104 protein-coding genes and 9 tRNA genes (2 of these 113 cut by a window edge) are annotated in these 111333 nt (G+C 64.0%); 58 read left to right on the top strand and 55 right to left on the bottom strand.

Annotated elements, in window-relative coordinates:
• The 4 genes from maiA to DK842_RS12395 form a co-directional block, all read left to right on the top strand.
• Window positions 1–179, top strand: the 3' portion of a protein-coding gene (gene maiA / locus DK842_RS12380) for a maleylacetoacetate isomerase (RefSeq protein WP_114061725.1). The gene continues 466 nt to the left of window position 1, outside the view; only the last 179 of its 645 coding nucleotides appear in the window; its start codon lies beyond the left edge, outside the window; the stop codon is at window positions 177–179.
• 157 nt (window positions 180–336) lie between these two features.
• A tRNA-Phe gene (locus tag DK842_RS12385) sits at window positions 337–412 on the top strand.
• Between the two features lie 6 nt (window positions 413–418).
• Window positions 419–494: transfer RNA gene (locus DK842_RS12390), tRNA-Phe, on the top strand.
• 63 nt (window positions 495–557) lie between these two features.
• Window positions 558–1106 (top strand): NADAR family protein, encoded by a 549-nt coding sequence (locus DK842_RS12395; protein WP_114061726.1) that lies wholly within the window; start codon window positions 558–560, stop codon window positions 1104–1106.
• A gap of 67 nt (window positions 1107–1173) precedes the next feature.
• On the opposite strand, the gene DK842_RS12400 is transcribed toward DK842_RS12395, so the two are convergent.
• Both DK842_RS12400 and DK842_RS12405 read right to left on the bottom strand, forming a co-directional pair.
• Window positions 1174–2577, bottom strand: coding sequence for a protein-tyrosine phosphatase family protein (locus DK842_RS12400; RefSeq protein ID WP_114061727.1), 1404 nt, complete (start codon window positions 2575–2577; stop codon window positions 1174–1176).
• Window positions 2578–2652: 75 nt separating this feature from the next.
• Window positions 2653–3051 (bottom strand): CesT family type III secretion system chaperone, encoded by a 399-nt coding sequence (locus DK842_RS12405; RefSeq protein WP_114061728.1) that lies wholly within the window; start codon window positions 3049–3051, stop codon window positions 2653–2655.
• Between the two features lie 215 nt (window positions 3052–3266).
• On the opposite strand from DK842_RS12405, the gene DK842_RS12410 reads away from it, so the two are divergent.
• Together DK842_RS12410 and cfa are read left to right on the top strand one after the other, a co-directional pair.
• The gene (locus DK842_RS12410) at window positions 3267–4064 is read left to right on the top strand and encodes a Cof-type HAD-IIB family hydrolase (RefSeq protein WP_114063720.1); all 798 of its coding nucleotides are present in this window, start codon (window positions 3267–3269) and stop codon (window positions 4062–4064) included.
• Between the two features lie 135 nt (window positions 4065–4199).
• A complete protein-coding gene (gene cfa / locus DK842_RS12415) occupies window positions 4200–5354 on the top strand; it encodes a cyclopropane fatty acyl phospholipid synthase (RefSeq protein ID WP_114061729.1) in 1155 nt (384 codons plus the stop codon).
• Between the two features lie 66 nt (window positions 5355–5420).
• Here cfa and ptsG read toward each other — a convergent pair whose 3' ends face one another.
• The 3 genes from ptsG to DK842_RS12430 form a co-directional block, all read right to left on the bottom strand.
• Complete coding sequence (ptsG, locus tag DK842_RS12420) at window positions 5421–7187, bottom strand: PTS glucose transporter subunit IIBC (protein WP_114061730.1); 1767 nt, start codon at window positions 7185–7187, stop codon at window positions 5421–5423.
• A 173-nt stretch (window positions 7188–7360) separates the two neighbouring features.
• Entirely contained in the window at window positions 7361–9874 is a 2514-nt protein-coding gene (ptsP, locus tag DK842_RS12425; RefSeq protein ID WP_114061731.1) for a phosphoenolpyruvate--protein phosphotransferase, read from the bottom strand.
• Window positions 9875–10341: 467 nt separating this feature from the next.
• Entirely contained in the window at window positions 10342–10734 is a 393-nt protein-coding gene (locus DK842_RS12430; protein ID WP_114061732.1) for a DoxX family protein, read from the bottom strand.
• A gap of 102 nt (window positions 10735–10836) precedes the next feature.
• On the opposite strand from DK842_RS12430, the gene DK842_RS12435 reads away from it, so the two are divergent.
• Together DK842_RS12435 and DK842_RS12440 are read left to right on the top strand one after the other, a co-directional pair.
• Window positions 10837–11751 (top strand): LysR family transcriptional regulator, encoded by a 915-nt coding sequence (locus DK842_RS12435; RefSeq protein WP_114061733.1) that lies wholly within the window; start codon window positions 10837–10839, stop codon window positions 11749–11751.
• A gap of 139 nt (window positions 11752–11890) precedes the next feature.
• Complete coding sequence (locus DK842_RS12440; protein ID WP_114061734.1) at window positions 11891–12214, top strand: energy transducer TonB; 324 nt, start codon at window positions 11891–11893, stop codon at window positions 12212–12214.
• A gap of 57 nt (window positions 12215–12271) precedes the next feature.
• Here the strand turns inward: DK842_RS12440 and DK842_RS12445 are convergent, their stop codons facing one another.
• The 5 genes from DK842_RS12445 to aroQ form a co-directional block, all read right to left on the bottom strand.
• Window positions 12272–13339, bottom strand: coding sequence for a DUF3426 domain-containing protein (locus DK842_RS12445; RefSeq protein ID WP_114061735.1), 1068 nt, complete (start codon window positions 13337–13339; stop codon window positions 12272–12274).
• Window positions 13336–14232 (bottom strand): 50S ribosomal protein L11 methyltransferase, encoded by an 897-nt coding sequence (gene prmA / locus DK842_RS12450; RefSeq protein ID WP_114061736.1) that lies wholly within the window; start codon window positions 14230–14232, stop codon window positions 13336–13338. Before prmA ends, DK842_RS12445 begins: the two co-directional genes overlap by 4 nt.
• Window positions 14232–15590: an acetyl-CoA carboxylase biotin carboxylase subunit gene (gene accC, locus DK842_RS12455; RefSeq protein ID WP_114061737.1), complete on the bottom strand. Its 1359-nt coding sequence runs from the start codon at window positions 15588–15590 to the stop codon at window positions 14232–14234. Before accC ends, prmA begins: the two co-directional genes overlap by 1 nt.
• A gap of 123 nt (window positions 15591–15713) precedes the next feature.
• Window positions 15714–16169 carry an acetyl-CoA carboxylase biotin carboxyl carrier protein gene (gene accB, locus DK842_RS12460; RefSeq protein WP_114061738.1) on the bottom strand — a complete coding sequence of 152 codons (456 nt, stop codon included), beginning with the start codon at window positions 16167–16169 and terminating at the stop codon, window positions 15714–15716.
• Between the two features lie 35 nt (window positions 16170–16204).
• The gene (gene aroQ, locus DK842_RS12465; RefSeq protein WP_198414531.1) at window positions 16205–16678 is read right to left on the bottom strand and encodes a type II 3-dehydroquinate dehydratase; all 474 of its coding nucleotides are present in this window, start codon (window positions 16676–16678) and stop codon (window positions 16205–16207) included.
• A 260-nt stretch (window positions 16679–16938) separates the two neighbouring features.
• On the opposite strand from aroQ, the gene queA reads away from it, so the two are divergent.
• From queA to DK842_RS12500, 7 genes are all read left to right on the top strand, one after another.
• Window positions 16939–17961 (top strand): tRNA preQ1(34) S-adenosylmethionine ribosyltransferase-isomerase QueA, encoded by a 1023-nt coding sequence (gene queA, locus DK842_RS12470; protein WP_114061739.1) that lies wholly within the window; start codon window positions 16939–16941, stop codon window positions 17959–17961.
• A 25-nt stretch (window positions 17962–17986) separates the two neighbouring features.
• Window positions 17987–18358, top strand: coding sequence for a gamma-butyrobetaine hydroxylase-like domain-containing protein (locus tag DK842_RS12475; RefSeq protein WP_114063722.1), 372 nt, complete (start codon window positions 17987–17989; stop codon window positions 18356–18358).
• Between the two features lie 2 nt (window positions 18359–18360).
• Window positions 18361–19095, top strand: a complete 735-nt coding sequence (gene ubiE / locus DK842_RS12480; RefSeq protein WP_114061740.1) for a bifunctional demethylmenaquinone methyltransferase/2-methoxy-6-polyprenyl-1,4-benzoquinol methylase UbiE — start codon at window positions 18361–18363, stop codon at window positions 19093–19095.
• A 19-nt stretch (window positions 19096–19114) separates the two neighbouring features.
• Complete coding sequence (locus tag DK842_RS12485) at window positions 19115–19702, top strand: ubiquinone biosynthesis accessory factor UbiJ (protein WP_114061741.1); 588 nt, start codon at window positions 19115–19117, stop codon at window positions 19700–19702.
• 7 nt (window positions 19703–19709) lie between these two features.
• Complete coding sequence (gene ubiB, locus DK842_RS12490) at window positions 19710–21236, top strand: ubiquinone biosynthesis regulatory protein kinase UbiB (RefSeq protein WP_114061742.1); 1527 nt, start codon at window positions 19710–19712, stop codon at window positions 21234–21236.
• Window positions 21237–21450: 214 nt separating this feature from the next.
• The gene (locus tag DK842_RS12495) at window positions 21451–22767 is read left to right on the top strand and encodes an NAD(P)/FAD-dependent oxidoreductase (protein ID WP_114061743.1); all 1317 of its coding nucleotides are present in this window, start codon (window positions 21451–21453) and stop codon (window positions 22765–22767) included.
• 525 nt (window positions 22768–23292) lie between these two features.
• A complete protein-coding gene (locus tag DK842_RS12500; protein ID WP_114061744.1) occupies window positions 23293–24606 on the top strand; it encodes an MFS transporter in 1314 nt (437 codons plus the stop codon).
• Here the strand turns inward: DK842_RS12500 and DK842_RS12505 are convergent.
• Window positions 24603–24971: an Mth938-like domain-containing protein gene (locus tag DK842_RS12505; protein WP_114061745.1), complete on the bottom strand. Its 369-nt coding sequence runs from the start codon at window positions 24969–24971 to the stop codon at window positions 24603–24605. The two genes, DK842_RS12500 and DK842_RS12505, sit on opposite strands and share 4 nt — an antisense overlap.
• A 235-nt stretch (window positions 24972–25206) precedes the next feature.
• On the opposite strand from DK842_RS12505, the gene DK842_RS12510 reads away from it, so the two are divergent.
• From DK842_RS12510 to thrC, 4 genes are all read left to right on the top strand, one after another.
• The gene (locus tag DK842_RS12510; RefSeq protein ID WP_114063723.1) at window positions 25207–26439 is read left to right on the top strand and encodes a pyridoxal phosphate-dependent aminotransferase; all 1233 of its coding nucleotides are present in this window, start codon (window positions 25207–25209) and stop codon (window positions 26437–26439) included.
• Window positions 26440–26554: 115 nt separating this feature from the next.
• Window positions 26555–27865 (top strand): homoserine dehydrogenase, encoded by a 1311-nt coding sequence (locus DK842_RS12515; protein WP_114061746.1) that lies wholly within the window; start codon window positions 26555–26557, stop codon window positions 27863–27865.
• On the top strand, window positions 27858–28190 hold the full coding sequence (locus tag DK842_RS12520) for a hypothetical protein (protein ID WP_114061747.1): 333 nt from the start codon (window positions 27858–27860) through the stop codon (window positions 28188–28190). Before DK842_RS12515 ends, DK842_RS12520 begins: the two co-directional genes overlap by 8 nt.
• Window positions 28190–29599 carry a threonine synthase gene (gene thrC, locus DK842_RS12525; RefSeq protein ID WP_114061748.1) on the top strand — a complete coding sequence of 470 codons (1410 nt, stop codon included), beginning with the start codon at window positions 28190–28192 and terminating at the stop codon, window positions 29597–29599. The genes DK842_RS12520 and thrC overlap by 1 nt, the downstream gene beginning before the upstream one ends.
• A gap of 68 nt (window positions 29600–29667) precedes the next feature.
• On the opposite strand, the gene DK842_RS12530 is transcribed toward thrC, so the two are convergent.
• A complete protein-coding gene (locus DK842_RS12530; protein ID WP_168194880.1) occupies window positions 29668–31776 on the bottom strand; it encodes an autotransporter outer membrane beta-barrel domain-containing protein in 2109 nt (702 codons plus the stop codon).
• A 136-nt stretch (window positions 31777–31912) separates the two neighbouring features.
• Here DK842_RS12530 and flgA point away from each other — a divergent pair, with 136 nt between their 5' ends.
• The 5 genes from flgA (at window position 31913) to DK842_RS12555 (ending at window position 35998) form a co-directional block, all read left to right on the top strand.
• Window positions 31913–32587 carry a flagellar basal body P-ring formation chaperone FlgA gene (gene flgA / locus DK842_RS12535; protein ID WP_232538468.1) on the top strand — a complete coding sequence of 225 codons (675 nt, stop codon included), beginning with the start codon at window positions 31913–31915 and terminating at the stop codon, window positions 32585–32587.
• Between the two features lie 89 nt (window positions 32588–32676).
• The gene (gene flgM / locus DK842_RS12540; protein ID WP_114061751.1) at window positions 32677–32979 is read left to right on the top strand and encodes a flagellar biosynthesis anti-sigma factor FlgM; all 303 of its coding nucleotides are present in this window, start codon (window positions 32677–32679) and stop codon (window positions 32977–32979) included.
• 34 nt (window positions 32980–33013) lie between these two features.
• Window positions 33014–33478 (top strand): flagella synthesis protein FlgN, encoded by a 465-nt coding sequence (locus tag DK842_RS12545; RefSeq protein ID WP_168191897.1) that lies wholly within the window; start codon window positions 33014–33016, stop codon window positions 33476–33478.
• Window positions 33479–33616: 138 nt separating this feature from the next.
• Window positions 33617–34537, top strand: a complete 921-nt coding sequence (locus DK842_RS12550; protein ID WP_114061753.1) for a CobD/CbiB family protein — start codon at window positions 33617–33619, stop codon at window positions 34535–34537.
• A 141-nt stretch (window positions 34538–34678) separates the two neighbouring features.
• Entirely contained in the window at window positions 34679–35998 is a 1320-nt protein-coding gene (locus DK842_RS12555) for a DEAD/DEAH box helicase (protein WP_114061754.1), read from the top strand.
• 162 nt (window positions 35999–36160) lie between these two features.
• On the opposite strand, the gene DK842_RS12560 is transcribed toward DK842_RS12555, so the two are convergent.
• From DK842_RS12560 to DK842_RS23450, 3 genes are all read right to left on the bottom strand, one after another.
• The gene (locus tag DK842_RS12560) at window positions 36161–36442 is read right to left on the bottom strand and encodes a hypothetical protein (RefSeq protein ID WP_114061755.1); all 282 of its coding nucleotides are present in this window, start codon (window positions 36440–36442) and stop codon (window positions 36161–36163) included.
• Between the two features lie 99 nt (window positions 36443–36541).
• A complete protein-coding gene (locus tag DK842_RS12565) occupies window positions 36542–37480 on the bottom strand; it encodes a cation diffusion facilitator family transporter (RefSeq protein ID WP_114061756.1) in 939 nt (312 codons plus the stop codon).
• A 262-nt stretch (window positions 37481–37742) separates the two neighbouring features.
• The gene (locus tag DK842_RS23450) at window positions 37743–37889 is read right to left on the bottom strand and encodes a hypothetical protein (protein WP_168194881.1); all 147 of its coding nucleotides are present in this window, start codon (window positions 37887–37889) and stop codon (window positions 37743–37745) included.
• Window positions 37890–37996: 107 nt separating this feature from the next.
• Between DK842_RS23450 and DK842_RS12570 the strand changes: the two genes are divergently transcribed.
• Window positions 37997–38986: a serine/threonine protein kinase gene (locus tag DK842_RS12570; protein WP_114061757.1), complete on the top strand. Its 990-nt coding sequence runs from the start codon at window positions 37997–37999 to the stop codon at window positions 38984–38986.
• Window positions 38987–38993: 7 nt separating this feature from the next.
• On the opposite strand, the gene DK842_RS12575 is transcribed toward DK842_RS12570, so the two are convergent.
• The 10 genes from DK842_RS12575 to DK842_RS12620 all read right to left on the bottom strand — a co-directional run bounded on the left by DK842_RS12575 (window position 38994) and on the right by DK842_RS12620 (window position 49579).
• Window positions 38994–40187 (bottom strand): EAL domain-containing response regulator, encoded by a 1194-nt coding sequence (locus tag DK842_RS12575; protein WP_114061758.1) that lies wholly within the window; start codon window positions 40185–40187, stop codon window positions 38994–38996.
• A gap of 19 nt (window positions 40188–40206) precedes the next feature.
• Window positions 40207–41283 (bottom strand): protein-glutamate methylesterase/protein-glutamine glutaminase, encoded by a 1077-nt coding sequence (locus DK842_RS12580; protein WP_114061759.1) that lies wholly within the window; start codon window positions 41281–41283, stop codon window positions 40207–40209.
• Window positions 41280–41861, bottom strand: a complete 582-nt coding sequence (locus DK842_RS12585) for a chemotaxis protein CheD (protein WP_114063724.1) — start codon at window positions 41859–41861, stop codon at window positions 41280–41282. Before DK842_RS12585 ends, DK842_RS12580 begins: the two co-directional genes overlap by 4 nt.
• A gap of 73 nt (window positions 41862–41934) precedes the next feature.
• Window positions 41935–43551 (bottom strand): methyl-accepting chemotaxis protein, encoded by a 1617-nt coding sequence (locus DK842_RS23265; RefSeq protein ID WP_198414532.1) that lies wholly within the window; start codon window positions 43549–43551, stop codon window positions 41935–41937.
• Window positions 43552–43588: 37 nt separating this feature from the next.
• Window positions 43589–44134 carry a chemotaxis protein CheW gene (locus tag DK842_RS12595; RefSeq protein WP_114061760.1) on the bottom strand — a complete coding sequence of 182 codons (546 nt, stop codon included), beginning with the start codon at window positions 44132–44134 and terminating at the stop codon, window positions 43589–43591.
• Between the two features lie 18 nt (window positions 44135–44152).
• The gene (locus DK842_RS23270; protein ID WP_232538469.1) at window positions 44153–45754 is read right to left on the bottom strand and encodes a methyl-accepting chemotaxis protein; all 1602 of its coding nucleotides are present in this window, start codon (window positions 45752–45754) and stop codon (window positions 44153–44155) included.
• Window positions 45751–47949: a chemotaxis protein CheA gene (locus DK842_RS12605; RefSeq protein ID WP_114061761.1), complete on the bottom strand. Its 2199-nt coding sequence runs from the start codon at window positions 47947–47949 to the stop codon at window positions 45751–45753. Before DK842_RS12605 ends, DK842_RS23270 begins: the two co-directional genes overlap by 4 nt.
• Window positions 47939–48235, bottom strand: a complete 297-nt coding sequence (locus DK842_RS12610) for an STAS domain-containing protein (RefSeq protein ID WP_114061762.1) — start codon at window positions 48233–48235, stop codon at window positions 47939–47941. Before DK842_RS12610 ends, DK842_RS12605 begins: the two co-directional genes overlap by 11 nt.
• A 27-nt stretch (window positions 48236–48262) precedes the next feature.
• On the bottom strand, window positions 48263–48631 hold the full coding sequence (locus tag DK842_RS12615; RefSeq protein WP_114061763.1) for a response regulator: 369 nt from the start codon (window positions 48629–48631) through the stop codon (window positions 48263–48265).
• Window positions 48632–48649: 18 nt separating this feature from the next.
• Complete coding sequence (locus DK842_RS12620) at window positions 48650–49579, bottom strand: transcriptional regulator (RefSeq protein WP_114061764.1); 930 nt, start codon at window positions 49577–49579, stop codon at window positions 48650–48652.
• A 196-nt stretch (window positions 49580–49775) separates the two neighbouring features.
• Here DK842_RS12620 and DK842_RS12625 point away from each other — a divergent pair, with 196 nt between their 5' ends.
• The 4 genes from DK842_RS12625 (at window position 49776) to DK842_RS12640 (ending at window position 51320) form a co-directional block, all read left to right on the top strand.
• Complete coding sequence (locus DK842_RS12625) at window positions 49776–51002, top strand: aspartate kinase (protein ID WP_114061765.1); 1227 nt, start codon at window positions 49776–49778, stop codon at window positions 51000–51002.
• Window positions 51003–51064: 62 nt separating this feature from the next.
• Window positions 51065–51158, top strand: a tRNA-Ser gene (locus DK842_RS12630).
• Between the two features lie 6 nt (window positions 51159–51164).
• Window positions 51165–51241: transfer RNA gene (locus DK842_RS12635), tRNA-Arg, on the top strand.
• A 4-nt stretch (window positions 51242–51245) separates the two neighbouring features.
• Window positions 51246–51320 (top strand) — tRNA-Glu (locus DK842_RS12640).
• A 515-nt stretch (window positions 51321–51835) separates the two neighbouring features.
• On the opposite strand, the gene DK842_RS12645 is transcribed toward DK842_RS12640, so the two are convergent.
• The 4 genes from DK842_RS12645 to DK842_RS12660 form a co-directional block, all read right to left on the bottom strand.
• A tRNA-Glu gene (locus DK842_RS12645) sits at window positions 51836–51910 on the bottom strand.
• Window positions 51911–51913: 3 nt separating this feature from the next.
• Window positions 51914–51990 (bottom strand) — tRNA-Arg (locus DK842_RS12650).
• A 5-nt stretch (window positions 51991–51995) separates the two neighbouring features.
• Window positions 51996–52070, bottom strand: a tRNA-Glu gene (locus DK842_RS12655).
• A gap of 9 nt (window positions 52071–52079) precedes the next feature.
• Window positions 52080–52156, bottom strand: a tRNA-Arg gene (locus tag DK842_RS12660).
• Between the two features lie 190 nt (window positions 52157–52346).
• Here DK842_RS12660 and DK842_RS23905 point away from each other — a divergent pair.
• Together DK842_RS23905 and DK842_RS23910 are read left to right on the top strand one after the other, a co-directional pair.
• Window positions 52347–52937, top strand: coding sequence for a 3'-5' exonuclease (locus DK842_RS23905; protein ID WP_232538470.1), 591 nt, complete (start codon window positions 52347–52349; stop codon window positions 52935–52937).
• 15 nt (window positions 52938–52952) lie between these two features.
• Window positions 52953–53753: a hypothetical protein gene (locus tag DK842_RS23910; protein WP_232538471.1), complete on the top strand. Its 801-nt coding sequence runs from the start codon at window positions 52953–52955 to the stop codon at window positions 53751–53753.
• A 53-nt stretch (window positions 53754–53806) separates the two neighbouring features.
• Here DK842_RS23910 and DK842_RS12670 read toward each other — a convergent pair whose 3' ends face one another.
• The 7 genes from DK842_RS12670 to flhB all read right to left on the bottom strand — a co-directional run bounded on the left by DK842_RS12670 (window position 53807) and on the right by flhB (window position 61433).
• Entirely contained in the window at window positions 53807–54238 is a 432-nt protein-coding gene (locus tag DK842_RS12670; RefSeq protein ID WP_198414533.1) for a DUF2846 domain-containing protein, read from the bottom strand.
• A gap of 79 nt (window positions 54239–54317) precedes the next feature.
• On the bottom strand, window positions 54318–55067 hold the full coding sequence (locus DK842_RS12675) for a flagellar motor protein (RefSeq protein WP_114061767.1): 750 nt from the start codon (window positions 55065–55067) through the stop codon (window positions 54318–54320).
• 56 nt (window positions 55068–55123) lie between these two features.
• On the bottom strand, window positions 55124–55870 hold the full coding sequence (locus DK842_RS12680) for an RNA polymerase sigma factor FliA (RefSeq protein ID WP_114061768.1): 747 nt from the start codon (window positions 55868–55870) through the stop codon (window positions 55124–55126).
• Window positions 55867–56745: a MinD/ParA family ATP-binding protein gene (locus DK842_RS12685; protein ID WP_232538472.1), complete on the bottom strand. Its 879-nt coding sequence runs from the start codon at window positions 56743–56745 to the stop codon at window positions 55867–55869. Before DK842_RS12685 ends, DK842_RS12680 begins: the two co-directional genes overlap by 4 nt.
• The gene (gene flhF / locus DK842_RS12690) at window positions 56742–58169 is read right to left on the bottom strand and encodes a flagellar biosynthesis protein FlhF (protein ID WP_114061769.1); all 1428 of its coding nucleotides are present in this window, start codon (window positions 58167–58169) and stop codon (window positions 56742–56744) included. Before flhF ends, DK842_RS12685 begins: the two co-directional genes overlap by 4 nt.
• 6 nt (window positions 58170–58175) lie before the next feature.
• The gene (gene flhA, locus DK842_RS12695) at window positions 58176–60260 is read right to left on the bottom strand and encodes a flagellar biosynthesis protein FlhA (RefSeq protein WP_114061770.1); all 2085 of its coding nucleotides are present in this window, start codon (window positions 60258–60260) and stop codon (window positions 58176–58178) included.
• Between the two features lie 6 nt (window positions 60261–60266).
• Complete coding sequence (gene flhB / locus DK842_RS12700) at window positions 60267–61433, bottom strand: flagellar biosynthesis protein FlhB (protein ID WP_114061771.1); 1167 nt, start codon at window positions 61431–61433, stop codon at window positions 60267–60269.
• Window positions 61434–61572: 139 nt separating this feature from the next.
• Here flhB and DK842_RS12705 point away from each other — a divergent pair, with 139 nt between their 5' ends.
• Entirely contained in the window at window positions 61573–62367 is a 795-nt protein-coding gene (locus DK842_RS12705) for a thymidylate synthase (protein WP_114061772.1), read from the top strand.
• Complete coding sequence (locus DK842_RS12710) at window positions 62364–62855, top strand: dihydrofolate reductase (RefSeq protein WP_114061773.1); 492 nt, start codon at window positions 62364–62366, stop codon at window positions 62853–62855. Before DK842_RS12705 ends, DK842_RS12710 begins: the two co-directional genes overlap by 4 nt.
• 66 nt (window positions 62856–62921) lie before the next feature.
• Here the strand turns inward: DK842_RS12710 and DK842_RS12715 are convergent, their stop codons facing one another.
• The 3 genes from DK842_RS12715 to DK842_RS12725 all read right to left on the bottom strand — a co-directional run bounded on the left by DK842_RS12715 (window position 62922) and on the right by DK842_RS12725 (window position 66005).
• The gene (locus DK842_RS12715; RefSeq protein ID WP_168191898.1) at window positions 62922–63590 is read right to left on the bottom strand and encodes a GntR family transcriptional regulator; all 669 of its coding nucleotides are present in this window, start codon (window positions 63588–63590) and stop codon (window positions 62922–62924) included.
• 392 nt (window positions 63591–63982) lie between these two features.
• On the bottom strand, window positions 63983–64681 hold the full coding sequence (gene ubiG / locus DK842_RS12720; RefSeq protein WP_114061774.1) for a bifunctional 2-polyprenyl-6-hydroxyphenol methylase/3-demethylubiquinol 3-O-methyltransferase UbiG: 699 nt from the start codon (window positions 64679–64681) through the stop codon (window positions 63983–63985).
• A 4-nt stretch (window positions 64682–64685) separates the two neighbouring features.
• Window positions 64686–66005 (bottom strand): TRZ/ATZ family hydrolase, encoded by a 1320-nt coding sequence (locus tag DK842_RS12725; protein ID WP_114061775.1) that lies wholly within the window; start codon window positions 66003–66005, stop codon window positions 64686–64688.
• A 261-nt stretch (window positions 66006–66266) separates the two neighbouring features.
• Here DK842_RS12725 and DK842_RS12730 point away from each other — a divergent pair, with 261 nt between their 5' ends.
• Together DK842_RS12730 and DK842_RS12735 are read left to right on the top strand one after the other, a co-directional pair.
• Entirely contained in the window at window positions 66267–69077 is a 2811-nt protein-coding gene (locus DK842_RS12730) for an EAL domain-containing protein (protein WP_114061776.1), read from the top strand.
• A 149-nt stretch (window positions 69078–69226) separates the two neighbouring features.
• Complete coding sequence (locus DK842_RS12735) at window positions 69227–73171, top strand: bifunctional diguanylate cyclase/phosphodiesterase (protein ID WP_114061777.1); 3945 nt, start codon at window positions 69227–69229, stop codon at window positions 73169–73171.
• A gap of 21 nt (window positions 73172–73192) precedes the next feature.
• Here the strand turns inward: DK842_RS12735 and DK842_RS12740 are convergent, their stop codons facing one another.
• Together DK842_RS12740 and rtcR are read right to left on the bottom strand one after the other, a co-directional pair.
• Window positions 73193–73597, bottom strand: a complete 405-nt coding sequence (locus DK842_RS12740) for a hypothetical protein (RefSeq protein ID WP_114061778.1) — start codon at window positions 73595–73597, stop codon at window positions 73193–73195.
• A gap of 134 nt (window positions 73598–73731) precedes the next feature.
• Window positions 73732–75327 (bottom strand): RNA repair transcriptional activator RtcR, encoded by a 1596-nt coding sequence (gene rtcR, locus DK842_RS12745; protein ID WP_114061779.1) that lies wholly within the window; start codon window positions 75325–75327, stop codon window positions 73732–73734.
• Window positions 75328–75908: 581 nt separating this feature from the next.
• Between rtcR and DK842_RS12750 the strand changes: the two genes are divergently transcribed.
• From DK842_RS12750 to DK842_RS12780, 7 genes are all read left to right on the top strand, one after another.
• Window positions 75909–77051, top strand: a complete 1143-nt coding sequence (locus DK842_RS12750) for a slipin family protein (RefSeq protein WP_114061780.1) — start codon at window positions 75909–75911, stop codon at window positions 77049–77051.
• Entirely contained in the window at window positions 77048–78295 is a 1248-nt protein-coding gene (locus DK842_RS12755; RefSeq protein ID WP_332835377.1) for an RtcB family protein, read from the top strand. The genes DK842_RS12750 and DK842_RS12755 overlap by 4 nt, the downstream gene beginning before the upstream one ends.
• Window positions 78296–78336: 41 nt before the next feature.
• Entirely contained in the window at window positions 78337–79143 is an 807-nt protein-coding gene (locus DK842_RS12760; protein ID WP_114061781.1) for a nucleotidyltransferase domain-containing protein, read from the top strand.
• A gap of 104 nt (window positions 79144–79247) precedes the next feature.
• A complete protein-coding gene (locus tag DK842_RS12765; protein WP_114061782.1) occupies window positions 79248–79631 on the top strand; it encodes a c-type cytochrome in 384 nt (127 codons plus the stop codon).
• The gene (locus tag DK842_RS12770; protein ID WP_114061783.1) at window positions 79628–81019 is read left to right on the top strand and encodes a D-arabinono-1,4-lactone oxidase; all 1392 of its coding nucleotides are present in this window, start codon (window positions 79628–79630) and stop codon (window positions 81017–81019) included. The genes DK842_RS12765 and DK842_RS12770 overlap by 4 nt, the downstream gene beginning before the upstream one ends.
• Window positions 81016–82296 (top strand): alanine racemase, encoded by a 1281-nt coding sequence (locus DK842_RS12775; RefSeq protein WP_232538473.1) that lies wholly within the window; start codon window positions 81016–81018, stop codon window positions 82294–82296. Before DK842_RS12770 ends, DK842_RS12775 begins: the two co-directional genes overlap by 4 nt.
• A gap of 94 nt (window positions 82297–82390) precedes the next feature.
• The gene (locus tag DK842_RS12780) at window positions 82391–83818 is read left to right on the top strand and encodes a carbohydrate-binding protein (protein ID WP_114061784.1); all 1428 of its coding nucleotides are present in this window, start codon (window positions 82391–82393) and stop codon (window positions 83816–83818) included.
• A 70-nt stretch (window positions 83819–83888) separates the two neighbouring features.
• On the opposite strand, the gene prfH is transcribed toward DK842_RS12780, so the two are convergent.
• The 3 genes from prfH to DK842_RS12795 form a co-directional block, all read right to left on the bottom strand.
• Window positions 83889–84506, bottom strand: a complete 618-nt coding sequence (gene prfH / locus DK842_RS12785) for a peptide chain release factor H (protein ID WP_114061785.1) — start codon at window positions 84504–84506, stop codon at window positions 83889–83891.
• On the bottom strand, window positions 84506–85648 hold the full coding sequence (locus DK842_RS12790; protein ID WP_114063731.1) for an RNA ligase RtcB family protein: 1143 nt from the start codon (window positions 85646–85648) through the stop codon (window positions 84506–84508). Before DK842_RS12790 ends, prfH begins: the two co-directional genes overlap by 1 nt.
• Before the next feature lie 221 nt (window positions 85649–85869).
• Complete coding sequence (locus DK842_RS12795) at window positions 85870–86574, bottom strand: BPL-N domain-containing protein (RefSeq protein ID WP_168191899.1); 705 nt, start codon at window positions 86572–86574, stop codon at window positions 85870–85872.
• A gap of 169 nt (window positions 86575–86743) precedes the next feature.
• On the opposite strand from DK842_RS12795, the gene DK842_RS12800 reads away from it, so the two are divergent.
• Complete coding sequence (locus DK842_RS12800) at window positions 86744–86980, top strand: hypothetical protein (RefSeq protein ID WP_114061787.1); 237 nt, start codon at window positions 86744–86746, stop codon at window positions 86978–86980.
• 87 nt (window positions 86981–87067) lie between these two features.
• Window positions 87068–87832: an SDR family oxidoreductase gene (locus tag DK842_RS12805; protein ID WP_114061788.1), complete on the top strand. Its 765-nt coding sequence runs from the start codon at window positions 87068–87070 to the stop codon at window positions 87830–87832.
• 20 nt (window positions 87833–87852) lie between these two features.
• On the opposite strand, the gene DK842_RS12810 is transcribed toward DK842_RS12805, so the two are convergent.
• On the bottom strand, window positions 87853–88320 hold the full coding sequence (locus tag DK842_RS12810; protein WP_114061789.1) for a GNAT family N-acetyltransferase: 468 nt from the start codon (window positions 88318–88320) through the stop codon (window positions 87853–87855).
• Between the two features lie 164 nt (window positions 88321–88484).
• On the opposite strand from DK842_RS12810, the gene DK842_RS24245 reads away from it, so the two are divergent.
• From DK842_RS24245 to DK842_RS12825, 3 genes are all read left to right on the top strand, one after another.
• Complete coding sequence (locus DK842_RS24245; protein WP_114061790.1) at window positions 88485–88745, top strand: zinc ribbon domain-containing protein; 261 nt, start codon at window positions 88485–88487, stop codon at window positions 88743–88745.
• Between the two features lie 208 nt (window positions 88746–88953).
• On the top strand, window positions 88954–89352 hold the full coding sequence (locus DK842_RS12820) for a hypothetical protein (protein WP_114061791.1): 399 nt from the start codon (window positions 88954–88956) through the stop codon (window positions 89350–89352).
• A gap of 484 nt (window positions 89353–89836) precedes the next feature.
• Window positions 89837–90928, top strand: coding sequence for a CV39L family lectin (locus DK842_RS12825; protein ID WP_114061792.1), 1092 nt, complete (start codon window positions 89837–89839; stop codon window positions 90926–90928).
• A gap of 103 nt (window positions 90929–91031) precedes the next feature.
• On the opposite strand, the gene DK842_RS12830 is transcribed toward DK842_RS12825, so the two are convergent.
• The 10 genes from DK842_RS12830 to DK842_RS12865 form a co-directional block, all read right to left on the bottom strand.
• On the bottom strand, window positions 91032–91445 hold the full coding sequence (locus DK842_RS12830) for a GFA family protein (RefSeq protein ID WP_114061793.1): 414 nt from the start codon (window positions 91443–91445) through the stop codon (window positions 91032–91034).
• Window positions 91446–91722: 277 nt separating this feature from the next.
• Window positions 91723–92247, bottom strand: a complete 525-nt coding sequence (locus DK842_RS12835; protein WP_198414535.1) for an RICIN domain-containing protein — start codon at window positions 92245–92247, stop codon at window positions 91723–91725.
• 273 nt (window positions 92248–92520) lie between these two features.
• Window positions 92521–92697, bottom strand: coding sequence for a DUF1484 family protein (locus DK842_RS24250; protein ID WP_408608674.1), 177 nt, complete (start codon window positions 92695–92697; stop codon window positions 92521–92523).
• Between the two features lie 69 nt (window positions 92698–92766).
• Window positions 92767–92910 (bottom strand): DUF1484 family protein, encoded by a 144-nt coding sequence (locus DK842_RS12845; RefSeq protein WP_232538474.1) that lies wholly within the window; start codon window positions 92908–92910, stop codon window positions 92767–92769.
• 96 nt (window positions 92911–93006) lie between these two features.
• The gene (locus tag DK842_RS12850; RefSeq protein WP_114061794.1) at window positions 93007–93423 is read right to left on the bottom strand and encodes a DUF1484 domain-containing protein; all 417 of its coding nucleotides are present in this window, start codon (window positions 93421–93423) and stop codon (window positions 93007–93009) included.
• Between the two features lie 916 nt (window positions 93424–94339).
• Window positions 94340–94657 carry a hypothetical protein gene (locus DK842_RS23025; RefSeq protein ID WP_145964031.1) on the bottom strand — a complete coding sequence of 106 codons (318 nt, stop codon included), beginning with the start codon at window positions 94655–94657 and terminating at the stop codon, window positions 94340–94342.
• A gap of 27 nt (window positions 94658–94684) precedes the next feature.
• Complete coding sequence (locus DK842_RS23030; protein ID WP_145964032.1) at window positions 94685–96397, bottom strand: hypothetical protein; 1713 nt, start codon at window positions 96395–96397, stop codon at window positions 94685–94687.
• A 162-nt stretch (window positions 96398–96559) separates the two neighbouring features.
• Complete coding sequence (gene lysS / locus DK842_RS12855) at window positions 96560–98068, bottom strand: lysine--tRNA ligase (RefSeq protein ID WP_114061795.1); 1509 nt, start codon at window positions 98066–98068, stop codon at window positions 96560–96562.
• Window positions 98069–98158: 90 nt separating this feature from the next.
• A protein-coding gene (gene prfB / locus DK842_RS12860; RefSeq protein WP_104946273.1) for a peptide chain release factor 2 occupies window positions 98159–99266 on the bottom strand; the annotation gives its coding sequence in 2 pieces (ribosomal slippage) (window positions 98159–99181 and window positions 99183–99266; 1107 coding nt in all).
• 112 nt (window positions 99267–99378) lie between these two features.
• A complete protein-coding gene (locus DK842_RS12865) occupies window positions 99379–100359 on the bottom strand; it encodes a malate dehydrogenase (RefSeq protein ID WP_114061796.1) in 981 nt (326 codons plus the stop codon).
• Window positions 100360–100558: 199 nt separating this feature from the next.
• On the opposite strand from DK842_RS12865, the gene DK842_RS12870 reads away from it, so the two are divergent.
• The 11 genes from DK842_RS12870 to lpdA form a co-directional block, all read left to right on the top strand.
• Complete coding sequence (locus DK842_RS12870; protein WP_114061797.1) at window positions 100559–101293, top strand: GntR family transcriptional regulator; 735 nt, start codon at window positions 100559–100561, stop codon at window positions 101291–101293.
• 217 nt (window positions 101294–101510) lie between these two features.
• Window positions 101511–101888 carry a succinate dehydrogenase, cytochrome b556 subunit gene (sdhC, locus tag DK842_RS12875; RefSeq protein ID WP_070980809.1) on the top strand — a complete coding sequence of 126 codons (378 nt, stop codon included), beginning with the start codon at window positions 101511–101513 and terminating at the stop codon, window positions 101886–101888.
• Window positions 101882–102226: a succinate dehydrogenase, hydrophobic membrane anchor protein gene (sdhD, locus tag DK842_RS12880; protein WP_114061798.1), complete on the top strand. Its 345-nt coding sequence runs from the start codon at window positions 101882–101884 to the stop codon at window positions 102224–102226. Before sdhC ends, sdhD begins: the two co-directional genes overlap by 7 nt.
• A complete protein-coding gene (sdhA, locus tag DK842_RS12885; RefSeq protein ID WP_114061799.1) occupies window positions 102226–104001 on the top strand; it encodes a succinate dehydrogenase flavoprotein subunit in 1776 nt (591 codons plus the stop codon). The genes sdhD and sdhA overlap by 1 nt, the downstream gene beginning before the upstream one ends.
• Before the next feature lie 14 nt (window positions 104002–104015).
• Window positions 104016–104726 (top strand): succinate dehydrogenase iron-sulfur subunit, encoded by a 711-nt coding sequence (locus DK842_RS12890; RefSeq protein ID WP_114061800.1) that lies wholly within the window; start codon window positions 104016–104018, stop codon window positions 104724–104726.
• Window positions 104723–104971: an FAD assembly factor SdhE gene (locus tag DK842_RS12895; protein ID WP_114061801.1), complete on the top strand. Its 249-nt coding sequence runs from the start codon at window positions 104723–104725 to the stop codon at window positions 104969–104971. Before DK842_RS12890 ends, DK842_RS12895 begins: the two co-directional genes overlap by 4 nt.
• A 33-nt stretch (window positions 104972–105004) precedes the next feature.
• Entirely contained in the window at window positions 105005–106312 is a 1308-nt protein-coding gene (gene gltA, locus DK842_RS12900) for a citrate synthase (protein WP_198414536.1), read from the top strand.
• Window positions 106313–106442: 130 nt separating this feature from the next.
• Window positions 106443–109271, top strand: a complete 2829-nt coding sequence (locus DK842_RS12905; protein WP_114061803.1) for a 2-oxoglutarate dehydrogenase E1 component — start codon at window positions 106443–106445, stop codon at window positions 109269–109271.
• 52 nt (window positions 109272–109323) lie between these two features.
• Window positions 109324–110535 carry a 2-oxoglutarate dehydrogenase complex dihydrolipoyllysine-residue succinyltransferase gene (gene odhB, locus DK842_RS12910; protein WP_114061804.1) on the top strand — a complete coding sequence of 404 codons (1212 nt, stop codon included), beginning with the start codon at window positions 109324–109326 and terminating at the stop codon, window positions 110533–110535.
• A gap of 56 nt (window positions 110536–110591) precedes the next feature.
• Window positions 110592–110777 (top strand): hypothetical protein, encoded by a 186-nt coding sequence (locus tag DK842_RS12915; RefSeq protein ID WP_114061805.1) that lies wholly within the window; start codon window positions 110592–110594, stop codon window positions 110775–110777.
• Between the two features lie 16 nt (window positions 110778–110793).
• On the top strand, window positions 110794–111333 hold the 5' portion of the coding sequence (gene lpdA / locus DK842_RS12920; RefSeq protein ID WP_114061806.1) for a dihydrolipoyl dehydrogenase. The gene runs 894 nt beyond the window's last position; 540 of the gene's 1434 nt are visible here — the first part of the coding sequence; it begins with the start codon at window positions 110794–110796; its stop codon lies beyond the right edge, outside the window.

Below are 111333 nucleotides of genomic sequence, written 5' to 3' on the forward strand. Positions count from 1 at the left end.
ACGCAGCCGGCGACGAGCCGACGCTGGCCGACATCTGCCTGTTGCCGCAGGTGTTCAGCGCCCGCCGTTTCGGCCTGGATTTGACGCCGTACCCGAACATCGTCCGTGTCGCCGACGAGTTGGAGCATTTGCAGGCATTCGCCGAAGCGCATCCATCCCGCCAGCCGGATACGATGTAAGTCTTTGATCCGCAGGCCCGGCTGCTAAGCGTGGCCGGGCCGCTTGTTTTTTCGGCGCAGCGACAGGCCGTTTTTTTGCAATTATGCCTTGACGCGAATGGCGTCCTCTGATTAAATGCATGGCTCTGACGGCGCGGCAAGCGTGGTTAGGAGAAGTGGCCAGTTAGCTCAGTTGGTAGAGCAGCGGATTGAAAATCCGCGTGTCCGTGGTTCGATTCCGCGACTGGCCACCACAGCATGGCCAGTTAGCTCAGTTGGTAGAGCAGCGGATTGAAAATCCGCGTGTCCGTGGTTCGATTCCGCGACTGGCCACCAAGATTCCGACGCCCAGCAAGAAATTGCTGGGCGTTTTGCGTTTCTATCCATTCGGAGCGCGCGATGAGCGACTCGCAGCATCTGCAGGATCTTCAGGCCCGGTTTCGTTCCGGTGAGAGAATCAAGCTCCTTCACTTCTGGGGGCATCAGCCCGGCAAGCATGGCGTGACGGCAGCTTGCTTCAGCCAATGGTACGCCGCGCCTTTTGTCGCAGAGGGCGTGCATTATCCGACGGCGGAGCATTTCATGATGGCGGAGAAGGCCGCGCTGTTTGGAGACGAAGCCGCGCGGCTAGAGATTCTGGCTGCGCCGAGCCCGAGCGCAGCCAAGAGTCTGGGGAGGCGGGTAAAGGGATTTGACGATGTCGGCTGGCTGGCGGCGCGTTTTGACATTGTGTTGCGCGCCAATTTGGCAAAATTCGAACAAAACGCCGAGTTGAGGCAATTCCTGCTTGGCACCAAAGGCCGCGTGCTGGTGGAGGCCAGCCCGGTAGATCGGATCTGGGGCATTGGATTGGCTCAGGACGATGATCGGGCGGGCAACCCTACGCTATGGCGCGGACTGAATCTGCTTGGCTTCGCGTTGATGCGGGTCCGGGAGCGGTTGGGTTGAGCCGCGGCTGACCAGCGATGCAAGAAAAAAAAGAGCACGCCTTGGCGTGCTCTTTTGCATATGGCTCTTAGCGGCGGCGCGGCGGCAGCGGCGGCGCGTCGTTGGCGTAGATGGGCTCCTGCGGCGCCAGATTGGCGTAAATGGCTTCGCCGCCCGCATCGGCTGCGGACTCGGATTGAAGGATCGGCCGGCCTTGACGTTCGGCCAGATCCGCCAGCGTGGAGAGCTGGTCGCGCGTCTGCACCATCAGGTGGTTGCGGCTGCCGCGCATGTCGGCGACGATGGATTCCAGGCTGGCGGCGCCAGGCTTCAGCAACTCGCGGGCGGCGATCAGCTGGCCGGTGCGGCCGACGCCGGCGCGGCAGTGGATGACCGGCAGCAGCTTGTCCGGATCGTTCAGCGCGCTGCTGTTCTTGCTGCGATAGAGGTCGACCTTGTCCGCCATCACGCCATCCACGTGTTGGGCCAGCGCTTGCAGCGCGTCGGCGCCCTGGGCGCCGAAATCGGCCCAGTTGGGCACGTGCAGCACCGGGATGGAGATCGGCTTGTCGCCGGGGCATCTTACGTTTATCTGGTAGGCGCGCACTTCCAGGCCGCCATCCAGCGCGGTGCGGCTGGTTTCCTTCGACGTCACCTCGACCTGGCCGTAGCTGCCGTTCTGCGAGAAGTAATGGGGCAGGTCGGGATTGCCGTTGCGGTCCAGCTTGGCCATGTCCTTGTCGGATGCCAGCACCACCAGCACCGGGGTGCGGTTGGCCGCCAGCATCGAGAAGTAGCTTTCCAGCTGGGCTTCTTTCGGGTATTGGCTGGCGATGGCGGCGTTGACGCCGCCGACTTGCACGCGGTTGGCGGGCAGCGATGTTCCGTCCGGGGCGCAGACCTGGGTGGCGGCGGCGGTGGGGATGTTGCGGAAGCGGGCGTTGGCCACGTCGGAGAGGAAGGCGGCGCCTTTCGCGCGGGTGCCGATCTGGTCTTGCAGCTCGAGGAACAGGCCGCATTGATGATCGCTGGCGCCCAGCGAGTCGATCAGCGCCGCTTTGCGGGCTTCCAGGCCTTCAGGGCGGGCTTCGACGCGGGCCGGCGCCAGTTTCAGATGCTCGGCGCCGCGTCGCTGCGCCAGCGCGGTTTGCGGCTTGGCCGTTTCGGCGCGCGGCGCGCGAACTTCGACGCTCTTGTCCTGGCTGGCCTTGGCCGGCTGCTCGGCGCGAGGGGCCAGCTTGGCGGCGAGATCCGCCAGGCGGAAATCGCGCGGTTTCTGTTGCGGCTGCAGCAGGCCCTGCTGGCGCAGGAACTGGCTGGCGCGGCGGGTCTGGTCCGGATGCAGCAGGTAAGAACGGCCGGTGTAGACCACCAGGGTGCCATCCTTGCGGATGCCGATGCGTGCCTTGTCGGCGTCGACATGATTCAGGTTCAGGCTGGCCAGGTCGACGTGGCGTCTGCCCAGCTGGATGCCGGTTTGAATGGTGCTCATCTTGCTTCTTTCTTAGTGGATTGCCCGGAAGGGCTTATGCGGCGGCCGGCCTGAGGCTGGCCGCTTGGAATGTGGTCAGCGCGCGGCGTGGTCGAGCAGCGCTTCGGCGAGGGCGATCAGCGCGTCCAAGGCGGCGGCCAGTTGCGGCAGATCCAGGCCATGGCCGGGGAGGCGCAGCCAGCAGGCGAGGCGGCCTTGTTCGTCCAGCGCCGCCACCGGCTGCCAGGGCAGGGCTGACAGCTGATTGCCGCGCAGCGCGCATTCCAGCAGCGCGGCGGAGGGCGAAGGCAGCGCGTCGCCCAGGTCGGCCTGCATGAACCAGCGGTCCTGATCGATTGCGCCCAGGTGCAGCGTGAAGCGCTGCTCCACCGTCAGACTGACCGTGTCTTGACCGGCGGCCAGTGCGGGCGCGTCGAAGCCCAGGTGCCGCAGCAGTTCGGCTGCGTTGCGGTGGAAGGCGGCGAGGTCGTGCATGGAGAGGCTCTTGAATGCGTAGTTCGGATAAGCCGATTCTTATGGAGATGGCGGCTGCGGGCTACCAGAATTCGCTCACCGCCGGACGGCTCATGTGGAGGCGGCGGCGCGCTGTGGGTATGGCAGGCGTTTGCCGGGGAGTTGGTGCTGGACGAAACAGTCCGCGTAGGTTTGAGAGGCGTATAATCGGACGCTTGATCCGTATCGGAGCCTTCATGCCTTATCGTTTCATCGCTTCCGACCTGGACGGCACGCTGCTGGACCCGCACCATGCCGTCGATCCCCTGACCGCCGAGACGCTGCGGCGGCTGGAGGCGCGCGGCGTCCAATTCGCGCTCGCCACCGGCCGCCATTATCTGGACGTCAAGGACATTCGCCAGGCGCTGGGCGTGCGCGCCCACCTGATCACCTCCAACGGCGCGCGCGTCCATGATCCGGACGACGTCTTGATCCACCGCCGGGACATCGACGCGGAACTGGTGCGCGCCATCGCTCAGCCGGCGTTCGCCGCCGGATGCATCGCCAACTTCTACCTCGACGACGAATGGCTGATCAGCGAGCCCAATCAGGCGCTGCTCGACATGCACAAGGATTCGGGCATGCGTTACCGGGTGCGCGATCTGGCCCGGCACGGCGGCGAGGGCGTGGGCAAGGTGCTGTACATCGCGCCGCACGAGCATTTGCTGGGCGTGGAGCGCAAGCTGAGGGCGCGTTTCGGCGACCGGCTGTATATCACCTTTTCGCTTGAGCACTGCCTGGAGGTGATGGCCGCCGGCGTGTCCAAGGGCCACGCGCTGGAGATGGTGCTGACGCGGCTGGGCATCTCTGCCGACGCCTGCCTCGCCTTCGGCGACGGCCAGAACGATGTGGAGCTGTTGCGCGCGGCCGGCCATCCGCGGGTGATGGGCAACGCCCACCCGCGGCTGAGCGACATGTTGCCGCAGGCGCCGCGCATCGGCAGCCACGCCGACGCCGGCGTCGCCCGGCATTTGCGGCAGCTGTTCGCGCTGTAGCGCCGCGTTTGTAAATCGGGCGCGCCAGCTGGCCAAGGCGGGCGCGGGCGGGCTAAGCTGGGAAAAACATCTGTACTGGTTTCTGATCGTCGACTGAATGCGTTGTGTTTGCATGGCTTTGCCAGGGGGACCGCCATGAATTCGTCGTGTTTGGAAAGTGAGCGCGGAAACGCCCGCCAGCCGGCGCGCGCCATCATCGAGGAGATGCTTGGCGCCGCCGGCATCGCCGTCAACGGCGGCCGTCCGTTCGACATCCAGGTCAAGCATCCCCACTTTTTCCGCCGCGTGCTGCGGCAGGGTTCCATGGGCCTGGGCGAGAGCTATATGGACGGCTGGTGGGAGTGCGAGCGGCTGGATGTCTTTTTCCAGCGCGCGCTGCGGGCCGGGTTGGAACACCGCTTGCCCCGGCGCTGGCGCGACGCGCTCTACGCGCTGTCGGCCAGATGGGTCAATCTACAGTCGCTGCGCCGCGCGCGGCACGTGGGCGAGCGGCATTACGACCTGGGAAACGACTTGTTCCTGGCGATGCTGGACCCGCACATGCAGTACTCCTGCGGTTACTGGAAAGACGCCGAAACGCTGGCGCGGGCGCAGGAGGCCAAGCTTGGGCTGATTTGCGACAAGCTGCAGCTGGCGCCCGGCATGCGCCTGCTGGACGTGGGTTGCGGCTGGGGCGGCCTGGCCGCCTACGCCGCGCGGCGCTATGGCGTCAGCGTCACCGGCATCACCATCTCCGAGCAGCAGCGGCAGCTGGCGCTGCGGCGCTGCGAGGGCTTGGACGTGGAAATCTTGCTGCAGGACTACCGCCACCTGGATCTGCGAGCCGACCGCATCGTGTCGGTCGGCATGTTCGAGCATGTCGGCCCGCGCAATTACGCCGCTTACTTCGAAACCCTGGCTCGTTGCCTGAAGCCGGACGGCCTGTTTCTGCTGCACACGATAGGCTCGAACGCCACCGACCTGCGCATCGACCCGTGGATAGAAAAATACATTTTTCCTAACGGCTGCTTGCCGTCGGCCTCTCATGTCGCCGCCGCCAGCGAGCGTTGCTGGGTAATGGAAGACTGGCATAATTTCGGCGCCGATTACGACCGGACGCTGATGGCCTGGCTGCAGCGTTTCCAACAGGCCTGGCCGCAGCTGGCGCCGGCCTATTCCGCCCGTTTCTACCGGATGTTCACTTATTACCTGAACGCCTGCGCCGGCGCGTTCCGCGCGCGCGATCTGCAGTTGTGGCAAGTGCTGCTGAGCCGGCAAGGCGTGGAGGGAGGCTTGAGGGTGGCGCGCTGACGGCGCGCGGCAAGAAAAAACGCCAGCGGATTCCGCTGGCGTTTCGTTTCGGCGGGAGACGGCCGGTCAGGCTTGCAGCGCGGCGGCGAGGGCCGCGGCCTGGTCGCCCACGATCAGGTGCAGCACGCCCGGCGCCACTTGGGTGACGGCGGCCACGCCGGCGGCGCGGGCGGCGGTCTCGTCGAAGCGGGCGGCGTCCTTCAGCTCCACCCGCAGTCGGGTATGGGCGATGGCTTCCACCTTGGCCACGTTGGCGTTGCCGCCCAGCGCCTGTTTCAGCGCGGCGACATCGGCCTTGGCCGCGGCGACCGATGCGGGCGCGGCCGCCTGGACCGCGGGAGCGGCGGCTGCCGGGACGGAGGACAGTTCGGCGTCGCTGCCGGCGCCGCGCAGGTAAATCTCCATGTCGGTCTTCAGGTTTTCGGACAGCGGTCCGAAAATGGCCTGGATGCCGCTGCCGACCACCACCACGCCGGACGCGCCCATCGCCTTCAGCTTGGGTTGGTCCACCTTGGCGGTATCCTGCACCGCGATGCGCAGACGGGTGATGCAAGCGTCCAGGCTGCGGATGTTGGAGCGGCCGCCGAAGGCCAGCACCAGTTCGCGGGCGCGCTGGTCTTCGCTGACGACTGCGGCGGCGCCAACCGCTTCATCTTCGCGGCCGGGGGTCTTCAGGTTGAACTTGGCGATCACGAAGCGGAACACCGAGTAGTAGATCGCGGCGTAGATCGGGCCCAGGATGAACACATAGGCGGCGTGCTTGGCCTTGTCGCCGATCAGGTTGAACATCAGGAAGTCGATGCCGCCCTGCGAGAAGGTGAAGCCCATGTGCATGTCCAGGGTGTTGGCCACGAACTGGGTGGAGGCGGCCAGCACGGCGTGGATCAGGTACAGCACCGGGGCCACGAACAGGAAGGAGAACTCGATCGGCTCGGTGATGCCGGTCAGGAACGAGGTCAGCGCGGCCGAAATCATGATGCCGCCCACCTTGGCGCGGTTTTCCGGCTTGGCCGAATGCCAGATGGCGATGGCGGCGGCCGGCAGGCCGAACATCTTGAACAGGAAGGCGCCGGACAGGATGCCGGCGGTCGGGTCGCCCGCGAAGAAGCGGTTGATGTCGCCGTGGATGATCTTGCCGGTGACCGGGTCCGGGAAGTTGCCGATTTCAAAGAAGAACGGCACGTTCCAGATGTGGTGCAGGCCGAACGGAATCAGCAGACGCTCGAAGAAGCCGTACACGGTGGCCGCGGTGCGCGGATCGCTGACGGCGGCCCATTGCGAGAAGGCCTTGATGCCGTTGCCGATGGGAGGCCACACGAACGACAGCACCACGCCCAGCACGATGGCGCTGATGGCGGTGATGATGGGCACGAAGCGCTTGCCGGCGAAGAAGCCCAGGTATTCGGGCAGCTTGATCCGGTAGAAGCGGTTGAACATGTAGGCCGCCAGGCCGCCGGCGAGAATGCCGCCGAACACGCCGGTCTGGATGGACGGCAGGCCCATGATGGTGTCGGGCTTGACGCCCATCAGGCCAGCCATCACGCCGAGGGTGACGGTGGTGACCAGGTGGCCGATCACCGCCGCGATGGCGGCGACGCCGTCGTTCTCGGTGAAGCCGAGCGCCACGCCCACGGCGAAGATCAGCGGCAGGTTGCCGAAGATCACGTCGCCGGAGTTCTTCATCAGCGACAGGATCGCCAGGAAGACCGTGTTCTGGGTGTGGAAGTCGGTCGCGCCGATACCAAGCAACAGGCCGGCCACCGGCAGCACCGCCACCGGTAGCATCAGCGCTTTGCCTATCTTCTGCAGAAAAGCGAACGATTGACTAAACATGATTATTATCCTGCATTGACATGCTTATGGAATGTCGAGCGGCTGCGAGGCCGTCCCCTCTATCAAGCGCCTTCGCGAGGCCGGTCCGCTGAGATGGCGGCGGACGGCGCCGGGTCGCCCCGGCGGTCTCCCCGTCCGCCGCCGCGAGCCTGCCCGCGCCGGCGCTTATTCTGTTAACGAGCGTGTTGATTCAGGTGGTGGCGGACGTCGGTCACCGTGGACAGCGCCAGCACGTCTTTTGCCAATTGCTGGCAATCGGCCAGGCTCCAGCGCGCCAGCGTGGCCTTGACCGAGGCGACGGCAGGGGTGCTGACCGACAGCTCGGTCACGCCCATGCCCACCAAGAGAGGCGCGGCGCGTTCGTCGGAAGCCAGGCCGCCGCAGACGCCCACCCACTTGCCGTGCGCGCGCGCGCCCTCGCAGGTCAGCGCGATCATCGCCAGCACGCCGGGGTGCAGCGCGTCGGCCTGCTTGGCCAGTTGCGGGTGGCCGCGGTCCATCGCCAGCACGTACTGGGTCAGGTCGTTGGTGCCGATGGAGAAGAAGTCCACTTCCGGCGCGAAGCGCGCGGCCAGCACGGCGGCGGACGGCACTTCGATCATGATGCCCACCTTGACCCCGGACACGCCCAGCGCGGCCTGCTCTTCGGCCAGCACCGCCTTGGCGGCGCGCAGTTCTTCCAGCGAGGCCACCATCGGGAACATGATGTGCAGCTGGGTCAGCGGCGCGGCCTGCAGAATGGCGCGCAGCTGGGTGCGCAGCAGGTCGGGGCGGTCCAGGCTGACGCGGATGCCGCGCAGGCCGAGGAAAGGATTGTCTTCTTTCGGCAGCGGCAGGTAGGACAGCGGCTTGTCGCCGCCCACGTCCAGCGTGCGCACCACCAGCGGGCGGTCCTTGCCCAGCGCGTCGGCCACCGCGCAGTACTCGGCGGCCTGCTCTTCTTCGGTCGGCGCGGTGTCGCGGTTGTCGAACAGGAATTCCGAACGCAGCAGGCCCACGCCTTCGGCGCCCTTGGCCACCGCTTCGCGCGCGTCGGCGGCGTTGCGGATATTGGCCACCACGTCGATGCGCGAGCCATCGCTGGTTTGCGCCGGCAGCATCGAGCTCTTGGCCTCGGCGGCGCGGCGCTTGGCCAGGCGGGCGATGTCCTGCTCGGCGGCGGCGAGGTCCGCCGGGGTCGGGGCGATGGCCAGCGTGCCTTCGTTGCCGTTCAGGATGACCTGGAGGCCTTCCGGCAGCTTCAGCGCGGATTGAGAAATGCCGCAGATGGCCGGGATGCCCAGCGAGCGGGCCAGGATGGCCACGTGGCTGGTCGCGCCGCCGGTGCGGGTACAGAAGCCGCGCACCTTGGCCGGGTCCAGCGAGGCGGTGTCGGACGGGGCCAGGTCCTCGGCGATCAGGATGGAGCCGTCAGGCAGTTCCAGCGCGGCCTGCTTGACGCCGGCCAGCAGCGCCAGCACGCGGCGGCCCACGTCGCGGATGTCGTTGGCGCGTTCGCGCAGCAGCGGGTTGTCTTGCGCTTCCAGGCGCGCGGAATAGGCGCTGAAGGCGGCGCGCCAGGACCAGGCGGCGGACTTGCCTTCCGCCAGGCCGGCGTAGGTTTGCGCCAGCAGGTCCGGATCCTGCAGCAGTTCCTGATGCATGGACAAGATGGCCTGCTTGGCCGGGTCGGTCAACTGGGCCTTGACCAGGTCCAGTTGGGCGGAGGCCTCCTCGGTGGCGCGGGCGAAAGCCTGCTGCTCCACATTGGCGCCCTTGCCTTGTTCCGCCACGTCGAATTCTTGCAGCCGGTGATGGACGATGCGGCCGATGGCGATGCCGGGGGACGCGCCCACGCCGGCCAGTTGGGTGTCGCTGTCTTCCTGCTGGGCGGAGAGGGGGGCGGCGGACGGGGCGATAGGAGCCTCGTCGGCTTTTTCGCCGCAGCGGTCGCGCAGCAGCTGGGTCAGTTCGGCGACGGCGGCTGCGGCATCGGTTCCGGCGGCGCGCACGCGCACCACGTCGCCCAGCTTGGTGGCCAGGCCCATGATGGCGACCACCGACTTGGCGTTGGCTTCCTTGTCGCCCAGGATCAGCTGGATGTCGGAAGCGAAGGTTTTGGCTTTGCTGGCGAATACGGCGGCCGGACGGGCGTGCAGGCCGGCCGGATTGCCGATGGCGATATCGGAGGATAGCTGGGGTTCGCCGGCCTGGGCTTGCGGCACGTCCTTGCCGTTGGCCAGCTGCAGCGACAGCACCACGTCGCGGCCGGCATTGACCATGCCTTGGGCCGGCTGCATGTGGGCGACGGCGTCGCCGTTGGTGACGATGATCTGGGTCAGCAGGCTGGCGGCGCTGCGGGCGACCTGGTCGAGGTCGAAGTCGATCACCGGCTGGCCGGCGCTGACTTGCTGGCCTTGCTCCACCAGCGGGAAGAAGCCCTGGCCCTTGAGCATCACGGTGTCGATGCCGATGTGCACCATCACTTCCACGCCTTCCGGGGTGGTGATGGTCAGCGCGTGGTGGGCGGAATGCAGATTGCTGACCACGCCGCTGACCGGAGCCAGCAGGCTGCCGGAGGTCGGGTCGAGCGAAACGCCGTCGCCCACCATCTTGCCGGCAAACACCGGGTCCGGAACGCTGTCCAAGGGGACCAGCCACCCGGAGAGGGGGGCCAGTACGTCAAGTCTTGGTGCGGTGGTGCCCATGAAAAACTCCTCAATTCGTGGATAATTCCAGTCGTTTTATTACGAGCGTCAATCAAGCTGCTTGCCGGTGTCCGCGCGGCGGGTCGGTCCCGGCGTGCTTTTGTTGTGTTGGCTTGCCCTGACGGGGTTTTGACAATTATATACAGGCCGCCGTCTCGTCGGGTCGGCGACTGGTCTTATGCGTATCTTGCCAATTTTGTAGTTAAACTACACGCAAATTACGCAGCAGCTTGATGGCAATCAAGAAAATGTGCAAGTCGGAATTGTCTTGATTGCATGCTGCGGCGCAGCATCCTGGCGGACCGAGAAGCAATAGCGCTTGATAATTGTGTACTTGTCTGGAAAAGGCGTGGGAACAGGGTTGTTGCATTTTTGTAATGCGACTCTAATTTTGCTTGGCGCCGAGGGAGAGGCGCGCCGGACAAAACAAAAAGCCCCGCGGGGCGGGGCTTTGGCGGTGAGAAAGGTCAGGCTCGCGCTTTGCGCTCGGGCTGGCCTTGCAGGAACAATGCGAGCGAGGCGGCGATCAGGAAGGCGGGATATTCCCAGCCGCCGCCGGCGTTGGCGAACATCCAGCCATTGGCGGCATGCACTAGCGCGATGGCGCCCAGAAGCTGCGGGATCAGCAGCAACGCCACCCAGCGCGCCTGGATGCCGGCCAGCAGCAAGAGGCCGCCGCCAATCTCGATCGCGATGGCGATGTAGCCGAAGAAGCCGGGCAGGCCCAGGCTGGCGAAGTAACCAGCGGTGCCGGCCGGGCCGAAGACGAACAGCTTCAGCGCGCCGTGGGACAGGTACATCAGGCCCAGCGCCACGCGCAGGACCAGGGAAGCCAGGTAAGGGTTTTGCAGTCGGTTCATGGTGGGACTCCGGGTCAAATGAATATGGCGCTATTTGACCATCGGCTTTATATTCAATAAATATGATTTTTTGAAAATTATTGTTCAATATTAAGAAATAATATGGATAGATTTTCTGAGATACGCGCCTTCGTCTGCGTAGCGGAGCTGGGCAGCTTCGTCGCCGCCGCCGAGCGGCTGGAGCTGTCGCGGGCGATGGTGACCAAGCTGGTCGCGGCGCTGGAAAACCGGCTGGGCGTCAGGTTGATGCATCGCACCACGCGCAAGCTGTCGTTGACCGAGGCTGGGGAAACCTATCTCGCCCAGGCCGGCAGCCTGTTGGGCGAACTGGACGAACTGGACGCGCTGCTGTCCCATGGCGCCAGCGAGCCGGTGGGCAGGCTGCGGGTATCGGCTCCGGTGTCGTTCGGCATGCGTTATCTGGGGCGCATCATCGGAGGCTTCCACCAGCGCTACCCGCAGATCGAGGTGGAGCTGAATCTGAACGACAGGCGGGTGGATTTGGTGGAAGAAGGGTTCGACCTGGCGCTCAGGGTGTCCAACCTAAGCGATTCGACGCTGGTGGCGCGCAAGCTGGAGCAGGTGGAAGACTTGCTGGCAGCTTCGCCCGATTATCTGGCTCGGCACGGCATTCCGGCGGGGCCGGCCGATCTGGCCGACCATCAGTGCCTGTTGTACGCGCTGACCGCCCAGCCTAATGTTTGGGATTATCAGTCGCCGTCCGGCGAGCAGGGCCGGATCAAAGTGAAAGGCGGCCTCAAGGCCAATAACGGCGATGTGCTGACCGATGCCGCGGTCCAGGGCATGGGCATTGTGCTGCAGCCGCGTTTCTTGCTGGAGGAGGCGTTGGCCGACGGCAGGCTGGTGCCGGTGCTGCCCGGCTATCATTGGCACTGCCTGGATTTGTCGGTGGTGTATCCGGTGCGCCGCCACGTGCCGGGCAAGGTGAGGGTGTTCGTCGATTATCTGGCGGAGTTTTTCGGCGCCGGCGCGAAGCAGGCCGCCGGCCGGGTCTGATCGCGGTTTTCGGCTGGCGCATGGAGGGGACTTCGTTAATTGATTAGATAGACAAAATATACTTGAACGAATTTTCTTCTTCAGTCCTATAACAGAAGCCGGCGCGGGTTCAGCGCCGGGTATCGGGAAGGAGAAGGACATGCGGACAAGCATGATGGCGGCCGGCTTGCTGGCCATGGCCGCGGCGATGGCTGCGGGGGCGGCGGGGTGCGAGCGGCAACAGGCGCCGGACTATCCGCTGGCGGCGCTGCGGGATGGCGTGGCCGGAGTGGTGACTGTGACGTTCAAGGTTTCGGCGGACGGCAAGGTGGCCGGGATCGGCGGCGCGGCATTCAGCGCGTCGATTCCGCCGCAGTACCGCAGCGGATTCAGGGCGGAGATCGCGAAGGCGCTGCGCGAATATCGTTGTGTTCCGGGAGCGGCGTTGAGCCAGGCGTTTGAATTCCGGCCGGAGGAGGAGTAGGCGGCGAGGGTGGACGCTGGCGCGAAAAAGGGCGGCCATGCCGCCCTTGCGCTTGGATCAGGGATAGAACCAGTACAGGCTGTATCCCATCGCGTGCACCTTGCCGGCATCCAGCCGCATGGTGACCTTGACCTCGCTATTGGCGTTGAAGCGTCCCAGCTTCAGGTCATCCGGCTTCAGGTATTCCTTGGGCGCGAACACCTTGCGGATCAGCACTTGGTCGTCGCCGTCCTTCAGCGTGACCTCCAGCATGGGATAGGCCTGAGGATACTGAGCGTGGTTCTTCAGCGTCGCCGACAGCTGGATCAGGTTGGGGTAGTCGGGCACGAAGGCCAGCTCCGACCACTCGGTGCGGATGCGCGCGATGTCGGTGGGCCAGGGCACTTCGCAGCCGAGCGCCGCGCACAAATTCTCCAGCGCCGGCCTGGATTCCGGCACTTCCGCCGCGATGCGGGTTCGATTGATATACACCAGCTGCGCGGCCAGGAACAGCAGGCCGAGCACGGCCAGCGTTGCCAACAGGCCATTGAGCCAGGGGCCGGCTGGCTTGTGGCTGCGGGCCTCTTCTTCTTCCTCGGCGTCGGCGTCGGTGAACAGCGGCTCGGGCTCCGGGCGGGCTGGCGGCTCCTGGGCCGGGGCGTCGGCCCGCCTGCGGCTGCCGAAGACTTCCGGTTCGGGCGCAGGCGCGGCGGCCGGAGGCGGTTCGTCGAACGGGTTGCCTATCGGCGTGGAAACGTGGCGGTTCTGCATCGCCTCGGACAGCGCGCGCTGGAAAGCCTCCACGTCCTGCTGCAGCGGTTCGGGCGCGATGTCGCGGGGGGCGGTCGAAAGGGGCGGCTCGATGGCCGGCTCCGGCAGGATCTGAACGTCGTCCGGCTGGGCCTGCGGATCGAAATCCGGCACTTCCAATTCGAAATCGTCGACCGGATCGCGCGAGGAGGGCGGCGCTTCGAAGACGGGCGCCGGCGCGGGAGCGGGTTCCGAACGGACGACGACGAAATGATCGGGCGCCTTGAATACGTGAGAACAGCGCCCGCAGCGCACCAGTCCATCGGCGGCTGCTAACTGGCTGTCATTGACCTTGAAGCGGGTCTGGCAGTTGGGGCACTGTGTCGTGTATGTCATACGGCGGCGCGTCGGGTTCCTGTCAGTCTAGTCCATCCTTCGTCGAACACCGGCGGGTCCATTTCGAACCACTGGCTGTAAATGGCGGACAATTCGTCGGCCTGTTCGGCGAGGATGCCGGAGAGGACGATTCTACCACCGCTTTTCACATGGCTTGCCAGCAGGTCGCCCAGCATGCGCAGCGGATTGGCCAGGATATTGGCCAGCACCACGTCGTATTGGGCGGTCGGATTGGCGTCCGGCAGGAAGAAATCGGCCTGCACGCCGTTTTGCTCGGCATTGTCCTTGCTCGCGCGCACGGCTTGCGGGTCGATGTCGATGCCCACGGCGGAGGCCGCGCCCAGCTTCAGCGCGGCGATGGCCAGAATGCCGGAGCCGCAGCCGTAGTCGAGCACGCTTTCATCTCCGCGCAGCTGCTTGTCCAGCCACTGCAGGCACAGCCGCGTGGTGGGGTGGCTGCCGGTGCCGAAGGCGAGGCCGGGGTCCAGCTGCAGGTTGACTGCGTCCGGCGCCGGCGCTTCGTGCCAGGTGGGGGTGATCCACAGCCGGTCGGAGATGCGGATGGGTTCGAACTGCGATTGCGTCAGCCGCACCCAGTCTTGCTCTTCGACGCGCTCGACGCTGTAGGTGGGCATCGCCAGCTGGCAGGCGTTGGCGGCGGCGGCGATCAACAGCGCCGGATCGGCGCTCTCGTCGAACAGGGTGATGATGCGGCTCTGGCTCCACAGCTGGTCTACCGGTTCGCCGGGCTCGCCGAAGATCGGTTGTTCCTTGTCGGTGCCGGCCCAGGCGTCCTCAATCGCGGTGGACAGCGCGCCGGCGTCCATCAGGGCGTCGGCCAGCCGTTCGGCGACGGCGGAGTCGGAATCAATGGTGGCTTGCAACCAGGCCATCAGTGCTCCCCCTTTTTCTTCTCGGACAGGCGGTGCTCCAGATAGTGGATGCTGGTGCCGCCGCGCTGGAAGGCCGCGTCCAGGAACAGCTCCTGGTGCAGCGGAATATTGGTCTTGATGCCGGAGATCGCCATTTCCGACAGCGCCACGCGCATGCGCGCCATCGCCTGCTCGCGGGTGTCGCCGTAGGCGATCAGCTTGCCTACCATCGAGTCGTAGTGCGAGGGCACGGTATAGCCTTGGTAAATGTGCGAGTCGATGCGGATGCCGGGACCGCCAGCCGGGTGGTAGCTCTCGATCTTGCCCGGGGACGGCACGAAGGTGAACGGGTCCTCGGCATTGATGCGGCATTCCATCGCGTGGCCGGCGAGCACGATGTCTTTTTGCTTATAGCGCAGTTTCTCGCCGGCGGCGATGCGGATCTGCTCCTGCACGATGTCGATGCCGGTGATCATTTCCGTCACCGGGTGCTCCACCTGCACGCGGGTGTTCATCTCGATGAAGTAGAACTCGCCGTTTTCGTAGAGGAATTCGAAGGTGCCGGCGCCGCGGTAGCCGATGCGGCGGCAGGCTTCGGCGCAGGCCTCGCCTATCTTCTGGCGTTGCTTGTCGGTGATGCCCGGCGCCGGCGCCTCCTCGATGATTTTCTGGTGGCGGCGCTGCATCGAGCAGTCGCGCTCGCCCAGATAGATGGCGTTGCCGTACTCGTCGGCCAGAATCTGGATTTCGATGTGGCGCGGCAGCTCCAGGAATTTTTCCATGTAGACGGTGGGATTGCCGAACGCCGCGCCGGCCTCGGTGCGGGTCATCTGCACCGAATTGATGAGCGCGCCTTCGGTATGCACCACTCGCATGCCGCGCCCGCCGCCGCCGCCGGCCGCCTTGATGATGACCGGGAAGCCGATCTTCTTGGCGATCTTGACGATTTCCGCCGGATCGTCCGGCAACGCGCCGTCGGAGCCGGGCACGCAGGGCACGCCGGCTTCGATCATGGCGTGCTTGGCCGACACCTTGTCTCCCATCGTGCGGATGGTGTCCGGGCGGGGGCCGATGAAGACGAAGCCGGACTGCTCGACGCGCTCGGCGAAGTCGGCGTTTTCCGACAGGAAGCCGTAGCCGGGGTGGATGGCCTGGGCGTCGGTGACCTCGGCGGCGGCGATCAGCGCCGGCACGTTGAGGTAGCTCTTGGCCGACGGCGCGGGACCGATGCAGACCGATTCGTCGGCCAGCTTCACGTATTTGGCTTCGCGGTCGGCCTCGGAGTGCACGACCACGGTTTTGATGCCCATTTCACGGCAGGCGCGCTGGATGCGCAGCGCGATTTCACCACGGTTGGCGATCAGAATTTTTTCGAACATGGAATCTCTCCGCGGGCGGGTCCGGTCCTGGCGTGTGGCCGTGCCGAAACCCTTGCTGTCACGTCAAACGACAAGGGCACAGACCTTGGCCGTGCCCTGAATCTCGCGATGTCGTCCGAGCGCTTACTCGATGACGAACAGCGGTTCGCCGTATTCCACCGGCTGGCCGTCTTCCACCAGGATGGCCTTGACCACGCCGGAGCGGTCGGCTTCGATCTCGTTCATCAGCTTCATCGCTTCGATGATGCACAGCGTGTCGCCGGCGTTGACGCTCTGGCCCACTTCGATGAAGGACTTGGCGCCCGGGCTCGGCGAGCGGTAGAAGGTGCCGACCATCGGCGACTTCATCGCGTTCTGGGTATCGGCGGCCGGGGCTGCCGCAGGGGCGGCGGCTGCCGCGGGAGCGGCGGCGACCGCGGCCGGGGCGGCGTACATTTGCGCCGGCTGGGCGAAGGCTTGCTGAGGTACAGAGGAGACGCGGGTGATGCGGACTTTTTCCTCGCCTTCGGTCACTTCCAGTTCGGCGATGCCGGACTCTTCGACCAGGTCGATCAGTTTTTTCAGTTTACGCAGGTCCATTGTCGATCCTTCGATTGGATGTTCTGTAACGGCGGTCAGGCGCGCGCGGACGACAAGTGCCGTACCGCGTGCGCCAGCGCCAGTTCGTAGCCATGGGCGCCCAGGCCGCAGATCACGCCGAGCGCCAGATCGGAGAAATACGAATGCTGGCGGAACGGTTCGCGGGCGTGGACGTTGGATAGATGTACTTCAATGAACGGAACCTTCACCGCGGCCAGCGCGTCGCGGAGGGCGACGCTGGTGTGGGTGAACGCCGCCGGATTGATCAGAATGAAGGCGGTGCCGTCATCCAGGCATTGGTGTATGCGTTCTATCAGTATGTGTTCGACGTTGCTTTGCAGGGCGGACAGGGAAAATCCGGCCGTCTTGGCCTGCTGGGCCAGTCGCCGATTGATGTCGTCTAGGGTGTCCAGGCCGTAGTGTTGAGGTTCCCGCACCCCAAGAAGATTGAGGTTGGGGCCGTGCAGCACGAGGATGGATTGGCTCAAGGCCAGGCTCCTGTTTTTCATCTTGGCCGCGAGTTTGCCGCAATTCGCCGCAAAATGTCCAGTAATTGCAGAATTTAAAACGCTTGTTTGGTCGGTGGAGTGGGCATTTGGCGACGAGATTTAGAGTGAAGGGCCTAGATTTTCCTATGCTTTTCTATCATGGGCATGTTATTTGCATGTTGTCGTGAAAATCCGTCTTCGGCAAGATCGCCGACGCGCGGCACTGTGCCCGGCGAGTGGGCGCGGGTATAATTCGCCGATTCCGAACGATGATTTCCGCAATGCAGCTTTCTGATTTCGACTATCACTTGCCCGAGGCGCTGATCGCCCAGCACCCGCCGGCCGAGCGCGGCGCCAGCCGCCTGTTGCACGTGGACGGCATGACCCTGTCCGACCTGAGTTTCGCCGATCTGCCCTCGCGGCTGCAAGCCGGCGACTTGCTGGTGTTCAACGACACCCGCGTGATCCGCGCCCGGCTGTTTGGCGAAAAAGCCAGCGGCGGCAAGGTGGAGGCCTTGATCGAGCGCGTGCTGGACGACCACACCGCGTTGGCCCACGTCCGCGCTTCCAAATCGCCCAAGCCGGGCAGCCGGCTGATTTTCGCCGGCCGCTGGGAGGCGGAAATGGTGGAGCGGCAGGACTCGCTGTTCAAGCTGCGCTTCCTGGCCGAGGAAAACGTCTACGACATCCTGGAGGCGTCCGGCCGGCTGCCGCTGCCGCCGTACATCGAGCGCAGCGCCGAGCACGACGACGACGAGCGCTACCAGACCGTCTACGCCCGCGAGCAGGGCGCGGTGGCGGCGCCGACCGCCGGCCTGCACTTCACAGATGCAATGCTGGCCGGTCTCAAGGCCCAGGGCGTGGAAACCGCCTTCGTCACGCTGCACGTCGGCGCCGGCACCTTCCAGCCGGTGAAGGTGGACAATGTGGCCGAGCACAAGATGCACAGCGAGATCTACGACATGCCGCAGGCCACGGTGGACGCCATCGCCGCCGCCCGCGCCCGCGGCGGCCGCGTGGTGGCTGTCGGCACCACCAGCGTGCGTGCGCTGGAATCCGCCGCCCGCAGCGGCGAATTGACCGTCGGCCGCGGCGAGACCGACATCTTCATCACGCCAGGCTACCGCTTCCGCGTGGTGGACCGCCTGCTGACCAATTTCCACCTGCCGAAATCGACGCTGCTGATGCTGGTGTCGGCCTTCGCCGGCTACGAGGAAATCCGCAACGCCTACCGGCACGCGGTGGCAAAGGAATACCGTTTCTTCAGCTATGGCGACGCCATGTTGCTGGAGAAGAAGGCCTGAAACTGAATCGACAGGGATGCTGACCATGTCCGGACTTGCCCCCAACGCCGCCCAGCCGGTGGAAATCCAGCTGCACCAGCTATCCAAGGTGCTGGAAATCGCCTTCGACGACGGCGCCCGCTTCGAGCTGCCGTGCGAATACCTGCGCGTGCATTCGCCGTCGGCCGAGGTGCGCGGCCACGGCGTCGGCCAGGAGAAGCTGCAGACCGGCAAGAAGCACGTCGGCATCGTCGCGCTGGAGCCCATGGGCCATTACGCCTTGAAGATCACCTTCGACGACGGCCATGACAGCGGGCTTTACAGCTGGACCTATCTATACGAGCTGGGCGCCAAGCGCGACCAGTACTGGCAGCAATATCTGGACAAACTCGCCGCCGCCGGCGCGAGCAGGGAGTGAGCATGGAAAAGAGCACGCATTTCGGTTACAAGACCGTGGCGGAGAGCGAGAAGGCCGGCAAGGTGGCCGAGGTCTTCCACTCGGTCGCCGGCAAGTACGATGTGATGAATGACCTGATGTCCGGCGGCCTGCACCGGGTGTGGAAGCATTTCACGCTGACCACCTCCGGCGTGCGCGCCGGCGACAAGGTGCTGGACATCGCCGGCGGCACCGGCGACCTGTCGCGCGGCTGGGCCAAGCGCGTGGGCAAGAGCGGCGAAGTCTGGCTGACCGACATCAACAGCTCCATGTTGACCGTGGGCCGCGACCGCCTGCTGGACGAGGGCGTGATCCTGCCGGTGTCGCTGGCCGACGCCGAGAAACTGCCGTTCCCGGACAATTATTTCGACGCGGTGTCGGTGGCCTTCGGCCTGCGCAACATGACGCACAAGGACGCGGCGCTGAAAGAGATGTGCCGGGTGCTGAAGCCGGGCGGCAAGCTGTTCGTGCTGGAGTTCTCCAAGGTGTGGAAGCCGCTGTCGCCGCTCTACGATTTCTATTCCTTCAAGGCGCTGCCGGTCATGGGCAAGCTGGTGGCGAACGACGCCGACAGCTACCAGTATCTGGCCGAATCCATCCGCATGCATCCGGATCAGGAGACGCTGAAGCAGATGATGCTGGACGCGGGCTTCGGCAAGGTGGACTACCATAATCTGACCGGCGGCGTTGTTGCGCTGCACAAGGGCGTCAAATTCTGATTCACCGCGGGAGCGCGCCATGGCTATCCAGATCGCAGCCTTCAACCATCTGCTGAACCAGCATCCGGCGCGGCGCGCCGAGCTGGCGATCCATGTCGGCCGCCGGGTGGCCATCGCCTTGCCGCCCTTGCACGTGGCTGGCGTGATCACGGAAGAGGGCTGGCTGGCCGATTGCGACGGCGAGCCCGAGGCCAGGCTGAAGCTGCGCCATGGCGCGGTGCTGTCGCATCTGACCGGCCAGGCGCCGCAGTTGTCCGACATCGCGCTGGAGGGCGACGCCGAGCTGGCGACGGCGGTGGGGCGCATCATCGGCCAGCTGCATTGGCACGCCAGCGAGGATTTGTCGCGGGTGTTCGGCGACGTGGCGGCGCAGCGGATGGAGAGCCTGGCGCGCGGCTTGTTCGGCTTCAAAGGCCAATTGGCTTTCCGCCTGGCCGACGGCTGGATCGAACACCTGCGCGAGGAAGCGCCGCTGCTGGCCAGCCGGCACCTGGTGCAGCGCTTCGTGACCGAGGTGGACCACCTGCGCGACGACGCCGGCCGGCTGGACAAGCGGCTGGAGCGGCTGGAAGCCGCGCTCAACAATAAACAGAATTTGCAGACCTGACGGACTTATGTCGATATCGCGTTCGCTGAAGATTGTAGCCACCCTGTACCGTTACGGCCTGGACGATTTCCTCGAGGGCCATTCCAAGCTTGCCTTCCTGCACCGGCTGTTCGGCTTGTGTCCGGTCCGCCGCGACACCTCGGCGCCGCTGCCGCAGCGGGTGAGGCTGGCGCTGGAAAGCCTGGGCCCCATCTTCGTCAAGTTCGGCCAAGTGCTGTCCACCCGCCGCGACCTGTTGCCGCCGGAATACGCCGACGAGCTGGCGCGGTTGCAGGACCGGGTGCCGCCGTTCGACGGCGAGCTCGCCCGCGAGACGGTGGAGCGCAGCCTGGGCCGCAAGGTGGAGGCGCTGTTCGTCGATTTCGATCCCAAGCCAGTGGCCAGCGCCTCGGTCGCCCAGGTGCACAAGGCCTGGCTGCGCCAGGCGGACGGCAGCCGCGGCCGCGAGGTGGCGGTCAAGGTGCTGCGGCCCGGCATCCTGCCGGTGATCGAGCAGGACCTGTCCCTGATGCGGACGTTGGCCGGCTGGGTGGAAAAGCTGTTCGCCGACGGCAAGCGGCTGAAGCCGCGCGAGGTGGTGGCCGAGTTCGACAAATACCTGCACGACGAGCTGGACATGATGCACGAAGCGGCCAACGCCTCGCAGCTGCGCCGCAACTTCAAGGGCTCGGACATGTTGATCGTGCCCGAGGTGTTCTACGACTATTCCAGCCGCGAGGTGCTGACGCTGGAGTGGATGCATGGCATTCCGGTGGGGCAGGTGGACAGGTTGCGCGAAGCGGGCGTGGATTTGAAGAAGCTCAGCCGCTTCGGCGTGGAGATATTCTTCACCCAGGTGTTCCGCCATGGCTTCTTCCATGCCGACATGCATCCGGGCAACATCTTCGTCGCCGCCGACGGCCGCTACATCGCGCTGGACTTCGGCATCGTCGGCAGCCTGACCGAGACCGACAAGCACTACCTGGCCGTCAATTTCCTGGCCTTCTTCAATCGCGACTATCACCGCGTGGCCACCGCCCACATCGAGTCCGGCTGGGTGCCGAGGGATACGCGCGCCGAGGAGCTGGAAGCCGCGGTGCGCACCGTGTGCGAACCCATCTTCGAGAGGCCGCTGAGCGAGATCTCGTTCGGCATGGTGCTGCTGCGCCTGTTCGAAACCAGCCGCCGCTTCAATGTGGAAATCCAGCCGCAGCTGGTGCTGTTGCAGAAGACCCTGCTGAATATCGAAGGCCTGGGCCGGCAGCTGGACCCGGAGCTGGACCTGTGGGACACCGCCAAGCCCTTCCTGACCAAGTGGATGAACGAGCAGATCGGCTGGCGCGGCCTGCTGCGCACGCTGAAGCGCGAAGCGCCGCAATGGGCGACCACGCTGCCGACCCTGCCGCGCAAGCTGAACGAGGCGCTGGGCTCGGCCAAGACCGATCTCCTGGTCGAGGGGTATATCCAGCTGATGCGGGAGCAGAAGCGGCAAAATTTCCTGCTGATGCTGATCGCCATTCTGCTGGCGGCGCTGCTGGCGAAAGTGCTGTGGTAGCTGCCGGCGCGCCGCCGGGGACATGCCGTTCGTCTGCGAAGACGGACGGCATTTTTTCTACGGCCGCCGTATGGGCGGATAAGCGGAAATGCGCGTGGAATCAGGCGATTGGCATGGATTTTCCATGGCATGGTGCTAATTTTCCAGCAGAGGCGCAGCGGCGGCGGAAAATGCGATACCCTTGGCGAAAAATACCACTAATAAGGAGCAGCTTATGTTAAGCCGCAACGCGGCGGTGCCGCGGATCGTGATTGTCGGGGGCGGAGCCGGGGGGCTGGAGTTGGCGACCCGCCTGGGCCGGACGCTGGGCGCGCGCCATCGCGCGCAGGTCGTGCTGGTGGACGGCTCGCCTACCCATATCTGGAAACCGCTGCTGCATGAGGTGGCCACCGGCGCGCTGAACACCGGCGAGGACGAGGTCAACTATTTCGCCCATGGCTACCGCAACGGCTACGATTTCGAGTTCGGCTACATGCAGGGCCTGGATCAGAAGCGCCGTACCATCCGCCTGTCCGCCATCAAGGGGCGCGATGGCCTGCCGCTGAGCCCGGAGCGCGAGATCAGCTACGACTGGCTGGTGCTGGCCGTCGGCGCGGAGGCCAATGACTTCGGCACCCCGGGGGTGGCCGAGCACGCGATGTTCCTGAATACGCCCAACGACGCCGAAAAGCTGCGCCACCGCGTGCTGGAGCAGGCCTTCCGCGCCAGCAGCGGCGAGGAACCGGCGCGGGCGCTGTCCATCGCCATCGTCGGCGGCGGCGCCACCGGCGTGGAATTGGCGGCGGAGCTGAACCACACCATGTGCGAGCTGCATCACTACGGCGCGCGTCTGCAGCCGGAGCGGGTGCGGATCAGCGTGATCGAGGGGGCTGAGCGCATCCTGGCCGCCGCGCCGCCGTCCTTGTCGGCTTATGCCGAGGAACAGCTGGAGGCCAAGCGCATCCAGGTGCTGACCAAGAGCCTGGTGGCGGAAGTGGCGGCGGACGGCGTGACGCTGAAGGATGGCCGCAAGGTGGAGGCCGACATCACCGTATGGGCGGCCGGGGTGAAGGCGCCGGGCTGGCTGGGTGGCTTGGACGGGCTGGAAACCAATCGCGTCAACCAGCTGGTGGTGGATACCCGGCTGCATTGCGCTGGTGGCGACTGCGTCTACGCGATGGGCGACTGCGCCGCCGCGCCGGACGGAGACAGCGGCCGCATGCTGGCCGCGACCGCCCAGGTGGCGCATCAACAGGCGCGCTACTTGGCGGACGAGCTGGCGCGCAGGCTGGACGACAAGCCGGCGCGGCCATTCGTCTTCAAGCCGCAGGGCATGATGGTGTCGCTAGGCAAGCACACCGCGGTGGGCAGCCTGGCGGCGCTGGTGGGCCCCAAGCGCGACTACCACGTGGAAGGCCGCGGCGCGAAGCTGATCTACGCCTCGCTGTACCGGATGCACCAGGCGGCGGTGCACGGCTGGGTGCTGGCGGTATTGCTGTTCATCGGCGACAAGCTGCGGCGCGCGGCGCGGCCGGCGTTGAAGCTGCACTGAGGGCGGCACGGGCTGTTTAGGCCCGATGTAGGAATGTTTTAGGGAATGCCGTTCACTTGCTGAAAGTGAGCGGCATTTTGTTTGGCCATGTGGCAGGTTGTTGGCTTTACCGTTTGGGCGAATGGTTGGCAGGGCGACCATATTTACCCTTCAGCATGCGCCGGTAAAAAAGCGGCTGGCCAGGAGCCGCCGAAACTAGCAGCGCGCTAACGTCGCGCGGCGTCGAACAAATCGGCGGCTTAAAACCTGGCCAGCCGCTTTTTTACCGGGATTTCGCGGGCTGCGGGGGCGGCCTGGGATTGCCAAGGGGCTGGCCGCACAGCCCCTGGCCGGTTTGGCGGGCGGAACCGCCACCTAAAATATTATCCGCGCAGCGGATGCATCTGATGATTTGCCATGGCGAGGCTGTTGTTTTGTCATTCGCTGCATGGATATCACTCGCTTGAATGTGTGCTGCGCCGCAGCTTGACCCGTTCCCGCCTTTCTTCGATGCTGTTTTGACATTTGCATATCGAAGGAGCGGGGATGGAGTTGGGCAAGTGGTTGGATGAGCGTCCGTTGGGCGGGTTTCAGTACCGGCTGTTGGCGTTGTGCGGGCTGTGCATGATTCTGGACGGCTTCGATGTGCAGGCGATGGGCTATGTCGCGCCGGCCTTGCTGGAGGATTGGGGCATCGCCAAATCAGCGCTGGGGCCGGTGTTCGCCGCTGGGCTGTTCGGCCTGCTGCTGGGCGCGCTGCTGTTCGGCGCCTTGTCCGACCGGGTCGGCCGTCGGCCGGTGCTGCTGGCCTGCACCTTGATGTTCGCCTCGGGCATGCTGGCGACGGCGGCGATTCAGACGCTGCCGCAGTTGATCGCTCTGCGCTTTCTCACCGGTCTGGGCTTGGGCGGCATCATGCCCAACGCGATGGCGCTGGCCGGCGAGTACAGTCCGGCGCGGCGGCGCGCCAGTCTGATGATGATCATTTCCTGCGGCTTCACCGCCGGCGCGCTGCTGGGCGGCCTGTTGGCGGCGTGGCTGATTCCGGCGCATGGCTGGCGCGCGGTGTTCGTGTTCGGCGGCGTCGCCCCACTGCTGCTGTGGCTGCCGATGCTGCGCGGCCTGCCGGAATCGGCGCGCTTTCTGCTGCTGCGCGGCCGCGCGCTTCAGGCATTGTTCTGGCTGCGGCGGATGGAGCCGGGCCTGCCGGCCGATTGCCGGCCGTGGCTGGCGGAGGCGCCGTCCCGCGCGGGATCGGTGGCGGCATTGTTCGCCGACGGGCTGGCGCGGCGCACGCTGCTGTTGTGGCTGCTGAGCTTCTTCAATCTGATCGTGTTGTATTTCCTGTCCAACTGGATGCCGTCGCTGTTGCGCGCGCAGGGGCTGGAAATGCGCGACGCGCTGCTGGCGGGCAGCATGCTGCAGCTGGGCGGGGTGGCTGGCACGCTGCTGCTGGGGTGGTGGATAGACCGCGGCGGGTTCCGCCGCGCGTTGCCGCCTTGCTTTCTGTTGGCGGCTCTGGGACTGTGGCTGCTGGGGCAGGTGGAGGGACAGGCCTTGTGGCTGTACGCGCTGTTGTTCTGCGTCGGTTTCTTCATCATCGGGGGCCAGCCGGCGGTCAACGCGCTGGCGGCCGGCGCCTATCCCACCAGCCTGCGTGCCACCGGGGTGGGCTGGAGCCTGGGCATGGGGAGGATAGGTTCAGTGTTGGGGCCGTGGCTGGGCGGCGCGCTGATCGGATTGAACTGGGGCCAGTCGGCGCTGTTCGCCTTGCTGGCGCTGGTGTCGCTGGGTTCGGCCGCGGTGGTGTGGATTTACCATCGAGAGCCCGAGCGGCGGGCCGCTGAGAAAGGCGTTTAAATCGCCAGCAGCGCGGCGAGCACGCGGCGGTCTTCGGCCAGCAGGATGTTGAAGGTGCGGCAGACAGCCTGGGTGTCCATGCATTCGACGCCGATGCCGGCCTGGGTCAGCGCCGCGTACAGCCGGGGATGGACGAAGCGCTGGCTGGCGCCTGAGCCGAACAGCACCACTTCCGGCCGGTAGGCCAGCAGCGCCTCGAAGTGCTCGGCGGCGAGGCTGGCGAAGTCAGGCGCGGACCAGACCGCCACCTCGTCTGCGCTGACGATCAGGTTGCCGTCGCGGCGCTCGGCGTTGATCAGCACGTGGCCTTCGCCGTAGCCGGTGAACAGGTTTTTGCCTTGTCCCAGCGACTGATGCATTTTCATCGGAATGGCTCCATTGGCGTGTGTGGGGCGCGCGGCGAGCGGGCCGCGCGGCGGCGCTGTGCAGCGCACCAAAGATTGGGATAGGATTATACCCAGACCCGGGGCCGGCGCGACTACGCGCGAAGCGTGGTTTCCAGCCGGCAGGACCAAGACAAGAGATCACATGAAACAACCACACCGCCAGCGCAAGACCGTTCCGTCCGGCGGGCGGCCTGAAACGGAAGCCGCCGCCGCCATGCAGCCAGTCCATAAATCGCAGAAACTCTCCAACGTCTGTTACGACATCCGCGGCCCGGTGCTGGAGCACGCCAAGAAGATGGAAGACGAAGGCCATCGCATCATCAAGCTCAATATCGGCAATCCGGCGCCGTTCGGCTTCTTCGCCCCTGATGAGTTGATCGAGGACGTGATCGCCAATTTGCCGGCGGCATCCGGCTATTCCGATTCCAAAGGCCTGTTCGCCGCGCGCAAGGCCATCATGCATTACGCGCAGCAGAAGCATCTGCCGAATGTGGCGATGGACGACATCATCGTCGGCAACGGCGTGTCCGAGCTGATCGTGATGGCGATGCAGGCGCTGCTGGACAATGGCGACGAAGTGCTGGTGCCGGCGCCGGACTATCCGCTGTGGACCGCCGCGGTGAGCCTGGCCGGCGGCCGCGCGGTGCACTATGTCTGCGACGAGGAGCAGGGCTGGTTCCCCAGCATCGACGACATCCGCGCCAAGATCACGCCGTCCACCCGCGCCATCGTCATCATCAACCCCAACAATCCGACCGGCGCGGTGTATCCGCCGGCGCTGCTGCAGCAGATCGTCGAAGTGGCGCGCCAGCATCAGCTGATCATCTACGCCGACGAGATTTACGACAAGGTGCTGTACGACGAGGTCAAGCACACCTCGATCGCGTCCCTGGCGCCGGACCTGTTCGTGGTGACCTTCAACGGCCTGTCGAAGAACTACCGCGCCTGCGGCTACCGCGCCGGCTGGTTGATCCTGTCCGGCGAGAAGAAGCACGCCAAGGATTACATCGAGGGCCTGAACATGCTGGCCTCGATGCGGCTGTGCGCCAACGTGCCGTCGCAGCACGCGATCCAGACCGCGCTGGGCGGCTACCAGAGCATCGACGACCTGGTGGCGCCGGGCGGCCGCCTGGCTCGCCAACGCGATCTGGCCCACAAGCTGCTGACCGACATCCCGGGCGTATCCTGCGCCAAGCCGCAGGGCGCGCTGTACCTGTTCCCGAAGCTCGATCCCAAGGTGTACCCGATCGCCGACGACCAGCAGTTCATTCTGGAGCTGCTGCAGCAGGAGAAGGTATTGCTGGTGCAGGGAACCGGCTTCAACTGGATTGCGCCCGATCACTTCCGCGTGGTATTCCTTCCCAACTCGGACGATCTGATCGAGGCTATCGGCCGCATCGCGCGCTTCCTGGAAAGCTACCGCAAGCGTCACGGCGCCGCCGAGTAAGCGTTTGACCTGGGGCGGCGGATTCTCCTTCGCCGCCCGAGGACCGCCCGGACAGGACGTGCCTGTCCAGACGGCCTTCGGCCGGAATAAAACCAGGGACTGAATGGAGATGTGCATGAAACCGATCAATATCGGCCTGCTGGGCGTGGGCACCGTAGGCGGCGGCACCGCCACCGTGCTGAAACGGAACGCCGGCGAAATCACCCGCCGCGCCGGCCGCGAGATCCGCCTGTTGGTGGCCGCCAGCCGCGACGCGGCTAAGGCGCGCGCCGCGCTGGGGCCTGAGGTGTCCGTGGTGGACGACGTGCATCAGGTCGTCGACAACCCAGAAGTGGACATCGTGGTCGAGCTGATCGGCGGCGACGCCATCGCCAAGGAGCTGGTGCTGAAGGCGATCGCAAACGGCAAGCACCTGGTCACCGCCAACAAGAAGCTGCTGGCGCTGCACGGCACCGAGATCTTCGCCCGCGCGCAGGAAAAAGGCGTGATGGTGGCGTTCGAAGCGGCGGTGGCCGGCGGCATCCCCATCATCAAGACCCTGCGCGAAGGCCTGGCGGCCAACCGCATCGAATGGATCGCCGGCATCATCAACGGCACCTCCAACTTCATCCTGACCGAAATGCGCGACAAGGGCGCCAGCTTCGCCGAGGTGCTGGCCCAGGCGCAGCAGCTGGGCTACGCCGAGGCGGACCCCACCTTCGACATCGAAGGCCACGACGCCGGCCACAAGCTGACCATCATGGCGGCGCTGGCCTTCGGCATCCCGATGCAGTTCGACCAGTGCTATCTGGAAGGCATCAGCAAGCTGGACGGCCGCGACATCCGCTACGCCGAGGAGCTGGGCTACCGCGTCAAGCTGCTGGGCCTCACCCGCCGCACCGACAAGGGCGTGGAGCTGCGCGTGCACCCGACGCTGATCCCGGAAGGCCGGCTGATCGCCAATGTCAACGGCGTGATGAACGCGGTGCTGGTCAAGGGCGACGCGCTGGGCCCGACGCTGTACTACGGCGCCGGCGCCGGCGCGCTGCCGACCGCGTCCGCGGTGGTGGCCGACATCGTCGACGTCACCCGCCTGCTGACTTCAGACCCGGAACACCGCGTGCCGCATCTCGCTTTCCAGCCGGACCAGCTGCAGGATCTGCCCATCCTGCCGATCGCCGAGGTGACCAGTTCCTACTACTTGCGGATCGGGGCGATCGATCGCGCCGGCGTGCTGGCCAACATCACCCGCCTGCTGGCGGAAAACGGCATCTCGATCGAAGCGCTGATCCAGAAGGGATCGATATCCGACGGCACCGCCGAAGTGGTGATTTTGACCCACCGCGTGCAGGAGAAGGCGATCGAACGCGCCATCGCCGGCATCGAGGCGCTGGACAGCGTGGACGGCAAAGTGGTGCGTCTGCGCATGGAAGAGTTGAATGACTAGGATCTGGAAAGCCGGCCTCTGCGCCGCCCTGCTGAGCGGCGGCGCCGCGGCGACGCCGCTCAGCCCCGGCCAGCATCAGTTGCTGCAGGGCTTCTTGATGCGCGGATGCGTCAAGCGCACGCCGGCTTCCGACGGCGTCGGCCTGCCCGGCAACGAACAGGTCCAGCGCTACTGCCAGTGCGCCAGCGAGAAGCTGGCCAGCACCTTCACCTCGGAAGAGGTGATGGGCGTGGTCACCGGCCAGATCAAGAAGGACGATCCGCGCGGCAAGCAAAGGTTGAAGGAAGCCTCCGCCGCCTGCGGCCAATACCTGGAACAACGTTGATGCGATATATCAGTACCCGCGGCGGCATGGCGCCGCTGCCCTTCTGTGAAACCGTGCTGATGGGCCTGGCGCCGGACGGCGGCCTGCTGCTGCCGGAGCGCTATCCCCGGATCGACCGCGCCACGCTGGATGCCTGGCGCGGCCTGGGCTACGCCGAACTGGCGTTCGAGATCATCCGCCTGTTCGCCGACGACATTCCGGCGGACGACCTGAAGGGCGTCGTCTCGCGCGCCTATCGCGTCGAAGTGTTCGGCAGCGAGGCCATCGCGCCGCTCAAGCGCCTGCATGACGGCCTGGCCATCCTGGGGCTGTCCAACGGCCCGACCCTGGCCTTCAAGGACATGGCGATGCAGTTCCTCGGCCAACTGTTCGAGTATGTGCTGGATAAGCGCGGCGAGACGCTTAACATCCTGGGCGCCACCTCCGGCGATACCGGCTCGGCCGCCGAATACGCGATGCGCGGCAAGCGCGGCATCAATGTGTTCATGCTGAGCCCGGACGGCAAGATGAGCGCCTTCCAGCGCGCGCAGATGTACAGCCTGCAGGACGAAAACATCCACAACATCGCCATCCAGGGCATGTTCGACGACTGCCAGGACATCGTGAAGGCGGTGCAGAACGACCACGCCTTCAAGGCGCGCCGCAAGATCGGCACCGTCAACTCGATCAACTGGGCTCGGGTCGTCGCTCAGGTGGTTTACTACTTCCACGGCTACTTCCGCGCGACCGCGAGCAACGACGAGCAAGTCAGCTTCTGCGTGCCGTCCGGCAACTTCGGCAATGTCTGCGCCGGCCATGTGGCGCGGCAGATGGGCTTGCCGGTGGAGCGGCTGATCGTCGCCACCAACGAAAACGACGTGCTGGACGAGTTCTTCCGCACCGGCCGCTACGCGCCGCGCGGCAGCGAGCGCACCTACGTCACCTCCAGTCCGTCGATGGACATCTCCAAGGCATCCAATTTCGAGCGCTTCGTGTTCGACTTGATGGGCCGCGACGGCGAGGCAGTGAAGCGGCTGTGGTCCGAGGTGGACGCCGGCGGCGGCTTCCAGCTGGATGCGGAAACGATGGGGCGGGTGCGCGACGCGTTCGGTTTCGTTTCCGGCAAGAGCGCGCACGCCGACCGCATCGCCACCATCCGACAAGTGGACGCCGAGGATGGCGTAGTGGTGGACACCCACACCGCCGACGGCATCAAGGTGGCCCGCGAACTGCGCCGTGAAGGCGAAACGGTCGTCTGCCTGGAAACCGCGCTGCCGGCCAAGTTCGCCGAAACCATACGCGAGGCGCTGGACCGCGAGCCGCCGCGCCCGGACGGTTTCGAGGCGTTGGAATCGTTGCCGCAGCGGGTAGTGATGCTGCCGGCGGACGCCGGCCAGGTGAAGGCGCTGATCGAAAAGACGCTGGGCTGAGTCCGGCGCGGCGTTCAGGCAAAAAAAACAGGCTCCCTCGGGAGCCTGTTTCGTTTTGGGCTAGGCGATCAGAACGACATGGCCACGCCGAGGTTGCCGCCGGTCTGGTTGCCGCCGCTCTTGCCGCTGGTGACGGTCAGCAGGCCGAAGGCGGTGACGCTCTTGCTGAAGTTGGCGCTGACGCCGGCGGTCCATTCCATCCAGTTGGCGTCCGGCTTGCCCAGATTGGTGGTCCAGTCGCCGACGGTGGTGGCGAGGCCGGCGGTCACGCCGCGGTCGTTCTGCTTGAACTCGTGGGCGAAGCTGACCTTGGCGTAGGGGCTGAATCTGCCGATGTCGGCATCCAGCTGCCAGCCGACCCGGCCTACCAGCGAGCTGACGTTCTGGCTGGAGAAGGACATGCTGCTGCTGTTGCCGCCTTGTTCGGCGAAGCCCGCCACTTTAGCGTAGGCGTAGTCCAGGCCGGCCACCGGGCCGGTGGCGACGCCGCGGTACTGGATGCGATAGCCGCCGGCGGCGCGCAGGCCGAACTGGGTGGAGCGGGTTTTGCCGCTGATGCCGACGCTGGCGGGCCCCAAGGCCACGTTGCGCTGGGTGTCGAGGTCGCCGGAGCCGACATGCAGGTCGCCGTCTACCCAGAACTTGTCCTGGTTGTAGCTGGCGAAGCCGCTCATCAGGGTAGCGCGGTCATCGATGCTGCCCGGCGTGCCCACGCTGTCGACATCGGTCTTGCCTTGCTGGCGCGACATCGCCAAGCCCACGCTCAGCGCCGGCGTGGCCTGGAAGTCCACGCCCAGCGTGTATAGCTGGCCCTTGGGCTTGGCCGACAGGCCGCCGTAGCCTACCTTGTCGTCGCCGAAGGCTCCGTTGACGAAAGCGCTGACCTCGCCCACCGCGCGTTTTTGCGAGCGTATCGCCTGGTAGCGGGCATCCAGCGCGCTGCCCAGTTGGCGCGCGTTGTTCAGCGACGACTGCGGGATGGCGGCGGCGAAATAGGGCGCCTGCAGCAGGCCGTACACGTAATCGCCGATGATCTTGTTCGCTGCGGGTGTGGGGTGCAGCCCATCCGTGAAAATGTAACTCTGGGAATAGGCGGCGCTTGAGCAGGTGATGGCGCTGGTGGCGCAGATGGAGCCAATGGTGTTGGTGAAGCCGAAGCGGTTGGGGTTCGCGCTGATTTCGCTCATCAACCCCGCGACATTGGCGCGCACGACGCCATGCTGCAGGCCGCTGCCGAGCAAAGCATAATCCACAAGGCTGTTATAGCCGGAACTCAATTGCTGCAAGGCGGCGAGAATGGTGTTGTAGGTGCTGGTCAAGGTGGTGACCGAGTCCGGCGCCCCCATGGACGTATTGGCGGCGGCAAGCGCTTGCTGGATGACCGCGTCTTGATTGGCCTGAGTGACGGCGCTGCTGCTGATGGTTTGCCATGCCGCGCCAACGGCGTTGTTGACATAGGTATCCAATGCCGCGCCGCTGAGTCCCGCGTTTTGGCCAACAGCGCTGGCCACGCTTTGAACGGTTTGATACAAGGCGGCAGGGGTGGTCGCCAGGCTGGGAACATTCGGTACGATGATCGTTTTCGCGCCGGCGTTTTGTAGGCTCCCGACGAGCGTGCCGACCGTGCCGGCCGATGTGGCCAGAAGCTTGGTCGCGGTGGCGGCGGTTTTGTCCGTGGTCAGCGTGCCGGCTGCAGCGGAAATATCGTTTCCTCCGATCCAGACCGAATACACGGCATTGCCATCGGCTTTGCCTCCTGTGCTGGTCAGATAGTTTTGAATCTGGGTCGGCAATTCCAGGATGGCGGTGCTGCCGTCTGGCCCATACTGCTCGACCGAGCCGCTTGCTCCGGTAGTGCCGGGATACTGGGTGATGGATGCATAACTTTGCGCCACTGCGCCGCCTTGGGCGTAGTTATTGCCTGTCGAACTGGTATTGGCGGCATTGCTTGGGTTGTTTGCGGTGGAACTCAGGCCATAGTGGCTGGAGAGCACGGAGGTCCAGTTGGGCTGATTCTGGTAAGTCCAGTGGGCCCCCGATGGCAATCCGCCCAGGCCTCCGAAAGCGCCGATGTCGGACAGGCTGTCCCCAAAGAAATAGATGTTGCTGTATGCGTTTGCCGCGGAAGGCAGAGCCATCGCGGTGGCCAGGGCGAGAGTAGTCAGGCGATTGCGCATTTTGTTCCTCATCAAAAGGTGTTGTCTCTATTTTTTAGTGTCAAGAGTCTAAGCTCTAATCAAACGATTATTCGAATATAAGCCCCGCTTGTCAATCGACATCGCGCGTCGTTGGGCCATCGGTTAAAATGCGATGATGCGAAGACTCATCATCATCCTGTGCGGCCTGGTGGCCGCGGGGGCCGCCTGGGGTGGCGCGCAGGACTTGGCGCAGCTGGAGCGTCTGGCCAACTTGTTTCTCAAGCGGGAGCTGGAAATGCGCGCCGCGACCTGGACGTTGGGCCAATTGGACAGAAGGCTGGTGGTGCCTGCATGCCATACGCCCAGGGTGGATTGGGCGACTCCGGGCGTGACCACCGGCTCGACTTTCGTCGCGGTTTCCTGCCAGGAATTGGGTTGGTCCCTGCGAATTCCCGTACGGATCAACGAGAAGCGTTTGGGCCTGGTGTTGAATCGGGCGATGAGCGCGGGCGAGACGGTTACCGGCGAAGATGTCAGGCTGGTGGACATCAGCAATCCGGCCTTGGCCGGCAATGTGCTGACCGATGCGAGCCAGGCTGTGGGCCAGGTATTGCGCACAGGCGCGCCGGCCGGCGCCTGGGTGCGCAACTTCATGGTGCGCGCGCCGTATCTGGTGCGCAGCAACCAACAGGTGAAAGTGCTGGCGCAGGGGGAGGGATTCAGCGCCGAAGCCGAGGGCACGGCCTTGGGCAACGCGGCGCAGGGCGACCAGATCAGCGTGCGGCTAAGCACGGGCAGAGTCGTCCGCGGCATGGTGCAGGCAGACGGCAGCGTGGCGGTGGTGTTCTAGGCAGCGAAATATCGCAGAAAATAGTTCAAGAGATTGTTTTTTCGGTCGATAATAGGATCAGTTGAGTTTAGCTACGGGAAGGTCAGGCCATGAAGATCGACAATTCGGGCAAGCTGTCGGGCGCCTACAGCAGCCAGAGCAAGCCCGCGCCCCGTGCCTCGTCCAGTTCCAGCGCCTCCAGCGCCAGTTCCAGCAGCGATAGCGTCAAGATCGATTCGCTGGCCAGCAAGTTGAGCGCCATAGGTAACGATCCCAGCGCCCAGCAGCCGTCGTTCGACGCCGCCAAGGTGGAGCAGATCAAGTCCGCGATCGCCAACGGCAGCTTCAGCATCAACGCCGACAAGATCGCCGATGGGCTGATCTCGTCGGCTCGGGAATTGCTGAACGGCTGAGCGCATGGCAGAGGCGGGTAACGGAAGAAACGATATGTCAGCCGTCGAGCAGTTTGTCGGTCATTGCCGGGACGAGTGCGAGCTCGTGGCCCGGCTTGTTGTTTTGCTGGAGCAGGAACAGGGCTTGCTGATCCAGGGAGAAAGCCAGCAATTGGAGCCCCTGGCCGACAGCAAGAGCGAGGTGCTTGACCAGTTGGCCGCTCAATCCGCGCTGCGCGGGGCGTTGATGAAATCGTTGGGCGTGCAGGACAAGGATACGCTGTACATCTGGCTGGCGGACAAGCCGTCCGCCTGCGAGGCGTGGACCCGGTTGGAAGACGCGATCAACCGCGCGCAGAGCGTCAATCAGCTGAATGCCGCTTTCGTCAGCGAGCGCCTGGCGTTGGTGGAGGGCTCGCTGGACGTGCTGCGCAGCGCTGCGGCGTCCACGCTTGGCTACGGGCGGGATGGACAGACGCCGGAGCCGGTCACCGGTCGAAGGCTGCTTGGCTCGGCCTGAGCCGCGAGGCAAGAACAAGACGGGGCGCCAGCGATGGCGCCCTAGTCGTTTCCGCTGCCGCCGCGACATCGCGGTGGGCGCGACCCGGCCTTTATGGTATCTTCCCCAGCGGTCCCGTGAAAATCACTACCAGAATCCATGACCCTGATTTCGCTGATTCTTGCCCTGGCCCTGGAGCAACTGCGACCGCTCGGCAATCGCAACCGGGTGTGGCTGCTGTTCACGCGCTACGCCAACCACCTCGAGCGCAACCTGAATGCCGGCGCCGAGCGGCACGGCGTGCTCGCCTGGCTGGCCGCCATTGTGCCCGCGCTGCTGCTGAGCCTGCTGCTGTTCTATTCGCTGAAAGCGATGAGCCCTATCCTGGCGCTGGCCTTCAATGTGCTGGTGTTGTACCTGACCATGGGCTTCCGCCATTTCTCCAGCGCGTTTTCCGAGATATCCCAGGCCTTGGCCGAAGGGCGGGATTACGATGCCAGGGTGGCGCTGGCCCAATGGACCGGCTTGCCTACGGCGGAACTCACCGTCGAGGAGATATCCCGGCTGGCGATAGAGCAAGGCGTGGTGGACAGTTATCGCCACGTGTTCGGGACCATGTTCTGGTTCGTCGTATTGCCGGGTCCGTCCGGCGCCTTGCTGTACCGGCTGTGCTCGATGCTCAATCAGAAGTGGGGCAGTCGCAATGCCGACGAGGATCCGTTCGGTTTGTTTGCCGCGCGCTTCGCCGCCTGGCTGGATTGGATTCCGGTGCGTCTGACCGCAATCTCCTTTGCGATCATGGGGGATTTCGAGGATGCGATTTATTGCTGGCGATCCCAGGCCAGAACCTGGGGCAACTACGCCAACGGCATCCTGCTGGCTTCTGCCGCCGGCGCGCTGGGCGTGAGGCTGGGCGATCCGTTGCGGCAAGACTATTCTGTTAAGTACCGGCCCGAGCTGGGACTGGGCGACGAGGCCGATCCCAGCTTCCTGAAAAGCGCGGTAGGCTTGGTGTGGCGCTCGGCGCTGCTATGGCTGGCGGTGACGCTGCTGATCAGCGTGGCCAGCCATATGGGTTGACCGACGGCCGCCGCCCTTGGGCGGCGCGCTTGTGTCCGGCGCCGATTTTGGGAGCGGTTTGAGCCGCTTCGATTGATGAACATCGGGGCGCGTTGGCGCGAAAGGCGCAACGTGCCCTTACGTATTGCAGGAGTGTGTTGAATGTTGTTTTCCGAACTCGGCTTGTCGCCGGAGATCCTGCGCGCCATCGAAGAGCAGGGCTATAGCCAGCCGACGCCGATCCAGGAGAAGGCGATTCCCCTGGTGCTGTCCGGCCGCGACCTGCTTGCCGCCGCGCAGACCGGCACCGGCAAGACCGCGGCTTTCATGCTGCCGATACTGGAGCGCTTGAAGAAGTTCGCCAATACCAGCGTGTCGCCGGCCATGCATCCGATTCGCGCGCTGGTGCTGTCCCCGACGCGGGAGTTGGCAGACCAGATCGGCGTCAATGTGCAGACTTACACCAAGTATCTGCCGTTGCGCGCCACCACCGTCTTCGGCGGCGTCAACATGGATCCGCAAACCCAGGAGCTGCGCCGCGGCGTGGAAATCCTGATCGCGACGCCGGGCCGCTTGCTGGACCACATCCAGCAAAAGACCGTGCAGTTGAACAAGGTGGAAGTGCTGGTGCTGGATGAAGGCGACCGCATGCTGGACATGGGCTTCATCCAGGATATCCGCAAGATCATGGGCATGCTGCCCAAGGAACGGCAGACGCTGCTGTTCTCGGCGACGTTCGCGCCCGAGATCAAACGGCTGGCCGCCGATTTCATGCGCTCTCCGCAGACGGTGGAAGTCGCGCGCCAGAACGCCACCAACGACCAGGTGGAACAGCTGGTGTACCAAGTGGACAATTTCAAGAAGCGCCAGTTGCTCGCTCACCTGATTCGCTCGCGCGAGATGAGCCAGGTCATTGTCTTTTGCAAGACCAAGATCAGCGCCGACCAGCTGTCGCGGGACTTGAAACGCGACGGGCTGAATGCCGAGGCAATCCACGGCGACAAAACGCAGGGCACGCGGCTGGAGACGCTGGCGGCCTTCAAGGAAGGCTCGCTGCGCGTGCTGGTGGCCACCGACGTGGCGGCGCGCGGCCTGGATATCTCGGAGCTGCCCTATGTGGTGAATTTCGAGCTGCCCAATTCGCCGGAAGATTACGTGCACCGCATCGGCCGCACCGGCCGCGCCGGCGCCAAAGGCGTGGCGATTTCTCTGATGTGCCCGGAGGAGTCCAAACAGCATGAGGCGATCGAGAGGCTGACCAAGCAGACGCTACCTCCTCAGAACGCCGACGGTTTCTGGCCGTCCTGGCTGCCGCGTCCCAACAAGCCTGCGCGCGAACCCGCGCCGTCGGCTCCGGCCTTGTCCAGCGGCAAGAGCGAGGGGTTGAAGCAGGCGCGCGCCGGCCGGCGCAGCCGCAAAGGCAAGCGCGAGATTCCGGCCCTGCTGCTGCCGCCGCGCTACAAAGTGGAAATCATCCGCTGATCGCGATGCATAAACCCCGCCATGGCGGGGTTTTGTTTTGCGGCGGGCCGAGCGTTCCTGTGTTGCCGGACGGCATGCGCGGTATCCGCCAGCTCGCATTGTTCCGCGATTGACGCATCGAATCGCCAGCGGGTGCGGACGTTGCGGTCATGGCGGCCCGCCTCAAACGTTGTCGTCAGGGCGCAAGGGCAGCGCGGCCAAGTCGCGAACCGGGGTGCCGGCATCGCGCTTGGCGTCGGCGTGGCGGAATTGGTCGCGCACTTCCTGCACCAGCAGGAAAGGCGTGTCGGCGGGCCAGGATTCGCTCCAGGTTGTGGTCAGCGGCGGCTGCTCTGTCGTCGGCGGCGCATGGTTGACCGCGTAGGTTTCAAATTGCCAGAGCAGGCTCAGCATCAGCAGCGCGGGCAGGCCGCGGCGCCAGGAATATGCGGCAGATGTCGTCATGATGGGGGATAGACTGCCCGTAACGGCAGAAAGTTGCCAAGCGGACGATATTAACACGATATGACGATTGGAAGTTCGTGATTGGCCGGCGCGGTCAATTCAGGCTGCGCCCGGCAGCCGGCGCGGCTCTTCCAGGCCTGCGGGATCTATGTGGGTCATGACGTCCAGCACCGGGAGCGCAACCAGCACCCGGCCGCGCGCTTGCTCGGCGATCTCGTGCGCCTGGAACACATTGATGCTTCCGTCCACTTCCAGATGCACGTCGACCAGAATCATGTCGCCCATTTTGCGGGTGCGCAAATCGTGAATGCCGGCGATGCCGGGCGTGGTCAGCAGAGCCTCGCGGATGACGGCGATGTCTTCGTCGCTGGCGGCGCGGTCCATCAGATCATGCAGCGCGTCCCAGGCGAAGCTCCAGCCCATCTTGCCTACCAGCAGTCCCACCACCAACGCGGCCATTGGGTCGAGTATCGGGTAGCCCATCAGATTGCCGGCGACGCCAATCGCCACCACCAGCGAAGACGCGGCATCGGAGCGCGCGTGCCAAGCGTTGGCCACCAGCATGCCGGAACGCACCCGTTTCGCCACCGCCAGCATGTAGCGGAACAGGGTTTCCTTGGCCAGCAGCGCCAGAGCGGCCACCCAGAGCGCCAGCGAGTGCACTGACGGGATGTCCTCGGGATGCAGGAATTTCCCGGCGGCGGAATACAGCATGCCGCCGCCCACGATCAGCAGCAGCAGGCCGAGCACCAGCGAAGCCGCGTTTTCGTAGCGCTGGTGGCCGTAGTGGTGATCGTTGTCCGGCGCTTTGCCGCTGTGGCGCCCGGCCAACAGCACCACGAAGTCGGCGAACAAGTCGGACAGCGAATGCACGCCGTCTGCGATCAGCGCCGACGAATGCGACCAGACGCCAGCGCCCACCTGCAACATCGAAAGCAGCAGGTTGACGGCGACGCTGACCAGCGTGCTGCTGCGGGCGGCTCGCTGGCGTTCGATGCTGTCGACTTCTTCGCTGAGGTGGGTATGGACGTGGCTCATGACGTTTCGCAAAGCTGTGGATAAATATATTTTCGCATTGTTTTTGCTATTGGTCATTAATTTTTGATTTAAAAACTAAATGATAATGAAAACGAGAATGAGCTGCAGAAACCATGTGTATCAAATGGTTTAGTAGACAGCTGGGTGGCGCGGTTGAGTTTGAGACGCCACTTCGCATTGGGCTGGAAGCGATGCGATGCCAGGTATGGCGGATAGGCCGGCCGTGTCGGCACGGCGCTTCCACTCCGCGGCGGTCTGTCTGTTAACTGATGGCAACGCCAACGCCACCAGAATTGTCGCCGGGCGTCGGCATGCAAGCAGTCGCAGGCAAGCCCTCAAAGGCGTGGGCGATACGGCGTTTGCTGCCCTGCCGCAGCATGGCGTGGTCCGGATCGACCTCGTGAATCATGGGCTGGCGGCTCTCCTTGCCGCGACGCTTCGCTTGAGGGGGCGCAGATTCGGGAGCTAACCGCCGAATCCCCGCGGACCAGGCGCGACTGCCGGTATAATCCTTGGATGGACAACACACACTCTCTCCCGTTTGCCGGCCTGACTCCGGATGCCATTCTCGACGCCGTGGAAAGCCTGGGCTTGCGAGCCAGCGGCAGCTTGCTGGCGCTCAACAGCTATGAAAACCGCGTCTATCAGGTGGGGATGGACGAGGCGCCGCCGCTGGTGGCCAAGTTTTACCGTCCGCAGCGCTGGAGCGACGAGGCCATTCTGGAAGAGCACATATTTTCGCTGCAACTGGCCGAGCGCGAGATTCCGGCAGTGCCGCCGCTGGTTTTCGCCGGCCAAACGCTGCATGCGCATGGCGGTTTCCGCTTCGCGCTGTTCGAGCGCAGGGGCGGCCGTGCTCCTGAACTGGACCGCGACGACACGTTGCAATGGGTGGGGCGCTTTCTAGGGCGCATCCATGCGCTGGGCGGGACGGCGGATTATATCCATCGCCCGGCGCTGGACCCGCAGACTTTCGGTCGCGAGCCGCTGGACTTCTTGTTGGCGGGCGACTGGCTGCCGTCGGAGTTGAAGGAAGTTTACCGAGGGGTGGCCGAGCAGGCTCTGCTGGGCGTGGCGCGATGTTTCGAGCGCGCAGGCGGCGCGACGTCGATCCGGCTGCATGGAGATTGTCATGTCGGCAACCTGTTGTGGACCGACGCCGGACCGCATTTCGTCGATTTTGACGACAGCCGCATGGGTCCGGCGGTGCAGGACCTGTGGATGCTGCTGTCCGGCGATCGCGCCGAGCAATCGCGCCAGTTGGGCGAGGTGCTGGCCGGCTACGAGGACTTCCGCGAATTCGATATGCGGGAGTTGAATTTGCTGGAAGCGCTGCGCACGCTGAGGCTGCTGCATTACAGCGCGTGGCTGGCGCGGCGCTGGCATGATCCGGCGTTCCCGGCGGCCTTTCCTTGGTTCGGCGCGCCGCGCTACTGGGAAGAGCAAATCCTGGCATTGCGGGAGCAGATCGCCCTGATGGACGAACCGCCGCTGTGGTCGTGCTGAACGGGATTCAGTTCGCCGCGCCGGCGGTGGGCAGCACCGGCGGCTGTCGCGTCCATTCCAGAAAGGCGGAGGCGGGCAGCGGCCGGGCGAAGTAGTAGCCCTGTCCCAGCTGGCAGCCTCGTTCCGCCATCAGCCGGTAGTCTTCGGCGGTTTCTATGCCTTCGGCTACGGTGGACAGTTGCAGGCGGCGGGCCATTTCGATGATGCTGTTGAAGACGGCCTGCAGGTGGGGCTTGTCGGAAATGCCGGTGACCAGCGATTGGTCGATTTTCAGTTCGGTGAAGGGGAAGCGGGTTAGCTGCTGCAGGGTGGCGAAGCCGGTGCCGAAGTCGTCGATGGACAGGCCCAGCCCCGCCAGCCGCAATCGGGCGGCGCAGCCTATCGCCTGGGCCAGATTGTCGACGATGGCGGTTTCCGTCACTTCGAAGATGATGAAGCGGGCCGGCACATGGCTGCCGCGCATATAGCATTCGATTTCATCCACCAGCTCGTCGCCGCGCAGCGACAGCGCGGACAGGTTGACCGATAGCGGCAGCCGCAGCCCGTGGCGCGCCCATTCCTGCCATTGGGTCAGGCCCTGGCGCAGCATCAGCATGGTCAGCTCGGTGGCCCAGCCGTTGTCTTCTATCACCGGGATGAAGCGGCTGGGCGGAATCAGCCCCTGATCGGGATGCTGCCAGCGGGCAAGCATCTCGGCGCCCTTGACCCGGCCATCGGCCAAGTTCACCTTGGGCTGATAGTAGGGGATGATCTGGCCATTCTCCAGCGCGCCGCGCACCTCCTGCGGCTGCAGCAAGGAGTCGTTCTGGCGCTCGGCCTTGGGCGTCCATACGCGGTGCATCAGGTCCAGCAAGGGCTGCAGCTGCAGCGGCTTTTGCAGGCAGCCCAGCACCGGCAGGCCTAGCTCGCGCCCCATCAGCTCCACGGTGGAGATCAGCAGGTAGTCCTTGCTGGATGTGATGATCACCGGGGCGGACAGGCCGGAGCGCGCCATCTCCTGCATCACCTGCACGCCGTCCTGGCGCGGCATCTCCAGGTCCAGCAACAGCAAGTCCGGCAGCTGTACCCGCATCAATGTGAGGCCGCGCTCGCCATCCGGCGCCTCGCGGACGCTGGCGATGCCCAACTGGCGGCACAGATCCATCGCGTGCTGGCGCTGCACCCGGCTGTCGTCGATGATCAGAATGTCGTGGATGTCCATGAGGCGGGTCCGTTTCCGTTCAGCGGCAGATGGCCTTGGCTATCATGTCCAGCGGCATCACCTCGTCGGCCGCGCCCAGCTTGATCGCTTCCTTGGGCATGCCGAACACCACGCAGCTCTCCTCGTCTTGGGCGATGGTCTTGGCGCCGCAGTCGTGCATTTCCTTCAAGCCCTTGGCGCCGTCGTCACCCATGCCGGTCATGATGATGCCCAGCGCGTTCTTGCCGGCGAACTTGGCCGCCGAACGGAACAACACGTCCACCGAGGGCTTGTGGCGGCTGACCAGCGGCCCGTCGACCACCTCCACCTGGTAGTAGGCGCCGCTGCGCTTCACCATCATGTGTTTGCCGCCCGGCGCGATCAGCGCGCGTCCGGGCAGAATGCGGTCGCCGTTTTCCGCCTCCTTCACTTCGATCTGCGACAAGCTGTTCAGGCGGTCAGCGAAGGAGCGGGTGAATTTCTCCGGCATGTGCTGGACGATGGCGAGGCCGGGACAGGTGCGCGGCAATTGGGTCAGCACCACCTCCAGCGCCTGGGTGCCGCCGGTGGAGGTGCCGAGCGCGATGATGCGTTCGGTGGTGGCGAACACATTGCTGCCGGTCGGCGCGGACAGGATGGCGTCGGCGGACAGTTTGGGGCGGGTTTCCAGCGGATTGCCTGCGCCGCTGGCCGACGGCATCACCCTTACCCGGTTCATCCGCGCGGCGGCGGCGCTGCGCACCGCCATCACCAGTTGGTGCGAGCTTTCCTCCAGAAAGCCCTTGACGCCGGAAACCGGCTTGGCGATCACCTCCACCGCGCCTGCTGCCAGCGCCTGCATGCTGATGTCGGTGCCTTTCTGCGTCAGAGACGAGCAGATCACCACCGGCGTGGGCCGGCTGGCCATCAACTGCTTGAGGAAGGTGATCCCGTCCATGCGCGGCATCTCCACGTCCAGCACGATGACGTCCGGCCACTGGATCTTCATCTTGTCCATCGCCATGTAGGGGTCGTTGGCGACGTCCATCACTTCGATGCCGGTGGCGGTGGTGAAAACCTGGCTCAGCACTTGCCTTACCACGGCGGAGTCGTCGACGATCAGAACCTTGATGCTCATTTGCGCGTCCTTGTGTTGTGTGCCTGTTCCAGCTCCGACTCCTGCGACTGCTTGACCCAGACATGGCCGCTGGCGATGTCGAACAGCACCAGACGCGGGCTGTTGCCGCCCAGGTCTTCGGCCTGCAGCTTCAGGCCCAGTTGCTTGACCAGCGCGCGCGCCTGCTGGATGTTGCGGGCGGGCACGTCGTGGCTCAGCTTGCGCTCCCGGCTGAGCAGCATCGACGCGCCGCCTATCAGCCGGGCCTGAAACTCCTGCAGCGGCAGGCCGGTGGCCAGGATCTCCCGCAGCAGCAGCAGCATCGCTTCGTCGCCGTAGCGGCCGGACAGCGCCTCTCCGCGATGGGGCGGGCGCTGCGCCAGCAAGTAGTGGCACATGCCGCCCACTCTGGCCTGCGGATGCCATAGCGTGATGGAGACGCAGGAGCCCAGCAGGGTGCGGATGCGAGTCTGACTATCGCCGAAATGCCATTCTCCCGGATGCAGGAACACGGCCTCGCCGCCGGGTTCTGCCGGCAGAGCGGGCTGTACGCGGTGGTCGGCGATGGCCGCCGGGCGTACCGGCGGGGTATGCGGCATGGCGCGGGTCTTTCCGTATGCGGCCGGAGTGGCCATTGTTGTCGTCATGGTTTCAATCTAGTACAGCGCGTTGTCAGAAGCGGAACATGTCTTCCAGTTCGTCGTATTCGTCATCGGGAGCGGCGGCTTCTTTTCCCTCCATCGGCGGCGCGGATTCGCGCGGTGGGCGCGGCGGCGCGGCGGCGCTCAACTGGAAGAAACGCATCGCCTGCTGCAGCCTCATGGCCTGGTGCGTCATCTCTTCGGCGGTGGACGCCAGTTGCTCGCTGGCTGCCGCGTTCTGCTGGGTGGAGTGATTCAGATGCTGGATGGCCTTGTTGATCTGGCCGATGCCGCCCGCTTGCTCGCGGGTGGCTGCGGCGATTTCCTGAACCAGGTCCGAGGTGCGGCCGCTGGAGCGCACGATTTCTTTCAACAGCCGGCCTGCCTGTTCGGCGACGGTGACGCTATGTTCCGCCAGCTCGCCGATTTCCTGGGCTGCCACCTGGCTGCGCTCGGCCAGTTTGCGCACCTCGGCGGCCACCACGGCGAATCCGGCGCCGTGCTTGCCCGCGCGCGCGGCTTCAATGGCGGCGTTCAGCGCCAGCAGGTTGGTTTGGTAGGCGATGTCGTCGATGATGCCTATCTTCTCGGCGATCTGCCGCATCGCCAGCACGGTCTGTTGCACGGACTGGCCGCCTTCAGTGGCTTCGTCGGAGGCTTTTTCTGCGATGGTTTCTGTGGTGCGCGAGTTGTCGCTGGTCTGGTTGATCGACGCCGAAACCTGCTCGATCGACGCGGAACTCTGCTGCAGGCCGGCCGCCGAACTGCTTGCCGCCTGGGACAGGTCCATCGAGGTGGAACTGATCTGCTGGGCGGCTATGGTGATGCCGTCGGAGCAGCCTTTCACTTCGGCGATGATGGCGCGCAGCTGCTTGCACATCTGCAGCACGGAGTCAGACAGGCTGCCGGCCGGCGCGGGGGGCATATCGACGTCCAGCCTGCCTTCCGATACTTCGCGGGTGATGCGGGCCACATCCTGGGGTTCGCCGCCCAGGCCGCGGATCAACTTGCGGTAGATCAGGATCAGCGAGCCGACCAGCAGCACCAGCACCAATGCGCTGACCGAGGCGACCCGCGCGAAGGTCTGACCGGTGATGCGATCGGCTTCTCCCTCCATCTGCTTCTGCATCTCGGCGGTTTTGGCGATCAGGGGCTGCATCGCCAGGTCGTTGAGGTCGTACTGTGTGGACAGGCGGTCGAACGATTGATTGATGGCGAGCTGGTCGTGCGCCTCCAGCGCCGGCAGGTAATGGCTGTCCACCTCCTGGAAAAAAGCATCGGCCGCTTGCTTCACTTTCTGGGTCAGCATCGCGCGCATGTCTGGCGGCAGTTCGCTGGCGCTCCATTTTTTCTGGCCGTCATAGAAAATGGCCCGCTGCTTCTGCAATTGATCCACCAGGCGCTGGCGGACGGAGGCGTCGTTGGTGTTGCGCAGCTGGTTGACGATCAGGTAGCTGGAGATCAGTTGTTGGGTAGGTGGATCGAGATCGTTGATGAAGTCTTTGCCGATCACCACCTGGTGGTACATGGCGCCGTTGATCATCACGGTGCGCAAGCCTTGCCAGGCGGTGAGCGTCAGGCCTCCCAAGCCCAGCAGCACGCAGGCGGTCAACAACATGAACTGCCGACGGACGGTGAAGTTCTTCATCTGGTTTCCAAGCGTTTCGGGTTGGCGGGGCGGCGTCTCATTCCTGCTGAGCCTCTTCTTGCAGACTCAGTTCAGACAGCAGCGACATCTCTCCCACCGACAGCACCTTGTCCACGTCCAGCAGCACCACGAAGCGGTTATCCACCTTGGCCATGCCTGAAATGAAGTCCACGCGTATCTTGCTGCCGAACTGAGGAGGCGGTTCGATTTCGCTGTCGGGAATGGCAAGCACTTCATGCACGGTGTCCACCAGCACGCCTATCAATTGCCACAGCTCCTCGTGCTCGATTTCGATGATGACGATGCAAGTGCGGCGGTTGATGCCGGTTTCCTCGCGGCCGAAGCGCAGCGAGAGATCTATCACCGGCACTACCGCGCCGCGCAGGTTCATCACGCCGCGGATAAAGGGAGGCATCAGCGGCACCGAGGTGGGTTTGACGTATTCCAGGATTTCCCGGATGCGCAGAATGCCGATGGCGAAGGTTTCCCCAGCCAGCTGAAAGGTGAGGAATTGCCGGATCTCGGCCTGCTCCCCGGGCTCCGGGGCGGCTTCGTTGCGGCGGAGTATGTTGAGTGCGGCCATGGTCTTGTCTTCCTTGCTTCAGAATTGGGCGTAGCCGTGGTCGTCGGTCGACGCCGGCGCGGGTTGATGGCTGTGCGCGGCGGAATGGGCGGCGTGCAGCGAGCCCAGATGGAAAAATCCGATCAGGTCATGCAGATTTTCCGCCTGGCGGTTCATCTCCTCCGCGGTGGCGGCCAATTCTTCGCTGGCGCTGGCGTTCTGCTGGGTGGTCTGGTTCAGCTGCTGCACCGCCATGCTGATCTGGCCGACGCCGCCGGATTGCTCCTTGGAGGCCGCGGCGATCTCCTGCACCAGGTCCGAGGTGCGGCGGCTGGAGCGGACGATTTCCTCCAGCAGGCCGCCGGCGCTGTCGACGATGTTGACGCTGTCCGCGGCCAGCGTGCCGATCTCCTGCGCCGCCACCTGGCTGCGCTCGGCCAGCTTGCGCACCTCGGCGGCCACCACCGCGAAGCCCTTGCCGTGCTCTCCGGCGCGGGCGGCTTCGATGGCGGCGTTCAACGCCAGCAGATTGGTCTGGTAGGCGATGTCGTCGACGATGCCGATCTTGTCGGCGATTTCCCGCATCGCCCGCACGGTTTGCTGAACCGCAGCGCCGCCCTCGGCGGCCTCGCTGGACGCTTTTTCCGCCATGCTCTCGGTCAGGCGCGCGTTGTCGGTGGTCTGGTTGATCGAGTTGGACATCTGCAGGACCGAGGCGGAGGTTTCCTCCAGGCCGGATGCCTGCTGGCTGGCCGACTGCGCCAGCATCTGCGAGGTGGAGTGGATGTGCTGCGCGGCGACGGACAGGTTCTCCGAACCACTCTTGACTTCGCCTATGATCGCGCCCAGCGTCTGCACCGTTTGCATGATGGAGGCTGCCAGACTGTGTTGGTCGCCGGCGCGCAGGGGGATCTGGCAGTGCAGATTGCCGCCGGCTACCTGGCGCATCAGTTCCGCCACCTGTTGCGGTTCGCCGCCCAGCGTGCGCAGCAGGTCGCGGCGGATCAGCACTGCGATCAGCAGGCTGGCGGCGACGGCGACGATGGCCAGCAGCACCATCCGGTTGCGGCTGGATTGGGTGTTGTCTTCCGCCTGTCGCGCCAGCTCTTCGTTGAATTGTTCCTCGAAGGCGGCCAGTTCGGCCACGCTGTCGTTCAGCCGGGCGCCCTTGCCCGCGTTGAGCAGGGCGGCCGCGTCCTTGCCGCGCTGCTGCACCGCCAGGTCCAGCGCCTGTCGATAGCTTTGGTGCGCGTCGCGGCTGGCGTTTTGGATGGCGCTCATCATTTCCCGCTCTCTGGGCAGGGTGCTGGGTTCGCGCTGGAACATTTGCGCCAATTGCTGCTCGGTGTCCTGATAGCGGCGCAGCGACTCCTGCAGCGCCTGTCCTGCGCGTGCGGTTTCTCCAGGAGAGTCGGCCAGCAGGCTGTTGCGGATGTCGATGCGGATTTGCTGATTTTGCTCCAACAGCAGGTGCGCCAGCCGGGTTTCCACGTTGTTGACGCGCGTGATGTCGTGAATGACGACGCTGATGTCGGCGAAGCCGCGCAGGGCGCTTCCCGCGCACAGCAGCAACAAGGCGATGACGGCGCCGTAGCTGAGCGCCTGCTTGGTGGAAATGCGCATGCCTTGCAATGTCGTCATGGCGTGCTTCCTTGCAGTGGCGAGCCGGGGCGGGCGGCATCGGCGCGCGGCGGCAGCGCGAACCGTTCCGATTCCTTGCGGCATGCGTGTTGGATCAGGGCGGGAACATCCAGGATCAGCGCGACCTCGCCTGTGCCGAGGATGGTGGAGCCGCTGATCGCCTTCAGTGTGCTGAACAGCGTGCCCAATGGCTTGATCACGGTCTGGAACTCGCCCTGCAGCGCGTCCACCACCAGACCGGCCTTGCGATCGCCATATTGGGACACTACCACGTTGCGGCGCGCCGCAGCCGTGGGCGTCAGCTCGAAAAAATGGTCCAGATGCAGCAGCGGCAGCAGTTCGCCGCGCAGATTGATGCAATCGTGGACGCCGTTTTCAGGCAGTCCGGACGGCAGCTCGATGCATTCGATCACGGTTTCCAGCGGCAGCACGAAGGTGGAGCCGGCCACTTCGACCAGGAAGCCGTCTATGATGGCCAGCGTCAGCGGCAGGCGGATGCGGAAGGTGGTGCCGCGCCCGGCCTCGCTGTCGATTTCGATATTGCCGTGCAGCTGTTCGATGCCTCGTTTGACCACGTCCATGCCCACGCCGCGGCCGGATAGATTGGTCACCTGCTCGGCGGTGGAGAAGCCGGCTTCGAAAATCTGCTGGAACACCGCGCTGTCTGGCGGCTCCTCGTCCTCGCCCAGCAGGCCGCGTTGACGCGCCTTGGCCAGGATGCGCTCCCTGCTGAGGCCGCCGCCGTCGTCGGCCACCTCGATCACCACGCTGCCGGATTCATGGTAGGCGTTGAGCCACAGATTGCCTTGGGCGGGCTTGCCGCCGGCCACTCGGACCGAGGTCGGCTCGATGCCGTGATCGATCGCGTTGCGCACGATGTGCAGCAGCGGGTCGCCCAGCTTCTCCACCATCGACTTGTCCAGCTCGGTTTCCGCGCCGACGATGCGCAGCTGGATTTCCTTGCCCAGCTCGCGCGACACGTCTCGGACCACGCGAGGGAAACGATGGAAAATTTCGCCTATCTGCACCATGCGCATCGACAGGGTGCCGGCGCGAATCTGCTCGATCAGGTTGGCGATGCTGAGCGTGGCCTCCACCAACTGCGTCTGCTGCGAGCGGCGGGCGATCAGATTGGCCGCCGCGCCGGCGATCACCAGCTCGCCGATCAGATTGATCAGGCTGTCCAGCTTGCCGGCCTCCACCTTGATGAAGCGGCTTTCGCCGCCGCGCCCGCCTCGGGCGTCAGCGGCCGGAGCCGGCTCCGCCTGGATGTCGGCGCGGCCGGCCGGGGAGGGCTTGGCCAGGGACGGCTCATCGTCTGGCGTCGCTAGCGGGTGTTCCAGCAAGGGATCTGGGGCGGCAGCGGGGTTTTCCAGCGGAAAGGCCTGCCCCAGCGCCCCCATCTGATGCCAGGCGCGCTCCACTTCGGCCGCCTCGTCCGGCGTCGCGCTGGCGCAGGCTTCGTGCAGGTGGGCGGCGGCGATTTTCAATGGCCAGATGAACAGCTCGCTATCCTCGCGCACGAACTCGAACACTTCGCTCAGCGATTGCTCGTCGATGTCGGACTGGTACAGCAATTCGAAACGCAGGTAGTTGCCTTCCGCGTCGAAGTCCGCGCCTGCGGGCAGGCGGCAACTGATCGCATGGATTTGCTCCACCTCGCCCAGCGTGGCGAGGTAGCGGATGAAGGACGAGGGATCCAGGCCGCTGCGCAGCACATCGGGTCCGAAGCGCAGCGACAGCAGCCATCGCTCCCGCTGCGACGCGGCGGGTTTGGGATCTTCGTGATGCCGTTCCGGCTGCATCGCTTGCGGCACCGCCAGGTAGCCCAAGAGCGCGGCCTCCAGCGCCTCGTCCCGCAGCGGCTCCAGCGCCTCGTTGGCGGTCAAGGCCTGGATCAGGAGTTTGACATGGTCGTGGCAGCGCAGCAGCAAGCCCACGAGTTCGTCGTCCAGGGCCAGTTTGCCGTCGCGCAGCTGGTCGAGCAGGTTTTCTGCCTGATGGGCGAAGCTGACGATGGTCTCCAGGCCGAACAGGCCGGCCGAGCCCTTAATCGTATGCATCGTCCTGAACAGCGCGTTTAATTGCTCGGCGCTGGTTTGCTCCGCCTCCACGTCCAAGAGAATGCTTTCCATCTCGTCCAGCAGCTCGCGGGACTCCTCCAGAAAGGTTTGCAGCGCCTGTTCAAGATCCATCGCCGTCTCCGCCGCGCTTGAACGCCAGCTCCCGCTCCAGTCCCATCAGGAGGAGGAAGTCTTCCAGCGCCTTGCTGGGCTCAAGCAGATCCACCTTTCGCTCCAGTCTGGCGGCCTCGCGTTGCAACCACAGCAGCACTTGGGCGCCGGCGCAGTCGATCTCTTCTATGGCCGATAGGTCAAGCAAAATGTCTTCGCCGCCCTGCAGCGCGATGTCCAGCTCGGCCCGCCATTGCGCGGACTGGTAGATGGTTTGTTCATGGCCGGCGACCATTGATAGCGCCATGTCGGCTCCTTGGCTCGTTGCGCCGTTTCAGGGCAGGATCAATTTGGACACCGCGGTCAGCAGCACCGGGGGCTGAAAAGGCTTGACCACCCATGCCTTGGCGCCGGCCTCCTTGCCTTCCCTTTTTTTCTCTTCCGCCGACTCGGTGGTGAGCATGATGACTGGGGTGAATTTGTAATGCGGCAGCTGCTTGATGTTTTTCAGCAGGCTGATGCCGTCCATCTGCGGCATGTTGACGTCCGAGATGATCAGGTGGATCTTGCGGCCGTCCAGGATGTCCAGCGCCTCCTTGCCGTTTCCCGCCTCCAGCACGTCGTAGCCGGCACCGGCCAGCGTCATGCGCACCACCTGTCGCAAGGTGGTGGAGTCGTCGACGATCAATATCGTTTTGCCCATCTGCGACTACTCCGTCATTCAGAAAAAAGTGATATCGCTGGGGCCGGGCGCCTTGTCTCCGCCGTCCCGGTTATGCAGCGCGCGTTGCTCGTGGGTGGTGTAGCTGTTTTTCAGCGCGGTGAGCCAAGCATCGGTGTCCGGCGGCGAAGGCAGTTCGCCCTCGCTGTGGAGCGCCTCGTGCAGCGCGGCTTCCAACTGCCAGATGTCGTTCTGGACGTGGGACAGTATCTGGCTGACCCGGTCTTGAAACTGCAAATTGGTCAGCACGTCTTCCACGGTGGCGGCCAGGTCGAAACCGGTTTGGCCCGCCGGGGCTCCCAGATGACAAGCATGGCAGCTGGCGCCGATTTCCTGGTCCAGGCTTTGGAGCTGCTGCGCCAGCAGGCGGGACTGCTCCATCACCTGCTCGGCCAGCGGCGCGTCTCCGCTGGCCTGGGACAAGGCTTCCAGCCGCAGGCTGGAGTGGCGCAGCTGCTGCAGCGTGTCCGATAGCTTGCGCTGCAGCGCGGCCGGCTGTTGCAGCGCGTTCAGCGTGTCATTCAGCCTGTTCTCCGCCGAGCTCAGCGGATAGGGGCTGTCGTCCTGCGCCGGCTGGTGGCCCAACTGGCGCAGCATGCTGTCGAAGCGTTGAGTCAGGTGGGCGGCGGCTTCATCTATCTGCTCCCGGCTGAGCGCGATATGGCCGGCCCACAACGGCAGCAGCGCGTATACGTGGCTGGCGTAGCCGCGCCAGTAGTCGGCGCCGGCAGGGCCGTTGGGAGTGTCGGAAGGAAGAGAGGTCGAGACAGGGACAGGCCACAGCAGAAGGATCGCGATCAACAGCGAGGTCAGGCCCAGCGCGGGCCAGAACGAGGGGTGGTTGACCAGCAGCGCGTACTGGATACCCCCGTTGACGGCCAGGCCGATTTGCAGCCGGATCCAGCGCCAGGGTTGAACAGGGGCGATCATGCAAGGGTCTCGTCGGTCGGATGCGTATTCTTCCTACTGTTTGTAGCCGCTGCGATGTAGGGATGCAAACAGGCAGTCAATTGTCTTAAACCGCGCTTGCCCGGTTGGGCGGCGGATTTCCGTCTTGCATTTATCGACATTCTGTGTTCAGAATCGAAGCTCGATATTTCAACCTTTCTCAATACAAGAAGCACGTATGGCACTCATCGTACAGAAGTACGGCGGCACCTCGGTAGGGACGACCGAGCGTATCAAGAATGTGGCCCGCCGCGTCGCCAAGTGGAAGGCTCAGGGACATGATGTGGTGGTGGTGGTCTCCGCGATGAGCGGAGAAACCAATCGCCTGATAGCCCTGGCCAAGGATATCCAGGATTACCCCGATCCGCGCGAGCTGGACGTGGTGGTCTCCACCGGCGAGCAAGTCACCATCGGCCTGCTGGCGATGGCGTTGAAAGAAATCGGCGTGCCGGCCAAGAGCTATTGCGGCTGGCAGGTGAGGGTGGTGACCGATCAGGCCCACACCAAGGCCCGCATCCAATCTATAGACGACGAAGCGATGCGCGGTGATCTGAAGGAGGGCCGAGTGGTCATCGTCGCCGGCTTCCAGGGCATGGATGAGGAAGGCAACATCACCACGCTGGGCCGCGGCGGTTCGGACACTTCGGCGGTGGCGCTGGCCGCCGCGCTGAAGGCGGACGAGTGCCAGATCTACACCGATGTGGACGGCGTCTATACCACCGATCCGCGGGTGGTGCCCGAAGCGCGCCGGCTGAAGACGGTGACCTTCGAAGAGATGATCGAAATGGCGTCTCTGGGCTCCAAGGTATTGCAGATCCGCTCGGTGGAGTTCGCCGGCAAGTACAAGGTGCGCTTGCGCGTGCTCTCCAGCTTCGAGGATGAAGGCGAGGGCACCCTGATTACGTTTGAGGAAGATGAAAGCATGGAAAAGGCGGTAGTGGCAGGCATCGCGTTCGATCGCAACGAAGCCCGCATCAATGTCAAGGGCGTGCCGGACAAGCCGGGCATCGCCTACCAGATCCTGGGTCCGATCGCCGATGCCAACATCGAAGTGGACATGATCATCCAGAACGTCGGCGAGAACGGCACCACCGATTTCTCGTTCACCGTGCCGCGCGGCGAATTCAACCGCGCCTTGACCATCCTGCGAGAAGTGCAGACCCATATCGGCGCCGCCAAGATCGATGCCGATGACAAGGTGGCCAAAATCTCCATCGTCGGCGTGGGCATGCGCTCGCACTGCGGCATCGCCTCCACCATGTTCCGCACGTTGGCGGAGGAAGGCATCAATATCCAGATGATTTCCACCTCGGAAATCAAGGTGTCGGTGCTGCTGGACGAGAAATACCTGGAGCTGGCGGTTCGCGTTTTGCATAAGGCTTTCGGTTTGGATCAGGCGGCGTAAATATTTTTGCGCTGAATGCTTGACAGAAGAAGAGCCCATAATTAATATGGCGCTCTCTGAACGGAGAAATGGCCGAGTGGTCGAAGGCACTTCCCTGCTAAGGAAGCATACGGGCTTAAACCTGTATCGAGGGTTCGAATCCCTCTTTCTCCGCCAGATGCCGCACCCGTAGCTCAGTTGGATAGAGTATCTGGCTACGAACCAGAGGGTCGGGCGTTCGAATCGCTCCGGGTGCACCAAGACGTCCCTATAGTTTAGCGGTTAGAACACCGCCCTTTCACGGCGGTGGCCGGGGTTCGATTCCCCGTGGGGACGCCAGGATTCAGAAAAAGCCTCGTATGAAAATACGAGGTTTTTTTTATCCAGATCAATGACATTGGCATTGCGGTTTCGGCATTTTATCTTGTGCTGGTGGTGTCGGACTTTTGATTCGGTTCCAGCCTGGTTTGGCGGCTATGCGGCGGGTGATTGTTGCGCGCCGCTGATTTCTTTTGGGGTGAGAGCGCGGGTCTGTTGTTTGTGCTTGCTTGTGTTTTGGTCGTCGGGTGTCGGTTGCTGTCGTCCGGTGGGATTTGGCGTGGCTGCTTGGTGTCATTCTTTGCGTAGTGGCGGATTTGGGTCGGCTTACGATGCTCTTCGGGGTGGTTGTTTCGGTTTTGTGGGGCGGGTGTTGTCATTGCCGGTGGTGGCGTTGGATTTGAGATGGGTGTGGGTTGGCGTGGGGATTTGTTTGAGCGTGGAGTGCGCGGCGAGTCTGTCATTCTGAGGTGGGGTGCGGCGGCGAGGGGAAAGAAAAAAGCCTCGTATTTTCATACGAGGCTTTTTCTGAATCCTGGCGTCCCCACGGGGAATCGAACCCCGGCTACCGCCGTGAAAGGGCGGTGTTCTAACCGCTAAACTATAGGGACAGCTGGTGCACCCGGAGCGATTCGAACGCCCGACCCTCTGGTTCGTAGCCAGATACTCTATCCAACTGAGCTACGGGTGCAGCTTTGGCGTCCCCACGGGGAATCGAACCCCGGCTACCGCCGTGAAAGGGCGGTGTTCTAACCGCTAAACTATAGGGACGCTGAGTTGTGGTGCACCCGGAGCGATTCGAACGCCCGACCCTCTGGTTCGTAGCCAGATACTCTATCCAACTGAGCTACGGGTGCACTGTTTCGCGAGACGCTGTGTCTTGCGAGAGGTCGAATACTACAGATAGGCGTTTTGGCTGTCAACACCTCATAGGCTTTTTTTTGCAAAGCCGGTAAACTCGACGGCTGTCCTTGTCGCGGCACGCCAACATTTTCAGACATTTGGCATGCTGGCCGCGAAGTTGCGAGACATGAAAGCGAAGCGAGATTGAATAACCTGTTTGCACAACCCTGCGCCATCGTCGACCTGGAAACCACCGGCGGCAACATCGCGCGAGACCGCATCACGGAAGTCGGCATGGTGCTGATAGATGGCGAGCGCGTCGAGCGTCTGTCCTGGTTGGTCAATCCGGGACAACCGATTCCCCCCTTCATTGAGAATATGACCGGCATCAGCAATGAAATGGCAGCCGCCGCGCCGCCGTTTTCGGCGCTGGCCGATGACTTGCTGTCCCGGTTGCAAGGGCGGCTCTTGCTGGCGCACAACGCCCGCTTCGATTACGGTTTCCTGAAAAACGAATTCCGCCGGCAGGGGCTGCGTTTCCAGGCGCGCGCGCTATGCACCGTCAAGCTGTCGCGCCGCCTGTACCCGCAGCATTTCAAGCACAGCCTGGATAGCCTTATCGCCCGCCATGGCATTGCGATGCCGGAACGCCACCGCGCGCTGGCCGATGCCGAGGCGGTGTATCGCTTCATCCAGATCGCGAGCGCGGAGCTGGGCGAAGACAAGGTGGCGCATGAGGCGTCGCAGTTGCTGTCGCAGCCTGCCGAATTGTCCAGTCTCCCGGCTGATCTGTAGCAGCAGGTGGAGGACATGCCGGACTCGGCCGGCGTCTACGCGCTGTTCGGCGAGGACGGCAGAGCCTTGTATGTGGGGCGGGCGCCCAATCTCTATCGCAAGACGCTGGGCCATTTCGCCGAGCGCAAGCCTGGGCAGAAAAGCCATGAGGCGCGGATAGACGAGCCGGTGGCGCGTGTGGAATGGCGGGAAAGCCTGGGCGATTTCGGCGGCCATTTGCTGGAGCTGCAATGGTTGAGCCGGCTGCAGCCGCTGCACAATCCGCGCGCGCGCATGATGGGCGAGGTATGTACCTTGCAGTTGCAAACTGGCGAGGATGGTTTCATGCGGGCGACACCGGTATCGGCGCGGGACATCGACTTCACCCGCACCGGCGACCTTTACGGCCTGTTCCGCCATGCGCGCGAGGCGCGCAAGGCGCTGGCGCAGATCGCGCTGGCGCAGGGCCTGTGCCAGTCGGTGCTGGGCGTCGAGCAGGTGACCAGCCGCAAGGGCCAGCCTTGCGCCGCGCATCAGATACGCCGCTGCCGGGGCGCCTGCGTGGGCGAGGAGGAAGCGGACAGCCATAATCGGCGTCTGAAGACCGCGTTGCAGCGGCTCAAAGTCAAGCCGTGGCCGTTCGAGGGCGCGGTGGCGGTGGCGGAGCATGACGAAGTGTGCGGCGACGTGGTCGAGCATCTGTTCGACCGCTGGTGCTATCTGGGCAGCCGCCGCAATGGCGGGGCGCTGGAAGGCGAGCCGGCGTTCGATCTCGACTATTACAAGTTGCTGGAAAGCGAACTGCGCAAGCCGGATCGGGAGGTGAGGGCGCTTTGAGCCGGAGAAGCGAAAAGGGCAAGCTCACGCTTGCCCGGAATGCGGAGAAACGCTTAGAGCGGCGCGATCAGCGACGATTCCTTGACGCCGTCCTGGCCGGTTTTCTCATCGACCTCCTGTACCTTGTTGCGAGCGTAGAGCACGCCCATCTTGACCTCTTGCCAGACGTAGTAGATCTTGCCCGCTACGGTGTCTAGGGTCAGGCTGGAGTCATTTTCCGCTTGGCCCACGATGGTGTGCTTGCCGGCGGGAAGGTCTGTCATGATATAGCTCTTGGCGACGGTGCTGCCGGCGGGTTTGTTGTCGATCAACACGGGCATCTTGACGGCGGCACCCATATTTTCGTTGCGATAGATATAAACGCGGGATGCGTTAGCCGAGACTTTGAACTCTTTGGCGGAGGCATCCGCCTCTTGGGTGGCCATCGGAGTGGAGGCGCAGGCGCTCAAGCCGGCGACCAGTGCTGCTGCGATCAAAATACGCATGATCATTTTCTGCTGGTTGATGAAGCGGAGTATGATAATGGTGAGTTGTAAATTTGTGTAAAGTTTGTCGTGGCGTTAATTATTCGTGCATCGCCAGGAAGCCGCGAAGCCGGCTTTCGATGATGCGCGGGTTCTCGCCGTTGGCGATGGCCACCACGCCTTCCACCACCAGCTCCTTCATCGCGATTTCCGAGGCCACCAGGTGCTTGAGCTTGTTGCCCATCGGCAGAAAGAACAAGTTGGCCGAGCCCACGCCGTAGACGGTGGCGACGAAGGCCACCGCGATGCCGCCGCCCAGCTTGGACGGGTCGGACAGGTTCTCCATCACGTGGATCAGGCCCAGCACCGCGCCCAGAATGCCCATGGTCGGCGCGTAGCCGCCGGCCGACTCCCAGATGCGGGCTGACTGTTTGCGGGCATGCTCGAACATGCTGATTTCCACCTCCATCACCGCGCGCAGCGTATCCGGCTCGGTGCCGTCCACCAGCATCTGCAGCGCCTTCTTGGTGAAGGGGTCGCGCTGGGCGGCGATCATGCCCTCCAGCGCCAAGAGGCCGCCCTTGCGCGAGGTCTGGCTCCAGTTGACCACCTCGCGGATCATCTTTTCATGATCGAAGTTGGGCGGGCGGAAAATCCAGCGCAGCATGCGCAGGCCGGCCATGAATTGCTTGGGCGTGCTTTGCAGCATCACCGCGCTGGTGGTGCCGCCGATGACGATCATGAAGGCGGTCAGCTGCATCAGCGAACCGATATTGCCCCCTTCGATGGCCTGGCCGGCGATGATGGCGGTCAAACCCATGACGATGGCGATGAGACTGATCTTGTCCACAAGAAGGTTCCGTTATCGAGCTGGTCTGAGGTCCGGCGTTCATGCCGGACCTTCCCTTACAGCCAGTCTTTCAATTTGGCGCGCAGCCGGGCGATGGCCTGGCTGTGCAGCTGGCAGACGCGGGACTCGGTGACGCCGAGCACCGCGCCGATTTCCTTCAGATTCAGTTCCTGTTCGTAGTACAGTGCCATCACCAGTTGGTCGCGCTCGGGCAGAAACTTGATCGCGCTGACCAGGTGCCGGCGGAAATTGTCGTCGGACAGCGCGGCCAGTGGATCGGGCGAGTCTTCATCGGCGACGTTGGCCACCGGATTGTGGCTGCCCTCGTCGTCGCCGGTGCTGAAATCTTCGAAATGCAGCAGCGTGGTGCCCTTGCAGTCGCCGAGCATATCCTGGTACTGCTCCAGCTCCAGCCCCATTTCCGCGGCGATTTCCGACTCCAGCGGCGCGTGCCCTAGCTGCTGCTCCAGCTTGGAGATGGCTTCCTCGATCTGGCGCGAATTGCGGCGCGCTTGGCGCGGCAGCCAGTCTTCGCGCCGAAGCTCGTCCAGCATCGCGCCGCGTATGCGCTGGCTGGCGAAGGTTTCAAATTGCACGCCCTGGGCCGGGTCGAACTGGCGCGCGGCCTCGATCAGGCCGATCATGCCGACCTGGACCAGGTCTCCCAGCTCCACCGACGCCGGCAGCCGCGCGATCATGATGCCGGCGAGCTTGCGCACCAGCGGCGTATAGGCTTCCACGTCTATCTCGACGCTGGGGGCCGCTGTTGCATAGCCCGATCGGCGGAAGGACGGAAAGGTCATAAGGGTTTGGCTCCATCCGCCTCGGCCCAATCGCGCGAGGCGGCAATCAGCAGGTCCATGTATCCGGTGCTGTCGCGCGCGCTTTCCGGCGCGTCCCATTGCAACAGTACCGCAGACAGTTGCGAGAAGGCCATCGCCGCCTCGCTGTCGGGAAATGCTTCCATCAGCGGCCGGCGTAGCGTCTGGCTGCGGCGCACCGCATTGTCGTGCGGCACGAAGCCGACCCAGCGCAGGGACACGGTCAGGAACTCGCTGGTGACCGCCGACAGCCGGGTGAACAGTTCGTGCGCTTCCTCCAGGTGGCGCGCGCGGTTGACCAGCACGTTGAAGCGCTGGCGGCCGTAACGGCTGGCCAAGCGCTTGATATTAGCGTAGGCGGTGGTCAGCGAGTCGGCATCCGGTGTTAATACCAAAATCAGATTATCCGCCACGCTGGCGGGGATGGGATCGCGCGTCGGAGCCGGCGCGTCGACCAGCAAGGCCGACGCGTCGCGCTCCAGCGCGCCGAATTCGCTGCCCAAGCGCAACCATAGCTGGGTGGAGAATAGCGCGCGCTGCTCCGGTTGCGCATAGAGATTGATCAACTGAACGCCTTGCCGCGACACTACCATCATTTCGTCCAACCCGCCGACGCTGACGACCTGGCTTTCCAGCGTGGCGGTGGCGGGCACGCCAAGGCGCCGGGTTTGCACCTGGCCCAGGCAGCAGTCCACCACGGTGGGGCGCAAGCCGGCGTAGGCAAGACCGAGCGAGAGCTCGGTCACCACGGTGCTGGCGCCTGAGTGCGGCGAGCCGATGAAGGCGAAGCTTGGCGCGCGCTGCTGCTGGGCGGCGATGCGGCGGAGACTGGCGGCCTGATCCTGCATTTCGTTCATAGCCATCCGGCCTGCGCCGCCTGCATGATGGGCATCTCGTCGGTCTGCAGCGAGAATGGCGAGGCGATCTGCTGCGCGCGCATCGCGCGGTCGATCAGGAAGGCGGCGTTGGCCGCGTGCAGGTCTTCCGGCACGCGCTGGCCGTTGGTGATGTAATAAAGCTTGAGCCGGTTGCGGATGATCACGTCCAGGCTGGGGCCCTGGGCCACCGCTTCGTCTATCTTGGACAGGATGCAGCCGGCGAGGCCGTCGCCGCGGTAGCGCTTCACCACGTCTTCCAGCGTGTGGCCGTCGGTGTTGGCGGCCAGCAGCAGCAGCCGCTCGATCGGGCGGCCGGCGGTGCGCAGCATGTCTATCTGCGCCAGCACGCGGGCGTCGCGCTGGCCCATGCCCACGGTGTCGATGAATACGATGTGGCGGTTGGACAAGTCGGCCAGCGTCAGTTGCAAGTCGCCCTCGTTCTGGATCGAGAACACCGGCACACCCAGAATCTTGCCATAGATGCGCAGCTGGTCCTGAGCGCCGATCCGATAGCTGTCGGTGGTGATCAGCGCCACGTGCTGGGCGCCGAAGCGCATCGTCGCGCGGGCGGCCAGCTTGGCCACGGTGGTGGTCTTGCCGACGCCGGTGGGGCCCACCAGCGCGAAAATGCCGCCGCGGTCCATCACCTCGCGGTCCGCGTCCGCGCATTTGAGGTTGTGCGCCAGCGCCGACCGCGCCCATTTCACCGCGACTTCGGCCTGGTACTGCGCCGGCATCTTTTCTATCAACTGACGGATCAGCTGGGCGGAGAAGCCCATCGCCAGCAGGTGTTTGAACAGCTCCAGCCGGTTGGGCGCCTTGCCCTCCATGTCAGACCAGGCGAAGCTGGCCAGCTGGCTCTGCAGCAGGCTTCTGAGCAGCTTGATCTCATCGCCGATCTGCTTGAGCTCCTGGGCCATTTGCTCCGGCTCCTCGCCGTTGGCGTGGGCCGCCGGGGACTCCGGCGCCGATGGGCGCGGGGCGGAGCGGGGCGGGGCCGCCGGCGCGGGTTGCGGGGCGGCGGCTGGAGGCGTGAAGACCGGCTCGATGCGCGGCGGCGCGGTTTCCAGCCGAGGCGGGGCGGGGCTTTCCAGTGGCTCCACCGGCATGGCGTAAGTGCGCGCGATGGCGCGGTTGACCGCGCTGCCGTTGGACTGGGGAATGGGCGCGGGTTGCTGCGGCGGGCGGCTGGCCGGCGGCGCGTTGCGCGGCGGATGCTTGCTCGAGGAGGGGGACAGCGTGCTGGCCAGGTTGGCGACGTCCGCGTCGGCCACCGCCATGATTTCCACGCCGCCGCCCATGGTGGGGCGATTGGACAAGATGAGGGCGTCGGCCCCCAGTTCTTCGCGAACTTGCCGCAGCGCGTCTCGAGTGGTTTTCCCGAAGAACTTTTTTACTACCATTGTCGATTAGCCTTTGCTACCGCCGATTACCGCAATTATACGAATGGATTTATTATCCGGAATCTCATTATGCGAAATCACACGCAGCTGCGGCAATGCCCGGCGCAGAAAACGCGCCAGCAGCGGCCGCAGTCCGGGCGGCGTCAGCAGCACCGGATTGTATCCCTGGATTTCCACTTGCTCTGTCTGCTGCGCCGCGCTGGACAGCAGGTTTTCCGCGAGGCCGGGCTCGAGCCCGCCTCCTGCCTTGGACTGCACCGCCTGCATCAGCACGCTTTCCAGCTGCGGCTCCAGCGTCATCAAGGGCAGCTCCGCCTCGCCGGGGAACAGCTGCTGGACGATCACCCGCGACAGCGCGGTGCGCACCGCGCTGGTGAGCTCGTCGATGTCCTGGTTCTGCGGGACGTGGTCGGCCAGCGTTTCCACGATGGTGCGGAAGTCGCGGATGTGAATCCCTTCCGACAATAGCTGCTGCAGCACCTTCTGCAAAATGCCCAGCGGCACCACCTTGGGCACCAGGTCTTCGATCAGCTTGGGCGACTCCTTGGCCTGATGGTCTATCAAGGCCTGGACCTCTTCGCGGCCCAGCAGTTCCGCCGCATGCGTTTGCAGCAGGTTGGAAATGTGAGTGGCCACCACGGTGCTGGCGTCCACCACGGTGTAGCCCAGGCTTTGCGCCTCTTCGCGCTTGCCGGCGTCTATCCACACCGCCGGCAGGCCGAAGGCGGGGTCGGTGGTGGCGGCGCCGGCGATCTCCTTGCTGACCATGCCGGGGTTGATGGCCAGGAACTGGCCGATGAAGGCCTCGCCCTTGCCCAGCTCCACGCCCTTGAGCAGGATGCGGTAAGCGTTGGGCTTGATTTCCAGATTGTCGCGGATGTGCACCGGCGGCACCAGGAAGCCCAGGTCTTGGGCGATCTTCTTGCGAATGCCGCGGATGCGGCGCAGCAGTTCGCCATCCTGGCTGCGGTCCACCAGCGGAATGAGCCGGTAGCCGACCTCCATGCCCAGCTGGTCGACGTGCTGCACGTCGTGCCAGCCCACTTCCGCGGCCTGCTGTTCCGGTTGGGCGGCGGGTTGAGCGGCGGCTTGCTGCTCTTGGACTTGCTGCTGACGCTTGCGTTTTTCCATGGAACGGGCCAGCGCCAGCAGGCCGCCTGCGATCAGCAGGAAGGAGAAGTGGGGCATGTTGGGGATCAGGCCTATCATGCCGATCACAGCCGAGGTGATGTACAGCACCTGCGGCTTGGTGAACAGCTGGCCCAGGAACTGCTCCGACATGTCCTGATCAGTGCCGACGCGCGTCACCACGATGCCGGCGGCGGTAGAGATGATCAGCGCCGGAATCTGCGCCACCAAGCCGTCGCCGATGCTGAGCAGGGTGTAGGTTTCCGCCGCCTGGCCTACCGGGAGGTCGTGCTGGACCACGCCGACGATCAGGCCGCCGATCACGTTGATCAGGATGATCAGGATGCCGGCCATCGCGTCGCCGCGCACATATTTGGAGGCGCCATCCATCGCGCCGAAGAAGTTGGCTTCTTCAGCGATGGTGGCGCGGCGTTTGCGGGCGTCGTCCTCGCCGATCAGGCCGGCGTTGAGGTCGGCGTCGATCGCCATCTGTTTGCCCGGCATGGCGTCCAGGGTGAAGCGGGCGGATACTTCGGCGATCCGGCCGGCGCCTTTGGTGATCACCACGAAGTTGATGATGGTGATGATGATGAACACCACGATGCCGATGGCGACGTTGCCGCCCACCAGGAAGTGGGAGAACGATTCGATCACTTTGCCGGCGGCATCCGGGCCGGTATGGCCTTCCAGCAGCACTACCCGGCTGGAGGCGACGTTCAGGGACAGCCGCAGCATGGTGGTGATCAGCAGCACGGACGGGAAGGACGAGAAGTCCAGCGGCTTTCGCACATTGATGCCGACCAGCAGCACGATCACCGACACCGCGATGTTGAAGGTGAAAAAGATGTCCAGCAGCACCGGCGGCAAAGGCAGCACCATCATCGCCAGGATCAGGATGATGAGCACCGGCCCGGCGAGCTGGGAGATCTTCAGGCGCTTGAGGATTTGGAGGATGGCGTCCATGCTGGCTTATCGGCTTTCTTCTGGCGCCGAATCTTGCTGACGTTTGCTGTACGGGTCAAGCTCGTCCGGCACATCCAGTTGGTCCGGGTAGACCGGGGCCACGCCGCCCACCGCCTGGTACTGGCGCAATTGGAACACGTAGGCCAGCACCTGGGCCGCCGCCGCGTACAGCTGGGCGGGGATGTCCTGGCCCAGTTCGGCGTGGAAATACAGCGCCCGGGCGAAGCGGGGCGAGCGCATGATGGGCACGTGATTGTCCTTGCCGCTGTCTATGATTTTTTCCGCCAGGATCAGAGAGCCCTTGGCCACCACCTGCGGCGCGCGCATGGTGTCGTCGTATTTCAGCGCCACCGCGAAGTGCGTCGGGTTGGTGACGATCACATTGGCCTTGGGCACTTCCTGCATCATCCGCTTGCGCGCCGCCTCGCGCTGCAGCTGGCGGATGCGGCCCTTTACTTCCGGAGAGCCGTCCATTTCCTTGAACTCCTGCTTGACCTCTTCCTTGGTCATCCGCAATTTTTTGTAGTAACTCCATAGCTGATAGGGAACATCTATCGCCACCAGCAAAATCATCGCGGCGGTGACGATGAAGAAGGTATGGATGATCAGGTCGGTCATCTTCTGAATGCCAGCCTCCAGCGGCATGGCCAGCAGGCCGATGATTTCGCCGCGCTCCTTCCAGATGTACCAGGTGGCGATGCCGCCTATCAGCAGGCTCTTCAGTATCGCCTTCACGCCTTCGGTGACGGCGTTCAGCGAGAACAGCCGCTTGATGCCGGACAGCGGGTTCATCTTGCCGAAATTGGGCTCAAGAGCCTTGAAGGTGAGATTCCAGCCCCCGATTAGGGTGGGGGTGAAAATGGCAACCAAGGCCAGGCCGCCAAAAAAAGGGGCCAGTTCCCATAACGCTCCGAACAAGCTTTCCTTGAACCGCACCAGCGCCGGCTCGGCGTTCTGCACCGTGGTCTGATCGAAGGTGAGCAGGCGGTGCATGGTGTCGCCAAGGAAGCGTCCGAGCTTGCCGCCCATCACCATCAGCAACGCGACCCCGGTCATGGTGACGGCGAAGGTGGACAGTTCCCGGGAGCGGGGGATGTTGCCATCTTCCCTGGCAGTCGACAGCCGTTTGGCTGACGCGGGTTCTGTTCGTTCGAGGTCGGAGTCTTCAGCCATGGGCTCTCTTCAGATAAATGCTTTTGTCTTGATTTTAAACTGAATGGTAGCTTACGCAGACGGGTTTCGGCCAGCCTTCCGCCTCGCGCCGACGGGCCGCTAGCGGTACAATAATCTGATTATTGACGGAATCGACCACATGCAACAGTACCTCGATCTGATGCGCCATGTGCTGGAACATGGACACGACAAGGCCGACCGCACCGGCACCGGCACCCGCTCGGTGTTCGGCTACCAGATGCGCTTCAACCTGGCCGACGGTTTCCCGCTGGTCACCACCAAGAAATGCCATCTGCGCTCCATCATCCATGAATTGCTGTGGTTCCTGTCCGGCGACACCAATATCCGCTACCTGAAGGAAAACGGCGTGTCGATCTGGGACGAATGGGCCGACGAAAACGGCGACCTCGGCCCGGTTTACGGCTATCAGTGGCGCAGCTGGCCTGCGCCGGACGGCCGCCACATCGACCAGATCAGCCAACTGCTGGACATGATCCAGAAGACTCCGGATTCGCGCCGGCTGATCGTGTCGGCTTGGAATCCGGCGCTGGTGGACCAGATGGCGCTGCCGCCCTGCCATAGCCTGTTCCAGTTCTACGTCGCCGACGGCAAGCTGTCCTGCCAGTTGTACCAGCGCTCGGCGGATATCTTCCTCGGCGTCCCGTTCAACATCGCCAGCTACGCGTTGTTGACGATGATGGTGGCGCAGGTGTGCGGCCTTGAGCCCGGCGATTTCGTCCACACGCTGGGCGACGCCCACCTGTACAGCAATCATCTGGAGCAGGCCGAGCTGCAATTGTCGCGCGAGCCGCGGACCTTGCCGACGATGAGGTTGAATCCGGAGGTGAAGGACCTGTTCGCGTTCCAGTTCGAGGATTTCGCGCTGGAAGGCTACGACCCGCATCCGCACATCAAGGCGCAGGTGGCGGTATGAGCCAGAAGCCCATCCTGACTCTGGTGGCCGCGATGGCGGCCAACCGCACCATAGGCGTGGACAATAAGCTGCCCTGGCATTTGCCTGAGGATCTGAAGCATTTCAAGGCGGCCACGCTGGGAAAACCGGTGATCATGGGCCGCAAGACCTGGGACTCGATCGGCAGGCCGCTGCCGGGCCGCCGCAACATCGTGGTGACCCGTCAGGCGGACTGGGCTGCGGATGGCGCCGAGGCCGCGCATTCGTTGGAGGAGGCGCTGACGCTGGCTGGCGGGGTGGAGGAGGCGTGCCTGATCGGCGGCGCCGACCTGTACCGCCAGGCGCTGGCGATGGCCGATCGGCTGTGCCTGACGGAAATCGGCCGCGATTACGACGGCGACGCCCACTTCCCGGTCTTTTCGCCCGAGGAATGGCGCGAGGCTTCGCGAGAGGAGGCGCTCAGCGCCGCCGGCCTGCCTTATGCCTTCGTCGAATACCGCCGCCGCTGAGCGCCGCCGGCGCGAAAATCAAAAAGCTGCCCAGGCAGCCTTTTGATTGGCTTCGGAGACAAGCGCTCAGAGACCGCCTTCCAGTGCCTCGGCCGCGCTTTGCGCAAGCAGGCTGTAATCCTGGCCGAACTCGGCGATCATCTGCTTCAGGCGGCTGGTGTCGCGCGCGATCAGCGTTTTCAGCAGGCTCTCCAGAAATTCGTGGGTTCGCTCCATCTGGCTCTTGCCGGCGCGCAGGATCGCGTACAGGCAGCGCTGGGTCAGCGGCAGCATGTCGTTCAGCGTGTCGGTCAGGTAGCGGTTGTCGGCATGGCGGTACAGCGCCGACAGGAATTCGATGCCGTGCTCGTAGAAAGCCTGCAGGTCGTCGCGTCGATTGTCTTCCTCCAGCAGTGCCATCAACTCGATGAAGCGGGCCAGGTCGTCGTTTTGCCAGCTGGCGGCCAGGTTCTGTGCTACGCGGTCAAGCAACAGGAACCACAGTTCGAAGAAGTCGCGCACGTCGCGCGCGCCGATGCTGGACACCACGGCGCCGCGGCGGGGAAAAATGTCCACCAGATGGCGGCGCTGCAAAATCAGCAAGGCCTCGCGCACCGAGCCCCGGCTCACCTCCAGCTCGGCTGCGATGCGCAGCTCCTGAATCCGCTCGCCCGGCTTCATTTCGCCCTGGATGATCTGTCTGCCTAAATATTGGGCGATCTGCTCGGTCAAGAGGTCATTGGCCTTGAATGTCATGAATCATCTCCGGAAATTGATTTTCTCGTTCTCTTGATATTGTACGGCATAGTTATGCCGGATTGTCCGGCAGTATCCTGTCGGTCTGCCCGTTTGTATCCAGCTAGCATGCGCGAGGCGCGGCACTGCCATGCCGGCTGCGCGCACCATGCGCGTCGGCGTTGAGGGCGGCTATGATATCAATCAGATGATTAAAACGCATGTTTTCGTGTTGTGTTGACTTGTCTGGCAGGCGTTTTCTGCCATTTTTCACATTTAATCGAGCGCAAGCAGGCGGGGAGGGGGGCGTCAGGGAGAAAACCGGGCGGTGTCGGCGTTGGCGCGCGCCGCCATGCCGGTGGCAATGCAGAACGAAAAAAGCCCGGCCAGGCCGGGCTTGGCCCTGAGCCGGCTCAGACGGCGCGGCGGGTCGCCATCAGGTAGTTGACGTCGGTATCGTCGTTCAGCGAGTAGATGCGGGTGATCGGGTTGTAGCCCATGCCGCGCAGCGTCTGCAGGCCGAGGCCGGCGTGGCGAGCCATGCGGCTCAGCTCGGACGGCTTGAGGAAGCGCGCGTACTCGTGGGTGCCGCGCGGCAGCATGTTGAGCACGTACTCGGCGCCCACCACAGCCAAGAGATAAGCCTTGGCGTTGCGGTTCAGCGTGGAGAAGAATACCCAGCCGCCGGGTTTCACCAGCGTGGCGCAGGCGCGCACCACGCTTTCCGGATCCGGCACGTGCTCCAGCATTTCCATGCAGGTGACCACGTCAAAGCTGGCCGGCATTTCGGCAGCCAGCTCTTCCACCGGTACGCAGCGGTAGTCGATGGGGACGCCGGATTCCAGGCTGTGGAGTTGCGCCACCTTCAGCGACTTTTTCGCCAGATCGATGCCGGTCACCTGGGCGCCTTTCAGCGCCATGCTTTCCGCCAGGATGCCGCCACCGCAGCCCACGTCCAGCACTTTTTTGCCGGCGATGGCCGCGTGGCGGTCGATGAAGTCAAGACGCAAGGGGTTGATTTCATGCAGCGGTTTGAATTCGCTGTCCTTGTCCCACCACTTGTGCGCCAGTTGGCTGAATTTGTCGATTTCGAGTTCGTCTACGTTGCTCATGCTGTCACTTTGCCAGGATGCGGTTGCGCCAGTCGTCGGCGCGGGCCTTCAGGTTGCTTTCGTCCAGCGTGGCCAGCTTGCGGTCGCGCATCAGCGCGCGGCCCTTGACCCAAACGTGGCTGACCTGCTCGCGACCGGCAGCGTACACCACATGCGAGATCGGGTCGAATGCCGGCGCGGTTTCCAGAGCGGCCAGATCGATGGCGATCAGGTCGGCGTCCTTGCCTTCCTTCACCGAGCCGACCTTGTCGGCGATGCCCAGCGCGCGGGCGCCGTTCAGCGTGGCCATGCGGATGGCCGCGGCCGCCGGCACCGAAGTCGGGTCCAAGGTGCCCACCTTGGCCAGCAGAGCGGCCAGGCGGGTTTCGGCAAGCATGTCCAGCTTGTTGTTGGAGGCGGCGCCGTCGGTGCCGATGCCCACGGCCACGCCGGCGTCCAGCAGCTTGCTGACCGGCGCGATGCCGGAGGCCAGCTTCATGTTGGAGGCCGGATTGTGGGCGGTGGACAGGCCATGCTTGGCCACCAGCTCGATTTCGGCGTCGTTCAGATGCACCATGTGCGCGGCCACCAGGCGCGGCGACAGCAGGCCCAGCTGCTGCAGGCGGGCCAGCGGGCGCATGCCGCGCTCCTTGACGCTGTTGTTCACTTCCTCGGCGGTTTCGTGGATGTGGCAGTGGATCAGCATGTCCTCCTGCTCGGCCAGCGTCACAACCTTGCGGAAGGTGTCGTCCGACACGGTGTAGGGCGCGTGCGGCGCCAAGGTGAAGGTGATCAGCTCTTCGCCCAGGAACTGGCTGCGTTCGGCCATGCCCTTGGCGATATAGTCGTCGGCGGTGGACGCGTAATTGGTCGGGAATTCCAGGATGGAGCAGCCGACGAAGGTGCGCATGCCGGAAGCGAGGCCGGCGCGCGCCATCGCGGCATTGTAGAAATACATGTCGTTGATGGTGGTGGTGCCGCCGCGGATCATCTCGCCCATCGCCAGCAGCGAACCGTCGAACACGAAATCGTCGCGCACGTGCTTGCCTTCGGTGGGCCAGATGTAATTGGTCAGCCAGTCCATCAGCACCTTGTCGTCGGCCAGGCCGCGCAGCAGCGACATCGCAGAATGGCCATGCAGGTTGATCAGACCCGGCATCAGCACGTGGTCGGGCAGCTCCAGCCTTTCGTCGGCTTCCAGCGCGGCCGCGTCCGCGGCGGGGAGAATGGCGGCGATCTTGCCGCCGCGGATGGCGACGGCGTGGTTTTCCAGGACTTCGCCGTCCGTTTCCACGGTAATGATCCAGCGGGCTGAGATAATCTTTTCATAACGGGACTGCGGCATGGCTGATATCCTGATGATCCGTTGTCGAAGTGTCGTGGATTTTAGGCCCTGCTATTGCGACAAGGCAATGAGCTGCTGAAAGCTCTTTATATTCATCTGATTTGTGCTGTGGATATGCTTGAAAATGATATGGATGGATGACTGGTGAATATTCCGGCGAAAAGCCGCGACCGACCAGTGTATACTGCTGATTGCACACGTTAATTGAACTCAGGGCCTTCGATCTTACGGAACCTGCGGCGAACCAAAGACTAGCGCGACATGGCTCAACAAGCAGACGATAAATCCACTGCCAGCTCTGGCCTGAATCTGAGGGATGTGTTTCTCATTGCCGTGATACTCGGCTTGTTGATTCCCGCCTCCATCATCAGCTATCTCAGCTTCAATATTCAGAAGGACAACCTCACCACCCAGCTGGAGACGGATCAGCGCCGGCTGCTCGACATCGTCGCGCTGGGCATGCAGGAGCCGTTGTGGAACCTTAGCCGCCAGGCAGGCAACCCGTTGATCGCCTCGGTGATGGAAGATCCGCGCGTGATATCCATCCGCGTCACCGATACCCAGTCTAATCAGGTCTTCCTGTCCGCGGTGCGCAGCGAGCGCCGCATCGGCAGCGTGTCTTATGTGGAAAAGCCGGTGATCTACCGCGGCGAGGCCATCGGCCAGGTGACGATGGAGTTCGACAACGAGAACCTCGCCATCGCGCTCAGCAATCAGGTGAAGAACATCCTGATGATACTGGCGGCGCAACTGGTGTTGTCCATCATGCTGATCATGAGCATCCTGCACTCGCGCTTTCTCAGTCCGATGAAGCTGCTGACCGAACAGGCGCGGCTATTGGCCGAACTGAAGCTGGATTCGCCGTTCGAGTGGTCGCGCCGCGACGAGCTGGGCCGTCTCGGCACTCACCTGGAGTGGACCCGCTCCGAGCTGAAGCGCCTGGTGGACGAGCTCAGGGCCAAGACGCTGGCGCTGGAGGCTGACATCGCCCGCCGCCGCGAGGTGGAAGACGCGCTGCGCCGTTCGGAGAACAAATACCGGGAGTTGTTCTGGTCCAATCTGGACGGCATCGTCATCAGCTCGCTGGACGGCCAGGTGATAGATGCCAACCCGGCCTTCCTCAATCTGATGTGCTACAGCCTGGACCAGCTCAAGCAGCAGAATTTCTGGAGCCTGGTGGCGGAGGAGAGCGAGGGGCTGGAGCGCTTCAATCTGGACAACAAGGTGCTGCGCTTCGGCTATTGCGACGAGTTCGAGGCCACCTATCTCAACCGTTTCGACAATCAGGTGCCGGTCAGCGTCAAGACCGTGGCCATGCGCGACGCCTTCGGCCGCATCAACGCGGTGTGGCGCATGGTGCGCGACATCTCGGAAAAGCGCGCGGCCGAGGAGCGGGTGCAACTGGCGGCCAAGGTGTTCGAGAACACCGTGGAAGGCATCATGATCACCGACGCCGACCGCCGCATCCGCAGCGTCAACCGCGCCTTCACCGAGATCACCGGCTACAGCCAGCACGAGGTGTTGGGACAGAAGACCAGCATCCTCTCGTCCGGCCGCCATGAGCAGCCGTTCTACGACCAGATGTGGCAGGCCATCGCCGAGCACGGCTCCTGGCAGGGCGAGCTGTGGAACCGCCGCAAGAACGGCGAGGTGTATCCGGAATGGCTGGCGATCAACGCGGTGCGCAACAGCCTGGGCGAGATCACCCATTACGTGGCTATTTTCAGCGACCTGACCGAGCGCAAGGCCGCCGACGAGCGCATCCAGTTCCTGGCCCATTTCGATGTGCTCACCAGCCTGCCCAACCGCATCCACATGCAGGACAGGGTGGAGCTGGCCATCCACAACGTGGTGCGCGACAACCAGCGGCTGGCGCTGCTGCTGTTGGACCTGGACCGCTTCAAGACCGTCAACGAATCGCTGGGCCATTCCGCCGGCGACACGCTGCTGCAGGTGGCCGCCGACCGCATCAAGTCGGCGCTGGCGCCGGGCGAGATGCTGGCGCGCCAGGGCGGCGACGAGTTCATCATCCTGTTGCCGGTGATTTCCGACCCAGGCGAGGCGGCGCTGGCGGCCGAGCGCGTGCGCGACGTGTTCGCTAACCCGATCGAACTGCACAACCACGTGCTGACCATCACGCCGTCCATCGGCATCAGCGTCTACCCGGACGACGGCCGCGATTATGAAACCCTGGTGCGCAACGCCGACGCGGCGATGTACCACGCCAAATCGTCCGGCCGCAACAGCTACAAGTTTTACACCGCCGACCTCAACGCCCGCGCCCGTGAGATTCTGGCGATCGAGAGCCAGCTGCGTTTCGCGCTGGAGCGAGACGAGTTCGTGCTGCACTACCAGCCGCAGGTGGAGATGGAGAGCGGCCGCATCATCGGCGCCGAGGCTTTGATCCGCTGGAATCACCCGTCGTTGGGCCTGCTGGGGCCGGTGCGCTTCATCCAGGTGGCGGAAGAGCGCGGCTTCATCGTGCAGATAGGCAATTGGGTGATCGCCGAGGCCACCCGACAACTGGTGGAGTGGCGCCGGGCCGGCCTGCCAGAGCTGACGCTGGCGATCAACCTGTCGGCGCTGCAGTTCCGCCAGCCGGATCTGGCGCTGCAAGTGAAGCAGGCGCTGGAGTCCAGCGGCCTGCCCGGCCACGCGCTGGACATCGAGGTGACGGAGAGCATCATCATGGAAGACGCCCAGGCTACGATCCAGACCATAGACAATATGAAGAACATGGGCCTCAGACTGTCCATCGATGATTTCGGCACCGGTTATTCCAGCCTGTCCTATCTGAAGCGCTTCAAGGCGGACAAGCTGAAGATCGACCGCTCCTTCGTCCGCGACATCCCACAGGACGCCGACGACAGCGCCATCGCCCGCGCCATCATCAATATGGCCAAGAACCTGAACATGCAGGTGGTGGCCGAGGGCGTGGAGACGATGGAGCAATGGCAATTCCTGGAGCAGGAGGGCTGCGACTTCGTCCAGGGCTATCTGATCGCCAAGCCATTGCCGGCGGACGACTTCGCCGAGCTTCTGCACAAGGATAGCCTGCTGCCGCAAAGCTGATCCTGACTTCTTCTCTTCCGACAACCCGCGCCGCCGCGCGGGTTTCTCATTGGCGCCGCGGAGTCATTATGGACTCGACTTGCGCCAATCGATGGCCATACTGAATACGTGCCCGCGCCGGATTGGTGCGGCGGCTTGCGGGAGGGGGAATGGAGGCCGATAGCCGGCGCTTGCGCAATATCATGGTCATGGCCTACGTGCTGATCGCCGCTGTCTGGATCGTCGTGCCTGACATGTTGGCGATCATGGGGGGCGAGGAGGGCGGCGTCGCGGGCGGACTGGTCTGGGACGCGTTGTTTGTCTTCGTCACCGCTGTTTTCCTGTACCTGCTGCTGCGCGGACGCCGCGCGGAGGATATGGCGGGGCTGAAACGGGCGGGCGCGCCGGGGCGGGCATTGTTGCGGCTGGCAAGCCGGGGGCCCGCGCCCTTGATCGCGCTGTACGCTGTGTCGGCGATGCTGATCCTGGCCGCGCCGGAGTTGTTGTGGTCGCGCCTGCTGGACAGCCGGCTGTATTTTCGCGTGATCCCGGTTTGGGATCTGGCCTTCATCGCCGGTAGCGGGGCTTTGCTGCGGCTATGCCTGGACTCGGAGGCCGCTGGCGATCGCGGGCCGGAGGGCGGCAAGCGGTTTGTCTATCTGTTCGCCCTGGCCAGCTCGCTGCTCATGTTGTTCATCCGTTTTCAATTGTCTCCGCAGTTCTCCAGCCAGCATCTGATGTTGCTGTTTCTGATTCCAATCGGCCTGAGCGCGCTGCTGGGCGGCTTGGGGCCAGGCTTGCTGGCCACGTTCTTCATCGCGGCTTCGATAGCCTATCTGTTCGCCGCCGCCGCGCCGGACATGCCGGCGCATCCGGCTGTTTTTCTGCTGTCGCTCAGCCTGCTGGTGCTGGTGGGCACGCTGCTCAGCGTGATGAGCGAAGTGCAGCTGCGCGCGCGGGCCAGGCTGGCTCAACTGCTGTCGCTGCAGGCGGACATGGTGGATGCGCTGGGTCGGAGCGAGGAGCGCTTCCGCGCGCTGTTCGACGACAGTCCGGTGGCGATGGCCATCTCTCGGCTGGAGGACGGCGCCATCGTCGAAGCCAACCGCGCATTTCTGGAGTTGTTGGGCCTGGAGCGCATGCCGGTGCAGGGAAGCACCACGCGCGGGCTGGGCATTTGGGCAGACATCAAGGATAGGACGCGCCTGTTCGATGCGTTGCGGAAAGATGGGGAAGTGAAGGGGGCTCCCGTGCGGCTGTTGCGCAGCGACGGCGCCGGGCTCGACGTGCTGTTGTCATTCAGGCTGATTCAGCTTGGCGGCGTGGATCACGTGCATGGCGTGGCGCTGGACGTCAGCGATAGGCAGCGCGCGCAGCTGGCCTTGCAGGACAGCGAAGCCCGGCTGGCCGGCATGGTCCGTTCCGCGATGGACGGCATCATCACGGTGGACGAGGAGCAAAGGATAGTCTTGTTCAACGTGGCTGCCGAGCAGATATTCGGCCGCCGGGCGGAGGACATGTTGGGACAGCCGTTGGAGGGGCTGCTTCCGGCTAGCATGCGCTCGTCGCATCGGCAGATGATGCGCAGTTTCGGCGAGCGTGGCGTCAGCGCCAGGCGCATGGGACGCTTGGGCAAGGTCCAGGGCATGCGCGCCGATGGCCAGCTGTTCGATCTGGAGGCGTCGATTTCGACTCTGGAGGTAGGGGGGCGGCGCAGCTATACCGTTATCCTGCGGGATATCAGCGAGCGCGAGCGGGCGCAAGCGGAAACGCTGCGACACATGCAGCAGTTGGAGTCGCTGAACGATTTGAACCGCGCGATCCTGACCGCCAACGACGCCGAGCAGATCGCGCTGATCGGACTGCGCAGCTTGCGCCGGCTGGTGCCGTTTTGGGGCGCCACCGCGATGTTGATCGATTGGGAGGGCGGGTTCGCCAAGGTGCTGGCCATCGAGCGGGTGGCCGGCGCCGGCTACGACCCTGGCCAACGGCTGAGCCTGATCAGTTACGGCATGGACGATCTGGAGCGGATGAAGAAGGGAGAGCCGTGCCTGGTGGGGGACCTGGCCACGGTGTCCAGGCGTCCGCTGACGCTGGAGCGGCTGTATCAGCAGGGCGTTCAATCCTATGTGCGCATCCCGCTGATGGCTGAAGGCCGCTTGCTGGGCATGCTGAACCTGGTTTCGGACGCACAGGGCGCTTTCGACGAGGCGCAACTGGAGGTGGCCCAAGCTTATGCCCGGCAATTGGCGATCTGTCTGCAACAGTCTTTGCTGCGTCAGCATGTGGCCCGTCTGGGACGGGTTTACGAGGTGCTGAGCCGGATCAACGCGCTGATCGTCCGGTGTCGCGATCGCGAGGCGCTGTTCGACGGCATCTGCAAGGTGGCGCTGGAAATCGGCGCCTATCGTATGGCCTGGGCCGGCGTGATTGACGAAGACACGCAGAATGGCACGGTGGTCGCCTTCCGAGGCGAGGACAGCGACTATCTCAGGCAGATAAGGCTGAGCGCGCGCGAGGACTTTCTGTACAAGGACAGGCCGGCCTGCCGGGCGGTGCGGCTGCGGGAAATGGTGGTGTGCAACGACGTGCAGGGCGATCCCTCGTTGTATAGCCAGGCGGCGGAGCTGCAGAGCCACGGCGTGCGCGCTGTCGCCTGCCTGCCCATCCTGCTGGACGACAAGGCGGTCGCCGTGGTGGCGTTGTTCGCCGGCGACGTGGGCGCCTTCGATCGCCAGGAAACGACACTGTTGCGAGAGTTGGCCAGCGATGTCGGCTATGCGCTGGATCATATCCGCAAGGAAGAGCGCCTGCATTATCTGGCCTACTACGACAGCCTTACCGGCCTCGCCAATCGCAGCCTGCTGGGCGAGCGGCTGGCGCAGCATATGTCGGATGTCGCGGTGGAAGGGCGGCGTTTCTCGGTGGCCGTCTTCGATCTGGAAAACTTCAAGTCCATCAACGACGTGCTGGGACGCGTCCAGGGGGACAAGGCGCTGCAGTTGTTGACGAAGCGGCTGGCGCTGCATGCCCCGGACGCCTCGCTGCTGGCGAGGCTGGGGGCGGATCGGTTCGCGTTGGGGCTGCCGCTGGCATCCGGAGAGGAAGAGGCGGCGCTGGCGCTGGAACTGGTGAGGCAGAATTGCCTGGATGCGCCCATCGTGCTGGACGGGAATGAGTTGCGCTTGTCCGCCAAGTTCGGTCTTGCCATCTATCCGGATGACGCCGATACCGCCACTTCCTTGTTGGAACGAGCGGAGTCGGCTTTGAAGCGGGCGAAGGCGGGCGGAGAGAAGTTCCTGTTTTATCGCCAGGAAATGACGGATCGGGCCGCGGCGGTGCTGGAGATGGGCAGCCGTTTGCGCCAGGCGCTGGAGCGGGAGCAGTTTGAACTGCATTACCAGCCCAAGTTCGCGGCGAAAGGCCATGCGCTGGCCGGCGTGGAGGCGCTGCTGCGTTGGCGCTGCCCGGAGCGCGGCATGGTGTCGCCGGCGCAGTTCGTGCCGATGCTGGAGGAACTGGGACTGATCGTGGAGGTGGGCGATTGGGTGGTGCGTCAGGCGGCGCGCGACTTCCAGGCCTGGAGAGCGGCGGGCCTGGACGCCCCGAGGATCGCGGTCAACGTATCGCCGCTGCAACTGCGGCAGGCGGATTTCGCGCAGTCGCTGGCCGCCGCGCTGGGGATGCCGGCTGACCAGGCCGGCATAGACATCGAGATAACCGAAAGCCACATCATGGCGGATGTGGACAGCAGCATCGCCACCTTGCGGCAGGTCAGGGACTTGGGCGTCTCCATCGCGCTCGACGATTTCGGCACCGGCTATTCCTCTCTGGCCTATCTCGCCCGTCTGCCGGTGCAGACGCTGAAGATAGACCGCGCCTTCGTCAGCAGGATGCAGGAGGAAGAGGAAGCGATGACGCTGGTGGAGATGATCGTCTCGCTTGCGCACTCGATGGATCTGGAAGTCGTGGCGGAGGGGGTGGAAACGGAATCGCAGGCCCAGGTGCTGGAGGGTTTGGGCTGCGATGTGCTGCAGGGCTACTGGCTGAGCCGGCCGGTGCCGGCGGCCGAGCTGGCGGCCAGGCTGGCCGCCGGGGGGGGAGGGGCGGCATAGGCTCCGCCCCTGGCCGCCGGCTCAGCGGTCTCGGCGCCAATCATCGCCGTGGCCGCGGCCATGGTCCCAGCCCTCATGGCGGCCATGGTCGTGGTGGTACTCGCGATAGCGGGGCGCGTAGACGCGGTTGTACCAGTCGTCGCGGACGAAATACACCTTGCGGCCGCAGGCGCCGTAGCGTCCGCAATAGCGGCCCCATTGCTTGATGTGGCCAGGGGGCACCCGCAGGTAAAGAGGCGGCATCACCGCCACCGCGGGCTGAATCACCACCGGTTGCGGGTAGATCAGTTGCGGCGGCGGGTAGCCGCCGATGTCTATCTGGCCGTAGAAGCCGGGTTCGCCGACGCTGATGGACACGCCGGCCTGGCTGGGCAGGCTGGTCAGGGAGGCGGCGATCAGCATCGCCGCGGTCATCACGTGTTTCATGGCAGTCTTCCTTCTGCATTGCGCATGCTTGCACTATGGCGGCAGTTTGTTTCGCAAACGCAAAGGAAGCATGGCCGCTGATTGCTGTTTGTATCTGTTCATAACCGTAACCGCATGTACGACGGCGGGACGGCTCAGACCCGGCCGGACTCTCGGATCGCCTGCCAGCTCAGGCCGAAGCGCGCCAGGTATTTGCGCAGCCGGTCGGCGTCGTTGGGGTTGGCCTTGTCCAGCCGCGACATGGCGAACAGGCGGCGGCCGGCGTCGGACAGCGAGTCCGCCTGGCGGCAGACGCGCAGCACGGCCTCCAGTTGCGCGCGGTCGAACAGGTCAAGCGCAGCTTGCCGCTCCGCGCTCAGCGGCGCGAGCGCGGCCGAGTCGCCGCCCTCATCTTGCCACTCGCGCCGCAGGCGCTGGATTTCCTCGTCCACCACCGCGTCGTCGATGCGGCCAGCGTCGGCCAGCGTGGCCATCCGCGTCACCGATGCCGACAGCTCGCGGAAATTGCCCGGCCAGCGCGCCTGCGGCGACAGCGCGAAGTCCAGGTAGCCGCGGCGGGCCTCGGCGTTGAAACGCGCGTGGCGTCCCTGCTCGCCGGCGTGGCGCGCCAGTTCGAATTCCAGGTTGGGCTCGATGTCCTCGCGCCGTTCGGCCAGGGCGGGCAGTTCGAAATTCCACAGATTGATGCGCGCGTACAAGTCCTCGCGGAACTTGCCATCGCGCACCCATTGCCGCAGGTCGCGCATGGTGCCGCACACCAGCTGGAAGTCGCTGGTCGCCTCGCGGTCGCCGCCGAAAGGAAAGAAGCGTTTTTCTTCGATCGCCTTCAGCAGCATCGCTTGCTCGTCCAGCCCCAGTTCGCCGATCTCGTCCAGGAACAGCAGGCCGTCGTCAGCGCCGCGCAGCAGGCCGGCCCGCTCGCTCAGCGCGCCGGTGAAGGCGCCTTTGACGTGGCCGAACAGCGCCGACATCGCGCTGTCGCCGCGCAAGGTGGCGCAGTTGACCTCGACGAAGCGGCCGGCCAGCTGATGGCGGGCCTTTTTCACCTCGTACAGACGTCGAGCCAGCTGGCTCTTGCCGGCGCCGGTGGGGCCGCGCAGCAGGATGGGGGCGGACGAGCGCGCGGCCACCCGCTCGATCTGCTCGATCATGCGGTTGAAGCGCGGGTTGCGGGTGGCGATGCCGGACTTGAGGAAGGCCACGGTGTCCTCGCTTTGCTGCGCGAAGCGGCTGGCGATGCGGTCGTAGCGGGCCAGGTCCAGATCGATCACGCTGACCAGCCCGGCGAAGTCGTTGTCCTGCCGGGTCGGCGAGCTTTGCAGCAGCCGCGCCGGGATGCGGCGCGATTCTGCCAGCAGGAACCAGCAAATCTGCGCGACGTGGGTGCCGGTGGTGATGTGCAGCAGGTAGTCCTCGTGGTCTGCGTCGAACGGGTAGCGGCCGGCGAAATCGTCCAGCGCCGAGTACATTTCGCCGAAATCCCACGGGTCTTCCAGGTTCAGCGCATGCAGCCTCACCTCGGTGCCGGGAGACGCTTCCGCGATGTCGCGCGCGGTCTGCTCCGCCAGTTTCCGGTGGTGGTTGTCGTGCAGCAGCTCCAGCCGCGCCAGCGGCAACTGCGGCTGGCGGCAGATGCCGACGCTGGGCCGCCATTTGCGCCAGCGCGCCGCGCCGTAGCCGCCGTTGTCCAGTACCGTGCCCAGAAACCCTATCGCCACCTTGCTGCGCATTGCTTATCCATTTTTATATTCGACTAGATGATTTTATCGAAAAATGAATGGGCAGGTAAGGCGGGAGAGGGCTGGACTCGGGTGGCGGAAAATAATTTATCGATATTTATCAGTCTCTTGGTAATTATTTCAGGGTGTTTTCAGCCGGCTGGCACGGTTCTGGCAAAGATAGCCTCGACCGAGCGGAAGCCATCATGGCCCACGGGAGGCGGTTGCCACCGCCCCGGTGCGCGGCGCCAGCCAAGCTGTCGCGGCCGCGCATGCCGCCAATGGCGGATGCCCGGTCTCGGCGATGAAGGGCTGAAAGCGGGTTCGATTCCCGCCATCGCCATCTTGGGTAAGGGCGCTTGCGCCTGCGGGTTCGAATCCCGCGTTTGACACTCTCGAGCAGCACCGAACCGGCGCGGCCCTGGCCGCCGCCGCAGGCCGCCGATGCCGGCCCCGTCCGGCGGGCAGCCGGCGGAGCCGACGCGCAGCGGAAATCACGCCGGCGCTTCGCCCCCGCCAGGCCCCTCGCCGGGCCGGACAGGCATCCGCGCTTGCGGCGCAACCGGTTCAACCATTGAAGAAAGAAAACGAAGATGAAACTGTGGCGAACATTCCTGGTGAAGAAGAACGAACGCGGCCTGTTGCTGCGCGACGGCGATTTCGTGGCGATCCTGCAGCCGGGCGAATACCCATACTTCGATCCGCGCCAGCGTTACGCGGTGGAGCCGTGCCCGCTGCGCAAGGGCCGTTTCCAGCACGCGCTGGCCGATTATCTGCGCGAGCATGAGCCGGCGCTGCTGGACGAGCACTTCCATGTCGTCGAAATCGGCGACGAAGAAGTGGGCCTGCGCCTTGAGCAAGGCTCGCTGGCGGAGATCCTGCCGCCGGGCAGCCGCGGCCTGTATTGGAAAGACGCGGCGGCGCTGGAAGTGCGCAAAGCCGATTTGCGCCAGGGCTGCGAAGTGGCGGCCGAATGGCTGCCGCGCTTGACCCAGGGCAGCCTGCGCGGCAACCCGGTGGCCGGCTTGGCTGGCGTGCTGAACGTGCAGGTGCCGGCCTGGCATTGCGGCGTGCTGCGGGTGGACGGCGACGCGCCGCGCCTGCTGCAGCCGGGACGCTACGGTTTCTGGCGCTTCAATCGCGAGCTGGAGGTGGATCTGGTCGATACCCGCTTGCAGCCGCTGGAAGTGAGCGGGCAGGAAATCCTGACCCGCGACAAGGTAGGCCTGCGCATCAATCTGGCGGCCAACTGGCGCTACGCCGACGTGGCGCTGGCCTTCGCCAAGCTGGCCAAGCCGGCCGACCATGTCTACCGCGAGCTGCAGTTCGGCCTGCGGGCGGCGGTGGGCGAGCGCACGCTGGACCAGTTGCTGGAGGACAAAAAGCAATTGGACGAGGTGGTGCTGGCGCACATGCAGGACAAGCTGGCCGGATTCGGCGTGGAAGTGAGCAGCCTGGGCGTCAAGGACGTGGTGCTGCCGGGCGACATGAAGCAGTTGCTGGCGCAGGTGGTGGAGGCGGAGAAGGCGGCGCAGGCCAATGTGATCCGCCGCCGCGAGGAAACCGGCGCCACCCGTTCCCTGCTGAACACGGCCAAGGTGATGGAAGACAACCCGACCGCCTTGCGCTTGAAGGAGCTGGAGACGCTGGAGCGCCTGGCGGAGCGCATAGACAAGATTTCCGTATTCGGCGGCTTGGACCAGCTGCTGAACGGATTGGTGAAGATCAAGGCATGAACGAACAACAAGAAAGCGAAAACATGAACGACTATCAAACCCTGCAGGCGGCCGACGGCGCGCCGATCAAGATGTGGACCCAGGGCGTGCCGGTGGAGCCGGCCGCGCGCGACCAGTTGCTGCGCACCGCGCGGATGCCCTTCATCTACAAACACCTGGCGGTGATGCCTGACGTGCATCTGGGCAAGGGATCGACCATAGGCAGCGTGATCCCCACCCAGGGCGCGATCATCCCGGCGGCGGTGGGCGTGGACATCGGCTGCGGCATGATGGCGGCGCGCACCACGCTGACGGCGGCGGACCTGCCGGAGAGTTTGTTCGGCCTGCGCAGCGCGATAGAGGCCGCTGTGCCTCACGGCCGCAGCAATACCCGCAGCGGGCGCGACAAGGGCGCCTGGGGCGCGCCGCCGGCAACCGTGGACGCGGCCTGGGCCAAGCTGCTGCCGGGCTTCCAGGCCATCGTCGCCAAGCATCCCAAGCTGGAGAAGACCAACAACCATAGCCATCTGGGGACGCTGGGCACCGGCAACCACTTCGTCGAAGTGTGTCTGGACGAGGCCGATCGCGTCTGGTTCATGCTGCACTCGGGTTCGCGCGGCGTGGGCAACGCCATCGGCAACCTGTTCATCGAACTGGCCCAGGCCGACATGCGCCAGCACATCGCCGACTTGCCGCACCGCGAGCTGGCTTATTTCCAGGAGGGCAGCCAGCACTTCGACGATTACGTGGAGGCGGTGGGCTGGGCGCAGGACTTCGCGCGCCAGAACCGCATGTTGATGATGCAGCACGTGGTGGACGCGGCGCGCAAGGAGATCGCCAAGCCTTTCGCCGCAGACGTGGAGGCGGTGAACTGCCACCACAACTATGTGCAGAAGGAAACCCACTTCGGCCATGAGGTGCTGGTGACGCGCAAGGGAGCGGTGGCCGCCCACACGGGGCAACTGGGCATCATTCCGGGGTCGATGGGCGCCAAGAGCTTCATCGTGCGCGGCCTGGGCAACGAAGAGGCGTTCTGCTCCTGCAGCCACGGCGCGGGGCGAACCATGAGCCGCGCCGAGGCCAAGCGCCGTTTCAGCGTGGACGACCAGATCCGCGCCACCGCCCACGTAGAGTGCCGCAAGGACGCCGACGTGATCGACGAGATTCCGATGGCCTACAAGGACATCGACGCGGTGATGGCGGCGCAGGACTCGCTGGTGGAAGTGGTGCACACGCTGCGGCAGGTGGTGTGCGTGAAGGGATAGAAAATAGATGGAGCCGGCCTGCGGGCCGGCGGAAGGACGATATGTACGCATTCAAATATGACCATCCGCTGGACGACGGCGTGCGCCGGCGGGTGATGGACGAGCTGGCCGCGCTGGAGCGCCGCCGCGATGTGCGGGTGCTGTACGCCTGCGAGTCGGGCAGCCGCGCCTGGGGCTTCGCCTCGCCGGACAGCGATTACGACGTGCGCTTTCTGTATGTGCATCGCCCCGAGTGGTATCTGCGGGTAGAGCGGCAGCGCGACGTGATCGAACAGCCTCTGGACGACGAACTGGACGTCAGCGGCTGGGAGCTGCGCAAGGCGCTGCAATTGCTTAACCGTTCCAATCCGACGCTGTTCGAGTGGCTGCAATCGCCGCTGGTGTACCGCGCCGACGAGGACGCGACGGCGGCGTTGCGCGAGCTGATGCCGGATTTCCACTCGCTGGCGCGCTGCCGCTGGCATTACCTGTCGATGGCGCGCAAGCACCATCAAGGCTACCTGCAAGGCGAAACCGTGCGGCTGAAGAAGTATTTGTACGTGTTGCGGCCGCTGCTGGCGGTGCGCTGGCTGGACGCCGGCCGTGGCTTGCCGCCCATGCGCTTCGCCGACCTGGCCGCGGCGACGGTGGACGACGCGCGATTGGCGGACGAGATCAATCATCTGCTGGCCGTCAAGATGGCCGCCGGCGAGGCGCGTCAGGGACCGCGACTGCCCAGGCTGGACGCTTTCATCGCCGCCATGCTGGCCGAGCCGGCGCCTCCGCTGCCCGGCGGCCATGGCGGCGACCCGAGGCGGCTGGACGCGCTGTTGCGCCGGTTGGCGCTGGGGGAGGCGCTGGCTGCCTGAACGGGCGGGAATGGCCATGACATGGCTGGCCGCTTCGATGATATATTAAATCCATTGTCATCAAGCGGACGGCGTGCCCGGCGCGCCTCCACCGGAGAGACGGCATGGCGATGGATTGGGCGATGGCTGCCGGGCGCTGGCTGGGTTGGGCCTGGCTGGGCGTGCTGGCGGGATGCGGCGGCGGCAAGCCGCAGGCGGCCGACCTGCAAAGGGCGGAATCGATGCGGCCGGCCGACGCGAGGCTGGCGGGAAAATACCAGCGTTCCTGCCTGATCTGCCATGGCAACCAGGCCAGCCAGGCGCCGCTGGCCGGCTTCGCGCCGGCCTGGAAGCCTAGGCTGGAGAAGGGCATGCCGCTGCTGCTGGCCCATGTCCGCGACGGGTTCAACGCGATGCCGGTGCGCGGCTACTGCAACGATTGCAGCGACGAGGAATTCGGCCGCCTGATCGCCTTCATGGCGGGAGACGGCGGGGAGGGCGCGCGATGAAGCCGAGGCTGAGCCGCCGCGCGATGCTGCAACTGGGCGGCGGCGCTTTGCTGGGCGCCTGGGCCGCGCAGTCTAGGGCGCCGCTGGCCGCCCCGCCTGCCGGCGGCTACCGCTGGCGCAACTGGAGCGGGCTGCAAAGCTGCGCCGCGCGGGAACTGGCGACGCCCGGCGACGAGGCCGAGCTGGCGAAGCTGCTGCATGAGGCGGCCCGGACCGGCGTGCCGCTGCGCTGCGTCGGCGCCGGGCATTCTTTCAGCCCGTTGGTGCCCACAGCCGGCAAGCTGGTGTCGCTGGACCGGATGTCCGGGCTGTTGTCGCACGACGCGGCGGCAGGCGAGGCCACCCTGCTGGCCGGCACCCGCATCGGGCTGCTGGCGCGGCTGCTGGACGAAAAGGGGCTGGCGCTGCGCAACCAGCCGGACATCGACGCGCAATCCTACGCCGGCGCGATCAGCACCGCCACCCATGGCACCGGAGCGGGCTTGCCGGCGCTGCACGCCGACGCGCGCGCGCTGAGGCTGTTGACGCCGTCAGGCCTGGCGCTGGATTGCGGCAAGGGGCGGGACGATGACCTCCTGCAGGCGGCGCGGGTGTCGCTGGGCAGCCTGGGCGTCATCGCGCGCGCCACCGTGGCCGCGTTGCCCGCCTATCATCTGCAGCGCAAGCTGTGGCTGTTGCCGGCGCAGGACATGCTGGAGGCCGCGCCGGAGCTGGCGCGCCGCCACCGCCATTTCGAATTCTACTATCTGCCGTTCACCGGCTACGCGGCGGCCATCGTCCATGACATCCGTCCGCCGGGGCCGGCGTCGCGGCCGGCGTCCGCCGACGAGGACATGCTGCGCGAACTGCGCCGGCTGCGCGACTGGCTGGGCGGCATGCCCGCGCTTCGCCGCTGGACGGCGCGGCGCTTGATCGACCCGGACCTGAGCGAACTGGCGTTCGACAAATCCTGGCGGCTGCTGTCCACCGTCCGCCCGACCCGCTTCAACGAGAGCGAGTGGCATGTGCCGCGCGAAGCCGGCATCGCCTGCGTGCGCGAGGTGATCGACAAGCTGGAGCGGCGCAACGACGTATTCTTTCCGCTGGAATTCCGCTTCGTGAAGGCGGACGACGCCTGGCTCAGCCCCTTTTATCGGCGGGACAGCTGCTCCATCGCCATCCATGCCGCGGCGGGCGAGCCCCATGACTACCTGCTGACCGAGATCGCGCCGCTGTTCCGCCGTTACGAAGGCAGGCCGCATTGGGGCAAGCTGCATCCGTACGGCGCGGCGGATTTCGCCGCGCTCTACCCGCGCTGGAGCGACTTCCTCAAGCTGAGGCGGGAGCTGGATCCCAAGGGCGCGCTGCTCAACCATCACCTGCGCCGCGTGTTCGGCGTGCCGGCATGAGCGGCCCGTCGCGCGGCCGCCGCCGCTTGCTGGCGGCCGGGGCGGTCGGCGCGGCGGCGCTCTGGATGGCGCGCCCGGCCAATCGCGGCGCGCCGCACGACGCCTACTTCCGCAGCATGCAGGCCGCGTTGCGGCAGGCCGGCATCGCCGCGCCGACGCTGGTGTTGGACCGCGAGCGGCTGCGCGCCAATATCCGCGCGGCGGCGGGGCATGTGAACGGCAAGATGGCGCTGCGGCTGGTGGTCAAGTCGCTGCCGTGCCCGGCTTTGCTGGAGGAGGCCGCCGCGTTGGCCGGCACCTCGCGGCAGATGCTGTTCAGCCTGCCGCAGCTGGAAGCGATGGCCAAGGGCGGCCGCGACATCTTGCTGGGCAAGCCGCTGCCGGCCGCCGCCGCCCTGGCCTTTTACCGGCGCTTCTCCGACGCGGCGTTCCGGCTGGAACGGCAATTGCAGTGGCTGGCGGACACCCCGGAGCGGCTGGCGCAGTACCGCGAGCTGGCGCGCGGCCAGGATCTTCATCTGCGGGTCAATTTCGAGATCGACGTCGGTTTGCATCGCGGCGGCGTAGCCGATATCGCCACGCTGCGGCGGATGCTGGACATGGTGGCGGAGGAGCCGCGGCTGCGATGGGCCGGACTGATGGGCTACGACGCCCATGTCGCCAAGATTCCGGATGTCCCCGGCCTGCGGGAGCGGGCGCTGCGGCACGCGCGCGCAAGCTACGCCGGCTTCGCCGCCGCGGCGCGGGCGCATCCGGCGGGACGGGCCGAAGCCGGGCCTTGCTTCAACGCCGCCGGTTCGCCGACCTATCGCTTTTACCATGGAGATGGTCCGGAAAACGAAGTCGCGGTGGGTTCGGCCATGGTCAAGCCGTCTGACTTCGACCTGCCGGCGCTGGACGATCTATTGCCGGCCTGCTTCATCGCCACCCCGGTGCTGAAGGCGCTGCCGCGCTTCGAACTGCCCTACGGCGCGGAGTGGCTGGGCGGCATGGTCCGCGGCTGGGACGCCAACGCGCGGCGCGCTTACTTCATTTACGGCGGCAACTGGCTGGCGGACCCGGCGTCGCCGCCGGGGCTGGACAGCAGCGGCCTCTACGGCCATTCGTCCAATCAGCAGCTGCTGGTGGGGTCCGGCAAGCAGGCGTTGGCGGTGGACGACATGGTGTTCTTCCGTCCGCGCCAAAGCGAGGCGGTGCTGCAGCAGTTCGGCGACATCGCCGTGTACGAGCATGGCCGCATCGTCGACAGCTGGCCGGCATTGCCGGCGGCTGGCTGAACGGCCAGCAGCCTGGAGGCGGCGGGGCGGCCTACCATGGCCGTGGCCCGGCGTGCCGCCGGACCGTTCATCCATCTTCATCCGAGGGGCATGCATGAACCCATACGCCAATACCGCGCGCGGCGCGCAGCCGGACGACGCCGCGGCGATGCCGCAACTTCCCCAACGCTTCATCATGGCCTTCTGGCACAACTGGGCATCCGGCGGCGGCGACGGCTACCAGCGCGGCACGTCGGCCGACATTCCGCTGACCGACATCCCGGAAGACTACGCCGTGGTGGCGGTGGCCTTCATGAAGGGCGCCGGCATCCCCACCTTCCAGCCTTACAATCTGAGCGACGACGCCTTCCGCGCCCAGGTGGCGGAGCTGAACCGCCAGGGGCGCGCGGTGCTGATCTCGCTGGGCGGCGCCGATGCCCATATCGAGCTGCATGCCGGCCAGGAGGACGCCTTGGCCGGCGAGATCGTCCGGCTGGTGGAGCGTTACGGCTTCGACGGACTGGACATCGATCTGGAGCAAAGCGCGATCACCGCCGCCGACAACCAGACCGTGATCCCGGCGGCGCTGAAAATGGTGAAAGACCATTACGCGGCGCAAGGCAGGCATTTCATCGTCAGCATGGCGCCGGAATTCCCCTATCTGAAACCGGACGGCCACTACGCTGCCTATATCGCCGCGCTGGAGGGCTATTACGATTTCATCGCGCCGCAGTACTACAACCAGGGCGGCGACGGCGTGTGGGTGGACGAGCTGAACATGTGGCTGTCGCAGGACAACGAGGAAAGAAAGGAAGACTTTCTTTATTACCTGACCGACAGCCTGATCCACGGCACGCGCGGCTATCTGCGCATTCCGGCCGACAAGCTGGCCATCGGCCTGCCGGCCAATGTCGACGCCGCCGCCACCGGCTTCGTGCGCGATCCGTCGGCGGTGTACAACGCCTTCCGCCGGCTGGAGGAGGCGGGCAACCCGATCCGCGGCCTGATGACCTGGTCGGCGAACTGGGATGCCGGCCGCGACGCCGCTGGACAAAGCTACGACTGGGGCTTCATCCGCGACTACGCCGGCCTGGCCGAGGGCGGCGACGGCGGCGAGAGGCCGCCCGCGCCGACGGCGCTGCGCGCGGGCGAGATCGGCGAGGACTTCGTCGCCCTGGCCTGGGACGCGCCGGTCGGCGGGGATTTCCCCATCGTCCAGTACCGCGTCTATCGCGATGGCCAGCAAGTGGGCCTGACCACGGTGGACGCCTTTCGCGACGTTGGCCTGCGTCCCGGCAACGACTACCTGTACCAAGTGACCGCGCTGGACGACGCCGGCCGCGAATCCGCGCCCAGCAACAGCGTGCGCGCGCGCACCGAGGGCGGCGGCGAGCCGGACTTCCCGGAGTGGCAGAACGGCATCCAGTATCAGGTGGGGGAAGGCGTCAGCTACTTGGGAAAGCGCTACCGCTGCCTGCAGGCGCACGTGTCCAACCCGGGCTGGACGCCTGACGCGGCCATCACCCTGTGGCAGCTGGTCTAGCGCGGATCGTTTTCTCCCGATCCAGACAAGAAAAAACCGCCGCATCGCGCGGCGGTTTTTCGTTGCGGATTTAGGATGCAGGCCGGAAGCGCTCGCCGTGGAACACCCGGAGGGGATTGCCGCGCTCAACCTCCCAGTGCAGCTGGCGGCGGCGGCCGCGCAGGTCGGCGTCGGCCTGCTCGGCAAGCTCGCCCAGTTTGTGGGCCAACAGCAACAGCGCCAGCCGTTTGTTGGCGTGCTGGCTGCGTTCGCTTTGCACGCGGACGCTGACGCCGCTGGCCAGATGCACGGCGCGGACCGCGGATTCGGTCTTGTTGACGTGCTGGCCGCCGGGGCCGGAGGCGCGGCAGGTTTCGATGCGCACCTCGCCGCCGCCGGCCGGGGCGGGCGTTTCGCAGCGCGCGACGCCGACGAACCAGTTCTTGCGCGGATGGCGCGGCCGGTACGGGCTGGAGCAGGTCCATTGGATGGTGCCGATCCAGGCGGCGGCCAGCGCATCTTCGGCCTCGCCGTCCAGCGCCAGCAGCGCCGAGCGCACGGTTCCGGCGCGGGGACCGGGTTCGCTTTCCAGCAGCGCGGCCTTCACGCCGGCGGCGTGCGCCTCGGCTTGCAGCCGGGACAGCGTCTTGGCCGCGGCCAGCGCGCATTCGTCGGGGCCTTGGGCGGCGGTGATCTGCAGCAATATCATCAGCAGCACTCCCCGCGCGTCTTGTAGCTCAGCACCGGACGCAGCCGCGCCAACAGCTCGATCAGGCCGGCGCGGCGCAGCGCGTCCACCACGCTGTCCACCGGCTTGTACGCTTCCGGCGCCTCTTCGTAGATCAGCTCGCGGTCGCGGCAGATCACGTGGCTGCCCAGCTTGGTTCGGGATAGCTGCGCCGGGGTGTAGCGGCGCGACAGCCTGTCCTTGCACTCGCTGCGCATCCATTTCCGTCCCGCGCCGTGCGCCAGAGAGTACAGGCTGGCGGCCTGGGGCAAGGGACGCGCCAGGTAGCTGAAGTCGCCGCGCGAGCCGGGGATCACCACCGCGCCGGCGTCGGCCGGCGTGGCGCCCTTGCGGTGCAGCCAGCCGTCCAAGCCGTCTACTCGGGACGGCAGCACCAGGTTGTGGTGGATGTCCAGCACGGGCTCGCCTTCGGCGCGCAGCCTATCCAGCATGCGGCGCGCGATCAGCTCGCGGTTCGCCTCGGCGAAGCGCAGCGCGTCGCCGTGGCGCGCCAGGTAGGCGCGGCAGGCGTCGCCGCCGCTTTCCAGTCCGCGGTGGCCGTATTGGTCCACATGCTCGCGCAGGATGGCCTGGCCCAGGCCGCGGGAGCCGCTGTGCGCCAGCAGCAGCAGCCGGCGCGGGTCTATCGCCAGCGTGCCGAGCGCGGCCTCGTCGTATACCTCGTCAATCCGCTGCAGTTCGGCGAAATGATTGCCGCCGCCTATGGTGCCCAGCGCGGAGCGGAAGCCGATGTGCGCCGGCAGCAGCGCGTCGGCTTGCTCGCGCCATTCGTCGGACAGCGGGCCGTCCAGGTCGCCCAGGCGCTTGTCCAGTTTCTCGGGCTGGCTCTTGCGCGCGTCTAGCGAGGTTTGCCACAGCGCCATGCCGCAGCCGATGTCGCCGCCTATCAGCGCCGGATACAGCCTGCCGACGGAGAAAAACGCCGCGCCGACAGGGTAGCCGCGGCCGGGATGCAAATCCGGCATGCCGGCCACGCGGCGCATGCCGGGCAGGGCGGCGGTGGTTTGAAGTTGCTGGATCGCGTTGCCTTCGATCCAGGTGTCGTCCGAGGCGATCAGGGTGACGCCTTCAGACAGTTGCTGAATGCAGTGGGTATTGCCCATGAAATTCCAAATCAGGTCAGTCTGAAAAGGCAGGCGGGCTTGGGGTGATGCGAAAACGCGCGTCAGCGCGGGAAAGAAACGATCAACCTTGCAGGCCTGCATTGGCGGAAAGATGAACAGCGCGTCGCATGGTTTTCCTCCTTTGCAGTCAGGGTTGATGAATGAAGAGGGCGAATGCTAGCACGGCGATATTCCAGATGCAAGCGCCAGGCTGCGGCGCGTCAGTCGGGGAACGAGGACAGCGCCTGTCGGAACAGGTCCTGATTCAGACCGTGCGCCAGACTGAGCCCGTCCTCGCGGTACCAGCTTGCATCCGCCTCCAGATGCGGGCCGATCAGCACCACCTTGCCGCGGCCGTAGGGGGCGGAGAGCGCCGCGATGCGGCGGGTGTCGCGGTAACGGGCGAGGACGGATGCGCCGGGCGGCGGCGTTTTCCCCATGTGGGGGCCGCTTTGGTTGTAGGCCATCCGCTCGCGGCCGCCCCACCGAATCGGGAGCAGCGAGGGTTTGGCGCTGGCGGTTTCCGCGTTCAGCTCCGGCAGCGCGATCAGGCCGTAAGCGGGCTTTTTGTCCGCCGCCGAGCTGTAGCGGGCGGCCAGGTATGCGCCGGCGCAGATGCCCAGATAGCCGCCGCCGTCGGCGACGAAACGGCGCAAGGCTTGAACCTGGGCTGGCCGCAAGGCATCCAGCGTCTCGTCTATGTCATCCGAGCCGCCTGGCTGCACGTAAAGCGAAATGCGTTTCAGCCGGGCCGAATCGAGATTGCTCTCGTTCAAGTACTGCACGGTGTCGCGCTGGGGATCGAAAAAGGCGGCGACAGCCTCGGCGCAGCCCGGGCAAACGCCGGCCCCGTTGAAGATGCCCACGTCTCGGGCCGGCGCGGAGCAGGTGAACAGCAATAGCGCGAGCGCCAGCAAGGTTTTCATTCCGTCTTCCTGATAATGGGCCTGCATGATGGTGATGAATGATTGCTCAGGCGCGGTTTGCGGAATATGGCGATCTTTTGCGAGTTTGAAGACGGATTGTTGCCGCGCATTTACAAAACATGACAATAAGGTTTATTTTGCGCGATCTGCCAAGCAAAGGAACAAGACGATGGCGAAGCAATGCTGCGAGCGCTGCGGCAAGGAAACCGAGCACAAGGAGTGGGTCCGGCAAAAACCGTCCAAATACGGCGCCAGCCGCAAGGAAAAGCTGAAGGCTTTTCTCGATAGTTTCTTCTCCGGCTGGGGCGGAGGCGGCGCGGCCGCGATCGACCTGGTGGACCGTTATGTGATCTGCCAGGAGTGCGGGCGCAAGAAACTGCAGAATTACGGAGATCCGTTCCAGTAACCGGGATCGTTCGGCAAGAATCGGGTCGCCGTCTCCGGCGCCGTGTTCCAGACTCCGCCTGTCATCAATGGAAAACGCGGAGTGAATATGGGACGGCTTGACAGAAAGGTGGCCATCGTCACCGGCGCCAGCGCCGGCATCGGCCGGGCGGCGGCCTGCTTGTTCGCGCGAGAGGGCGCCAAGGTGGTTGCGGTGGCGCGGCGCGCGCACGAATTGGAATTGCTGGCGGCCTGCATACGGCTGGAGGGCGGGGAGATCGCCATCGTCGCCGGCGACGTGAGGGAGGAGTCCACCGCGAAGCGGGCGGTGGAGACTGCGGTGCGCCGATACGGCGGCCTGGACATCGCCTTCAACAACGCCGGCGCGATGGGCGGCAGCGCGCCCGTCCACGAAACCACGCCGGAGGCTTGGCGCTTGGCGCTGGATACCAATCTGACCGGCGCCTTCCTGGCCGCCCGCCAGCAGATTCCCGCCATGCTGGAGCGTGGCGGCGGCTCATTGATATTCACCTCCACCTTTGTCGGCCACACGGCCGGTTTCCCCGGAATGGGCGCTTACGCGGCGAGCAAGGCCGGCTTGATCGGCCTGACGCAGGTGATCGCCGCCGAATACGGCGCGCGCGGGATTCGCGCCAACGCCTTGCTGCCGGGCGGAACCGACACCGAGATGGGGCGCGCCGCCGCGCCCACGCCGGAGGCGCGCGGCTTTGTCGAGGGGCTGCACGCGCTGAAGCGGCTGGCCCGGCCGGAGGAGATCGCGCAGGCCGCGCTGTTCCTGGCATCGGATGCCGCAAGCTTCGTCACCGGCAGCGCGATGCGGGTGGAGGGCGGCGTTTCCATCAACCGCGTCTAGCGGGAGGCGGGGGGGGGGGCTCACATCTGCAAGTCGCGGCCATAGACGATGAAGCCCTTGTGCTCCGCCACCTTGTCGTACAGCGCGCGGGCGGTATGGTTGGTCTGGTGGGTTTGCCAGTAAACGCGGTCGCAGCCGGTTGCCTTGGCCAGGCGGCACACCGCGTCTATCAGCGCCCGGGCCACGCCGCGCCCCCTGGCTTCCGGCAGGGTGAACAAATCCTGCAGGTAGCACACGTCCGCCAGGCGGGTGCTGCTGCGGTGGCGAATGGCGTGCGCCAGGCCGATGAGGCGGCCCTCGCGTTCGGCCACCAGCGCCGTCATCGGCTCGGCGCCATCCAGGAAGCGCGCCCAGGTTTGCCGGGTAATCGCCTCCGGCAGCGCTGTTTCCCCTTCCCGGCCGTAAAACGCGTTATAGCCCTCCCACAAGGGCAGCCAGCCTTGATAATCGCCGGCATCGGCTTCTCTGATCACCACGTCGTCGCGCATGCGTTTCCTCATTTCTGTAGCGGGATTGTCGCCATCTCAAATGGCATATCGGTGGATTGTAACGGGTTTGGAAAGTCACTGGCGCAATAGCCGCGGCAAGCGCTTGACCCTGTAGCCGCTACAGGGATTTCAATCTCCATTCCACAGGATGCGGGAGAAGCAAGATGAGTCATTTCGGCAAATGGTTTGGGCGGCGTCATGATCGCCATGCAAGCGGCCACCACGGGCCGCGCGGGCGGGAAAGCGGATATCCGGCGGCCGCGCCGGCGATCGCATGCCCCGCTTGCCGCCAGGGCAACGATTCCGGCGCCAGGTTCTGCCAGCATTGCGGTTCCAGCCTTGCGCCTAGCCGTTGCGGCCAATGCGGGCGCGAGGCGGATGCGGCTGCAAGATTCTGTTCCCAGTGCGGGCAGGTTTTGAGATAGCGGCAAGGCGGGGATTAGGCACAGAGGCTTGATATTTTCATTTAATTCTAATAGGTATATTAACCAATTGAATGGCAATTCGGCACGTTCTACGCTGGAGATTGACATGCTATAAGCATGAATTGGCGCAGGCGCCTCTCCGACGGCAGCCGGGATGGCATCTCGCGACAACCATTCATTGCGTCATCGCTAGCCTAGGAGAAGGATCATGGCCATTCTATCCTTGCATGCCTCGCAACAGCGGCCGCGCCCAGGCTTTCTTGCCGGCCTGTCCCGGCTGTGGCGCCATCGCCGGGCCGAGGCGGACACCGCGGCCGCGCCCCGCAAGGCGAACCTGAGCGACATCACCGCCGGCGAGGCCCAGGCCGTGATCGGCGAATGGCTGAAAGCCGGCCGCCTCACCCCTGCCGAAAGCCGCAGCCTGGGCCTGGCGATGACCATCCGCGTGCTCAACATCAGCTATGGCCATTCGATACCGGAGCGCTTCGATCTGGTGGCGGAAACGCTGAGCACGCTGGAAGGCAGCCGGAATATCGGCTGCTGGGACCAGGTGCAGGCCTTGAGCCACTGCCTGGAGGTGATGCGCGCCTACCAGGAGCAAGCCTGATCGGGCTTGGCCATCGGTATGCCGGCGGGCGCGCAGGGTGTCGGCCTTATCGCGCATGCGCGCCCCGGCAATAGGGCTGAATGATGGATATCACCAGCGTCTTTGCCTCTGCGGACAACTGATTGGACCGGATAGCGCGGCGCGGCTTTCCGCGGCGGGAGGCCGGCAGCCCCTGTCGCGCAAGGCAGGCGAATCTGTCGATGCGCCAGGACTCAGAGTGGCAAACAAAAATCCTGATGCTGCGTCGCGCCGGCTTGGCGTACGCCTTGTGTTGCGCTGCGTCGGCGCGCCATGCCTCAGACGTAAAACTGAATTTTGTAAGCCGCTCTAAGCACAAACCGCATGAAGACGCCGTTTCCTATCTTTCCGTCCTAAAGCACGGCTTGCCGAATTTCTATTTGGACTAGAGTGGCGGGGCTCAAGCAAGAATGCCGAGCGTCAAGATCGCAAGCCCGCATGCAGCTTCCACTCAAGGAGTGACGATATGTCATCGCAATTTCATGGCCTGGCTGTAGGAAACGGAAATAGCAATTATCTGCAGGTGCTGGGATTGGCCAATTTCACGGACGCCGCCTATCTGACGGACTGGCAGGACTCCAGCGGCAACTGGCACGCCGGCTTCGCCTTGCCGGTTCCGTCCGATTATCCGAAGGGGCACTTTTTCCAACTGACGACCGGCATCGGCAACAGCAGCTATCTGCAGGTATTGGGCGCGGGCGAGGACGGCAACCCCTATCTGGTGTCATGGCAGGACGGCGGCGGCAGCTGGCACGGCGGCATGCCGCTTCCCAAGCCCAGCGGCTACAGCGGCGGCCCCCTGATCACCGGCTCCGGCAACAGCAACTACCTGCAGGTGATCGGCGCGCGGGTGGAAACCACGCCTTATCTGGTGGCTTGGCAGGACAATAGCGGCAACTGGCACGCGGGCATGCCGCTGCCCAACCCCAGCGGCTATGCCGGCGGTTTCCAGCAATTGGCCACCGGCAACGGCAACGACCACTACTTGCAAGTGGTGGGCGTGGGCAATGACGGCAACGCCTATCTGGTGAACTGGCAGGACAACAGCGGCAGCTGGCACCCTGGCTTCGCGCTGCCCAAGCCCAGCGGCTACAACGGCACCTTCACGCAGCTGGCCACCGGCGTGGGCAACAGCAATTATCTGCAGGTGCTGGGCATCGGCACCGACGGCAACGCCTATCTGGTGGCCTGGCAGGACAACGGCGGCAACTGGCACCCTGGCTTCGCGCTGCCCAAGCCCAGCGGTTACAACGGCACTTTCGCCAAGTTGGTCACCGGCATCGGCAACAGCAATTACCTGCAGGTGTTCGGCATCGGCGGCAATGGGACGGCCTATCTGATCTCGTGGCAGGACAACGGCGGCAACTGGCACGGCGGCCTGACGCTGCCGCAGCCGTCCGGCTACAGCGGCAGCTTCTCGCAATTGGCCGCCGGCAATGGCAACAACCATTATCTGCAGGTGGTGGGCTCCGACGCGCAAGGCAATGTCTACCTGGTGTCGTGGCAAGACGCCGAGGGCAAGTGGCACGCCGGTTTCGAGCTGCCGAAAACGGCTTGACGCCAAGCTGAGCCAAGGATTCCGGTTGGCGCGGACCGGCCGGATCGAACGCCAGGCCCTCCTTGATCGGGAGGGCCTGTTGTTTTGAAGCGATTCGGGCGGTTCAGTCCTGGGCCGGGCCTTGCTTTTTGGGAAGCCGGGGATCCATGAAGTCCCAGGGCGCGGCGCTGGCCACGTGGAAATCCAGCTTGGGCGCGTAGCGCGAGGCATCATCCAGCGTGCCGGCCTTGATGCCCAGCATGCCGGGGAAGCGGCTGAACCTGGCGAACAATTGCGAGCCGCAATGGGGACAAAAGCCCCGGCCGTGGGTATGGCCGCTATCCGCGGTGGTTTCGAAATACTTGGCCGCGCCGTGGATCGCAACGCTCGACTCGGGAAACAGCATGGCGGGGATGAACGCGCCGCCCGAACTTCTCTGGCAGTCCTTGCAATGGCAGTTTCCCGCGAATAACGGCTCGGCGTCCACGACATAGCGGATTTCGCCGCAAAGGCACTGCCCGGTGTATTGGCAACTCATGCACAACTCCCTGCTGATTGGTCATGGCCATTGCGTCGGCACCGCGTATCAATGGTGGCTGGCCGATGCGGCAAACCCGTTTCGAGAGCAGTCAGCCTGCGCGCGGAGCGGCGACGAATGGCGAAAGCAGACTATATCCATTTGGAATTGCGCTGTGAAGCGCTTGGCGGGCAGCCGCCGCATTTCGGCAAGACGCGGCCGGGGCCGGATTGGCCTGGCGGGCGTCATGAGCCCGCGGCGCGGGTGATGCCATGGGCCGCCAAGCCCGGACTGGCGATCATGCCCACCAGGTGAATCGCTGGTTGGCTCCGCCGTGGCAATCCCACAGAATCAGCGGCGTGCCATTGCGGGTATTGCCGCCTTCCGCATCCAGGCACAGCCTGTTCAGCTTGCTGCGCATCATGCCGTTGGCCCATTCCCACTGCTGGTTCCTGCCGCCATGGCAGGCATAGGCGATGACTTTGGCGCCCCGGCGGGTATCGCCGCCGGCCACATCCAGGCACAGGTTGCCGGATTTGAGCTGGCCATTGACCAGGCGGAAGCGCTGATTGCCGCCGCCATGGCAATCCCATAGCTGCAGCGGCGCATTGGCGGCGCTGCCGCCGGCAAGGTCCAGGCAGCGGCCGCCGCTGGCCAGCAGCATGCGCGGCTGAGTTTCCGGCTGGTACGGTTTCCTGGCGGAGGAATTGGCCGGGTAGCCGTAGGGGTAGGCGGCGCCGGCTTGCATGTTTTGATTGGCCAGGGTGCGGCAGCCGCTGCTGGCAAGCGCGGCTCCCATCATGACGAAGGCGATGAGTTTCATTTCAGGCTGTCTGTATTTTGTTGGACAGCGAGTGTAAAAGCCATTGCCTGCCCAGTCCGTGGCGCCGCTTGGCGATTGTGTAACCGCGTTTGACCGGTGCGCGCGGCGGGGAGGAGGCGGGACGGCGGAAAGCCTGGCAGGGCAAGGCTTGGAGGCGAGTAAACGGAATTTACAATTCAGAAGACGCAGTCTTGAAGCGAGCGGGCCTCCACCCGATCAAAAACAGCCTGCCGCTGGGAAGCGGACAGGTTGACGGTGTTTATGGCGCGTGATTTAGAGGACGCGGGTGAGGAGCGTCAGCGACTCGCCCATGCGTTTGTCCAGCGGCTCTAGCAATTCCTTGATGCGGCTGGGCTGCAGGCTGGCGTCGTATAAGCGTAGGGTGCAATACCCGGCTTGAAACGATTGGATGTAACTACCTTTCAGCCGGGCATTGCACCACTTTGGCATTCCGCGAAATCAAAACCAGCCTGCCGCTGGGAAGCGGACAGGCTGTCGGTGTTTATGGCGCGTGATTTATTAGAGGACGCGGGTGAGCAGCGACAGAGACTCGCCCATGCGTTTGTCCAGCGGCGCCAGCAACTCGGTGATGCGGCTGGAGGGCAGACGGACGTCGTAAGCGTAGGGTGCAATACCCGGCTTGAAACGATTGGATGCAGCCATCTTGCAGCCGGGCATGGCAGCGTCTTGGCATTCCGCGAAATCAAAAACAGCCTGCCGCTAAGAAGCGGACAGGCTGTCGGTGTTTTGGCGCGTGGTTTAGAGGACGCGGGTGAGCAGCGACAGCGACTCCCCCATGCGTTTGTCCAGCGGCGCCAGCAACTCGGTGATGCGGCTGGAGGGCAGGCGCACGTCATCGCCCAGGCAAGCGAGCAGTTCGATGACTGACTGCAAACCCAACTGGCCGTGGGCGAGGTGGCAGATGGGCTCCACCACCGCCTGCTCGATGTCCCGGCATAAATGCGCCACGCGCGCGGCCGGCTCTCTTACCTTTGCTTGGTCTTTGCTGGCCAATTGTTCTTGCAAGGCGGCAAAGGCTTCGTGCAGCCGGGTCATGGCCAGCAGGCTGGGCGGATGGGTGGGGACTTGATTGTGCAGCAGCCAGCGGCTGCGGGCGGGATGACGGTTGTTCAGGGAAAACGCGAGATGCGATGAACTGCGGGTGATGCTAGGCATGGCAAAACCCTCCTGGATAGGTGCTTAACCCTGCCAACCCCAACGCCAAGTAGGGGTGGCAGGCACATGGCGGGATTGGCGTACCGATCCAGGAGCGGCGCATCATAGATGCTCCCACCATGGCCCGCCATAGAGGACGTGCAATGGTGTACGGACGCGACAAGGCCCAGCCTTGCACAGAAGTCCGCCTGAATGCGGGACGCCAATCCCGGTGCCGCTATTGAACGGCACGATTGAGATTATCCGGCTGGAAGGCTTGCTAGGCAAGCAATTGGGGCTGGAATAGGGTGTGCTTTGGGGCAGTACGTAGAATCCGCTGCGCGGCTGATGGTTTGGATTGCCGGGGTTGCCCGGCGGCAGGCTTGAAGGGATTGGGGCGCGTCGCAAACGCGCTTGCGTTTTGCCAGCGATGAATAGGGCATGACATTTTGCCGTGGCTTGCTTAATCGGTAGCTGAACCGAACCGACTTGCCCCCATCCCATCAGCGCAAGCCGACTTCGGAGCCATTTTCAAGGTTTTAAGACGCCGGTTTGTTCGACGTCGCGCGACGGTAGCGCGCGGCTAGTTCCGGCGGCTCCTTGAAAATGGCTTCGGAGGCGGGGTTTCGCAGCGCTGTTGGGTCGCCTTTTCTTTCGTCCATTTCTTTTGGCGAAGCAAAAGAAATGGACCCGTCCAGCCGGGCGGAACCGGCACTTAACGGTCAGTCCGCGAAGCGGACACAAACTAATCTGTATTACGTGGTAGCCGTTTGACCTTGGTGGCTCAGTCGCGATTTGCGGACTTTAAACGAATTGCGAACTTCAAGCTTTGCTAGGCTAGTGAATGAATTATAATTTTATTGAGTGAAAAGGTGAAATAAAAAAGCACTTGTTTCTCAAGTGCTTCCGAGTGCGGAGCTTTACTTTATTGGGTTGGCTAACTATTTTTAATGAGATCTTTCTTTTCAACTTCTTGGCTTTCAATATTTCTTTTTGTCTCTTTGAAAGCCTGAACAAAACTGTTAATGAGTTTTTCTCTCTTGTTATTCGTTGGTGACAGTTTTTCTCTGCATGATGTTTTTTCTATTTTCCACCCAGTCCTTATTTTTTCTTTTTTGGTGGCTGGTAAAGAGCTGTTCTCTATTGATCTAAATGATTTAACTTGAGGTAGCGATGAGCGTAGAGCTTTGTCTAGCTCTATAATAAATATTCTTTCTGACTCGGTTGGAGCTCTAAGTTTATTAATTTTTGCCATTTTTATCTCCATAATGAGCTGTGGAAATTAACCTAGCCACTGAGCTGGATTGCTAATTTTCAGTGGCTCAGCCCCCATAAGTTCAAATCTGACAGCATTGTCATCAGTACGATTATCCATCGTTACCTGTTGACTCTGCATTGCCGCTAAAGATAAAAGAAAGCCATGATGGCGATCTGGCAATATCAAATGTTGAGTCTTTCCCGTGTGGTGCTTCCAAAGGGCGACGGAGCGAACTCCGTTAGTTTCTTGTCGATTTGATCTATCTACCATCGCGGCAGAAGTAACACTTAAAATTGCTGATCCGGGGTCATCAGCTAGTACTGTTGCATAACGAGCCGGCCAGCGTGTTGTGAGCTGTGGCCCATCCATCAGTAATGCTATCACGAGGTTGGGTCCGATAGCTCGTACAGCAGGAAGTGCGGGATCGTTACGTGCCAAATCCTCACATACCAAGACGGCTATACACGCATCTCTCTGGATTGTATAGAACGGTAGATGTCTTTCTGCCACGTCAATGTGCTCCCACCAGTCAACATTACTGTCTGCCGGGAATGATGAAAAGTTGTAACGTTGCGTTTGTGCAACATCAAGCTTCCATCTGTGATGCTTTGAGTGTTCGTATTGAAAAAATTCCTCATTATCAACAAGGAAATATGACATTGCTTTGTTTTTTGGGATTTTATTTGGAACGCTACTTATAACACCTGAAATTAAAATTCTAAGGCCATTTATATATTCATCCCTAGCTAAAATACGAGCGAGCTCATATGAAACCTCTTCAGTCAGTGAACACTCTGGGAAGATAACACAATCAATTTTTTTGTAGTGTCTTCTTGATTCAAGTAGAAGAGGTTTGACAAGATCATTGTATATATTCTTGGCAATTTCACATGGTTGCTCTTTTCCAAAACCTGGTATCCAAGATGGGTCTAGTTCAAAGTAGCCAAATTTTTTAATATTTTTCTTACTCGCTTTGGGGGGACATCTTGGTCTTATTGCAGTCGCTTTCATTTCAAATGGATACGGGATGAATAGAGCATTAAATCTTGTTTCGTCAGATAATAGAAAGTTTTCAGGGCTTAAAGATTCGACATTTTGCAATGAGTTCCAAGAAATTTTCAGCTTAGGCTGAGCTTCATGAAGTGCAAGGTGATGACTTAAAGATCGAATTGAAAATCCTACGGATGGGCATATTGACTTTGGTGTGACTACAGCTCTTTGGGGAGGTATTGCGTAGCATAAGGAGAATGGAAAGTATGGAGGCCTAAGGCATTCAAGTTTTTGACTTGTAATTGCCTGTAAGTTATCTATTTTCATTAATTTTGGGAAGAGCAGTCCGCTAAAAACGGAGTCTTGAAAGTCTAATCCCCAACCTAACCCTGCTGAAGCTTCGTCAGAGCAAGTAAATAAAAAATGTATTTCTGAGACTAATTTCTCATCTCTATATATTTGATCAATTGCAGTTAATCTTTTCTTGTAGATGTAAGACCAGCTTCTTTTTATTTCTGAAGGAGGAGAGAAATTATCTTTCCATTCTGAGGCTACGGATGATATTGACTTCCTGCGAGTAAACTTTTTGGGATTTAAAAGGACGGCTTTTTCCATTATGGTTGCAGTAAAAGCAAACGTATCTGATGGCCAAGATGGACAATTTTCTACGGATTTTCCAAAGTTAAAATTTTCATTACTTTGTGTCCCATTTGGGAATAGAAATTCTATCATGTCTTGTATGTTCATAATTTCTCTCTCAACAATCTCTTCCCGAAATTTCTATACCCGTATAGGTATATGGATTTTTTACCGTGGTGTGACTTTATAAGTAGGTATTTTAATGAATGAAAAAAGCCGCCCACCTTGCAGTGAGCGGCTTTCTCATCAGCCCAGTGTCTGGACTAAATCTTACTCCGGACGCATATGCGGGAACAAGATTACATCTCGGATAGACGGCGCATCCGTCAACAACATCACCAAACGGTCGATGCCGATGCCGCAACCACCAGTCGGCGGCAGGCCGTATTCCATCGCGCGGATGTAGTCGGCGTCGTAGTGCATCGCCTCGTCGTCGCCGGCGTCCTTCTGCGCCACTTGCGCCTGGAAGCGCGCGGCCTGGTCTTCCGGATCGTTCAACTCGGAATAGCCGTTGGCGTGCTCGCGGCCGACGATGAACAGCTCGAAACGCTCGGTCAGGCCCGGCTGGGTGTCGGAGCCGCGTGCCAGCGGGGAGACTTCCACCGGGTAGTCGATGATGAAGGTCGGGTTCCACAGCAGCGACTCGGCGCATTCTTCGAACAGCGCCAGCTGCAGGCTGCCCAGGCCCGGCGCCGGGGGCAGCTTGCCGCCCAGGCGCTTGATCTCGCTGGCCACCCAGGCGGAATCGGACAGTTGCGCGTCGGTGTATTGCGGGTTGTAGTGCTTGATCGCTTCCACGATGGTGAAACGGTCGAACGGTTTGCCCAGGTCCACTTCCTTGCCTTGGTAGGTCACGGTGGTGGCGCCGCAGGAAACCAGCGCGCATTCGCGGATGATGGTTTCGGTCATCTCCATCATGCGCTGGTAGTCGCTGTACGCTTCGTAGAACTCGATCATGGTGAACTCGGGGTTGTGGCGCGTGCTCATCCCCTCGTTGCGGAAGTTGCGGTTGATCTCGAACACGCGTTCCAGGCCGCCCACCACCAGGCGCTTCAGGTACAGCTCCGGGGCGATGCGCAGGTAGAGCGGCATGTCCAGGGCGTTGTGGTGGGTGACGAAGGGCTTGGCCGACGCGCCGCCCGGGATCGGGTGCATCATCGGGGTTTCCACTTCCAGGTAGCCTTCGCCCACCATCACGTCGCGCACTTTCTGCACGATCTTGGAGCGCTTGATGAAGGTGTCGCGGCTTTCCTCGCTCATGATGAGGTCGGCGTAGCGCTGGCGGTACTTGGTTTCCTGATCGGCGATGCCGTGGAATTTTTCCGGCAGCGGACGGATGTTCTTGGACAGCATGCGCACTTCGGTGGCTTGCACGGTCAGTTCGCCGGTCTTGGTCTTGAACAGCAGGCCCTTGACGGCGATGATGTCACCCAGGTCCCAGCGCTTGAAGTCGGCGTAGACGTCTTCGCCCACGTTGTCGCGGGAGATGAAGGCCTGGATGCGGCCGCTCACGTCTTGCAGCGTGGCGAAGCTGGCTTTGCCCATCACACGTTTAAGCATCATGCGGCCGGCGACGGCGACTTCGATTTTCTCGGCTTCCAGCGCTTCCGCTTCTTTGGCGGCGTGGTCGTCCTGCAGCGGTTTGGCGAAGTGGCTGCGTTTGAAGTCGTTGGGGTAGGCGATGCCTTTTTCGCGGATCGCCTGCAGTTTCAGGCGGCGTTCCGCCATGATCTGGTTTTCGTCTTGGCTTTGCGCCTGTGCTTGTTCGTGATCAGACATGATGACTCCGTGCCGGGTAGGGTTCCTTCGGCAATTAACTAAAAGTACAACGCGAAGGCCGGCCCCGCGGAGGGGCCGGCCCGATATGGCTTAGACGCCGTGCTTGAGGCTGGCTTCGATGAAGCCGTCCAGGTCGCCGTCCATGACGCCCTTGATGTTGCCCACTTCGTAGCTGGTGCGCAAATCCTTGATGCGGGACTGGTCGAACACGTAGGAGCGGATCTGGTGGCCCCAGCCCACGTCGGTCTTGGTGTCTTCCAGCGCCTGCTTGGCCTCGTTGCGCTTCTTGAGCTCCAGCTCGTACAGTTTGGCGCGCAGCATCTGCCAGGCCTCGTCGCGGTTGCGGTGCTGGGAACGGTCGTTCTGGCACTGCACCACGATATTGGTCGGGATGTGGGTCAGACGCACGGCGGAGTCGGTCTTGTTGATGTGCTGACCGCCGGCGCCGGAGGCGCGGTAGGTATCGGTGCGCACGTCCGCCGGGTTGATGTCGATCTCGAAGCTGTCGTCCACTTCCGGATACACGAACACCGACGAGAACGAGGTGTGGCGGCGGGCGTTGGAGTCGAACGGCGACACGCGCACCAGGCGGTGCACGCCCACTTCGGTGCGCAGCAGGCCGTAGGCGTATTCGCCCTCTATCTTCAGCGTGGCGCTGGTGACGCCGGCCACTTCGCCTTCGGACAGTTCCAGCACGTCCACCTTGAAGCCCTTGCGCTCGGCGTAGCGGGTGTACATGCGCAGCAGCATGCCGGCCCAGTCCTGGGCTTCGGTGCCGCCGGCGCCGGCCTGGATGTCGATGAAGCAGTTGGTCGGGTCCATCGGGTCGTGGAACATGCGGCGGAATTCCATCTTCGCCACTTTCTCTTCCACTTCTTCCAGATCGGCCTGAACCGCGAGGATGGTGTCGTCGTCTTCCTCGCTCTTGCCCATGTCGAACAGTTCGCGGCTGTCGCCGATGGTGGCGTTGATGCTGTCCAGCACCAGCACCACGTCTTCCAGCTGTTTGCGTTCGCGGCCCAGATCCTGCGCCTTTTTGGGGTCGTTCCAGATATCCGGGTCTTCGGTCAGGCGGCTGACTTCTTCCAGACGGTCTTTTTTACCGTCGTAGTCAAAGATACCCCCGAATATCGGCGGCGCGGGCGGCCAGGTCTTCGATTTTGGCCGCGATTTGGTTCAAAACTTCAACTTCGATCATGCTTTCGCTCCAAATGGCAGTCTGTATTAGTAAATTCAAATGTATTTTCGCGGTTTGACCAAAGACAAAAAGCGCACCGTTTGGTGCGCTTCTCTTCGGTCAGGCTGGAAAATCAGCCAAACAGGTGAGCGATGGCTGCGCGCTCTTCTTCCAGCTCGGCCAGGGTCAGGTCCATCCGCTCGCGGCTGAACGCGTCGATCTCCAGGCCTTCTACACGTTTGTATTCGCCATTTTCGCATACTACCGGCACGCCGTACATCACGCCTTCCGGGATGCCGTAGGAGCCGTCGGACGGAATGCCCATGGTCACCCACTTGCCGTTGCTGCCCAGCACCCAGTCGCGGATGTGGTCGATGGCGGCGTTGGCGGCGGAGGCGGCGGAGGACAGGCCGCGCGCTTCGATGATGGCGGCGCCGCGCTTGCCCACGGTGGGCAGGAACACGTCGCGGTTCCACACGTCGTCGTTGATCATGGCCTTGACCGGCTGGCCGTCGATGGTGGCGAAGCGGTAGTCGGCGTACATGGTCGGCGAGTGGTTGCCCCACACCGCCAGCTTCTCGATGGAGGCCACCGGCTTGCCGGTCTTGGCGGCGATTTGCGACAGCGCGCGATTGTGGTCAAGACGCAACATGGCGGTGAAGTTTTTCGGGTCCAGGTCCGGAGCCGACTTCATCGCGATCCAGGCGTTGGTGTTGGCCGGGTTGCCCACCACCAGCACCTTGACGTCGCGGGCGGCGTGGTCGTTCAGCGCCTTGCCCTGCACGGTGAAGATGGCGCCGTTGGCTTCCAGCAGGTCCTTGCGCTCCATGCCCTTGCTGCGCGGGCGGGCGCCCACCAGCAGGGCCACCTTCACATCCTTGAAGGCCACGTTCGGGTCGTCGGTGGCCACCATGTCGGCCAGCAGCGGGAAGGCGCAGTCTTGCAGCTCCATCATCACGCCCTTCAGCGCGGTTTGAGCCTGCGGCAGGTCCAGCAAGTGAAGAATGACCGGTTGATCCTTGCCCAGCATTTCACCACTGGCGATGCGGAACAGCAGGCTGTAGCCGATTTGACCGGCTGCGCCGGTAACGGCGACGCGAACGGGGGCTTTCATTGGCGGACTCTCCTTTGATGTATCCGATAATGAGCTGCAGATGTTGCTCTGCAGTATAGATGTGGCGGGAAGTGTATCACGGCTGTTTATCGATTTGGGCTAATCAGTCAAGAATATGGTGGCAAACGACCGTTTAAGTTTTATATCTTATATAAGACTTGTATTTACGCTTGATTTGTTTGGTGTTACAACACAGACCATGACAGCCAATACGCTGAAAAGACAGCCGCTTTATGCTCAGGTCAAACGGCTGCTGCTGCAGCGGATGAGCGAGGGCGAATGGCAAGCGCACGACGCGCTGCCCAGCGAATGGGAGCTGGCCGACGCGCTGGGCGCGAGCCAGGGCACGGTGAGGAAGGCGTTGTCCGAACTGGTGGAGGCGGGCTTGCTGTACCGCCAGCAGGGGCGGGGCACTTTCGCCGCGCCGGTGCAGGGCGATTGGGGCGAGGCCTCGTTGCTGACGCCGGGCTTGTTTTCGGAGCGGCCGGACGAACTGGTCAGGGAATTTCTCGGCATGTCCCGGCTCAATGCCAGCGAGGACATCGCCGAGGCTTTGCAATTGCGGCGCTTGGCGCCTTTATTGAGAATTCGCCAGCTGTGGCGCTGGCACGGCGCGCCGGTGGCGCTGGACGACGCGCTGCTGCCGGCGGAGGCGTTCGACGGCATGGACGCGCGCTGGCTGCGCAATTCGGCCGGCGTGTACGCGACGCTGCAGCAGCGCTTCGGCGTGCGGGTCCGGGTGGCGTGCGAGCAGTTCCGCGCCGAGATGCTGCCGCGCGAGGAGGCGGGGCTGCTGGGCGTGACCGGCATGGTGGCCGACGTGCCGGCGCTGTGCCTGCTGCGTTTGTCGACGGACATGGACGGCAGGCCGGTGGAGTGGCGGCAGCGTTACTGCCTGACGCACCAGCTGGCCTATACAGTGAAACACGGTTGAACGCCGCGCTTGTTGACGCAGGTTAAACGGCGAGCGGTCAGCGGGATAGACCAACATTTGTTAGAATCCCCCGCGCATATTGCAGATGCATTGCGCAATATGCCAGGTAACGGCGGATACCGCTCCAAGGAAAAAGGACGGGTCCGCCAGGCGCTTCGCCCGCGGTGGGCGGGCGTCATGTAAACCACTTGGTCACAAAACATCCAAGGAAAGCCTTATGCAGAAGCAAAGACCGAAGCATCTGGACTTGGCCAGGATCAGACTGCCCGTTCCGGGTTTCGTCTCCATCCTGCACCGGGTCAGTGGTGTGGCGTTGTTCTTTTCCCTCCCGCTGTTGATCTATCTGCTGCACGGTTCGCTCAGCTCCGCCGAATCGTTCGACACCTACAAGGCGGTAGTGTCCCACCCGCTGATGAAGCTGGCATTGCTGGGCCTGATCTGGGCCTATCTGCATCACTTCTGCGCCGGCATTCGCTTCCTGTTTCTCGACATTCACAAAGGTCTCGAACTCGAGACCGCCCGCGCGACCGCCAAGACCGTGCTGGTCGTCAGCCTGGTGCTGACCGTGGTTCTGGGAGGTATCGCTCTATGGTAAACCGTCACGTCGTCGGCGCCGGCTATGGCCTGCGCGACTGGATCATGCAGCGCGTCACCGCCGTGGTGATGGTGCTTTACACCGTAGCCATGGCGCTGTTCCTGCTGGCGCTGCCTTCCGGCTACGAAGGCTGGAAATCCTTGTTCAGCCATACCTGGGTCCAGCTGTTCACCCAGGTGACCTTGCTGGCGCTGTTCCTGCACGTATGGGTGGGCATCCGCGACGTATGGATGGACTATGTGAAGCCGGTGGGCATCCGCCTGGCGCTGCACATGTTCACCATTCTGTGGCTGGTTTCCTGTTTCATCTATTCCGTTAAAGTGGTCTGGGGGCTGTAATGGGCGTAGCTGTTCGTCATTTTGATGCGGTGGTCGTGGGCGCCGGCGGCGCCGGCATGCGCGCCGCGCTGCAACTGTCGGAAGCCGGTCTGAAGACCGCCGTGCTGTCCAAGGTGTTCCCGACCCGTTCCCACACCGTGGCCGCCCAGGGCGGCGTGTCCGCTTCGCTCGGCAACTCCGAGCCGGACAACTGGCACTGGCACATGTACGACACCGTCAAGGGGTCGGACTGGCTGGGCGACCAGGACGCGATTGAATTCATGTGCCGCGAAGCCCCGAAAGTGGTGGTGGAGCTGGAGCACTACGGCATGCCGTTCGACCGCAACCCGGACGGCACCATCTACCAGCGCCCGTTCGGCGGCCACATGTCCGACTTCGGCGAAGGCAAGCCGGTCCGCCGCGCCTGCGCCGCCGCCGACCGCACCGGCCATGCCATGCTGCACGCGCTGTACCAGCGCAATGTGCGCGCCAACACCCATTTCTTCGTGGAATGGATGGCGCTGGACCTGATCCGCGACGCCGAAGGCCGCGTGCAGGGCGTTGTCGCCATGGAAATGGAAACGTCCGAGATCGTCGTGTTCCAGGCCAAGGCCACCCTGTTCGCCACCGGCGGCGCCGGCCGCATCTTCGCCTCGTCCACCAACGCTTTCATCAATACCGGCGACGGCCTGGGCATGGCCGCCCGCGCCGGCATCCCGCTGGAAGACATGGAGTTCTGGCAGTTCCACCCGACCGGCGTGGCCGGCGCGGGCGTGCTGATCACCGAAGGCGTGCGCGGCGAAGGCGGCATTCTGCGCAACAGCTCCGGCGAGCGTTTCATGGAGCGCTACGCGCCGAACGCCAAGGACCTGGCCTCCCGCGACGTGGTGTCGCGCGCGATGGTGTCCGAGATCAACGAAGGCCGCGGCTGCGGCCCGAACAAGGACCACGTGCTGCTGGACATCACCCACCTCGACCCCGAGGTGATCATGTCCAAGCTGCCGGGCATCCGCGAAATCTCGATCAAGTTCGCCGGCGTGGACCCGATCAAGGCCCCGATCCCGGTGGTGCCGACCTGCCATTACCAGATGGGCGGCATCCCCACCAATTACCACGGCGAAGTGGTGATCCAGGGCCAGCCGGTGCACGGCTTCTACGCCGCCGGCGAAGTGGCGTGCGCGTCGGTGCACGGCGCCAACCGCCTGGGCACCAACTCGCTGCTGGACCTGCTGGTCTTCGGCAAGAGCTCGGCCAATTCCATCATCGAGTTCGTCAAGCAGCAGCCGGAAGACCTGCCGCAGCTGGCGATGGCCGATGTGGAGCGCTCCGTCGCCCGCGTCGCCCGCTTGGACAACCAGACTAACGGCGTGCAGGTGCATGATGCCCGCGCCGAGATGCAGCGGGTGATGCAGGCGCACTGCGGCGTGTTCCGCTTCAAGGACATGCTGGCCGAAGGCGTGGACAAGATCATGCAGGTGGCCGACATGGTGGCCAAGACCGAGATCGGCGACAAGTCCAAGGTGTTCAATACCGCCCGCATCGAGGCGCTGGAGCTGGAGAACCTGATCGAAGTGGCCAAGGCCACCATGGTTTCCGCCAATGCCCGCACCGAGAGCCGCGGCGCCCACGTGCGCGACGACGCGCCGGACACCCCGGAAACCCCGAACGGCCGCGACGACGTCAACTGGCTCAAGCACACCTTGTGGTTCCGCGACGGCAACCGTCTGGAATACAAGCCGGTGAACATGAAGCCGCTGACCGTGGATACGATCAAGTTGAAGGCCCGCTCCTACTAAGGGTTGAATCAGAGATGACTACCGAAACCGTCAAATTCCGCATCTACCGCTACGACCCGGACAAGGATGCCAAGCCGTACATGCAGGACATCAGCATCGACATGGACGCGACCGAGCACAAGCTGCTGGACGCGTTGGTCAAGCTGAAGACCAAGGACGATACCTTGTCCTTCCGCCGCTCCTGTCGCGAAGGCGTCTGCGGCTCCGACGCGATGAACATCAACGGCAAGAACGGCCTGGCCTGCCTGACCGACTTCCGCGGCCTGAAGCAGCCGATCGAGCTGCGCCCGCTGCCGGGCCTGCCGGTGGTGCGCGACCTGATCGTGGACATGGCACAGTTCTTCAAGCAGTACCACTCGATCAAGCCGTACGTGATCAACGACACGCCGCCGCCGGAGCGCGAGCGCCGCCAGTCGCCGGAAGACCGCAAGGAGCTGGACGGCCTGTACGAGTGCATTCTGTGCGCGTGCTGTTCCACTTCCTGCCCGTCCTTCTGGTGGAATCCGGACAAGTTCGTCGGCCCGGCCGGCCTGTTGGCCGCCTACCGCTTCATCGCGGATACCCGCGACGAAGCCACCAGCGAGCGTCTGGACAATCTGGAAGACCCGTACCGCCTGTTCCGCTGCCATACCATCATGAACTGCGTCGACGTTTGCCCCAAGGGTCTGAACCCGACCAAGGCGATCGGCAAGATCAAGGACCTGATGGTCAGGCGCGCGGTATGACCGCTTACGATCCGATCGAACTGAAACGGATCCGCTGGCGGTCGCGGCGGGGCCTGCTGGAGCTGGACCTGGTGCTGGAGAAGTTTTTCGCCGGCCCGTTCGACCAGCTGGCACCCGCCCAGATCGATGCTTACCGGCGGCTGCTGGACCTGCCGGACACCGATTTCCTGGATGTCGTCAACGGCAAGGCCGATCTCGACGATCCGGAACTGATGGCCATCGTCTCGATCCTGAGGTCGCTGTGATGGCCGGCCCCAAACCATTACAACAATGAAATAATGACTGGGAGTATTGCTGTGGAAACTAATCGCAAAGTCACGCTCAGCTACAACGAGGGCAAGGAAACCCTGGACCTGCCGGTTCTGGGGGGCTCGCTGGGTCCGGATGTCGTCGACATCCGCGCATTCGGCAAAACTGGCATGTTCACCTTCGATCCGGGCTTCCTGGCCACCGCCAGCTGCGAGTCCAAGATCACCTTCATCGACGGCGACCTGGGCCAGCTGTACTACCGCGGCTATCCGATCGAGCAACTGGCCGAGAAGAGCGATTACCTGGAAGTGTGCTACCTGCTGCTGAACGGCGAACTGCCGACCGCGGCGCAGCGCAAGGAATTCGAGCGCGGCATCATGCGCCACAACATGCTGCACGACCAGCTGATGAGCCTGTTCAAGGGCTTCCGCCGCGACGCGCACCCGATGGCCGTGATGGTGGGCGTGGTGGGCGCGCTGTCCGCCTTCTACCATGACTCGCTGGACATCTCCAATCCGGAGCACCGCCGCATCTCGGCGCACCGCCTGATCGCCAAGCTGCCGACCATCGCCGCGCAAGCCTACCGCTACAACAAGGGCCTGCCGTTCTCCTATCCGAAGAACGGCCTGACCTACGCGGAAAACTTCCTGCACATGATGTTCTCCACCCCGTGCGAAGAGTACAAGGTGAACCCGGTGCTGGCCCGCGCCATGGACCGCATCTTCACCCTGCACGCCGATCACGAGCAGAACGCTTCCACCTCCACCGTGCGTCTGGCCGGCTCCTCCGGCGCCAACCCGTTCGCGTGCATCGCCGCCGGCATCGCCTGCCTGTGGGGCCCGTCCCACGGCGGCGCCAACGAAGCCGTGCTGAAGATGCTGGACGAGATCGGCGCGGTGGAAAACGTGGCCGACTTCATGCAGGGCGTGAAGGACAAGCGCTACAAGCTGATGGGCTTCGGCCACCGCGTGTACAAGAACATGGACCCGCGCGCCGCCATCATGAAGACCACTTGCGACGAAGTGCTGAAGGAGCTGGGCCTGCACAACGATCCGAAGTTCAAGCTGGCCATGGAGCTGGAAAAGATCGCGCTGTCCGACCCGTATTTCATCGAGCGCAAGCTGTATCCGAACGTGGACTTCTACTCCGGCATCGTGCTGTCCGCCATCGGCATCCCGGTTTCCATGTTCACCCCGATCTTCGCGCTGGCCCGCACCGTGGGCTGGATCGCGCACTGGAACGAAATGATCGGCGATCCGGGCATGAAGATCGGCCGTCCGCGCCAGTTGTACACCGGCTCGCCGCGCCGCGATGTCGTGGACGTGGCCAAGCGTTGATGTGAAAGACCAGGGTTGGTTGAGGCGGGGGCTTCAACCAACCCTTTTTACAGAGCGTTGGGGCAAGGCCGCCTTGCCCAAGCGCTTTGAGCGAATGCTGCAACATCCAAGACCAAAGGGTAGCCAGATCATGATGCAATCCATGTACAGCCATTCCTATCTGTTCGGTGGGAATGCCCCGTTCATCGAGGAGCTGTACGAACAGTACCTCGCTGACGCCAACGCCGTCCCGCTCGAATGGCGCGACTACTTCGACAAGCTGGCGCAAGCGCCGGGCGCCGCCGAGCGCGACGTGCCGCACCAGCCGATCCAGGAGTCCTTCATCCAGCTGGCCAAGAAGCCGGTGATCGGTCAGCGCAGCGCCGCCGCCACCGACTGGGAGGCGATGCAGAAGCAAGTGGGCGTGCTGAAGCTGATCTCCGCCTACCGCGTGCTGGGCGCGCGCCAGGCCAATCTGGACCCGCTGAAGCGGATGGACCAGGCCATCGTGCGCGAGCTGGACCCGGCTACCCATGGTCTGACCGACGCCGACATGGCGGTGCAGTTCAACGCCGGCTCGCTGGTGGGCGCGCAGAAGCTGCCGCTGTCCGACATCCTGTCCCGCCTGAAGCAGACTTACTGCGGCAATATCGGCGTGGAATACATGCACATCACCCAGTCCGACGAAAAGCACTGGGTGCAGAAGCGCTTCGAGGGCGACCTGTCCACCCCGCGCTACGACGGGGCCAAGAAGCAGCGCATCCTGAAGCAGATCACCGCGGCCGAGACGCTGGAACGCTATCTGCACACCAAGTACGTGGGCCAGAAGCGCTTCTCGCTGGAGGGCGGCGAATCCGCCATCGCGGCGCTGGACCACTTGATCCAGAACGCCACCGAGCAGGGTGTGCAGGAGCTGATCATCGGCATGGCCCACCGCGGCCGCCTGAACGTGCTGGTCAACACCCTGGGCAAGCAGCCGCGCGACCTGTTCGCCGAGTTCGAAGGCAAGGCCGCCCAGCAGATGGCCTCCGGCGACGTGAAGTACCACATGGGCTTCTCGTCCGACATCCCGACCGCCAACGGTCCGATGCACGTGTCGCTGGCGTTCAACCCGTCCCACCTGGAAATCGTCAACCCGGTGGTGGAAGGTTCGGTGCGCGCGCGCCAGCAGCGCCGCAAGGACGCGGAGCGCAAGACCGTGGTGCCGGTGCTGATCCACGGCGATTCCGCCTTCGGCGGCCTGGGCGTCAACCAGGGCACCTTCAACCTGTCGCAGACCCGCGGCTACGGCACCGGCGGCACCATCCACATCGTGATCAACAACCAGGTGGGCTTCACTACTTCGGACACCCGCGACATCCGCTCCACGATGTATTGCACCGACGTGGCCAAGATGATCGAGGCGCCGATCCTGCACGTGAACGGCGACGATCCGGAAGCCGTCTGCTATGTGATGCAAGCCGCGCTGGATTACCGCATGACCTTCAAGAAGGACGTGGTGATCGATCTGGTGTGCTACCGCAAGCTGGGCCACAATGAGGGCGACGATCCCTTCCTGACCCAGCCGATGATGTACAAGAAGATCGCCAAGCACCAGGGCGTGCGCGCGATGTACGCCGAACGCCTGGTGCAGGAGGGCGTGCTGAAGTCCGAGGAGGCCGACGCGCAGATCCAGGCCTACCGCGACGCGCTGGACAAGGGCGAACACGTCGAGCAGACCACGCTGTCCAACTACAAGCGCGAGCACGCGCTGGACTACAGCCAGTACCTGGGCACCCACTGGGCCCACCCGACCGACACCTCGATGCCGCAGGCCGACCTGCAGCGCCTGACCGAGAAGTTCACCACGCTGCCGGACGGCTTCAAGCTGCACCCGACCGTGCAGAAGGTGCTGGCCGCGCGCAAGGCGATGGCCGCCGGCGAGCAGAACGTGGACTGGGGCATGGCCGAGACGCTGGCCTACGCCTCGCTGGTGACCAACGGCTTCGGCGTGCGCCTGTCCGGCGAGGACTCCGGCCGCGGCACCTTCAGCCACCGCCACGCCGTGCTGCACGACCAGAACCGCGAGAGCTGGGACCAGGGCAGCTATGTGCCGCTGCGCAACATGTCCGACAACCAGGCCGACTTCCTGGTGATCGACTCCATCCTGAACGAGGAGGCGGTGCTGGCCTATGAGTACGGCTACGCCTGTTCCGCTCCGGACCAGCTGGTGATCTGGGAAGCCCAGTTCGGCGACTTCGCCAACGGCGCCCAGGTGGCCATCGACCAGTTCATCTCCTCCGGCGAAACCAAGTGGGGCCGTCTGTGCGGCCTGACCAACATCCTGCCGCACGGCTACGACGGCCAGGGTCCGGAACACTCGTCCGCCCGCGTCGAGCGCTGGCTGCAGCTGTGCGCCGAGCACAATATGCAGATCGTGATGCCGTCCGAGGCCGGCCAGATGTTCCACCTGCTGCGCCGCCAGGTGCTGCGCCCGTACCGCAAGCCGCTGGTCATCTTCCTGTCCAAGCGCCTGCTGCGCTTCAAGGACTCGATGAGCCCGATCGAAGATCTGACCTCCGGCAGCTTCCGTCCGGTGATCACCGACGCCGTGGTCAAGGACGGCAAGAAGGTGAAGCGCGTGCTGCTGTGCGCCGGCCAGGTGTATTACGACCTCGCCGCCGCCCGCAAGGAGCGCGGCCTGGAAGACGACATCGCCATCGTGCGCGTCGAGCAGCTGTATCCGTTCCCGACCGAGCAGGTGGCCGCCGAGCTGGCGCGCTTCCCGCAAGCCAAGGAGGTGATGTGGGTGCAGGAAGAGCCGCGCAACCAGGGCGCCTGGTACCAGATCCGCCACCGCCTGGAAGGCCTGCTGAACGCCAAGCAGCAACTGTCGTTCGCCGGTCGTCCGTCGTCCGCTTCGCCGGCGGTCGGCTATATGAGCAAGCACGTCGCCCAACTGAAGGCCTTCGTCGAAGAAGCGATGTCGGTCGCCCGCTGAGCCAACGAGAAAGAAGGGGCGGCATCGCGGCCGCCCCGCCATGGAGAAGAACATGCTGATTGAAGTCAAAGTCCCGCAACTGCCCGAATCCGTATCCGAAGCCACGCTGATGAGCTGGCACAAGAAGGTTGGCGAGTTCGTCAAGCGCGACGAAAACCTGATCGACCTGGAAACCGACAAGGTGGTGCTGGAACTGCCGGCGCCGCAAGCCGGCGTGGTGGTGGAAATCATCGAGCAGGACGGCGCCACCGTGACCTCCGGCCAGCTGATCGCCAAGATCGACACCGCCGCCAAGGCGGGCGACGCCGCTCCGGCCGGCGCAGCCGCCCCGGCCGCCGGCGCAGCCGCGATGCCGTCCGCCGCCAAGCTGGCAGCGGAAACCGGCGTGGACCTGTCCAAGGTGGCCGGCTCCGGCCGCGACGGCCGCGTGTTGAAGGAAGACGTGCAGGCCGCCGCCAAGCCGGCCGCGCCGTCGCAAGCCGGCCCGGTGCTGGCCCCCGCCTCCGCCGGCGCGGCGCTGTCCGCCACGCCGGCCGCCGTCAACGTGGCCGGCATCCTGTCCGGCCGCGCCGAGCAGCGCGTGCCGATGTCCCGCCTGCGCCAGCGCGTGGCCGAGCGCCTGGTGCTGAGCCAGCAGACCAACGCCATCCTCACCACCTTCAATGAAGTGAACATGAAGCCGGTGATGGAGTTGCGCAACAAGTACAAAGAGAAGTTCGAGAAAGAGCACGGCATCAAGCTGGGCTTCATGGGCTTCTTCGTCAAGGCCGTGGTCGCCGCGCTGAAGAAGTACCCGATCGTCAACGCCTCGGTCGACGGCAACGACATCGTCTACCACGGCTACTTCGACATCGGCGTGGCCGTGGGCAGCCCGCGCGGCCTGGTGGTGCCGGTGATCCGCAATGCGGACCAACTGTCGCTGGCCGACATCGAGAAGCAGATCGCCGACTTCGGCAAGCGCGCCCAGGAAGGCAAGCTGACCGTGGAAGAGCTGACAGGCGGCACCTACACCATCTCCAACGGCGGCACCTTCGGTTCGATGATGTCCACCCCCATCATCAACCCGCCGCAATCCGCGATCCTGGGCATGCACGCCACCAAGGAGCGCGCCGTGGTTGAGAACGGTCAAGTGGTGGTGCGTCCGATGATGTATCTTGCCCAATCCTACGACCACCGCATCATCGACGGTCGCGAAGCGGTGCTGAGCCTGGTGGCGATCAAGGACGCCATCGAAGATCCGGCTCGCCTGCTGCTCGATCTGTAATCACTGTCAGGGCCGGCGCGAGCCGGCCCGTTTGAATCCGCATGAATGGAGCTTGAATGAATTTGCCGGACTGGGTTTACGCGCTTGCCTCGGTATTGGCCGGGGCGGCCTTGTTGTTCCTCACCTGGAAGAAACGCCAGCAAGGGATACGGGAGGACCGCTACAGCCTGTTCGGCAAGATCGTCATCGCGCTGTTCATGATCGCTTTCGGCGCCTTGCTGTTCAAAGTGGGCAAGGCCTGACCCCCAAGGGAATACCATGAGCCAACAGTTTGATGTGGTAGTGATAGGCGGCGGCCCCGGCGGCTACGTCGCGGCCATCCGCGCGGCCCAGCTGGGCTTCAGCGCGGCTTGCGTCGACGCGTTCAAGAACCCGGAAGGCAAGCCGTCGCTGGGCGGCACCTGCCTGAACGTGGGTTGCATTCCGTCCAAGGCGCTGCTGCAGTCGTCGGAAAACTTCCACGCGGTGCAGCACGATTTCGCCAAGCACGGCATCAGCGTGTCCGGCGCCAAGATGGACGTCGGCCAGATGCTGAGCCGCAAGACCGACATCATCAACAAGAACGCCGCCGGCATCGGCTTCCTGTTCAAGAAGAACAAGGTCGCCAACATCCACGGCCTGGCCGCCTTCAAGGGCCGCCAGGGCGACAAGTGGCTGATCGAAGTCACCGACGGCGGCAAGGTGGTGGATACTCTGGAAGCCGGCCACGTGATCGTGGCCACCGGCTCCAGCCCGCGCGCGCTGCCGGGCCTGGCCACCGACAACCAGCTGGTGCTGGACAACGAGGGCGCGCTGGCG

It is taken from the genome of Chromobacterium phragmitis (genome assembly GCF_003325475.1).
Taxonomy (GTDB): domain Bacteria; phylum Pseudomonadota; class Gammaproteobacteria; order Burkholderiales; family Chromobacteriaceae; genus Chromobacterium; species Chromobacterium phragmitis.

Bases quoted from the DNA above. Each gene is read 5' to 3' on its own strand.
- DK842_RS12395 (WP_114061726.1), top strand. From the start codon at position 558: ATGAGCGACTCGCAGCATCTGCAGGATCTTCAGGCCCGGTTTCGTTCC.
- DK842_RS12400 (WP_114061727.1), bottom strand. From the start codon at position 2,577: ATGAGCACCATTCAAACCGGCATCCAGCTGGGCAGACGCCACGTCGAC.
- DK842_RS12405 (WP_114061728.1), bottom strand. From the start codon at position 3,051: ATGCACGACCTCGCCGCCTTCCACCGCAACGCAGCCGAACTGCTGCGG.
- DK842_RS12410 (WP_114063720.1), top strand. From the start codon at position 3,267: ATGCCTTATCGTTTCATCGCTTCCGACCTGGACGGCACGCTGCTGGAC.
- cfa (WP_114061729.1), top strand. From the start codon at position 4,200: ATGAATTCGTCGTGTTTGGAAAGTGAGCGCGGAAACGCCCGCCAGCCG.
- ptsG (WP_114061730.1), bottom strand. From the start codon at position 7,187: ATGTTTAGTCAATCGTTCGCTTTTCTGCAGAAGATAGGCAAAGCGCTG.
- ptsP (WP_114061731.1), bottom strand. From the start codon at position 9,874: ATGGGCACCACCGCACCAAGACTTGACGTACTGGCCCCCCTCTCCGGG.
- DK842_RS12430 (WP_114061732.1), bottom strand. From the start codon at position 10,734: ATGAACCGACTGCAAAACCCTTACCTGGCTTCCCTGGTCCTGCGCGTG.
- DK842_RS12435 (WP_114061733.1), top strand. From the start codon at position 10,837: ATGGATAGATTTTCTGAGATACGCGCCTTCGTCTGCGTAGCGGAGCTG.
- DK842_RS12440 (WP_114061734.1), top strand. From the start codon at position 11,891: ATGCGGACAAGCATGATGGCGGCCGGCTTGCTGGCCATGGCCGCGGCG.
- DK842_RS12445 (WP_114061735.1), bottom strand. From the start codon at position 13,339: ATGACATACACGACACAGTGCCCCAACTGCCAGACCCGCTTCAAGGTC.
- prmA (WP_114061736.1), bottom strand. From the start codon at position 14,232: ATGGCCTGGTTGCAAGCCACCATTGATTCCGACTCCGCCGTCGCCGAA.
- accC (WP_114061737.1), bottom strand. From the start codon at position 15,590: ATGTTCGAAAAAATTCTGATCGCCAACCGTGGTGAAATCGCGCTGCGC.
- accB (WP_114061738.1), bottom strand. From the start codon at position 16,169: ATGGACCTGCGTAAACTGAAAAAACTGATCGACCTGGTCGAAGAGTCC.
- aroQ (WP_198414531.1), bottom strand. From the start codon at position 16,678: ATGAAAAACAGGAGCCTGGCCTTGAGCCAATCCATCCTCGTGCTGCAC.
- queA (WP_114061739.1), top strand. From the start codon at position 16,939: ATGCAGCTTTCTGATTTCGACTATCACTTGCCCGAGGCGCTGATCGCC.
- DK842_RS12475 (WP_114063722.1), top strand. From the start codon at position 17,987: ATGTCCGGACTTGCCCCCAACGCCGCCCAGCCGGTGGAAATCCAGCTG.
- ubiE (WP_114061740.1), top strand. From the start codon at position 18,361: ATGGAAAAGAGCACGCATTTCGGTTACAAGACCGTGGCGGAGAGCGAG.
- DK842_RS12485 (WP_114061741.1), top strand. From the start codon at position 19,115: ATGGCTATCCAGATCGCAGCCTTCAACCATCTGCTGAACCAGCATCCG.
- ubiB (WP_114061742.1), top strand. From the start codon at position 19,710: ATGTCGATATCGCGTTCGCTGAAGATTGTAGCCACCCTGTACCGTTAC.
- DK842_RS12495 (WP_114061743.1), top strand. From the start codon at position 21,451: ATGTTAAGCCGCAACGCGGCGGTGCCGCGGATCGTGATTGTCGGGGGC.
- DK842_RS12500 (WP_114061744.1), top strand. From the start codon at position 23,293: ATGGAGTTGGGCAAGTGGTTGGATGAGCGTCCGTTGGGCGGGTTTCAG.
- DK842_RS12505 (WP_114061745.1), bottom strand. From the start codon at position 24,971: ATGAAAATGCATCAGTCGCTGGGACAAGGCAAAAACCTGTTCACCGGC.
- DK842_RS12510 (WP_114063723.1), top strand. From the start codon at position 25,207: ATGCAGCCAGTCCATAAATCGCAGAAACTCTCCAACGTCTGTTACGAC.
- DK842_RS12515 (WP_114061746.1), top strand. From the start codon at position 26,555: ATGAAACCGATCAATATCGGCCTGCTGGGCGTGGGCACCGTAGGCGGC.
- DK842_RS12520 (WP_114061747.1), top strand. From the start codon at position 27,858: ATGACTAGGATCTGGAAAGCCGGCCTCTGCGCCGCCCTGCTGAGCGGC.
- thrC (WP_114061748.1), top strand. From the start codon at position 28,190: ATGCGATATATCAGTACCCGCGGCGGCATGGCGCCGCTGCCCTTCTGT.
- DK842_RS12530 (WP_168194880.1), bottom strand. From the start codon at position 31,776: ATGCGCAATCGCCTGACTACTCTCGCCCTGGCCACCGCGATGGCTCTG.
- flgA (WP_232538468.1), top strand. From the start codon at position 31,913: ATGCGAAGACTCATCATCATCCTGTGCGGCCTGGTGGCCGCGGGGGCC.
- flgM (WP_114061751.1), top strand. From the start codon at position 32,677: ATGAAGATCGACAATTCGGGCAAGCTGTCGGGCGCCTACAGCAGCCAG.
- DK842_RS12545 (WP_168191897.1), top strand. From the start codon at position 33,014: ATGTCAGCCGTCGAGCAGTTTGTCGGTCATTGCCGGGACGAGTGCGAG.
- DK842_RS12550 (WP_114061753.1), top strand. From the start codon at position 33,617: ATGACCCTGATTTCGCTGATTCTTGCCCTGGCCCTGGAGCAACTGCGA.
- DK842_RS12555 (WP_114061754.1), top strand. From the start codon at position 34,679: ATGTTGTTTTCCGAACTCGGCTTGTCGCCGGAGATCCTGCGCGCCATC.
- DK842_RS12560 (WP_114061755.1), bottom strand. From the start codon at position 36,442: ATGACGACATCTGCCGCATATTCCTGGCGCCGCGGCCTGCCCGCGCTG.
- DK842_RS12565 (WP_114061756.1), bottom strand. From the start codon at position 37,480: ATGAGCCACGTCCATACCCACCTCAGCGAAGAAGTCGACAGCATCGAA.
- DK842_RS23450 (WP_168194881.1), bottom strand. From the start codon at position 37,889: ATGATTCACGAGGTCGATCCGGACCACGCCATGCTGCGGCAGGGCAGC.
- DK842_RS12570 (WP_114061757.1), top strand. From the start codon at position 37,997: ATGGACAACACACACTCTCTCCCGTTTGCCGGCCTGACTCCGGATGCC.
- DK842_RS12575 (WP_114061758.1), bottom strand. From the start codon at position 40,187: ATGGACATCCACGACATTCTGATCATCGACGACAGCCGGGTGCAGCGC.
- DK842_RS12580 (WP_114061759.1), bottom strand. From the start codon at position 41,283: ATGAGCATCAAGGTTCTGATCGTCGACGACTCCGCCGTGGTAAGGCAA.
- DK842_RS12585 (WP_114063724.1), bottom strand. From the start codon at position 41,861: ATGCCGCATACCCCGCCGGTACGCCCGGCGGCCATCGCCGACCACCGC.
- DK842_RS23265 (WP_198414532.1), bottom strand. From the start codon at position 43,551: ATGAAGAACTTCACCGTCCGTCGGCAGTTCATGTTGTTGACCGCCTGC.
- DK842_RS12595 (WP_114061760.1), bottom strand. From the start codon at position 44,134: ATGGCCGCACTCAACATACTCCGCCGCAACGAAGCCGCCCCGGAGCCC.
- DK842_RS23270 (WP_232538469.1), bottom strand. From the start codon at position 45,754: ATGACGACATTGCAAGGCATGCGCATTTCCACCAAGCAGGCGCTCAGC.
- DK842_RS12605 (WP_114061761.1), bottom strand. From the start codon at position 47,949: ATGGATCTTGAACAGGCGCTGCAAACCTTTCTGGAGGAGTCCCGCGAG.
- DK842_RS12610 (WP_114061762.1), bottom strand. From the start codon at position 48,235: ATGGCGCTATCAATGGTCGCCGGCCATGAACAAACCATCTACCAGTCC.
- DK842_RS12615 (WP_114061763.1), bottom strand. From the start codon at position 48,631: ATGGGCAAAACGATATTGATCGTCGACGACTCCACCACCTTGCGACAG.
- DK842_RS12620 (WP_114061764.1), bottom strand. From the start codon at position 49,579: ATGATCGCCCCTGTTCAACCCTGGCGCTGGATCCGGCTGCAAATCGGC.
- DK842_RS12625 (WP_114061765.1), top strand. From the start codon at position 49,776: ATGGCACTCATCGTACAGAAGTACGGCGGCACCTCGGTAGGGACGACC.
- DK842_RS23910 (WP_232538471.1), top strand. From the start codon at position 52,953: ATGCCGGACTCGGCCGGCGTCTACGCGCTGTTCGGCGAGGACGGCAGA.
- DK842_RS12670 (WP_198414533.1), bottom strand. From the start codon at position 54,238: ATGCGTATTTTGATCGCAGCAGCACTGGTCGCCGGCTTGAGCGCCTGC.
- DK842_RS12680 (WP_114061768.1), bottom strand. From the start codon at position 55,870: ATGACCTTTCCGTCCTTCCGCCGATCGGGCTATGCAACAGCGGCCCCC.
- DK842_RS12685 (WP_232538472.1), bottom strand. From the start codon at position 56,745: ATGAACGAAATGCAGGATCAGGCCGCCAGTCTCCGCCGCATCGCCGCC.
- flhF (WP_114061769.1), bottom strand. From the start codon at position 58,169: ATGGTAGTAAAAAAGTTCTTCGGGAAAACCACTCGAGACGCGCTGCGG.
- flhA (WP_114061770.1), bottom strand. From the start codon at position 60,260: ATGGACGCCATCCTCCAAATCCTCAAGCGCCTGAAGATCTCCCAGCTC.
- flhB (WP_114061771.1), bottom strand. From the start codon at position 61,433: ATGGCTGAAGACTCCGACCTCGAACGAACAGAACCCGCGTCAGCCAAA.
- DK842_RS12705 (WP_114061772.1), top strand. From the start codon at position 61,573: ATGCAACAGTACCTCGATCTGATGCGCCATGTGCTGGAACATGGACAC.
- DK842_RS12710 (WP_114061773.1), top strand. From the start codon at position 62,364: ATGAGCCAGAAGCCCATCCTGACTCTGGTGGCCGCGATGGCGGCCAAC.
- DK842_RS12715 (WP_168191898.1), bottom strand. From the start codon at position 63,590: ATGACATTCAAGGCCAATGACCTCTTGACCGAGCAGATCGCCCAATAT.
- ubiG (WP_114061774.1), bottom strand. From the start codon at position 64,681: ATGAGCAACGTAGACGAACTCGAAATCGACAAATTCAGCCAACTGGCG.
- DK842_RS12725 (WP_114061775.1), bottom strand. From the start codon at position 66,005: ATGCCGCAGTCCCGTTATGAAAAGATTATCTCAGCCCGCTGGATCATT.
- DK842_RS12730 (WP_114061776.1), top strand. From the start codon at position 66,267: ATGGCTCAACAAGCAGACGATAAATCCACTGCCAGCTCTGGCCTGAAT.
- DK842_RS12735 (WP_114061777.1), top strand. From the start codon at position 69,227: ATGGAGGCCGATAGCCGGCGCTTGCGCAATATCATGGTCATGGCCTAC.
- DK842_RS12740 (WP_114061778.1), bottom strand. From the start codon at position 73,597: ATGAAACACGTGATGACCGCGGCGATGCTGATCGCCGCCTCCCTGACC.
- rtcR (WP_114061779.1), bottom strand. From the start codon at position 75,327: ATGCGCAGCAAGGTGGCGATAGGGTTTCTGGGCACGGTACTGGACAAC.
- DK842_RS12750 (WP_114061780.1), top strand. From the start codon at position 75,909: ATGAAACTGTGGCGAACATTCCTGGTGAAGAAGAACGAACGCGGCCTG.
- DK842_RS12755 (WP_332835377.1), top strand. From the start codon at position 77,048: ATGAACGAACAACAAGAAAGCGAAAACATGAACGACTATCAAACCCTG.
- DK842_RS12760 (WP_114061781.1), top strand. From the start codon at position 78,337: ATGTACGCATTCAAATATGACCATCCGCTGGACGACGGCGTGCGCCGG.
- DK842_RS12765 (WP_114061782.1), top strand. From the start codon at position 79,248: ATGGCGATGGATTGGGCGATGGCTGCCGGGCGCTGGCTGGGTTGGGCC.
- DK842_RS12770 (WP_114061783.1), top strand. From the start codon at position 79,628: ATGAAGCCGAGGCTGAGCCGCCGCGCGATGCTGCAACTGGGCGGCGGC.
- DK842_RS12775 (WP_232538473.1), top strand. From the start codon at position 81,016: ATGAGCGGCCCGTCGCGCGGCCGCCGCCGCTTGCTGGCGGCCGGGGCG.
- DK842_RS12780 (WP_114061784.1), top strand. From the start codon at position 82,391: ATGAACCCATACGCCAATACCGCGCGCGGCGCGCAGCCGGACGACGCC.
- prfH (WP_114061785.1), bottom strand. From the start codon at position 84,506: ATGATATTGCTGCAGATCACCGCCGCCCAAGGCCCCGACGAATGCGCG.
- DK842_RS12790 (WP_114063731.1), bottom strand. From the start codon at position 85,648: ATGGGCAATACCCACTGCATTCAGCAACTGTCTGAAGGCGTCACCCTG.
- DK842_RS12795 (WP_168191899.1), bottom strand. From the start codon at position 86,574: ATGAAAACCTTGCTGGCGCTCGCGCTATTGCTGTTCACCTGCTCCGCG.
- DK842_RS12800 (WP_114061787.1), top strand. From the start codon at position 86,744: ATGGCGAAGCAATGCTGCGAGCGCTGCGGCAAGGAAACCGAGCACAAG.
- DK842_RS12805 (WP_114061788.1), top strand. From the start codon at position 87,068: ATGGGACGGCTTGACAGAAAGGTGGCCATCGTCACCGGCGCCAGCGCC.
- DK842_RS12810 (WP_114061789.1), bottom strand. From the start codon at position 88,320: ATGCGCGACGACGTGGTGATCAGAGAAGCCGATGCCGGCGATTATCAA.
- DK842_RS24245 (WP_114061790.1), top strand. From the start codon at position 88,485: ATGAGTCATTTCGGCAAATGGTTTGGGCGGCGTCATGATCGCCATGCA.
- DK842_RS12820 (WP_114061791.1), top strand. From the start codon at position 88,954: ATGGCCATTCTATCCTTGCATGCCTCGCAACAGCGGCCGCGCCCAGGC.
- DK842_RS12825 (WP_114061792.1), top strand. From the start codon at position 89,837: ATGTCATCGCAATTTCATGGCCTGGCTGTAGGAAACGGAAATAGCAAT.
- DK842_RS12830 (WP_114061793.1), bottom strand. From the start codon at position 91,445: ATGAGTTGCCAATACACCGGGCAGTGCCTTTGCGGCGAAATCCGCTAT.
- DK842_RS12835 (WP_198414535.1), bottom strand. From the start codon at position 92,247: ATGAAACTCATCGCCTTCGTCATGATGGGAGCCGCGCTTGCCAGCAGC.
- DK842_RS24250 (WP_408608674.1), bottom strand. From the start codon at position 92,697: ATGCCAAAGTGGTGCAATGCCCGGCTGAAAGGTAGTTACATCCAATCG.
- DK842_RS12845 (WP_232538474.1), bottom strand. From the start codon at position 92,910: ATGGCTGCATCCAATCGTTTCAAGCCGGGTATTGCACCCTACGCTTAC.
- DK842_RS12850 (WP_114061794.1), bottom strand. From the start codon at position 93,423: ATGCCTAGCATCACCCGCAGTTCATCGCATCTCGCGTTTTCCCTGAAC.
- DK842_RS23025 (WP_145964031.1), bottom strand. From the start codon at position 94,657: ATGGCAAAAATTAATAAACTTAGAGCTCCAACCGAGTCAGAAAGAATA.
- DK842_RS23030 (WP_145964032.1), bottom strand. From the start codon at position 96,397: ATGAACATACAAGACATGATAGAATTTCTATTCCCAAATGGGACACAA.
- lysS (WP_114061795.1), bottom strand. From the start codon at position 98,068: ATGTCTGATCACGAACAAGCACAGGCGCAAAGCCAAGACGAAAACCAG.
- DK842_RS12865 (WP_114061796.1), bottom strand. From the start codon at position 100,359: ATGAAAGCCCCCGTTCGCGTCGCCGTTACCGGCGCAGCCGGTCAAATC.
- DK842_RS12870 (WP_114061797.1), top strand. From the start codon at position 100,559: ATGACAGCCAATACGCTGAAAAGACAGCCGCTTTATGCTCAGGTCAAA.
- sdhC (WP_070980809.1), top strand. From the start codon at position 101,511: ATGCAGAAGCAAAGACCGAAGCATCTGGACTTGGCCAGGATCAGACTG.
- sdhD (WP_114061798.1), top strand. From the start codon at position 101,882: ATGGTAAACCGTCACGTCGTCGGCGCCGGCTATGGCCTGCGCGACTGG.
- sdhA (WP_114061799.1), top strand. From the start codon at position 102,226: ATGGGCGTAGCTGTTCGTCATTTTGATGCGGTGGTCGTGGGCGCCGGC.
- DK842_RS12890 (WP_114061800.1), top strand. From the start codon at position 104,016: ATGACTACCGAAACCGTCAAATTCCGCATCTACCGCTACGACCCGGAC.
- DK842_RS12895 (WP_114061801.1), top strand. From the start codon at position 104,723: ATGACCGCTTACGATCCGATCGAACTGAAACGGATCCGCTGGCGGTCG.
- gltA (WP_198414536.1), top strand. From the start codon at position 105,005: ATGACTGGGAGTATTGCTGTGGAAACTAATCGCAAAGTCACGCTCAGC.
- DK842_RS12905 (WP_114061803.1), top strand. From the start codon at position 106,443: ATGATGCAATCCATGTACAGCCATTCCTATCTGTTCGGTGGGAATGCC.
- odhB (WP_114061804.1), top strand. From the start codon at position 109,324: ATGCTGATTGAAGTCAAAGTCCCGCAACTGCCCGAATCCGTATCCGAA.
- DK842_RS12915 (WP_114061805.1), top strand. From the start codon at position 110,592: ATGAATTTGCCGGACTGGGTTTACGCGCTTGCCTCGGTATTGGCCGGG.